The 115,343-nt window shown below is 54.5% G+C and carries 98 protein-coding genes, 3 tRNA genes, 4 pseudogenes, 1 riboswitch and 2 other annotated features (1 of these 108 running past the window's edge); of the genes and pseudogenes, 11 read left to right on the forward strand and 94 right to left on the reverse strand.

From position 1 onward, the window contains the following. The 24 genes and pseudogenes from BM181_RS02105 to BM181_RS02215 form a co-directional block, all read right to left on the reverse strand. Positions 1 to 342: pseudogene (locus tag BM181_RS02105) on the reverse strand (sugar transferase); the annotation flags it as partial. Between the two features lie 13 nt (positions 343 to 355). Continuing rightward, the gene (locus BM181_RS02110; protein WP_075442018.1) at positions 356 to 1,699 is read right to left on the reverse strand and encodes a GumC family protein; all 1,344 of its coding nucleotides are present in this window, start codon (positions 1,697 to 1,699) and stop codon (positions 356 to 358) included. Positions 1,700 to 2,089: 390 nt separating this feature from the next. Then, positions 2,090 to 2,174: transfer RNA gene (locus BM181_RS02115), tRNA-Leu, on the reverse strand. A gap of 389 nt (positions 2,175 to 2,563) precedes the next feature. Continuing rightward, positions 2,564 to 3,724, reverse strand: a complete 1,161-nt coding sequence (locus BM181_RS02120; RefSeq protein ID WP_143092086.1) for a D-alanyl-D-alanine carboxypeptidase family protein — start codon at positions 3,722 to 3,724, stop codon at positions 2,564 to 2,566. 95 nt (positions 3,725 to 3,819) lie between these two features. Continuing rightward, positions 3,820 to 5,199, reverse strand: a complete 1,380-nt coding sequence (gene radA / locus BM181_RS02125; RefSeq protein WP_075442022.1) for a DNA repair protein RadA — start codon at positions 5,197 to 5,199, stop codon at positions 3,820 to 3,822. A 1-nt stretch (position 5,200) separates the two neighbouring features. Then, positions 5,201 to 5,329, reverse strand: a complete 129-nt coding sequence (locus tag BM181_RS15475; RefSeq protein WP_255449194.1) for a hypothetical protein — start codon at positions 5,327 to 5,329, stop codon at positions 5,201 to 5,203. Then, positions 5,316 to 7,811 carry an ATP-dependent Clp protease ATP-binding subunit gene (locus BM181_RS02130; RefSeq protein WP_075442024.1) on the reverse strand — a complete coding sequence of 832 codons (2,496 nt, stop codon included), beginning with the start codon at positions 7,809 to 7,811 and terminating at the stop codon, positions 5,316 to 5,318. The genes BM181_RS15475 and BM181_RS02130 overlap by 14 nt, the downstream gene beginning before the upstream one ends. Further along, positions 7,808 to 8,896, reverse strand: a complete 1,089-nt coding sequence (locus tag BM181_RS02135) for a protein arginine kinase (RefSeq protein ID WP_075442026.1) — start codon at positions 8,894 to 8,896, stop codon at positions 7,808 to 7,810. The genes BM181_RS02130 and BM181_RS02135 overlap by 4 nt, the downstream gene beginning before the upstream one ends. Further along, a complete protein-coding gene (locus BM181_RS02140; RefSeq protein WP_075442028.1) occupies positions 8,883 to 9,434 on the reverse strand; it encodes a UvrB/UvrC motif-containing protein in 552 nt (183 codons plus the stop codon). Before BM181_RS02140 ends, BM181_RS02135 begins: the two co-directional genes overlap by 14 nt. A gap of 33 nt (positions 9,435 to 9,467) precedes the next feature. Further along, positions 9,468 to 9,920, reverse strand: coding sequence for a CtsR family transcriptional regulator (locus BM181_RS02145; RefSeq protein ID WP_075442030.1), 453 nt, complete (start codon positions 9,918 to 9,920; stop codon positions 9,468 to 9,470). A 174-nt stretch (positions 9,921 to 10,094) separates the two neighbouring features. Continuing rightward, entirely contained in the window at positions 10,095 to 10,958 is an 864-nt protein-coding gene (locus BM181_RS02150) for a metal ABC transporter substrate-binding protein (RefSeq protein WP_256211261.1), read from the reverse strand. Positions 10,959 to 11,074: 116 nt separating this feature from the next. After that, the gene (locus BM181_RS02155; protein WP_075442034.1) at positions 11,075 to 12,919 is read right to left on the reverse strand and encodes a condensation domain-containing protein; all 1,845 of its coding nucleotides are present in this window, start codon (positions 12,917 to 12,919) and stop codon (positions 11,075 to 11,077) included. Positions 12,920 to 13,105: 186 nt separating this feature from the next. Further along, the gene (locus tag BM181_RS02160) at positions 13,106 to 13,495 is read right to left on the reverse strand and encodes a biotin/lipoyl-containing protein (protein WP_075428569.1); all 390 of its coding nucleotides are present in this window, start codon (positions 13,493 to 13,495) and stop codon (positions 13,106 to 13,108) included. 37 nt (positions 13,496 to 13,532) lie between these two features. Next, complete coding sequence (locus BM181_RS02165; protein ID WP_075428570.1) at positions 13,533 to 13,688, reverse strand: methylmalonyl-CoA carboxyltransferase; 156 nt, start codon at positions 13,686 to 13,688, stop codon at positions 13,533 to 13,535. 14 nt (positions 13,689 to 13,702) lie between these two features. Then, on the reverse strand, positions 13,703 to 15,232 hold the full coding sequence (mmdA, locus tag BM181_RS02170; RefSeq protein WP_075442036.1) for a methylmalonyl-CoA decarboxylase subunit alpha: 1,530 nt from the start codon (positions 15,230 to 15,232) through the stop codon (positions 13,703 to 13,705). A 117-nt stretch (positions 15,233 to 15,349) separates the two neighbouring features. Next, positions 15,350 to 15,766, reverse strand: coding sequence for a methylmalonyl-CoA epimerase (gene mce, locus BM181_RS02175; protein WP_075442038.1), 417 nt, complete (start codon positions 15,764 to 15,766; stop codon positions 15,350 to 15,352). Positions 15,767 to 15,794: 28 nt separating this feature from the next. Next, positions 15,795 to 16,733, reverse strand: a complete 939-nt coding sequence (gene meaB, locus BM181_RS02180) for a methylmalonyl Co-A mutase-associated GTPase MeaB (RefSeq protein ID WP_075442040.1) — start codon at positions 16,731 to 16,733, stop codon at positions 15,795 to 15,797. A gap of 99 nt (positions 16,734 to 16,832) precedes the next feature. After that, positions 16,833 to 17,228 carry a cobalamin B12-binding domain-containing protein gene (locus tag BM181_RS02185; RefSeq protein WP_075442042.1) on the reverse strand — a complete coding sequence of 132 codons (396 nt, stop codon included), beginning with the start codon at positions 17,226 to 17,228 and terminating at the stop codon, positions 16,833 to 16,835. Positions 17,229 to 17,287: 59 nt separating this feature from the next. After that, positions 17,288 to 18,934: an acyl-CoA mutase large subunit family protein gene (locus tag BM181_RS02190; protein ID WP_075442044.1), complete on the reverse strand. Its 1,647-nt coding sequence runs from the start codon at positions 18,932 to 18,934 to the stop codon at positions 17,288 to 17,290. A 63-nt stretch (positions 18,935 to 18,997) separates the two neighbouring features. Continuing rightward, positions 18,998 to 20,500, reverse strand: coding sequence for an acetyl-CoA hydrolase/transferase family protein (locus BM181_RS02195; protein ID WP_075442046.1), 1,503 nt, complete (start codon positions 20,498 to 20,500; stop codon positions 18,998 to 19,000). Positions 20,501 to 20,782: 282 nt separating this feature from the next. Next, positions 20,783 to 21,412 (reverse strand): redox-sensing transcriptional repressor Rex, encoded by a 630-nt coding sequence (locus tag BM181_RS02200; RefSeq protein ID WP_075442048.1) that lies wholly within the window; start codon positions 21,410 to 21,412, stop codon positions 20,783 to 20,785. 11 nt (positions 21,413 to 21,423) lie between these two features. After that, on the reverse strand, positions 21,424 to 22,857 hold the full coding sequence (locus BM181_RS02205) for an O-antigen ligase family protein (RefSeq protein WP_256211251.1): 1,434 nt from the start codon (positions 22,855 to 22,857) through the stop codon (positions 21,424 to 21,426). Further along, the gene (locus tag BM181_RS02210; protein ID WP_075442050.1) at positions 22,857 to 24,167 is read right to left on the reverse strand and encodes a bifunctional folylpolyglutamate synthase/dihydrofolate synthase; all 1,311 of its coding nucleotides are present in this window, start codon (positions 24,165 to 24,167) and stop codon (positions 22,857 to 22,859) included. Before BM181_RS02210 ends, BM181_RS02205 begins: the two co-directional genes overlap by 1 nt. Positions 24,168 to 24,184: 17 nt before the next feature. Further along, positions 24,185 to 26,863 carry a valine--tRNA ligase gene (locus BM181_RS02215; protein WP_075442052.1) on the reverse strand — a complete coding sequence of 893 codons (2,679 nt, stop codon included), beginning with the start codon at positions 26,861 to 26,863 and terminating at the stop codon, positions 24,185 to 24,187. A gap of 36 nt (positions 26,864 to 26,899) precedes the next feature. Next, positions 26,900 to 27,118: a binding site (T-box leader), on the reverse strand. A gap of 142 nt (positions 27,119 to 27,260) precedes the next feature. Between BM181_RS02215 and BM181_RS02220 the strand changes: the two genes are divergently transcribed. Beyond that, entirely contained in the window at positions 27,261 to 28,511 is a 1,251-nt protein-coding gene (locus BM181_RS02220) for a VanW family protein (RefSeq protein WP_075442054.1), read from the forward strand. A 161-nt stretch (positions 28,512 to 28,672) separates the two neighbouring features. Here BM181_RS02220 and uvrA read toward each other — a convergent pair whose 3' ends face one another. From uvrA to BM181_RS02235, 3 genes are all read right to left on the reverse strand, one after another. Then, on the reverse strand, positions 28,673 to 31,501 hold the full coding sequence (gene uvrA, locus BM181_RS02225) for an excinuclease ABC subunit UvrA (protein ID WP_075442056.1): 2,829 nt from the start codon (positions 31,499 to 31,501) through the stop codon (positions 28,673 to 28,675). A gap of 12 nt (positions 31,502 to 31,513) precedes the next feature. Next, the gene (uvrB, locus tag BM181_RS02230; RefSeq protein ID WP_075442058.1) at positions 31,514 to 33,550 is read right to left on the reverse strand and encodes an excinuclease ABC subunit UvrB; all 2,037 of its coding nucleotides are present in this window, start codon (positions 33,548 to 33,550) and stop codon (positions 31,514 to 31,516) included. Between the two features lie 97 nt (positions 33,551 to 33,647). Further along, the gene (locus BM181_RS02235) at positions 33,648 to 34,136 is read right to left on the reverse strand and encodes a hypothetical protein (RefSeq protein WP_075442263.1); all 489 of its coding nucleotides are present in this window, start codon (positions 34,134 to 34,136) and stop codon (positions 33,648 to 33,650) included. 167 nt (positions 34,137 to 34,303) lie between these two features. Here BM181_RS02235 and BM181_RS02240 point away from each other — a divergent pair, with 167 nt between their 5' ends. Continuing rightward, positions 34,304 to 34,834 (forward strand): folate family ECF transporter S component, encoded by a 531-nt coding sequence (locus BM181_RS02240; protein ID WP_075442060.1) that lies wholly within the window; start codon positions 34,304 to 34,306, stop codon positions 34,832 to 34,834. Here the strand turns inward: BM181_RS02240 and BM181_RS02245 are convergent. From BM181_RS02245 to BM181_RS02285, 9 genes are all read right to left on the reverse strand, one after another. Further along, complete coding sequence (locus tag BM181_RS02245; protein WP_075442062.1) at positions 34,824 to 35,906, reverse strand: HD-GYP domain-containing protein; 1,083 nt, start codon at positions 35,904 to 35,906, stop codon at positions 34,824 to 34,826. The genes BM181_RS02240 and BM181_RS02245 overlap by 11 nt on opposite strands. Positions 35,907 to 36,058: 152 nt before the next feature. Continuing rightward, entirely contained in the window at positions 36,059 to 38,536 is a 2,478-nt protein-coding gene (leuS, locus tag BM181_RS02250; protein WP_075442064.1) for a leucine--tRNA ligase, read from the reverse strand. Between the two features lie 115 nt (positions 38,537 to 38,651). Continuing rightward, positions 38,652 to 39,581, reverse strand: a complete 930-nt coding sequence (locus BM181_RS02255) for a YitT family protein (RefSeq protein ID WP_075442065.1) — start codon at positions 39,579 to 39,581, stop codon at positions 38,652 to 38,654. A 12-nt stretch (positions 39,582 to 39,593) separates the two neighbouring features. Further along, on the reverse strand, positions 39,594 to 40,403 hold the full coding sequence (locus tag BM181_RS02260; protein WP_075442067.1) for a Nif3-like dinuclear metal center hexameric protein: 810 nt from the start codon (positions 40,401 to 40,403) through the stop codon (positions 39,594 to 39,596). After that, positions 40,397 to 41,086, reverse strand: a complete 690-nt coding sequence (locus BM181_RS02265; RefSeq protein WP_075442069.1) for a tRNA (adenine(22)-N(1))-methyltransferase — start codon at positions 41,084 to 41,086, stop codon at positions 40,397 to 40,399. The genes BM181_RS02260 and BM181_RS02265 overlap by 7 nt, the downstream gene beginning before the upstream one ends. A gap of 66 nt (positions 41,087 to 41,152) precedes the next feature. Then, positions 41,153 to 41,228: transfer RNA gene (locus BM181_RS02270), tRNA-Asn, on the reverse strand. 72 nt (positions 41,229 to 41,300) lie between these two features. After that, a complete protein-coding gene (gene rpoD / locus BM181_RS02275; protein ID WP_075442071.1) occupies positions 41,301 to 42,431 on the reverse strand; it encodes an RNA polymerase sigma factor RpoD in 1,131 nt (376 codons plus the stop codon). A gap of 47 nt (positions 42,432 to 42,478) precedes the next feature. Continuing rightward, positions 42,479 to 44,269: a DNA primase gene (dnaG, locus tag BM181_RS02280; protein WP_075442073.1), complete on the reverse strand. Its 1,791-nt coding sequence runs from the start codon at positions 44,267 to 44,269 to the stop codon at positions 42,479 to 42,481. Between the two features lie 201 nt (positions 44,270 to 44,470). After that, a complete protein-coding gene (locus tag BM181_RS02285; RefSeq protein WP_075442075.1) occupies positions 44,471 to 45,469 on the reverse strand; it encodes a deoxyguanosinetriphosphate triphosphohydrolase in 999 nt (332 codons plus the stop codon). Between the two features lie 199 nt (positions 45,470 to 45,668). Between BM181_RS02285 and BM181_RS02290 the strand changes: the two genes are divergently transcribed. Next, entirely contained in the window at positions 45,669 to 46,211 is a 543-nt protein-coding gene (locus BM181_RS02290; protein ID WP_075442077.1) for an LptA/OstA family protein, read from the forward strand. A gap of 60 nt (positions 46,212 to 46,271) precedes the next feature. Here BM181_RS02290 and glyS read toward each other — a convergent pair whose 3' ends face one another. From glyS to BM181_RS02330, 9 genes and pseudogenes are all read right to left on the reverse strand, one after another. Continuing rightward, positions 46,272 to 48,323 carry a glycine--tRNA ligase subunit beta gene (gene glyS, locus BM181_RS02295; protein WP_075442079.1) on the reverse strand — a complete coding sequence of 684 codons (2,052 nt, stop codon included), beginning with the start codon at positions 48,321 to 48,323 and terminating at the stop codon, positions 46,272 to 46,274. Between the two features lie 2 nt (positions 48,324 to 48,325). Then, complete coding sequence (glyQ, locus tag BM181_RS02300; protein ID WP_033170319.1) at positions 48,326 to 49,204, reverse strand: glycine--tRNA ligase subunit alpha; 879 nt, start codon at positions 49,202 to 49,204, stop codon at positions 48,326 to 48,328. A 287-nt stretch (positions 49,205 to 49,491) separates the two neighbouring features. Continuing rightward, positions 49,492 to 50,118, reverse strand: a complete 627-nt coding sequence (locus tag BM181_RS02305) for a hypothetical protein (RefSeq protein WP_075442081.1) — start codon at positions 50,116 to 50,118, stop codon at positions 49,492 to 49,494. Between the two features lie 29 nt (positions 50,119 to 50,147). Next, positions 50,148 to 50,876, reverse strand: a complete 729-nt coding sequence (gene recO / locus BM181_RS02310) for a DNA repair protein RecO (protein WP_075442083.1) — start codon at positions 50,874 to 50,876, stop codon at positions 50,148 to 50,150. Next, on the reverse strand, positions 50,876 to 51,556 hold the full coding sequence (locus BM181_RS02315; RefSeq protein ID WP_075442085.1) for a DUF502 domain-containing protein: 681 nt from the start codon (positions 51,554 to 51,556) through the stop codon (positions 50,876 to 50,878). The genes recO and BM181_RS02315 overlap by 1 nt, the downstream gene beginning before the upstream one ends. Next, the gene (gene era / locus BM181_RS15375; RefSeq protein WP_256211262.1) at positions 51,553 to 52,515 is read right to left on the reverse strand and encodes a GTPase Era; all 963 of its coding nucleotides are present in this window, start codon (positions 52,513 to 52,515) and stop codon (positions 51,553 to 51,555) included. The genes BM181_RS02315 and era overlap by 4 nt, the downstream gene beginning before the upstream one ends. Next, positions 52,504 to 52,965, reverse strand: a pseudogene (gene ybeY / locus BM181_RS15380) (rRNA maturation RNase YbeY); the annotation flags it as partial. The gene era and the pseudogene ybeY, both read right to left, overlap by 12 nt. Before the next feature lie 3 nt (positions 52,966 to 52,968). Further along, a complete protein-coding gene (locus BM181_RS02325) occupies positions 52,969 to 53,979 on the reverse strand; it encodes a PhoH family protein (protein WP_075442089.1) in 1,011 nt (336 codons plus the stop codon). 617 nt (positions 53,980 to 54,596) lie between these two features. Continuing rightward, positions 54,597 to 54,968, reverse strand: a complete 372-nt coding sequence (locus BM181_RS02330) for an endonuclease domain-containing protein (RefSeq protein WP_075442091.1) — start codon at positions 54,966 to 54,968, stop codon at positions 54,597 to 54,599. 347 nt (positions 54,969 to 55,315) lie between these two features. Between BM181_RS02330 and bioB the strand changes: the two genes are divergently transcribed. Next, positions 55,316 to 56,317 carry a biotin synthase BioB gene (bioB, locus tag BM181_RS02335; RefSeq protein ID WP_075442093.1) on the forward strand — a complete coding sequence of 334 codons (1,002 nt, stop codon included), beginning with the start codon at positions 55,316 to 55,318 and terminating at the stop codon, positions 56,315 to 56,317. A gap of 55 nt (positions 56,318 to 56,372) precedes the next feature. Here the strand turns inward: bioB and BM181_RS02340 are convergent, their stop codons facing one another. The 4 genes from BM181_RS02340 to BM181_RS02355 all read right to left on the reverse strand — a co-directional run bounded on the left by BM181_RS02340 (position 56,373) and on the right by BM181_RS02355 (position 62,203). Next, a complete protein-coding gene (locus BM181_RS02340) occupies positions 56,373 to 57,281 on the reverse strand; it encodes a DUF2156 domain-containing protein (RefSeq protein ID WP_075442095.1) in 909 nt (302 codons plus the stop codon). A gap of 75 nt (positions 57,282 to 57,356) precedes the next feature. Next, positions 57,357 to 57,740, reverse strand: a complete 384-nt coding sequence (dhaM, locus tag BM181_RS02345; RefSeq protein ID WP_075442097.1) for a dihydroxyacetone kinase phosphoryl donor subunit DhaM — start codon at positions 57,738 to 57,740, stop codon at positions 57,357 to 57,359. 107 nt (positions 57,741 to 57,847) lie between these two features. After that, complete coding sequence (locus BM181_RS02350; RefSeq protein WP_075442099.1) at positions 57,848 to 61,627, reverse strand: phosphoribosylformylglycinamidine synthase; 3,780 nt, start codon at positions 61,625 to 61,627, stop codon at positions 57,848 to 57,850. A gap of 102 nt (positions 61,628 to 61,729) precedes the next feature. After that, complete coding sequence (locus BM181_RS02355; protein ID WP_075442101.1) at positions 61,730 to 62,203, reverse strand: NanQ anomerase/TabA/YiaL family protein; 474 nt, start codon at positions 62,201 to 62,203, stop codon at positions 61,730 to 61,732. A 246-nt stretch (positions 62,204 to 62,449) separates the two neighbouring features. Beyond that, positions 62,450 to 62,661, forward strand: a binding site (T-box leader). Between the two features lie 44 nt (positions 62,662 to 62,705). Here BM181_RS02355 and BM181_RS02360 point away from each other — a divergent pair. Both BM181_RS02360 and BM181_RS02365 read left to right on the forward strand, forming a co-directional pair. Beyond that, positions 62,706 to 63,185 carry an Lrp/AsnC family transcriptional regulator gene (locus tag BM181_RS02360; RefSeq protein WP_075442103.1) on the forward strand — a complete coding sequence of 160 codons (480 nt, stop codon included), beginning with the start codon at positions 62,706 to 62,708 and terminating at the stop codon, positions 63,183 to 63,185. Then, positions 63,182 to 64,369 (forward strand): aminotransferase class I/II-fold pyridoxal phosphate-dependent enzyme, encoded by a 1,188-nt coding sequence (locus BM181_RS02365; RefSeq protein ID WP_075442105.1) that lies wholly within the window; start codon positions 63,182 to 63,184, stop codon positions 64,367 to 64,369. The genes BM181_RS02360 and BM181_RS02365 overlap by 4 nt, the downstream gene beginning before the upstream one ends. Positions 64,370 to 64,413: 44 nt before the next feature. Here BM181_RS02365 and BM181_RS02370 read toward each other — a convergent pair whose 3' ends face one another. Further along, entirely contained in the window at positions 64,414 to 64,689 is a 276-nt protein-coding gene (locus BM181_RS02370; protein WP_075442107.1) for a late competence development ComFB family protein, read from the reverse strand. 131 nt (positions 64,690 to 64,820) lie between these two features. On the opposite strand from BM181_RS02370, the gene BM181_RS02375 reads away from it, so the two are divergent. Then, positions 64,821 to 64,895, forward strand: a tRNA-Arg gene (locus BM181_RS02375). Positions 64,896 to 65,030: 135 nt separating this feature from the next. Here BM181_RS02375 and BM181_RS02380 read toward each other — a convergent pair. From BM181_RS02380 to BM181_RS02425, 10 genes and pseudogenes are all read right to left on the reverse strand, one after another. Beyond that, complete coding sequence (locus tag BM181_RS02380) at positions 65,031 to 65,378, reverse strand: hypothetical protein (protein ID WP_075442109.1); 348 nt, start codon at positions 65,376 to 65,378, stop codon at positions 65,031 to 65,033. Positions 65,379 to 65,500: 122 nt separating this feature from the next. Continuing rightward, a pseudogene (locus tag BM181_RS02385) lies at positions 65,501 to 67,086 on the reverse strand (alpha-glucoside-specific PTS transporter subunit IIBC). Positions 67,087 to 67,117: 31 nt separating this feature from the next. After that, positions 67,118 to 68,449, reverse strand: a complete 1,332-nt coding sequence (locus BM181_RS02390) for a 6-phospho-alpha-glucosidase (RefSeq protein WP_075442111.1) — start codon at positions 68,447 to 68,449, stop codon at positions 67,118 to 67,120. A 170-nt stretch (positions 68,450 to 68,619) separates the two neighbouring features. Further along, entirely contained in the window at positions 68,620 to 69,396 is a 777-nt protein-coding gene (locus BM181_RS02395) for a MurR/RpiR family transcriptional regulator (RefSeq protein WP_075442113.1), read from the reverse strand. A 236-nt stretch (positions 69,397 to 69,632) separates the two neighbouring features. Further along, positions 69,633 to 69,929 carry a recombinase family protein gene (locus tag BM181_RS02400; RefSeq protein ID WP_075442115.1) on the reverse strand — a complete coding sequence of 99 codons (297 nt, stop codon included), beginning with the start codon at positions 69,927 to 69,929 and terminating at the stop codon, positions 69,633 to 69,635. 87 nt (positions 69,930 to 70,016) lie between these two features. Continuing rightward, on the reverse strand, positions 70,017 to 70,787 hold the full coding sequence (locus tag BM181_RS02405) for a hypothetical protein (RefSeq protein ID WP_075442117.1): 771 nt from the start codon (positions 70,785 to 70,787) through the stop codon (positions 70,017 to 70,019). A gap of 80 nt (positions 70,788 to 70,867) precedes the next feature. Next, positions 70,868 to 71,710, reverse strand: coding sequence for a metal ABC transporter permease (locus BM181_RS02410; RefSeq protein ID WP_075442119.1), 843 nt, complete (start codon positions 71,708 to 71,710; stop codon positions 70,868 to 70,870). Further along, positions 71,710 to 72,528, reverse strand: coding sequence for a metal ABC transporter ATP-binding protein (locus BM181_RS02415; protein WP_075442120.1), 819 nt, complete (start codon positions 72,526 to 72,528; stop codon positions 71,710 to 71,712). Before BM181_RS02415 ends, BM181_RS02410 begins: the two co-directional genes overlap by 1 nt. 18 nt (positions 72,529 to 72,546) lie before the next feature. Next, entirely contained in the window at positions 72,547 to 73,284 is a 738-nt protein-coding gene (locus tag BM181_RS02420; protein WP_075442122.1) for an ABC transporter permease, read from the reverse strand. Then, positions 73,284 to 74,156 (reverse strand): ABC transporter ATP-binding protein, encoded by an 873-nt coding sequence (locus BM181_RS02425; RefSeq protein ID WP_075442124.1) that lies wholly within the window; start codon positions 74,154 to 74,156, stop codon positions 73,284 to 73,286. Before BM181_RS02425 ends, BM181_RS02420 begins: the two co-directional genes overlap by 1 nt. Before the next feature lie 114 nt (positions 74,157 to 74,270). Between BM181_RS02425 and BM181_RS02430 the strand changes: the two genes are divergently transcribed. Then, on the forward strand, positions 74,271 to 74,726 hold the full coding sequence (locus tag BM181_RS02430; protein ID WP_075442126.1) for a sporulation-specific protein 15: 456 nt from the start codon (positions 74,271 to 74,273) through the stop codon (positions 74,724 to 74,726). After that, positions 74,723 to 75,604, forward strand: coding sequence for a polysaccharide deacetylase family protein (locus tag BM181_RS02435; protein ID WP_075442128.1), 882 nt, complete (start codon positions 74,723 to 74,725; stop codon positions 75,602 to 75,604). Before BM181_RS02430 ends, BM181_RS02435 begins: the two co-directional genes overlap by 4 nt. Before the next feature lie 3 nt (positions 75,605 to 75,607). On the opposite strand, the gene BM181_RS02440 is transcribed toward BM181_RS02435, so the two are convergent. The 6 genes from BM181_RS02440 to xylB all read right to left on the reverse strand — a co-directional run bounded on the left by BM181_RS02440 (position 75,608) and on the right by xylB (position 83,470). After that, positions 75,608 to 76,624 (reverse strand): LacI family DNA-binding transcriptional regulator, encoded by a 1,017-nt coding sequence (locus BM181_RS02440; protein ID WP_075442130.1) that lies wholly within the window; start codon positions 76,622 to 76,624, stop codon positions 75,608 to 75,610. Between the two features lie 151 nt (positions 76,625 to 76,775). Further along, the gene (locus BM181_RS02445) at positions 76,776 to 77,405 is read right to left on the reverse strand and encodes a DUF4867 family protein (protein ID WP_075442132.1); all 630 of its coding nucleotides are present in this window, start codon (positions 77,403 to 77,405) and stop codon (positions 76,776 to 76,778) included. A 30-nt stretch (positions 77,406 to 77,435) separates the two neighbouring features. After that, positions 77,436 to 79,055, reverse strand: a complete 1,620-nt coding sequence (locus BM181_RS02450; RefSeq protein WP_075442134.1) for a glycoside hydrolase family 43 protein — start codon at positions 79,053 to 79,055, stop codon at positions 77,436 to 77,438. Between the two features lie 15 nt (positions 79,056 to 79,070). Beyond that, positions 79,071 to 80,486 carry a glycoside-pentoside-hexuronide (GPH):cation symporter gene (locus BM181_RS02455; protein WP_075442136.1) on the reverse strand — a complete coding sequence of 472 codons (1,416 nt, stop codon included), beginning with the start codon at positions 80,484 to 80,486 and terminating at the stop codon, positions 79,071 to 79,073. Positions 80,487 to 80,509: 23 nt separating this feature from the next. Next, positions 80,510 to 81,931, reverse strand: a complete 1,422-nt coding sequence (locus tag BM181_RS02460) for a sugar porter family MFS transporter (RefSeq protein ID WP_082336120.1) — start codon at positions 81,929 to 81,931, stop codon at positions 80,510 to 80,512. A gap of 15 nt (positions 81,932 to 81,946) precedes the next feature. Then, positions 81,947 to 83,470, reverse strand: a complete 1,524-nt coding sequence (xylB, locus tag BM181_RS02465) for a xylulokinase (RefSeq protein ID WP_075442138.1) — start codon at positions 83,468 to 83,470, stop codon at positions 81,947 to 81,949. 323 nt (positions 83,471 to 83,793) lie between these two features. Here xylB and BM181_RS02470 point away from each other — a divergent pair, with 323 nt between their 5' ends. Continuing rightward, a complete protein-coding gene (locus BM181_RS02470; RefSeq protein WP_075442140.1) occupies positions 83,794 to 85,284 on the forward strand; it encodes an L-fucose/L-arabinose isomerase family protein in 1,491 nt (496 codons plus the stop codon). Positions 85,285 to 85,567: 283 nt separating this feature from the next. On the opposite strand, the gene BM181_RS02475 is transcribed toward BM181_RS02470, so the two are convergent. From BM181_RS02475 to BM181_RS02575, 21 genes and pseudogenes are all read right to left on the reverse strand, one after another. After that, positions 85,568 to 86,617: a sulfate/molybdate ABC transporter ATP-binding protein gene (locus BM181_RS02475; protein ID WP_075442142.1), complete on the reverse strand. Its 1,050-nt coding sequence runs from the start codon at positions 86,615 to 86,617 to the stop codon at positions 85,568 to 85,570. Next, complete coding sequence (gene modB / locus BM181_RS02480; RefSeq protein WP_075442144.1) at positions 86,608 to 87,279, reverse strand: molybdate ABC transporter permease subunit; 672 nt, start codon at positions 87,277 to 87,279, stop codon at positions 86,608 to 86,610. The genes BM181_RS02475 and modB overlap by 10 nt, the downstream gene beginning before the upstream one ends. 1 nt (position 87,280) lies before the next feature. Next, on the reverse strand, positions 87,281 to 88,075 hold the full coding sequence (modA, locus tag BM181_RS02485) for a molybdate ABC transporter substrate-binding protein (RefSeq protein ID WP_075442146.1): 795 nt from the start codon (positions 88,073 to 88,075) through the stop codon (positions 87,281 to 87,283). Beyond that, positions 88,071 to 88,200, reverse strand: a riboswitch (molybdenum cofactor riboswitch). Its footprint overlaps the gene before it by 5 nt. Positions 88,201 to 88,284: 84 nt before the next feature. Next, positions 88,285 to 89,034 carry an RNA polymerase sporulation sigma factor SigH gene (gene sigH / locus BM181_RS02490; protein ID WP_075442267.1) on the reverse strand — a complete coding sequence of 250 codons (750 nt, stop codon included), beginning with the start codon at positions 89,032 to 89,034 and terminating at the stop codon, positions 88,285 to 88,287. 156 nt (positions 89,035 to 89,190) lie between these two features. Beyond that, entirely contained in the window at positions 89,191 to 89,721 is a 531-nt protein-coding gene (locus tag BM181_RS02495) for an NYN domain-containing protein (protein ID WP_075442148.1), read from the reverse strand. Positions 89,722 to 89,724: 3 nt separating this feature from the next. Further along, positions 89,725 to 90,609: a 23S rRNA (guanosine(2251)-2'-O)-methyltransferase RlmB gene (gene rlmB / locus BM181_RS02500; protein WP_256211255.1), complete on the reverse strand. Its 885-nt coding sequence runs from the start codon at positions 90,607 to 90,609 to the stop codon at positions 89,725 to 89,727. Beyond that, the gene (thyX, locus tag BM181_RS02505) at positions 90,609 to 91,301 is read right to left on the reverse strand and encodes an FAD-dependent thymidylate synthase (protein ID WP_075442150.1); all 693 of its coding nucleotides are present in this window, start codon (positions 91,299 to 91,301) and stop codon (positions 90,609 to 90,611) included. The genes rlmB and thyX overlap by 1 nt, the downstream gene beginning before the upstream one ends. A gap of 3 nt (positions 91,302 to 91,304) precedes the next feature. Next, positions 91,305 to 91,793 carry a Mini-ribonuclease 3 gene (locus tag BM181_RS02510; RefSeq protein WP_075442152.1) on the reverse strand — a complete coding sequence of 163 codons (489 nt, stop codon included), beginning with the start codon at positions 91,791 to 91,793 and terminating at the stop codon, positions 91,305 to 91,307. Continuing rightward, the gene (gene cysS, locus BM181_RS02515) at positions 91,790 to 93,220 is read right to left on the reverse strand and encodes a cysteine--tRNA ligase (RefSeq protein WP_075442154.1); all 1,431 of its coding nucleotides are present in this window, start codon (positions 93,218 to 93,220) and stop codon (positions 91,790 to 91,792) included. Before cysS ends, BM181_RS02510 begins: the two co-directional genes overlap by 4 nt. Positions 93,221 to 93,254: 34 nt before the next feature. Continuing rightward, entirely contained in the window at positions 93,255 to 93,731 is a 477-nt protein-coding gene (ispF, locus tag BM181_RS02520) for a 2-C-methyl-D-erythritol 2,4-cyclodiphosphate synthase (protein ID WP_075442156.1), read from the reverse strand. Positions 93,732 to 93,758: 27 nt separating this feature from the next. Next, positions 93,759 to 94,511 (reverse strand): 2-C-methyl-D-erythritol 4-phosphate cytidylyltransferase, encoded by a 753-nt coding sequence (gene ispD, locus BM181_RS02525; protein ID WP_075442158.1) that lies wholly within the window; start codon positions 94,509 to 94,511, stop codon positions 93,759 to 93,761. A 120-nt stretch (positions 94,512 to 94,631) separates the two neighbouring features. Further along, a pseudogene (locus BM181_RS02530) lies at positions 94,632 to 95,009 on the reverse strand (NAD(P)H-dependent oxidoreductase); the annotation flags it as partial. Positions 95,010 to 95,260: 251 nt separating this feature from the next. Then, the gene (locus tag BM181_RS02535; protein WP_143092091.1) at positions 95,261 to 96,253 is read right to left on the reverse strand and encodes a sugar-binding transcriptional regulator; all 993 of its coding nucleotides are present in this window, start codon (positions 96,251 to 96,253) and stop codon (positions 95,261 to 95,263) included. A 46-nt stretch (positions 96,254 to 96,299) separates the two neighbouring features. After that, positions 96,300 to 97,457: a PIN/TRAM domain-containing protein gene (locus tag BM181_RS02540; RefSeq protein WP_075442162.1), complete on the reverse strand. Its 1,158-nt coding sequence runs from the start codon at positions 97,455 to 97,457 to the stop codon at positions 96,300 to 96,302. Between the two features lie 203 nt (positions 97,458 to 97,660). Next, positions 97,661 to 98,149: a CarD family transcriptional regulator gene (locus BM181_RS02545; RefSeq protein ID WP_075442164.1), complete on the reverse strand. Its 489-nt coding sequence runs from the start codon at positions 98,147 to 98,149 to the stop codon at positions 97,661 to 97,663. 162 nt (positions 98,150 to 98,311) lie between these two features. Then, a complete protein-coding gene (locus BM181_RS02550; RefSeq protein WP_075442166.1) occupies positions 98,312 to 99,274 on the reverse strand; it encodes an NAD(P)H-dependent glycerol-3-phosphate dehydrogenase in 963 nt (320 codons plus the stop codon). Beyond that, complete coding sequence (locus BM181_RS02555; RefSeq protein WP_371263003.1) at positions 99,271 to 99,987, reverse strand: tRNA threonylcarbamoyladenosine dehydratase; 717 nt, start codon at positions 99,985 to 99,987, stop codon at positions 99,271 to 99,273. The genes BM181_RS02550 and BM181_RS02555 overlap by 4 nt, the downstream gene beginning before the upstream one ends. 164 nt (positions 99,988 to 100,151) lie before the next feature. Next, positions 100,152 to 101,294 (reverse strand): cell division protein FtsZ, encoded by a 1,143-nt coding sequence (gene ftsZ, locus BM181_RS02560; protein ID WP_075442170.1) that lies wholly within the window; start codon positions 101,292 to 101,294, stop codon positions 100,152 to 100,154. A gap of 335 nt (positions 101,295 to 101,629) precedes the next feature. Continuing rightward, a complete protein-coding gene (locus BM181_RS02565) occupies positions 101,630 to 102,508 on the reverse strand; it encodes a DMT family transporter (RefSeq protein ID WP_075442172.1) in 879 nt (292 codons plus the stop codon). Positions 102,509 to 102,630: 122 nt separating this feature from the next. Then, on the reverse strand, positions 102,631 to 104,049 hold the full coding sequence (locus BM181_RS02570; RefSeq protein ID WP_075442174.1) for a GntP family permease: 1,419 nt from the start codon (positions 104,047 to 104,049) through the stop codon (positions 102,631 to 102,633). Positions 104,050 to 104,324: 275 nt separating this feature from the next. Further along, positions 104,325 to 104,903 (reverse strand): flavodoxin family protein, encoded by a 579-nt coding sequence (locus BM181_RS02575; protein WP_075442176.1) that lies wholly within the window; start codon positions 104,901 to 104,903, stop codon positions 104,325 to 104,327. A 173-nt stretch (positions 104,904 to 105,076) separates the two neighbouring features. Between BM181_RS02575 and BM181_RS02580 the strand changes: the two genes are divergently transcribed. Further along, complete coding sequence (locus BM181_RS02580) at positions 105,077 to 106,234, forward strand: MFS transporter (RefSeq protein WP_075442178.1); 1,158 nt, start codon at positions 105,077 to 105,079, stop codon at positions 106,232 to 106,234. A 30-nt stretch (positions 106,235 to 106,264) separates the two neighbouring features. Here the strand turns inward: BM181_RS02580 and BM181_RS02585 are convergent, their stop codons facing one another. The 7 genes in view from BM181_RS02585 to BM181_RS02615 are tightly spaced (at most 15 nt apart) and all read right to left on the reverse strand, a layout consistent with a single transcriptional unit that may run on beyond the window. Continuing rightward, on the reverse strand, positions 106,265 to 107,260 hold the full coding sequence (locus BM181_RS02585) for an endo alpha-1,4 polygalactosaminidase (RefSeq protein ID WP_082336122.1): 996 nt from the start codon (positions 107,258 to 107,260) through the stop codon (positions 106,265 to 106,267). A gap of 15 nt (positions 107,261 to 107,275) precedes the next feature. Beyond that, positions 107,276 to 109,519 carry a coiled-coil domain-containing protein gene (locus BM181_RS02590; RefSeq protein WP_075442180.1) on the reverse strand — a complete coding sequence of 748 codons (2,244 nt, stop codon included), beginning with the start codon at positions 109,517 to 109,519 and terminating at the stop codon, positions 107,276 to 107,278. Beyond that, positions 109,516 to 110,997 carry an exopolysaccharide Pel transporter PelG gene (gene pelG, locus BM181_RS02595; RefSeq protein WP_075442182.1) on the reverse strand — a complete coding sequence of 494 codons (1,482 nt, stop codon included), beginning with the start codon at positions 110,995 to 110,997 and terminating at the stop codon, positions 109,516 to 109,518. The genes BM181_RS02590 and pelG overlap by 4 nt, the downstream gene beginning before the upstream one ends. Next, on the reverse strand, positions 110,997 to 112,424 hold the full coding sequence (pelF, locus tag BM181_RS02600) for a GT4 family glycosyltransferase PelF (RefSeq protein ID WP_075442184.1): 1,428 nt from the start codon (positions 112,422 to 112,424) through the stop codon (positions 110,997 to 110,999). Before pelF ends, pelG begins: the two co-directional genes overlap by 1 nt. Beyond that, positions 112,424 to 114,247 (reverse strand): DUF2194 domain-containing protein, encoded by a 1,824-nt coding sequence (locus tag BM181_RS02605; RefSeq protein WP_075442186.1) that lies wholly within the window; start codon positions 114,245 to 114,247, stop codon positions 112,424 to 112,426. The genes pelF and BM181_RS02605 overlap by 1 nt, the downstream gene beginning before the upstream one ends. Next, positions 114,240 to 115,139, reverse strand: a complete 900-nt coding sequence (locus BM181_RS02610; protein ID WP_075442188.1) for a hypothetical protein — start codon at positions 115,137 to 115,139, stop codon at positions 114,240 to 114,242. Before BM181_RS02610 ends, BM181_RS02605 begins: the two co-directional genes overlap by 8 nt. Beyond that, positions 115,136 to 115,343, reverse strand: partial view of an NAD-dependent epimerase/dehydratase family protein gene (locus BM181_RS02615; RefSeq protein ID WP_075442190.1) — the 3' end only. 1,883 nt of this gene lie beyond the right edge of the window; 208 of the gene's 2,091 nt are visible here — the last part of the coding sequence; the start codon falls outside the window, past its right edge; its stop codon occupies positions 115,136 to 115,138. The genes BM181_RS02610 and BM181_RS02615 overlap by 4 nt, the downstream gene beginning before the upstream one ends.

A 115,343-nucleotide genomic window follows, 5' to 3' on the forward strand; every position in this document is an offset into this window, starting at 1 on the left:
AATAGAACATATCGCAATCACCATTCGCGAATACGAAAACTCATGCATAAAAAAACTCAATGCAGTAACGAGAATAAAGGTACATAGTGTAGCCACAGCCGTGCTTAAAATAATTTCTGCAAAACGTTTTCTACCAATAGAATACAAACCATTGATATTCAAAAGCAAACTACTGATAATCAAGATTATCGGCAGCATCCCCGAATAAAGATACATATTGCTAACGATAATATCACGATCCAGAGCTATGCTTGTGGCAATAATATAAGCAGCAATAATAAGCGCTACATCACCTAGGAATAATATTAACTTCCGGGATTTTGGGAATTTGCGTGTATACACGCACATGCCTCCTTTATGCTTCTTCGCGCTTGTAACAAATCAATCCATAGCCAAAGCTGATTAAACAGCCGATAACAAAACCAATAGCCATAATCAGCTTCTTCCTTGGGCCAGCTGGTTTATCTTCATCCGGCAAGTTGGCTGCATCGATAACCTGAATATCCATGCTTTCCATGGCTTCCTGGATCTTATCCTGTTCACACTGCTGAACAAGGCTCGTATAGATCTGCTGCTTGATTTTGGCATCGCTTTCAAGTTTCATGTAATCCATCATGCCCTCTGGCAGCTTGGCAATTTCCCCTTCCTTCTCCGCTTTTTTCTCGCGGATAGCCTTTTCACTGGCACTTGCTGCACTGGCCTGAGCCTGGGCCACTGCCTGGTTCTTCAGCAGTTCCATCTGCGCAGCATTGAGGCTGGCCGCATTGGAATTTACGATGGCACCAACTTCATCAGCCAGCGACTGGTTAAGCTGTGTGAGCTGACGCTGCGCAGTAATTACTGCCGGATGGCTATCCGTGTATTTCTGCCGTGCACCGACGAGCTCGACTTCCTTGGCTACAATCTGCGCACGGATATTCTGTACCGTGCTGTTGTCGTTAATGTTGTAGCTGCGCGCCCCAGCCTTCTGCTCCCCGAGTTTCTGTGTCGCGACATCATACTGCGCCTGTGCAGATTTCTGGGCTACCTGCATCTCACCGATGGTTTTATCAAAGGCCGCGAGCTGCTCAATGGCCAGCTTTGCCTGATCGCTTGGGCTATAAATCTTATGCTCACGCTGGAAAGCAGCAAGTTTTGCTGCCGATTCATCAGCATCCTTTTTGGCATTTTCAATGCGGTCGTTGAGGAATGTGATGAGCAGGCTTTGAGTCTGCTGGCTATTTTCTGTCTGCATCTGCAGGAAGTTATCCACCACGCCCTGCGAGATCATCTGTGCTTCCTCTGGCGTACGGCCCGTAGCCGTTACTGTGATGAGATTAGTCTGCTTGGTATTTTCGATTTTTAAGTTGCTCTTGGCAAAACTTTTTGCCTCCGGCTTCTTTTCATCCGGCCACTCCATTTGATCGATAATCGGGTCTAAGACGCGGCGTGACTTCATCAGCTCGATATAGTTGAGCGGCGAGGCATTCGAGCTGCCGCCACCTATTCCCATAGCGGCAGCCATAGCGGCAGCACCACCAAGGTCTTTTCCTGCCGTACGCGTCTGCACCATTGTCGTAGACTCGTACTGTTTTGGCAGGATAAAGGCCGTACCGAGGGCCAGTACCGTACAGCCGGCAATGATACCGCCTACTACCTTCCTCCGCTCCAGCATGATCTGCATGAGTCTTCCCAGGTCAATGCTCTCTTCGTGTTCCATATCGTTACGTCGCTCCTTCATAATCTGTATTTACTCGTATATTTTGTGCCAGCTTTACTCGTGCAAGTTTTATCAAAAAGTGTACTTTTTGATATGCGCTAGAATCTGCATAAAAAAGCATCATTCTGTCTCAAAAAGTCCGAATTCCTTCTATAAATGATGAAAAAAATAGACACTTGCACTGCTATGTGCTACAATAAAACTTGCTAATGTGCCGTCTCAAAAAGTACACTTTTTGAGACGGCACATTATTTATTCAGCCATATCTATTGCACAAAAAAGAGCATGGTTACACGCTATCGTGTTTCCATGCTCTTTCTGGTATTTCTATATTTCAGGCACAAAAATAGCCCGTTGCATCATTTCGATACAACGGGCCTTATCTTCAAGTGGTGCGGATGACAGGGGTCGAACCTGCACGTCGTGAGACACTGGATCCTAAGTCCAGCGCGTCTGCCAGTTCCGCCACATCCGCATTACTCTCCAGTATAAGAGAACGTTACTTATTATATACTTCTTTTTTTTGCTTGTCAAACTTTGAGCAATCAAGAAATATATGTTATAATCTAATGCGACGGTTGATGAGTCGACTTTCCCGCAAGGGGAGGTGAAGCCATGACGCTATATGAAAAGCTATCCTTATGTTTGGCATTTCTAACGCTGATTGTCTCCATCTTAGGATTATTCAAGTAGTTTTCTACTTTGTGATATGAAAAAAGCCGCTTGTTAGCGGTTGCGGCCTTTCTCACATACTAGTTACAAGGGAAGAGCCGACGCTGCTACACATCAGCCGTCCTTTTTGTATCTAAATTATACTACTTCCCCTAATACCTTTCAAGTATTTACATCTTTAAAATTTATTATTCACGACCGCACCAGCAATGGTTCAAAAATCTTTACGAGCCAGGAGCCGACGCTGAAGCCCTTGTCGACTTTGCCGACGGTCATGTCGACGGTGCCAATCTGTTCGCCATCGTATTTGATAATGGCTTTGCCGATTACATCGCCGTCCTTATGGGGGGCTTCGATCACTTTGGGCAGGTCGTAAGTGACCGTGTAATGCGAAGCGTCCTCACCATTGAGCAGTGGATAGTTGATGTCACTGGCCAGATAAACATCGGCAGTTGCCTGTTTGGCACCTTTTACCCAGACGCGGCGGTTTACGCGGTCCTTGGACAGTCCCTTTACCATCTTCACATGGTCAAAGCCGTAGTCAAGGATTGCCTTTGCATCGGTAAAGCGGTCATCCAATGTCGGAGCCTGCATGATTATAGCGATCAGTTCCACGCCATTGCGCTTGGCTGACGCCGCGAGGCAGCCGCCTGATGCCTGTGTCCAGCCTGTCTTGATGCCCGTCATGCCTTCGTATTTTCCCAGCAGCAGGTTCGTATTCTCTACTGGCAAGGAGTGATTGGCAGGAAAAGCCCAGCGGATATAGCCGTTCTTCTGCCCAACGATTTCGCGGAACTTTGGATTTTCCATCGCATAGCGCGCGAGTTTGGCCATGTCCCGCGGCGTCGAATAATGATTGCCATTCGTCAGTCCATTCGGATTGACGAAATTCGTATCCTTCATGCCAAGCTCGTGCGCCTTTTGGTTCATGCGCGTGGCAAAGGCTGCAACATTGCCGTCGATATGCTCAGCCACAGCTACGGCAGCACCGTTATCCGATACCATCAGCATACCTGTAAGCAGCTCGTCAGCAGTCAAGCGCTGCCCTGCCTTGATGCCCAGCGGGCAATCCTCGGTGGTCGACGCCGTCGGCGAGATGAAAATCTCCGTATGCGGGCCGATGTTTTCCAGCCCGAGGATTCCCGTCATGATTTTCGTCATGCTGGCTGGGTAGTGCCGCTCGTCAGCATTTTTCTCCCAGATGACGCGGCCTGTCGATGCCTCGATGAGAATCGCCGCTCTGGCCTTGATCTGCGGCTCCAATTCGCCATCTTCTGCGCCAGCCAGGGGCATCTGTATACTAAGCAGGCAAACGGTCAAAATACCTGCCAGGATTTTCCGAAAAAACCTCAAAATTCTCCCAACTCCCTCATAAAAAATAGAGCCTTCCTACTTGGAAAGGCTCTACTATTATAGCACGTTATCTGTCATTGTGCACCCGAGGCCAATCAATCTTTTGGCATGGCGAGCCGCAGCGCATCGCTGATGGTCTCAGCGCCATAGAGATGGATGCCGTCAGTCTCACGAGCCAGCTGCCGGTAGTTCTTCATCGGCAGCACGACATGCTCAAAGCCTAATCGCTTGGCCTCGTTGATGCGGATGTCAGCCTGGCCAACGGCGCGCACCTCGCCCGATAAGCCCACCTCGCCAAAGACGATGGTCTTAGGCCGCAGCAGGCGGTTGGCAAAGCTTGACGCCATGGCTACGCAGATGCCGAGGTCAGCAGCCGGCTCGTCGATGCGAATGCCGCCCGCCACCTTGACATAGACATCACAGGCACCGATCTGCAGATGCACACGCTTTTCGAGCACGGCCAGCAAGAGCTGGATGCGCTTGATATCGACCGAATCAGCCGTACGGCGCGGCGGCACATACGGCGTCGGTGCGACAAGTGCCTGCAGCTCGACAAGCAGCGGACGCGTCCCCTCCACCGTCGGTATGATGACCGTACCGCTGTCGCCCACGCGATCAGACAAAAAGAGTTTTGATGCATCCGGCACGTCGACGAGTCCCACCTCACGCATCTCAAAAAGTCCGAGTTCGTTCGTACTGCCAAAGCGGTTCTTGACCGCCCGCAACACGCGGTATTCGGCATTGCGCTCGCCTTCGAAGTAAAGCACCGTATCGACGATATGCTCAAGGACACGCGGGCCAGCCAGATTGCCCTCCTTGGTCACATGGCCGATGACAAAAGCAGCAATGCCGTTCGTCTTAGCAATCCGCAGGAGGTCTACCGAGCACTCACGCACCTGTGAGACACTGCCCGGCGCGCTCTGCACGTCAGGCTTGAAGATGGTCTGTATCGAGTCGATGACCAAAAGATCCGGCTTGATATTGGCCACGTGAGCTTCAATCGTCTCCAGATTCGTCTCGCTGACGACAAAAAGGGTGTCGGCGATTGCCTGCAGCCGGTCGGCACGCATGCGCACCTGCCGTGTGCTTTCCTCGCCAGTCACATAAAGCACACGGCGGCCGCCGCGTGCCACGTCAGCACAGACTTTTAGCGTGAGGCTTGACTTGCCAACGCCGGGATCGCCGACAATCAGTACCATCGAGCCAGGAATCACGCCGCCCCCCAGCACGCGGTCAAGCTCGCCCGAGCCTGTCGCAAACCGCGGCAAATCCTCGACCTGCACCTCGGCAATCGGCTGCGGTTTTACGGCATCCGATAATCCGAGCCGCAGGCCACCGCCCCCAGCCGGCTCTGGCGTGATGGTCTCTTCGACCATCGTATTCCACGCTCCGCAACCGGGACAACGGCCGAGCCACTTGGGCGCATCGTAGCCGCATTCCTGGCAAACGTAGACCGTTTTCTTTTTCTTTGCCATATCATTTTCCTATCCTTTTCAGCAGGCGAATGGTCCAGCGGCCCAGCCAGATGATAGCCCAGAGCAGGTTCAGGATGAAATCCAGCACTCTGCCGCCAAGGCTTTTGGGGGCCAGTTTATTTTTCGGCATCAGCCTGCTCCTTCTTGGCCGCCTTCGGTTCCTTCTTTACAAAGTCCAGGCTGTCGCCATTCTTGCGGACATAGATGGTATCGCCCGCCTTGAAACTGCGCGCAAGCAAACGCTCAGCAATCGCATCTTCGATGTGTTTCTGCAAAGCGCGCTTGAGTGGCCGCGCACCGTATTTGAAGTCCATACCGGCATCCACGAGCTTGTTCTTCGCCGCTGGACTGATTTCGAGCTTGATTTCCTTTTCTTCGAGGCGCTTCTTGACATCGCGCAGCAGGATATCGACAATCTTCGCAAGCTCAGCCCGCCCGAGCGGACGGAATACCAGCAGCTCATCGATGCGGTTGAGGAACTCCGGCTTGAAGATGCGCTTGACCTCGCCGAGCACACGCTTGCGGGCATTCTCCTCAGCCTGTGCCTCCTCATCAGCAGCACTGCCGATGGCAAAGCCTAAGGACGTATTCTGCTTCTTGAGGAAGCTTGCGCCCGCATTCGAGGTCATGATGATGACCGTGTTGCGAAAGTCCACGGTACGTCCCTGACCATCGGTCAGACGGCCGTCGTCGAGCACCTGCAGCAGGATATTGAACACATCCGGATTAGCTTTCTCAATCTCGTCCAAAAGGATGATCGAGTACGGCTTGCGGCGCACCGCATCAGTAAGCTGGCCACCCTCCTGGTAGCCGACATAGCCCGGCGGCGCACCGACCATGCGCGATACACTGTATTTTTCCATGTACTCGGACATATCAAAGCGGATAACCGAATCTTCGCTGCCAAACAAGGCTTCTGCCAGTGCCTTGGCAAGCTCAGTCTTACCAACACCTGTGGGGCCTAAGAACAGGAACGAGCCAATCGGACGCTTCGGATCTTTCAGCCCTGCCCTTGCCCGGCGGACGGCCTTGGCTACTGCGGTCACGGCCTCACTCTGGCCGATGACACGCCGCATGAGGATCTTCTCCATATTGAGCAGTCGTTCCGATTCCTTGGCAGCCAGCTGACGGACAGGGATGCCCGTCCAGAGGGCTACGACATCAGCGATGTCATCGGCCGTGACCGTAATGTGGTTATTGCCACGCTTTTCCCATTTGCGCCGCGCTTCGTCGAGCGCAGTTTCGGCTGTCTGCATGGCATCGCGCAGCTTGGCTGCCCGCTCATAGTCCTGCGAAGCGACCGCTGCTTCCTTCTCCGTATGCAGCCTGCCGAGCTGCTCACGGATTTCCTGCACCTTGCCGGGAGGGGATACCTGACGCATGCGTACTTTGGAAGCTGCCTCATCCATCAGATCGATAGCCTTGTCGGGCAGGAACCGATCCGTAATGTAGCGCTGCGACAGACGGACAGCCGCTTCGATGGCTGCATCCTCGATGGTTGCCCGATGGAATTCTTCATACTTGCCACGCAGGCCATGCAGGATCTTGATGGCGTCCTCCGGTGCCGGCTCCTCGACCACGATGGTCTGGAATCTGCGGGAAAGCGCCGCATCTTTTTCCAAATATTTCTTGTATTCATCGAGAGTCGTCGCGCCGATAATCTGGATTTCTCCCCGCGACAACGCCGGTTTCAAGATATTGGCCGCATCGAGCGCGCCTTCGGCAGCACCAGCCCCTACCAATGTATGCATCTCATCGATGAACAGGATGATATTGCCCAGCCGCTGGATTTCCTCGATGATGCCCTTGAGCCGCTCCTCGAACTCGCCGCGGTATTTTGCGCCGGCGACGAGCGAGGCCATCGACAGCGACACGACCTTCTTGTCCTGCAGCATATAGGGCACGGCTCCCTCGATGATGCGCTGGGCCAGCCCCTCGGCGATTGCCGTCTTGCCGACGCCTGGCTCACCGAGCAGGATGGGATTGTTCTTCGTGCGCCGTGACAAAATCTGAATCACGCGCTGGATTTCCTTTTCCCGGCCGATGACAGGGTCCATCTGCGCCTCTTCGGCCATATGATTGAGGTCGCGGCCGTATTTCTTGAGCAGCGGCGCACCTTTTTCCTTGCGGCCGCGCGCCCGCGTCTCCTGCGGGCCGTCATCCTCCGAATGCGGCTGGTCGATGCGGTCCATGACCTCATTCTGCAGGGCATCGGGATCGATGCTGAGCCGTTCGAGCACCTCGACGGCCGCCCCCTCAGTCTCCTGCAACAGGCTCAGCAGGATATGCTCGGTGCCGATGTAGCTGTGGCCGAGGGTCTGCGACTCCTCGACAGCCCCCTCCATGACACGCTTGGCCCGCGGCGTATAGTACGGATTATCCGATGGATATTCCGCCTCCTTGGCCACGAGACTGCGGATCTGGCTCACAGCTGCCTCAAAAGTAATTCCGAGCGCCTGCATCGCCTGGGCTGCTACGCCCTCACGCTCGTGCAGCAGGCCGAGCAGGATATGCTCGGTACCGATGTAGTCCTGCTCCAAATCCTGCGCCACATACTGCGCAAATTCAATCGCCTTGATGGCTCGATTGGTAAAGTGATTTCGAAAATTCATGGATGTTCCTCCGCGCTCACGCGATGGTCCAGCAGCGCTTGCCGCGTCTTGCGGGCCCTGAGCCGGTCGATTTCTTTCTTGGACATGTTCGCATTCTCGGCCAGATTCTGCAGATAACTCTTGCGGCTTACCGTCAGGATATCCGCATAGCAGTCAGCTGTTACCTCACTGATGAGCTTGAGATCAATGCCGAGACGAACCTTCGATAAAAGCTCCATCGTCTCCTTTTCGGACAGCAGCCGCGCATAGGCCAGCGTGCCATAAGCGCGCCATACTTCATCTTCGAGCTGCTCTTTGCGATAGAGTGCCAATGCCTTGCGGGCCCGGCGTTCATGCGCAACGATTTCCGTCACAGCACTCTTGAGGTTCTCGATGAGCTCCTCCTCCGAAAAGCCCAGCGTCAGCTGGTTGGCAATCTGGAACAGGCAGCCCACCGGCTCCTTCGCATCGCCGTATACCGCACGCACGGCCAGCCCGAGCTGCGGCGAAATATTGATGATACTGCCGACATTACGCGTGAATACCAGCCCCGGCAGATGCAGCAGCACCGAAGCACGCAGGCCCGTGCCAAGATTCGTCGGGCACGACGTAAGATAGCCCATCTTTTCATCAAAGGCAATGTCGAGCTTGGACTCGATGAGATCATCGAGCGTCGAAGCTGTACTCATCGGCAGGTCAAGATTGAGCCCCGGCGCCCAGCACTGAATACGCAAATGATCCTCTTCGTTGACCATGATGCTGATGCAGCGGTCATCCGACACATAAGCGGCCCGATGCTGGGGATTCTTGACGAGATTCTCCGTAATCAACTGCTTTTCAATCAAGACTTCACGCTGTACCGTCGACAACCGCTCGACATCGACACGGTCAAACGGCATCCCCATCGATTTCTCGAGTTCCGGCAAAACACCATCCGTCGCTACAAGCACCTTCGCCAGCTGATTGAAGTCGGCCCGGTTCGGGAACGGCTCGCCGCGCAGGTTGCGTGCCAGGCGGATGCGGCTGGCAATGACGACATCGCTATCCGTGCCGCCGCTCTTCAGCCAGGTAATATCCTTATCCCGCAGCAGTTCATTGATTGCCATCAGCTGCACCTCCTTCCTTCAGCGCCAATTGTGCCTCTAATGCCCGTATCTTATCGCGCAGTTCTGCAGCCCGCTCGTATTCTTCCTGGGCCACACTTTCCTGCAGCTTTTGGCGCAACATACCGATTTCATGCTTGAGCTCAATCGTGCCGCCCGTGCGATGCGGGATCTTGCCACGATGAAGGCTCGAGCCATGGATGCGGCGCAAAAGCGGCTCAAGCTGCTGGCGGAACGTCTTGTAGCAGTCTGCGCAGCCAATCTTGCCCGACTGCTGGAAGTCGCGATAGCTCATGCCGCAGCTCGGGCAGACCAGCTCCCGCTGCCCCGCCTGCTGCACTTCCTCTGCATCCGTATGATTGCTGAAGATTCCCTTGAGGAAATCATCCATCGATACATTGCGTGTATGATGCTCGGTTGCCATGAACTCACCGTACGCAGCCGCACATTTCTCACAGAGATTCTTCTCCACGCGCCCGTCGGGGCCAATCTGGGTAATATGAACGACCGCCTCGTTGCGGCCGCAATCGTCACATAACATCTGCTTCTCCTCCTTTGCGGAAACTACGATCTGCTACGAGAAATTTTCCAATGTCAGCAGCAGGGATTTCAAAAGATGCACACGTTCCTCATCCGTACAGTTCGGCGACTCGAATGCCGATACCACGACCTGCATCACGAGTGCCGCCTCACGATTCGTTATCATCTGATGCTGCAGCAGATAATGGACCATGGACTGTACCATCGGCAGCTCCGTATCCTTATCTATCTTATCGAGCATGTCCTGATAGACCATATTGCGCGTCGGCACCTGTACGATGCGGATAAAGCCGCCCAAACCACGGCGGGATTCCACGACGAAGCCCTTATCCTGTGTAAACCTTGTCGACAGCACATAGCTGATCTGCGATGGCGCACAGGAAATCTCATCGGCAATGTCCGTACGCCGCAGCTCTACCTTGCCATCCTGTTGTGCCGCCAGCTGGCGCAGGATATAGGCCTCTATCAAATCTGCGATATTGCTCACGTTAATCACCTTCTATTATAATTGACCATTTGACTTTTATCTTACTCTATTATAGCGCCTTTGCAAAAATTTTGCTACTGGGAAAATATGGTACACAAAAAGGAGCTGACGCATCAGCTCCTTTTGTCCTCATCCGTCAGGCTTCGTCTGCCACCTTGCTCCAAAGGAAAGGCTTTACTGCAGTGCAGTCTTGAGGGTTTCCATATTCTTTTTCATCGTATCTATGTATGCATCCATAGCAGATTCATTTGCCTCGCCCGTTACGATCGGATCGAGCGTATAGATCTTGGCTCCTGTCTCACGGGCAATAGTCTCAGCCGCCGACGGCGAGTACTGTGGCTCGACGAACAGGACCTTGACAGGCAGTGCCTTGACCTTCGCGATGGTATCCTCAAGCTCCTGCGGCGTCGGCTCCGTGCCCGGCTCGCGTTCGATGACGCTGACGATATTGAGCTTGAATTCCTTGGCCAGATACGGGAAAGCCTCATGGAACGTCACGATATCCTTATGCGGCAGTTCATCGAGCGCCGCGTGCATCTCTTTTTTGAGCGCTTCAAGCCTCGTGCAATACTTAAGCGCATTCTTGCGATACGCGTCCTGATGGGCAGGGTCCGCCTCGCAGAGCTTGGCCGTGATGGCTTTGACCTGCGCAATCGAGTATGTCACCGACGTCCATACATGCGGATTTTCTTGCTCACCAGTCTTTAAAAGATTGATATCCTTATAATCCGCTGCCTCGATGACCTTGAGCTTCTTATTCTGCTTCACAGCTTTATCGAGGAAGCTTTCCATGCCCGCGCCATTGACCACGAACACATCCGCCTTCTCCAGCGTCTTCATATCCTCAGTCGTCAGCTGATAGTCATGCAGGCAGCCCGTCTGCGGTTTCGTCATATTGACGACTTCCACGCCATCGACACCCTTGGTGATATTGATGACATCGATATACATCGGATAGAACGAAGTCACGATCGTAAAATTCTTCTTATTGCCACTCTGCTGTAAAGAACTGCACCCAGCAGCCGTAAAGGCCAGCACCAGTACGAGCAGCAATGCTGCTATTTTTTTCAAACAAATCCTCCTTTAGCCCCATGGGCTGATTCTGCTTTCCTCTGCCATTACAGATTCATTGTAGCAAACGTGTCAAGCCAAGCTTAGGACTGCAGCCACAGCCGCTGGTATTTTTCCAGCTGGCGGCCAAAATGCATGATGATGCTTTGTGCCATCGCCGGCTCCCTGCGCATGACGCTTTCCATGGTGATCCGCGGAATGACGAGCAACAGTGCCTGATCGGTCAATACTTCCAAAGCCAGCTGATTCCTGCGCTTGGGCAAAAGGACGCTATCATTTGCCCAGGCTTTCTCCGCGACAATGTCCAGCGTATTATACCAGCCATCGCCAGTTTCCATGCTGCGGGCCAGCTTGCCCCGCACGACAAACAACAGCTGCTCCTCCACATCCTGCCCGAAAAGCCTGTCGCCCTCATAGCAAGTAAGCAGTTTAGCCGTCCCTGCAAAGGCCTGCACCAATCCTTTGTCGCACGACTGGAGGAGCTCCAGCTGTAGCAGTGCATCCAGCAGGTTCGTCCGCTGCTGCACCGGCTTGGCCGCCATGCTCTGGGACCGCCGCCGGCTCCAGTTCGCGCGGAAGGCACTGTAAGGCTGCTGCCAATCCATGACCATCTGGCGCAGCAGCAGGATATAATCCTGCGCCAGCTTCTCGATCCCGGCTGGCTGGAAATACCGGCAGTCATACGCAAAGGTTATGGCAATCTCCCATTCGGCATAACGGAAACGCACACCCAGATGCAGCTCCCGCGTATCCCATACCTCCTGCGTCACAATGCGCCCTTCCCGCTTGCCCTGGCGCTGCGAATAGCTTCCCTCATCCTGCAGGAAATCACCGAAATTCAATACATGGTAAAAGCCCTTTTCCTGCTGGTCCAGCACCGCCTGGATATCCTTGCGAGCCAACGCCGCATACGAAGTCGAGACCAGAAACTGCTTGAACACCTGCTCCGTCAGCTCCTGCACCTTGGGATCCTCTGCCACGCGGACGCGCAGCGGCAGCATGCACTGACTGCCACGGCCCGCCTCACTGCCCGGTGCCAGCAGGCAGAAGGCCACATCGCGGCAATCGTTCTCTCCCTGAAGGAGCAAGCCCCAGGCCGTCTGCAGGACAGACATCAAGACCTTCTTGTTGTCCTTCGACAATTCCTTCAGATCAGACAGCACGGCACTGGGGATATGCGTCAGATAATTCTGCTCCTGGCGTTCCTGTCCGGCATCCTGTCCGCCAGCGCCTGTCTCTTCATATGGCAGGCGGGAAAGCCCTGGCAGGTCACTGAGCAGCTGCCGCCAATAGCTGCGGATGGACTCGGCTCCCCCTGCCGTGGCAGTCGCCGCTGCCGGCGCCTTCTCCAAGGGCAGGTTGTGTATATAGCGGAAAATGTTGCGGACATCGAAATTATCCATCACGGCCTGCACACCAGTCACGACTACCGCATACTCCGAGGCCCCCGTATGATAGACCGCAAAACGCAGCAGGCTGCCATAGCGCAGATCAAAGCCCTGGCGCAGATCAGCCTCCATCAGGCGCCGCAATTGCTCATCCAGATCCTTTCCCGAGGTCTGTTCCAGATTGCGATAGATGATCACCGGCAGATTCCGCCGCTCCTTGAACACCACAGCCAGCATCTTGTCTCCGGCCACACAGTAATTCGTCCGCAGGACATCCTCCTGCTCAGTCAGCGTCCGGATTGCCAGATTGAAGCGCAGGGGCAGCAGTTTCCCCTCCAGCTTATAGAGATTCTGCCGCAGGGGACTCACTGGCGTTGTCTCCCCATACGTCACCACTTGCCGCTCGCTTTCCGTCAAGTCCCTGACATATTGTATCCGATGGGCCGTATATCCCCGGCGTTCATCCAGCTGTGCGCCATACAGCTGGCGAAGACTTCCCTGCTGCCCGGCTGGCAGCTCCTCTACACTCCATTTACGCACGTTGATCAGCGCTCCTCTACATCATGATCCTAAGGCAGTTTATGCCACTGTTATCCTTAGGATTTCGCCAAAATGACAGTTTTTCCCTGCTTGACACGTGAAAAACATCCCGGCATCACCGGCAACAAAAAACTCCCCTCAGGAAAATCCTGAAGGGAGCTTCACGCAATATCCGATCTGTACGGCTTAGCCGAGGATCACCAGCGACTCATGAGCTTTGACGCTCTGGCCAGCATCGACGTTGAATTTCTTGACAACGCCATCAGCATCAGCAGCAATCTCGTTCTGCATCTTCATAGCCTCGAGGATCAGCAGCGTCTCGCCGGCTTTGACAGCCTGGCCTTCGCTGGCAACGAGTTTGACGATCTTGCCCGGCATCGGAGCATCGATGGAATGCTCACCAGCGCCAGCGGCAACAGCCTCTTTCTTCGGAGCTGCCGGTGCAGCCGGAGCCGGTGCCGGAGCAGCTTTCGGAGCCGGTGCAGCAGCCTTCGGAGCTGCCGGAGCAGCGGCTTTCACTTCCTCGACTTCTACTTCATAAGCATTGCCGTTAACGGTAATATTGAACTTTTTCATTAATAATTCCTCCAAATACCTTCAACTTCGGAATCAATCAAAACTGTTTGGCCAGACCGCCACGAGCGGACAGAGCCCATACATCGCTGCGCTTGATGCGGACAGCGATGACTTTATTCGACATCATCATCTGGACAGCAGCCGTGATAGCAGCTACTACCTCAGGCGATACGCCATTTGCTTCTGTTTTCATAGCACACCCTCCGATCAAAGCGGAATATTGCCGTGCTTCTTAGCCGGGCCAACTTCACGTTTGCTGGCCAGTGCATTGAGAGCCGTGATGATGCGCGGACGCGTCTCTTTCGGCTCAATGACCATGTCTACATAGCCGCGCTCTGCAGCAACGTACGGCGTAGCAAAGTTCTCGACATACTCAGCCGTCTTGGCATCCTTATCCGGATCTTTGCGGAAGATGATGTTCGCAGCACCTGCCGGGCCCATGACAGCGATCTCCGACGTCGGCCAAGCCATGACCTGGTCTGCACCGAGCTCACGGCAGCACATAGCGATATAGGAACCGCCGTATGCCTTACGCGTGATGACCGTGACCTTAGGAACCGTAGCCTCGCTGTATGCATAGAGCATCTTCGCGCCATGACGGATGATACCGTTGTGCTCCTGATCGACGCCTGGCAGGAAGCCCGGTACATCGACTAGGTTGACGAGCGGGATATTGAAGGCATCGCAGAAACGGATGAAGCGAGCCGACTTATCCGAGGCATCGACATCGAGGCAGCCAGCCATGACATTCGGCTGGTTGGCGATGATACCTACGCTGCGGCCATCAAAGCGAGCAAAGCAGCAGATGATATTCGTAGCGAAATGCTCATGGACCTCATAGAACTCCCCGTTATCGACGATGGAGCGGATGACATCCTTCATATCATACGGCGCATTCGGATTATCCGGGATGACCGTGTTGAGTTCCTCATCCTGACGATCCGGATCATCACCGGTCTCCATGATTGGTGCATCTTCCATGTTGTTGCTCGGCAGGAAGGACAGCAGGTAACGGATCTGCTTGATGCAGTCGTCCTCATCCTCAGCTGCGAAGTGAGCAACACCGCTGCGCGTGTTGTGGGTCATAGCACCGCCCAGAGCCTCAGCCGTCACTTCCTCAGCCGTTACCGATTTGATGACAGCCGGGCCCGTGATGAACATCTGGCTCGTGTTCTTGACCATATAGATGAAGTCCGTGATAGCCGGGCTGTATACAGCACCGCCGGCGCACGGTCCCATGATGACCGAGATCTGCGGGATGACGCCCGACGCTGCCGTATTGCGATAGAAGATACCACCGTAGCCAGACAGAGCATCGACTGCTTCCTGGATGCGGGCACCGCCCGAATCATTGATGCCGATGCATGGAGCGCCCATCTTCATGGCCAGATCCATGACTTTCCAGATCTTATGGGCATGCTTCTCACCCAGCGAACCACCCTCAACGGTGAAATCCTGTGCGTAAGCATAAACCAGACGGCCGTCGACCGTACCATAACCCGTTACAACGCCCTCGCCCGGGAGTTCTTTCTTCTCCTGGCCGAAGTTCGAGCAACGATGTTTCATGAACATATCGAGTTCGACGAACGTACCCTCATCAAACAGCTTGTTGATGCGCTCACGGGCCGTCTGTTTGCCCTTTGCGTGCTGCTTGTCGATACGAGCCTGACCGCCGCCCTGCATGATATGCTCTTTTTTTGCATGCATTAATTCAATCTTTTCCTGAACAGTAGCCATTATATACCTCCTATAATTAGCTTGTGAGCATCCTGTCAATGACAAAATCCTCATGTACTGCAATCTCTATTTTGCACTATTTGTGTGAAAATTGCAAGACTAATTTATTACCAGGTATTAATCGCGCTGGCAAAGTTCGAGCAGGACACCATGCGAAGCCTTCGGATGGACAAAGGCGATCTTAGCACCGCCGGCACCGATACGCGGCGTTTCATCAATCAGGCGGACACCTTTCTCTTTGAGATCAGCCAGAGCTGCCTCCAGGTTGTCTACACGCAGGGCAATGTGCTGGATGCCACCACGGCCGCCATTCTTCTCGATGAATTTTGCAATCGGGGAAGTCTCATCCGTTGCTGCTAAGAGCTCAATCTCACTGCCATTCGGCGTCGGGAAGAAGCCCGTCGTCACTTTCTGCTCAGCAACCGTCTCTTCGCCGTTAGCCGGCAGGCCAAGCATATCACTCCAGAAGGAACCGACTTCCTTGAGGTCCGAAACAGCAATACCAATATGATCTACACCTAATACTTTGAACATGATGAATTCCTCCATTCGGATAAAAGATTTATTTGAGCATCTCGCCCATAACCTCACCGATTACCGTGTACGGATCGGTCTTATGCTGCTTGATCTGCTCTACATAGCCATCCAGTCTGCCACTATCGACAATCTTGCTCTTGATGTAGCTGCCGATGTTGCTGCTGAGGATGTCAAGCATCTCATCACGGGTACGCTTCGTGCGGCGCTTGGCTAGCTCGCCATTGCCCTCGATATACGTCCTGTGCTTATCTACAGTTCCTAACAGTTCGGCTATGCCTTCATTCTGGCTGGCTACCACCTTGGTGATCGGCGGACGCCAATCCGTCATCAGACTGTCAAGATCAAGCATCATGTTGATCTCGCGGACCAGCTTGTCCGCACCATCAAGATCAGACTTGTTGATGCAGTAGAGATCCCCGATCTCCAGGATGCCTGCCTTGATTGCCTGGATGTCATCGCCCATGCCCGGAATCAATACGACCATCGTCGTATCCGCGGCCTTGACGATATCTACCTCTGACTGTCCAACACCGACGGTCTCGACGATGATGATGTCCTTTCCAAAAGCATCCATTGCCTTGACAGCATCGGCGGTCTTATGCGAAAGACCACCCAGGCTGCCGCGGGTGCCCATACTGCGGATAAAGACTCCCTCGTCAAGTGTCAGTCCATTCATGCGGATGCGGTCGCCTAAGATGGCACCGCCCGTGAACGGGCTGGTCGGGTCAACAGCGATTATACCAACGGTCTTTCCCTGTGCACGGTACTCTCTTGCAATCTTGTCCGAGAGGGTACTCTTGCCTGCACCTGGCGGCCCCGTGATACCCAAAACATAAGCATGACCGGTGTGGGGATAAAGCTTCTTCATGATGTCTGTCGCTTCATCGTATTCATTCTCGATAGCCGTGATGGCCCGTGAAAGTGCCAGCCGGTTGCCTTTGAGCAGTTCTTCTGCGATATCCAAAATGCCACCACCTTTCGGTAGTTTCTACATAAATAAGGCCGGGCAAGAGCCGGAGACCGGAATGTGTCTCCTGACTCTCCCTCCCAGCACCATTGTTTCTTAGAGTTTTACATGCTCATTGATGAATTTGACAACATCACCAGTCGGAGTGCCCGGCGTGAACACTTCCGCAACACCGGCCTCTTTGAGAGCCGGGATATCGCCTTCTGGGATGACACCACCACCGATGATCAATACATCGTTCATGCCATTCTTATGGAGAAGGTCGACGACTTTCGGGAACAGATGACCATGAGCACCCGAAAGAATGCTCATAGCAACAACATTGACGTCCTCCTGCAGAGCAGCTTCAGCAATCTGCTCCGGCGTCTGGCGAAGCCCCGTATAGATGACCTCGAAGCCAGCATCACGCAGCGCGCGGGCAACGACCTTAGCGCCGCGGTCATGGCCGTCAAGGCCCGGTTTAGCAACTAATACTCTGATTTTCTTTTCCATTTTGAATTCCTCCAAAAACGTAAACGCTATTCTTGTCCGATTGTTCGCGATAGAGACGCTTACAGGCTGACATGAGCCTCATACTCGCCGAATACCTCGCGCATGACGTTGCAGATTTCGCCAAGGGTTGCATACGTCTTGACAGCAGCGAGGATATGCGGCATGAGGTTTTCGTTCTCATCCTGGCAAGCCTTCTTGAGGTCAGCCAGTGCAGCTTTTACTGCCTCATTATCGCGTTTCGCTTTCATAGCCTCGACTTTAGCCTTCTGACGTTCGCCGACGGCCTCGTCGACTTTCAGCAGGCCTTTTGGAGGTTCTTCTTCCATCTGGAATTTGTTGACACCGACGATGGTGCGGGCACCAGACTCGACATCCATCTGCCATTTGTAAGCAGAATCCTGGATCTCTTTCTGGATGTAGCCCTTCTCGATTGCAGCGACAGCGCCGCCGAGATCGTCGATTTTCTTGATATAGTCCCAAGCCTCAGCCTCGATGCTGTTGGTCATGGACTCTACATAGTAGGAGCCAGCCAGCGGATCGATGACATCAGCCAGACCGCTCTCATACGCAACAATCTGCTGGGTGCGCAGGGCAATCGTAACGGATTCCTGCGTCGGCAGAGCCAGAGCCTCATCACGGGAGTTCGTATGCAGGGACTGCGTACCGCCCATGACAGCAGCTGCCGTCTGCAGGGCAACGCGGACGATGTTGTTGTTCGGCTGCTGAGCCGTCAGCATCGAACCTGCCGTCTGCGTATGGAAACGCAGCTTCATGCTCTTATCATTCTGCGCATGGAAACGCTCTTTCATGACTTTTGCCCAGATACGGCGGGAAGCACGGAACTTCGCCACCTCTTCGAGAACGTTGTTGTGTGCGTTCCAGAAGAAGGACAGACGGCCAGCGAAATCATCAATCTTGAGGCCCGCTTTGATAGCAGCCTCGCAGTAAGCGATACCATCAGCAATCGTGAAGGCGATTTCCTGTGCAGCCGTCGAACCGGCCTCACGGATATGATAGCCGGAAATGGAGATCGTATTCCATTTCGGTACATTCTTTGAGCAATACTCGAAGATATTCGTGATAAGGCGCATGGACGGACGCGGCGGGAAGATATACGTACCGCGAGCGGCATACTCCTTGAGGATATCGTTCTGGATCGTACCGCGCAGCTGGTCAGCTGGCACACCCTGTTTCTCAGCTACAGCGATATACATAGCCAAGAGGACCGAAGCCGGTGCATTGATCGTCATTGACGTCGAAACCTTGCCCAGGTCGATCTGATCGAACAGCGTCTCCATATCTGCGAGGGAGTCGATAGCAACACCGACCTTGCCGACCTCACCTTCGGAAATCGGGTCCGTGGAATCGTAACCGATCTGCGTCGGCAGGTCAAAGGCACAGGACAGGCCCGTTGCACCGTTCTCGATCAGCATGCGATAGCGTTTGTTGGATTCCTCAGCCGTGGAGAAACCAGCATACATGCGCATCGTCCAGAAGCGGCCACGATACATTGTCGGCTGGACACCACGCGTATACGGATAGACGCCTGGGAAGCTGATCTCGTCGGCATAATCCGTATCCTTGATGTCAATCGGCGTATAGAGGCGTTTTTCCGGCAGGTGCTCACGCTCCGGGAAACGTGCAATTGCTTTTTCAACGCTGGCTTCGTATTTGGCGAGCTCAGCCTGGATTTTCTCATTGCTCATTTGGGAATTCCTCCTGATTCATTCAGTCAATCTATATATCTATATTATCTGTATGTGATTTTCTTATTTAGCCATGCTGCCCGTCTTGACGAAACGCTCATGGAAGGAAAGCGCCTCTTCAAGGATATGCGGCGTATGGGCATGCTTCGTTGCCTCAGTCGCACGATTGAAGTAATCGAGCAGGATTGGGCGGTAATCCGGATGCGCGCAGTTGTTGATGATTTCCAGCGCACGCTCACGCGGTGCCTTGCCACGCAGATCGGCGATGCCCTGCTCCGTGATGATGATGTCGACATCATGCTCCGTATGATCGATATGCGAGCAGAACGGAACTACTGCCGAAATCTTGCCCTCTTTGGCAATCGATGGCGTGTAGAAGATGGTCAAGTAAGCGTTGCGGGCAAAGTCGCCGCTGCCGCCGATACCATTCATCATCTTGGTGCCTGTGATATGCGTCGAGTTGACGTTGCCATAGATGTCAACCTCAATGGCCGTATTCATGGCAATGACGCCCAGGCGATGGACAACTTCCGGACTATTGGAGATTTCCTCCGGACGCAGCAGCAGATATTTCTTGTATTTCGCTACATCCTTATAGAAACGTGCCATGCCCTCCGGGGACGGGCTGAATGCCGTGCCCGATGCGAAGTTGAGCTTGCCCGCATCGATAAGATCGAGCATGCCGTCCTGAATGACCTCGGTGTAGACCGTCAAATCTTTGAGATCTGAATCGACGAAGCCGGCGATAACTGCATTGGCAACGTTGCCGACACCAGACTGCAGCGGCAGCAGGTTCTTCGGCATGCGGCCAGCCTCGATTTCCTTGTTGAGGAATTCGAGCGTGAACTCGCTCATCTTCTTCGAATCTTCATCGATTGGTTTCAATGGACGCGTGTGATCGGGGATATCGCAGGGAACGATGTATTTGATCTTTTCCGGCGTACACGGGATATACGTCGTACCCACACGGTCATTGGCCTTGACGATTGGAATTGGCAGGCGGTTCGGCGGGTCCATCGGGATGTAGACATCGTGCATGCCTTCAAGATCCAGCGGCTGCGAGGTATTGACCTCGACGATGACAACATCTGCACTCTGTACATACGATGCAGCATTGCCCAGGGAAGTCGTTGGGATGATATTTCCCTCTTCCGTGATTGCACACGCCTCGACAACAGCGACATCAACATGCCCCAGATAACCGCAACGGCTAAGCTGGGCCGACTCTGACAGATGCAGGTCAAGGTAATCAACCGAGCCATCGTTGATCTCATTGCGCAGAGCTTTATCTGTCTGATACGGCAGACGCTGCTTGATGCCATGAACCGATGCCAGTGCATCATCCAGTTCCGGACCAGTAGAAGCTCCCGTCCACAGATTAATCGCAAATGGCTCCTTCTTCATGCGTTCAGCAAGTGCAAGTGGAACAGCCTTCGGATACGCGGATGCGGTAAAACCGCTCATTGCAACGTTCATATCCGGTTTGAAAAAAGCTGCTGCTTCTTCAGCCGTTACGATTTTCGCCTGCAATGCCTTATTGCGTACGCGATCGAGAATGTCAATCATGGAAAATCCTCCCTCATCAGTGCCGACCCATCTTCGGTTCCGGCAGCAGATTTTAACGTTCGGGACGGTGCATCTTGTTTCGAATTCCTTGTTATGATTCACGGCATGTGGAAGTATAACACGAAGTTATCAACACCATGAATTATAATCATAGATTATTGTAACACTATGCTGTGATTATGTCCCATGACTAAGGATAGCACGAAAAGAAAACGCCGTCAAGATAGTCTTGACGGCGTTTGACGAGAATTCGTTCAATACTTCACATATATTATTTTTTGCTTATTTGCGGGTAATATGATATGACAAGCTACTAAGACCAATTGATAAATCTTCATTGACAATATGCATGGTTTCAGGAACTTCCATCTTAATTGGGGCAAAATTCCAGATGCCCTTGACTCCCGCATCGACAAGCTTATCCGCCACCCCTTGCGCAAAGGCTGCAGGTACAGCAATGATACCGATATGGATATTGCGTTCCTTGACGATTTTCTTCATATCACGGATATCTTCTACCTTGACATGATTGACCGTCGTCCCAATGACATTGGGATCTTGATCGAACAGGGCCACAAGGTTGAAGCCCAGCGTCACGAAGTTCTGATAGTTCGCCAATGCCGCTCCCAGATGGCCAATGCCGACCACAGCAATATTCCAATGGTTGTTAAGCCCCAAAATCTCACCGACATTGCGTTTGAGTTCATTGACATAATAGCCTACGCCCTTTTTGCCGAACTGGCCAAACGAAGCCAGATCCTTGCGGATCTGCTCCGGCGTGATGCCCAGCCGGCGGCCCAGCTCATCGGAGGAGATGATATCGATCCCCTCATCCTGTGCCAGCCGCAACGTCCGGAAATATAATGGAAGGCGGTCGATCGTTGCCTTGGATATATTCACTTGACCTTTCATAAAACGCCTCCCTATCCTTCTTGTTGTTCTTTCACTTCATGCATGAGCGCTAAAGCTGCTGCCAGTGCCGCCATCATCCACAGGAACATCGACGAGGGGATATTGAACAGCAGATCGTCGGTGAAGCCATTGAGCGCCACCGACAGGACAGCCAGCCCCAGCCCCAGGGACAAACCGCCTAACAGGCGGTGATCCTGCCAATCGCGGCAATCCTGCCAGAAGGGAGTCTCAGGCTGCTCTTTTGCAGCCTGCATGCTCTGCTCGACACGCTGCAGCTCAGCATCAGCCGCCGCATCTTCCCGCAGGTCGAACGGCGTAGCTTCCACCGGCTCAGCAGCAGGCGGCTCGAACCGCTGCCGCAAGGCGGAAAACATTGTGCCGAAGAAGAACCACAGGAACGCCAGCGCTCCGGGGATACCGATCTCTGCAGCATAGTTCAAGTAGAGGTTATGCGCATGCACAATGCGGATATCCGCCCCCTGCAAGTAGAAATCATATTCCGGATAAACCATCCAGTACGCTCCCCAGCCAATGCCGAGGAACGGATGATCCTGTATCATTGCCACGGTGCTTTCCCAAAAGGCTAGCCGCATCTCAGCCGAAGTATCAACCTTCGTGAATACAGAAGTCAGCCGCTCATAGAGAACCGGATCGGCCAGCAGCAGGATTCCGCCTACTACAGCACACCCCAATAACACACGCCAATCCTTGAACATGCCATACACCAGGAAAATAACCGCGATAACGAGGCAGGCACCACGCGCATAAGTCATCGCCAGACAGGCTGCTGCAGCCACCATGAATGTGCCCAGCAGGATACGCTTTGCCCTGCTGTCAGCCTTGGTAAATAGTCCAAAGGCCAAACAGATGATGATATCGAGATACCCCGCCAGGATATTGGGATTCTCCCAAGTGGAGAAAACGCGCTTGCGCAGCTCGGGGAATGCTTCCCCATCGACCCATTTCATCGCGCTGATATCAATGCCAAAGACAAATTGGTAGATACCATAAAGCACGACCAGCACAGCCGCCCCCGCAATGGCCAGCAAGATCTGCCGGACCTGCTGCCCATCGCGGACCTGCTGGCCCACAAGGAAATACGTCAACGCGTAGACGCCCACGAGATTGTACCAGTTATAGAAGCTGAAGCCGCGATCTGGCGACGCCAGGATCGAGACGCCACTCAGCAGCAGGAACAGGCAAACAGGGACATCAAGCGGCAGCTGCCGGAACTTGAATGTGCGATCCGTGCGGAAGCGCAGTACCGTAAGCACGACGCCTGCCAGCAGAGCCAGCGTAGCCCCTGCCGGCCAGAGGGCCAACAGGAATACCTCAGCCAGCACAGCATACCAGGACCAATCCTTGAACCGCTTGCACCACTTCTGCCGAAAGGCGTCACGACGGCGCTGATGGATCTCGCGCATGGAATCAGACTCCACAGCCATCACATTACCCCCTTCCGTTCAAGCAAGAGCTGGCGGACACCGCCAACCAGATACAGCGACCCCGCCATGACCAGCAGTTTTTCCCCGTTGGCCAGCTCTAGCGCTCTATCCAGTGCTTCGCCATTATCAGCGATAGCCTCGACATGCTGGACATGAGGTGCTACCCGCTTGGCGAGCTCCTGCGGATCAGCCGCCCGTTCCGAATCAGGGACAGTCACCACGACCGTATCATTGGGCCGCAGCAGGATATCCAGCATCGTCTCGATGTCTTTATCTTTGAGAATACCTAGCAGCAATACGCGCTGTTCAGCCGGGAAATACAGGTCAAGGCTCGTGCGCAATGCTTGCATGCCAGCGGGATTATGCGCCCCATCGACAATCACCGGCTGATGTCCAAGCACGATGCGCTCGAAGCGGGCGGGCCAGCTGGCAATTTTCAAGGCCTCACCAATGGTTTTCTCTGTGACACGTCCATCGATGTTATGGATGAGCTGTGCCGTCATGACTGCCACCGCAGCGTTATCCACCTGGTGACGGCCCAAGAGACGCAGCTCATACGGCATATCCGCTACCCCCAGGAGTGCCGAGGTGAAACGCAGTTGCTGCATGTGCCCATCACAGGACAGATACTCCATCTGGAAATCCTCGCCCGATACAAAAACATCAGCATTTTTTTCCTCAGCCGTCTGACGGATGATATCCAAGGGAATGCCCGCAGCCGCAGTGACAACGGGAACGCCCTCTTTGATGATACCAGCTTTATGGTGAGCAATCCCCTCCAGCGTTCCGCCGCAGCGGTCCGCATGCTCAAAGGTCACGTTCGTGATGACCGAAACCTCCGGCGTGATGACATTCGTCGAATCCAGCAGACCGCCAAGGCCAACCTCGATGACTGCATATTCGACATGGCGCATGGCAAAGTAGAAGAAAGCCAGTGCTGTGAGTACCTCAAACTGTGTCGGGCACTCGTCCCCCTCTGCTACCATTTGCTCCACATAGGTACGGATGGTGCTCAGGCAGTCGGCAAATTCCTGCTCACTTATGGGCTGGCCATCCACCTGAATGCGTTCCGTGTAAGAAACCAGATGCGGCGAACTGTACATGCCGGTATGGATATCCGAACGGCGCAGGATGCCGGCGAGCATCGCCGACACCGAGCCTTTGCCATTCGTACCGGTCACATGGATGGTACGATACCTGTCCTGCGGCACATCCAGGAGCTCCAGCAGCCGCTGGATGCGCGTGAGCCCCAGCTTGATGCCAAAGATATTCAGCCCTTCCAGATAGGCGAGGGCTTCCTGATAATTCATGTTACGATTCTCCTATCTTAGAGCTTCGCCAAATCCTGGATGCGGCTCTCCACCGATTTTTTCTTTTCTTCATAGCCGGCAAGTTTTTCTTTCTCACCAGCGACAACCTGCTCCGGCGCCTTCTTGAGGAAGCCTTCGTTGCTGAGTTTACCCGTAAGGCGTTTGATTTCCTTCTCCAGTTTCTCGAGTTCCTTATTGAGACGGGCCGTTTCTTTCTCGACATCGATAAGGCCCTTGAGCGGCAGGTAAATCTCGACGCCATTTACGACACCCGCCATGGCATTTTCCGGTGCAGCAGCGCCAGCCGGCAGGATCGTGACCGGCTCCGAAGATGCCAGCTTATCAAGGTAGCCCGTATTCTCAGCAAATACCGCACGCAGGGACTCATCCTTGAAGTTCAGGATGACTTCGCTCTTTTTGCTCGGAGCAGCCCCGACTTCAGCGCGCATATTGCGGATGGATTTGATGCTCTCCATGATAGCCGTCATCTGTGCCTCGATATCATCGCTGATACGGGCAGCATCAGCCTGCGGCCACTCGGAAATCATGATGCTCTTGATGTTTTCTGCATGCGGGACTTTCTGCCAGATTTCTTCGGTGAGGAACGGCATGAACGGATGCAGCAAGCGCAGCGTGCCCTCGAGGACATGGGAAAGCACATAGAGTGCCGTATTGCGGGCCCGGACATTTTCCGTATCGTAGAGACGGGCTTTCGTAAGCTCGATGTACCAGTCGCAGAACTCATTCCAGAGGAATTCATAAATCATGCGGCCAGCTTCGCCGAGCTCGAACTTATCGAGATTCTCCGTGACATCGCGGACCGTGCGGGCATAGCGCGAGAGAATCCAGCGGTCAGACAGCGTATAATCTTCTTCGCTTGGCACGAAATCCTTATCAAAGCCCTCAAGGTTCATGAGCATATAGCGCGATGCATTCCAGATCTTGTTGGCAAAGTTGCGGGCCGACTCGACACGCTCCCAATAGAAACGCATATCGTTGCCCGGCGTATTGCCCGTAATCAGCATGAAGCGCAGCGTATCGGCACCGTATTTCTCGACAACCTCAACCGGATCGATACCATTACCGAGCGATTTGCTCATCTTGCGGCCCTGGCTGTCGCGGACAAGACCATGGATGAATACATGCTTGAACGGGATATCCTTGCCAAACTCCAGGCCCATCATGACCATGCGGGCAACCCAGAAGAAGATGATATCATAGCCCGTAACGAGCGTAGCCGTCGGATAGAAATGCTCGAGTTCCTCAGTCTTTTCCGGCCAGCCCATCGTTTCAAACGGCCAAAGGCCCGACGAGAACCAGGTATCGAGCACGTCTTCATCCTGATGGATATGTTTGCTATGGCAATGCGGGCACTCGGTAAGGTCTGTACGCGATACACTCGTCTGCCCGCAGTCATCGCAATACCAGGCCGGAATGCGATGGCCCCACCAGAGCTGGCGCGAGATGCACCAGTCGCGGATGTTTTCAAGCCACTGGATATAGATCTTGGAGAAGCGCTCCGGCACGAACTGGATCTTGCCGCTCTTTACCGCCTCGATTGCCGGCTTGGCCAGCGAGTCCATCTTTACGAACCACTGCTTGGAAACGAGCGGCTCGATCGTGCTATGGCAGCGCGAGCAATGGCCGACAGCATGCTCATGCTCCTCGACCGAAACGAGGACGCCGAGTTCCTCGAGCTCCTTGACCAGGGCTTTGCGGCACTCATAGCGGTCCATGCCCTCGTATTTGCCAGCGCCTGCCATCATCTTGCCCGTGTTGCTGATGACCTTGATTTCCTCCAGATGATGACGCTGTCCCATCTCAAAGTCGTTGGGGTCATGGGCCGGCGTGACCTTGACGGCACCAGTACCGAAGGATTTATCGACATATTCATCGGCAAACAGCGGAATCTCACGGTTGACAATCGGCAGGATCAGCGTCTTGCCGACGATGTCCTTATAGCGCTCATCGTCTGGATGAACGGCAACACCCGTATCGCCGAACATCGTCTCCGGACGCGTCGTAGCGATTTCGACATACTGGTCCGTGCCTTTGACCTGATAGCGCAAATGCCAGAGATGGCCCTGCTCCGTCTCATGCTCAACCTCGATGTCCGAGATTGCCGTGTTGCAGTCCGGGCACCAGTTCGTGATGCGCGTGCCCTGATAGATGAGACCTTTTTCATAAAGACTTACGAATACCTCGCGGACAGCCTTCGAGCAGCCCTCGTCCATCGTAAAGCGCTGGCGGTCCCAATCACAGGAGGAACCCAGCGTGCGCAGCTGGTACATGATGCGGTTGCCGTACTGCTCTTTCCAATCCCAGACGCGCTCGAGGAATTTCTCACGGCCGAGCTCGTAGCGGTTCGTGCCCTCTTCGCGCAGTGCGCCCTCGACCTTGGCCTGCGTTGCAATGCCGGCGTGGTCACAGCCCGGAACCCAGACCGTATTGAAGCCCTGCATGCGATGATACCGGATCAGAATATCCTGCAGCGTATTGTCTAGCGCATGGCCCATGTGCAGCTGTCCCGTGACGTTCGGCGGCGGGATAACCATGCTGTACGGTTTCTTGCTCTTGTCGACCTCAGCATGAAAGAATTTGTTCTCCTCCCAATACTGATACCATTTTTTCTCAAACGACTGCGGATCATAAACCTTCGGGATATTGTTCCCCTGCTCCTGGATTTCTTCTGCCATGATAAACCTCCTAAAACTAAATAAAGCGCCCTCGTCCAAAAGGACGAAAGCGCCTGCCTTCGTGGTACCACCAATCTTCCCATGCAGACAAAGCCTGCATGACTCAAAGCCGTAACGTGGCCGACGGCCCAGCCTACTCCTTGTTCAGCGGGGCAACTCCGAAGCTACCTTCCAACATCTGATGCAGAGACTCTCACCTGCCGTCTCCTCTCTGAGGCACCGGATTGCTGTACTCCTCTTCTTCCTCGTTGTTAGCGATTTGATGATTCAGATGCCGTTAATTTTATCATACCTGCCCCATATTTGCAACGCCCGAAATTTTATCATTTAATAATTGAAACGTATATGCGAAGCGATTATACTATAACTAGTATTGTACGTAGGAGTTTGGATTGCTATGAATTTTTCGTCGATATCCCTTAGCAAAATAGTTGCCATCCTGACCATCGGCATGGCCTTTACGGTCGTCGTCGTCGGCAGCGTATCGGTCTCAGTCACCAATCAGAACCGCGTCGCCATGGGTGTCCAGGCACATGGCACCAGCATCGCTGGTATGACCCGGAAAGAAGTCCACGAGTTCTTCCAAAAAGAGGCCCAGCAGGCACTCAAACGTCAAGCAGCTGTGCTGACCTATAAGAATCGCCACTGGAACATTGCCCCTGCTGATATCGACTTGCATGGCAACGTCAACGAAGCAGCCGAAGCGGCCTATGCCATCGGCCGCGACCAAGACAGCATCACGAACATGATCACCCAGATGACCTGCGCCCTTTTCGGCCGCAACATCACGATGACAGCATCGTTCGACAAAGATAAACTGGCAGCCCAGCTTGCCAAAATCGAGCAGCAGCTCCATACTGAGCCGGTCAATGCCGAAGCGCAGCTGCAAAAGAACGGCACCATCAAGAAAACCCCGAGCGTTACCGGCCTTACACTCGATACGGCCCCGATAGCCGCCGAGCTCACGCCGCAGTTCGAAGCGCTGAAGCTGACCGCCAAGGTCACACTACAGCCCAAAGAGCAGCCGCCTTTCATCATGGACGCGGATCTGGCTGCAATCGATAGCGTACTTGCCTCATACACCACGCGCTTTTACCCTGGTGACCGCGGCGACAATATCGGCCTTGCCGCCAGTCATCTGCAGGGGGCACTCATCCGCAGCCAATCGACGCTCTCCTTCAACAGTATCGTCGGCCAGCGCACCTATGAAGCTGGCTACAAGGATGCCGGCGTCATCATTGATGGCGAGCATCGCGTCGATGTCGGCGGCGGTGTCTGCCAGGTCAGCAGCACGCTCTACAATGCCGTCCTGCTTGCTGGCATGACCCCGACCGAGCGCTCGAACCACTCCCTGCCTTCGGCCTACGTGCCAGCAGGCCGCGACGCCACCGTTGCCGACAACCTGCTGGACTTCGCCTTCCGCAATCCGCTGCCCCATCCGGTCTACCTGCGCGTCGCCAACACGGGCTCGGCGCTGACCATCTACGTCCTTGGCACCAAGGCCGACTTGCAAGGCCAAACCATCGCCCTCGTCACCGAAGGCTCCGCCAAGAATCCGTCGCTCTACCGCATCTGGAAAAAAGACGGACAGGTCATCGACCGCGAATACCTGCATACCGACCATTATTCCGACCCGCAAGAAACGTAACGTCCGGAAAACATACCTGTTGCTACATCAAAAGCCAGTTGACGTAAAAACGTCAACTGGCTTTTTTCATGCTGCCTTAGCGTTCCTCTCTCTATCCATACGGAAAGGAATTCGACAATACGTAGCACTGACGAGGACAGGTACGCTTTCCTCGTCACCCCTTATTCATTTTTCTCCTCCAGCAACGGCTTGAGGAATTTGCCTGTATAAGACGAGTCCACCTTGACGATATCTTCCGGCCGGCCCTCGGCCACAATCGTGCCGCCGTTGCTGCCACCCTCGGGGCCCAAGTCGATGATGTGGTCGGCCGTCTTGATGACATCGAGATTGTGCTCGATGATGACAACAGTGTCACCGCCATCGACGAGCCGCTGTAGGATATCCAGCAGCTTATGGATATCGGCCGTATGCAGGCCCGTTGTCGGCTCATCGAGGATGTAGAGCGTGCGGCCCGTGCTACGGCGCGAGAGCTCCGTCGCCAGCTTGACGCGCTGGGCCTCGCCCCCCGACAAGGTCGTTGCTGGCTGTCCGAGCTTGATATAGCCAAGGCCAACATCCTGGATAACCTGCAATTTACGGGCAATGCGCGGTACATTCTGGAAGAATTCCACGGCCTCGTCAATCGTCATTTCGAGAACATCGGAGATGGTCTTACCTTTATAACGTACCTCCAGGGTTTCGCGATTATAACGTGCCCCCTTGCAGACCTCGCAGGGCACATAGACATCGGGCAGGAAATGCATCTCGATTTTCAAGATACCATCGCCCTTGCATGCCTCGCAGCGGCCACCCTTGACATTGAAGCTGAACCGCCCGGCCTTGTAGCCACGCATCTTGGCTTCCGGAGTCTGGCTGAACAGCTCACGGATTGCATCAAAGACACCCGTATAAGTTGCCGGATTGGAACGCGGCGTGCGTCCGATGGGCTGCTGGTCGATATCGATGATCTTGTCGATATGCTCCAGCCCCTTGATTTTCTTATGCTTGCCGGGCTTGCCCTTGGAATGATAGAGCCGTGAGGCGATGCCTTTATACAGGATCTCATTGACCAGCGTACTCTTGCCCGAGCCCGATACACCAGTCACCAGCGTCATCGTCCCCAGCGGGAATTTGACGTCGATGTTCTTGAGATTGTTCTCCTGGGCACCGACCACCTCGATGAACTTGCCGTTGCCGGGACGTCGTTTCCCCGGAACCGGGATGAATTTCCGCCGCGACAGGTATTGACCGGTCACCGATTCTTTTACCTGCATGATTTCCTGCGCGGTACCTTGGGCAACAATCTTTCCGCCATGAGCACCAGCCCCGGGTCCAATATCGATGATATGGTCGGCTGCATACATCGTATCCTCATCATGCTCCACCACAATCAGCGTGTTGCCGAGATCCCGCAGGTTCTTGAGCGTTGCCAGCAGGCGGTTGTTGTCACGCTGGTGCAGGCCGATGCTCGGCTCATCGAGCACGTAGAGCACCCCTTGGAGCCCCGAGCCAATCTGGGTAGCCAGCCTGATGCGCTGGGCCTCGCCCCCCGACAGGGTACCCGCCGCCCGCGAAAGCGTCAGATAATCAAGGCCGACATTGAGCAGGAAACTCAAGCGCGCATGGATTTCCTTCAGGATCTGCACGGCAATCTTCTGCTCACGTGGTGTGAATTCCACGCCTGCCAGGAAGACATCCGCTTCACGGATGGTCATAGCCGTAAGCTCGGCAATGCTCTTATCCCCCACCGTAATCGACAGGGTCTCGGGCTTCAAGCGCGCCCCATGACAGACCGGACAGTCAATCTCCGTCATGTAGTTCTCATAAGACTCTCGCATCTCATCGGAATCCGTTTCCTGATAGCGGCGGTTGAGCATCGGCAGTACGCCCTCGAATTCCACATTGTACTCCTTGCGCTCGCCGAACATATTCGTGTAGTGGAACCGGAATTTCTCATCGCCAGCGCCATGAAGCAGTACATGGCGTGTCTTCTTGTCCATATCCTTCCAGGGCGTGTCCACCGTATAGCCATAGTCCTTGAGCACGGCCGTAATCACGCACATGCCATAGGAATGCGGGTTCTTCGATAGCGGCGCAAAGACGCCCTGTGCCACCGACAGGGACGCATCGGGCACCACGAGTTCCTCATCAAACTCCATATGGCTGCCAAGGCCCATGCAGACCGGGCAAGCACCATAGGGACTGTTGAACGAGAACATGCGCGGCGTGATTTCCGGCAGGCTGATACCGCAATCGACACAGGCGAAATTCTCACTGAACATCAAAAGCTCGCCATCGACAATCTGCACATAGACGACCCCTTCGCCAAGTTTCAACGCCGTCTCCAAAGAATCGGCCAGCCGCTGTTCCATGCCCTCGCGCACGATCAAGCGGTCAATGACCACCTCAATCGTATGCTTTTTCGTTTTCTCGAGCTGGATTGCATCGTTGACATCGTAAACCTCGCCATCGATGCGCACGCGCACATACCCCTCGCGGCGGATATGCTCAAGGACCTTCTTGTGCTCGCCCTTCTTGCCGCGGATTACCTGCGCCATGACCAGCAGTTTCGTGCGCTCCGGCAGTTCCTTGATCTGGTCGATCATCTGGTCGACCGTCTGCTGGGTAATCGGCTTGCCGCACTTCGGGCAGTGCGGACGGCCAGCCCGGGCATAGAGAAGACGCAGATAATCATAGATTTCCGTTACCGTACCGACCGTCGAACGCGGATTGTGGCTCGTCGTCTTCTGGTCGATGGAAATCGCCGGCGACAGCCCCTCGATATTATCCACATCGGGTTTATCCATCTGCCCGAGAAACTGGCGGGCATAGGAGGACAGCGACTCGACATAGCGCCGCTGTCCTTCGGCATAGATGGTATCAAAGGCCAGCGATGACTTTCCCGATCCCGAAAGCCCTGTGATGACCACGAGCTTATCCCGCGGGATTTCCACGTTGATATTCTTGAGATTATGCGCTCTTGCGCCTTTTATCTTGATGCTGTTTTCCATTGCCTTTCCCTCTTATTTCTTCGACGGCAGGCTGCCATCGAGTTCCAATATCATATCCCTAAGCTCTGCCGCCCGCTCGAATTCCAGTGCCCGGGACGCCTGCTGCATCTCACGGGTAAGCGTCTTGATGAGATTCTCCTTATCCTTCTTCGTAAGCTTTTTCTTCTTGCGCTTGCCATCGGCCGCGTAGCCCGCGGACGATTCAGCCACCAAAGTCGTTTCGATGAGCGGCTTGATGGGCTTCTTGATGGTCTTGGGCACAATGCCATGCTCGTGGTTGTACGCCTGCTGGATTTCCCGGCGGCGCTCCGTCTCGTCCATGGCCCGTTTCATCGAGTCGGTGATGCGGTCGGCATACATGATGACATGCCCATTGGCATTGCGCGCCGCGCGGCCGATGATCTGGATAAGCGACGTATCCGAACGCAAAAAGCCCTCCTTATCGGCATCGAGGATGGCGATAAGGGACACCTCTGGCATGTCGAGGCCCTCGCGCAGCAGATTGATTCCCACCAGCACGTCAAACTCGCCGGCGCGCAGGTCGTGGATGATCTCAGCGCGCTCAATGGTGGCGATGTCCGAATGGAGATAGCGCACCTTGATGCCCGTTTCCTTCAGGTAATCGGTGAGGTTTTCAGCCATCTTCTTGGTCAGTGTCGTGACCAGCACGCGCTCATCTTTCGCAATGCGAATCTTTATCTCCGCCAGCAGATCATCGATCTGCCCATCGAGCGGCCGCACCTCAATCTCAGGGTCTAGCAGGCCTGTCGGCCGGATAATCTGCTGGGCGACCTGCTGGGCTTTGCCGAGTTCGTATTTTCCCGGCGTTGCCGAAACGTAAATGATCTGATTGATGCGCGCAGCAAACTCCTCAAAAGTCAGCGGCCGGTTATCAAAGGCTGACGGCAGCCGGAAACCGTTTTCGACCAGAGAAACCTTGCGGCTGCGGTCGCCCGCGTACATCGCATGGACCTGCGGCAGGGTAACATGGGACTCGTCCATGACAATGAGGAAATCCTCCGGGAAATAATCGAGCAAGGTATACGGCGCATCGCCAGCCTTGCGATGCGTCAGATGGCGCGAGTAATTTTCGATGCCCGAACAATAGCCCATCTCCTGCATCATCTCGAGGTCATACTTCGTGCGCTGTTCGATGCGCTGGGCCTCCAACAGTTTTCCCTGCTGCTGGAACATTGCCACCTGCTGCTCCATCTCCGTACGGATATCGGCCATGGCAATCTTGAGGTCCTCATCTTCGGTAACATAATGCGAAGCCGGAAAGACCATCACATGCGTGCGCTCGCCATAGACTTCGCCAGTCACCACATCAAATTCGACCATGCGGTCAATCTCATCGCCAAAGAGCTCGATGCGCACCGCGCGGTTGTTATAGCCAGCGGGGAATACTTCCACCACATCGCCGCGCACGCGGAACCGGCCGCGCTCAAAAGCGATGTCATTGCGCTCGTAACGGATCTGCACCAGCTTGCGCAGGATGGCCTCCCGCTCAACCTCCTGCCCCTTATGCAAGGACAATACCATCTCGTGATAGCTCTCCGGCGAGCCTAAGCCATAGATACACGAAACCGAAGCCACGATGATGACATCGCGCCGCTCAAATAGCGAGCAGGTCGCCGAGTGACGCAGCTCATCGATCTCATCATTGATAGAAGAATCCTTTTCGATATAAGTATCCGTCGAGGCGATATAAGCCTCGGGCTGATAGTAGTCGTAGTAGCTGACAAAGTAACCAACGTAATTGTCCGGGAAGAAGGCTTTGAACTCACTGGCCAGCTGAGCCGCCAACGTCTTGTTATGGGCGATGACCAGCGTCGGCTTCTGCACCTTCTCGATGACCTTGGCAATGGTATAGGTCTTGCCGGTACCCGTTGCACCAAGCAGCACCTGGGCCTCCTGGCCATTCGTGATGCCCGCCGCCAGGTCATCGATGGCCTGGGGCTGATCCCCCATGGGTTCAAAGGGCGCCACCACCTTGAAGGGAATATTCTTATCAAATTGTGTTGTATTCAGCTTCGGCACCATTGCCATATCAAGACCTCCTCCAGCTTTAGCGAATGTGTGTACTCTATTATACCGCATTATAAAAAAAGGCTCAATGACAAATAGTCATTGAACCCCATACGTTTCACGGCAAACGGCACAATATCCTCCTGGCGAGAATGATCCCGAGCGTTCCCGTCACCAGCTGCGGCCAGCTCATCATGAACAGCAGCACGGCTGCCACCTGCGGCGGCAGATCCACCAGCCGGATGACAGCTACGGTCCCGGCATACAAGACAATGGCCTTGATGACAGGAGTCAGATAGACGGCGCGGCTATGCTGCCAATGCGCCGCTCCCAGCATATAGATCACGTTGCCAGCAGCCACCACCGGCAGCATCAGGACCAGCGGCAGCTGCCCCTGCAGGAACGCTCCCACTGGCAGCAGCAGGCCAATGACAGCCGCCCAACGGCTGCCTGTCTGCCAGGCAGCCAGCACCATCACAGCATTGAGCAGGCTGCCGATCAAAAACATATTGACCGGCCCCGGTATCATCGGCATAAGCAGCCGGATACTCTGAAACAACAAGGCGATAGCCAACAACAGGGCAATCCTTATCCACGTATTCTGCAAAATCCATCCCTCACCATCTATTTCCTCGGTATAACACAGCATCAAGCTGCACAAGCGCCCCACCAGCTTGACGCTCCTGCCATTCAATGATACAGTGACAGTATCTATGCAAGCAGAGTAAAACCAGTACATCATGTGCCGGATAGTTGGGAGTTGTCAGATCACTTATGCAAGATTCATCCACCAAAGCCCTCGTCTACGGCGGCGTCTTCACTGCCTTAGCCATCCTTCTCACCTATGTCTTCGCCATCCAGACACCATTTGTCCGCATCACCTTCGGCTTCCTGCCCCTCGCGCTATACGGGGCGCTTTTCGGCCCTTGGCGCGCTGGCATTGTCGGCGCACTGACCGACATCATCGGCTCGATACTTCTCAGCGGCAGCACCTTCTTTCCCGGCTTCGCGCTTTCCGGCTACCTGACCGGCTGGATCTACGGCTGGTTTCTCCATACCAAAAGACACATCACCTGGAAAACCGCCTGGCTCCCCTTCTTGCTGGTGATGTGTCTCATCCATCTCGGACTGAATACGCTCTGGCTCGTCCTCTACTATGATAAAGCCGCAGGTGCCATCTTCTTCAGCCGTCTGCTGAAGAACCTGCTCTGCTATCCGCTGGAAGTCAGCCTGTTCCTGCTCGTCTACCAGCACGTCTTCCCTTTGCAGACCCCAAAGCGCGATTGCTCTCCTATCAAGCGCTGACTTCGGCCGCCGTGAGGATCGATTCGATCTTCACCTGCCGCGTGGCATTGAGATCGATGAACTCTCCCTTGGTCGTCTGCACCACTGGCAGTGAGTTGACACGGCTCTCATCGATATAGACGATACGGCCGCGTTCTCCATTGCTGAGCTGCACCCAATTGCCATTGAGGGCGTGGCAGAGGTTCTTGATGAACAGCACGCCGTATTCCGTGTCGAGCTTGCCGTTGAGGATGTCATCGTACAAGATTGCAAACACGTCAAAGGGCGAACGGCGTTTGGCAAAGATGCGGTCACCAGCCATTGCATCGTAGATATCCAGGATAGCGAGAATGCGGCCAAAGCGGGAGATCTGTGCCCGCGGCAGGCCGTTCGGATAGCCCGAGCCGTCGCAGCGCTCATGATGCTGGAGCACGCCATCCATGATGTCACGATTTGCACTCAGCGTCGTCATGCCGATCATGTCATGGCCGAACTGGGTATGCTTCTTGATGACATCAAACTCCGCCTCGGTCAGCCGTCCTTTCTTCTCCAGGATCTCCGACGAGATGCGCATCTTGCCGATATCGATGAACAATCCCGCAATGACGAGGTTATACTGGTCGAGGATCGACAGATTGAGCCACTTGCCCATGAGGCCGGCCAGGATTCCCACATGCAGGCAATGATTGATCAGATAGCTGCCCTCACGCGCCATATTGTGGATCTGGGATACGGCCTTGGCACCATCACACAGCTCACGGAAATTCTTTTCATCCATGATATCCTGCAAGGCTGCCGCATCGAACTCCCCACGCTCCGCCAGATTCTCAAACATGAGCTTGAGCTTGCGATAGACGGTATCATAGCAACTCGTGTAGGCGTCATCAAGCAGGAATTCCTTGCCCGGGATATCGACCGTCTCATCTTCCTCCTCGATATACACCGAAAAAATAGGGCGATCAAGCAGACTGTAGATCAGCTCCAGCGTCAGATTAATGCCCTGGCCAATCAATACATTCATGTCGCCATCCATCACGTCCCGCCCTACAACCATGCCAGGACGCAGATTCTCCACTGCATACGCCTTCAACACGAGTTATCATCCTTCCCTTAGAAGTGGTCTTGCGCCACTTGCCTGTCCTTGAATACAAGAATAATTATACCATATCCACGCGCAATCCGTATACATCTTTGCACAAATGATAAAAAGCGCTCCGCAAACGCGGAGCGCTTTTCCATAGGCTGTCAGCCCTTCACTACGATATTGACGAGCTTCTTCGGCACGCAGATGACTTTGACGATCTGCTTGCCCTCGGTCAGCTCTTTGGCACGCGGCAGTTCCATGACTGCCTTTTCCATTGCTGCACGGTCAAGATCCGGCGATACCATGATCTTATCACGGACCTTGCCGTTGATCTGCAGGACGATCTCGATCTCATCCTGCTTCATGGCAGCCTCATCATAGGCCGGCCACTTCTGCTGATGGACACTGCCCTCAACGAACAGATGGCTCCAGAGCTCCTCGGTGATATGCGGTGCGAACGGTGCGAGCATCTTGACGAGGTTTACCGCCATCTCACGCGCAAGACCGGCATTAAGCTCTTTGTCCTGGAAACCATAGAACGCATTGACGAGCTCCATGACCGACGAGATTGCCGTGTTGAACATAAAGCGGTCGCGAACATCCTCCGTTACCTTCTTGATGGTAACGTGCAGGATGCGGCGCAGCTCTTTCTCGTCCTTCGTCAGAGCCGTCACATCATAATTGTCCTTGCCAGCCTTGATGCTCTCCTCGAAGTGGCCGAGGATACGCCATACGCGGTTGAGGAAACGATATGCACCCTCGACGCCCTGATCGCTCCACTCGAGGTCGCGGTCAACCGGTGCCGCGAACAGGATAAAGAGGCGCGCCGTATCGGCACCGTACTTGCCGATGATTTCCTCTGGCGAAACGACATTGCCCTTGGACTTGGACATCTTCGAACCATCTTTCAGGACCATGCCCTGGGTCAGCAGGTTCTTGAAGGGCTCATCGAAATCGACGAGACCAGCATCCTTGAGCACCTTCGTGAAGAAACGCGAATACAAAAGGTGCAGGATGGCATGCTCGATACCGCCGATGTACTGGTCGACCGGTGCCCAATAGTTTACCTTATCCTTAGCGAAAGGCGCCTTGTCATTGTGCGGGTCCGTATAGCGCAGGAAGTACCAGGACGAGCAGATGAAGGTATCCATCGTGTCGGTCTCACGCGTAGCATCCGCCCCGCACTTCGGACACTTGCAATGCAGGAATTTCTCGCTGCTGGCCAGCGGCGAAACAGAACCAGCTTCAAAGGAGACATCCGTCGGCAGCATGACCGGCAGCTGCTCTTCCGGTACCAGTACCTCGCCGCAGTGCGGGCAGTTGATGACCGGAATTGGAGCACCCCAGTAGCGCTGGCGCGAAATCAGCCAGTCGCGCAGGCGGAAGTTGACCTTGCGCTTGCCAAAGCCCTGCTCTTCCGCATAGTCCATAATGGCCTTGACTGCCTCATGCATATCCATGCCCGTGAACTGGGCCGAGTTGACCAGACGGCCTTCCTTCTCGACATAAGCCTCGGTCATTTCCTCGAGCACCAGCTCCTTATCCTTCGGCTGCAGCGTCAGGATGATTGGCAAATCGTATTTCTTCGCAAACATCCAGTCGCGGGAGTCACCGGACGGAACGCCCATGACAGCCCCCGTGCCATAGTCAGCGACGACATAGTTCGTAATCCAGAGCTGGGCCTTCTCGCCATTGAACGGATTGATTGCATAGAAGCCCGTGAACATGCCCTCTTTTTCCGACTCGCTCGACGTGCGCTCGATATCGGACTGGTTGCGGACCTTCTGGCAGAATGCCTTGAGTTCTTCGGCCTTATCGCTCTTTTCGATCAGCTTGTCAACGAGCGCATTCTCCGGTGCCAGCGCCACGAACGTGATACCGTAAGCCGTATCCGGACGCGTCGTATAGACGACGAGTTTCTCGTCAAGCTCCGGAACGTCCAGCGTAATCTCAAGGCCTTCACTGCGGCCGATCCAGTTATCCTGCATCGTCTTGACGCGCTCCGGCCAGCCTTCGAGCTTGTCGAGGTCTTTAAGCAGCACATCGGCATAATCCGTAATCTTGAGGAACCACTGGGAAAGATCCTTTTTGTGGACATCCGAATCGCAGCGCCAGCATTTGCCGTCGATGACCTGCTCGTTGGCCAGCACCGTGCCGCAGGTATCGCACCAGTTGACCGATGCCTTTTTCTTGTAAGCCAGGCCCTTTTTGTAGAAGAGCTCAAAAAGCCACTGGGTCCACTTGTAGTATTCCGGCGTGCAGGTCAGCACTTCGCGGTTCCAATCATAGGAGAGGCCCATCTTCTTCTGCTGCTTCTCCATGTTCTCGATATTGCTGAACGTCCAGTCCGCAGGACTTACGCCATGTTTGATGGCCGCATTCTCAGCCGGCATGCCGAAGGAATCGAAGCCCATCGGATGCAGGACATTGAAGCCCTCCATGGTCTTATAGCGGGCCATGACATCGCCGATGGCATAGTTGCGAACATGCCCCATGTGAAGATTGCCCGACGGGTACGGGAACATCTCCAGCGCGTAATACTTCGGACGGTTCGGGTCAGCCTCGGTCTTGTAGACGTCTTCGCTTTCCCATTTATCCTGCCACTTCTTTTCAATCTCCTGCGGTGAATACTTCTCCAACACAATCTCCTCCTACAATATACGAATCCCCGCCTGCAAAATGCAGCCGGGGATTGAAATTCGCGTTTTACAGCTAAAGCCTATTATACCGTAACAATAGGCATAGCGTCAACTGTCAATCGTGTTCATTGTGTAAAAACTTTTGTTTTTCCTGTTCTTCCTGCCATTTACGCCGTGCATCCTGATACGACTCGCATTCGAGCGTAAATCCCTTGCCCGAAACCTCCGAGGTATCCGATACAATCATGAAAGCCTGCGGATCGTAATGGTCAACGATCGTCTTGACACGGCTGACCTGCGTAAGACGAACGACAATAAACAGGATATCCTTGTGCTCGCGCGCAAAACCTCCCTTGCCCTCGATATAGGTAACGCCGCGATGGACGTTCTCCATGATATCCTGGCAAATCTTTTCTGCCGCTGGCGAAACGATGAAAATCGACTTCTCACGATTGAGGCCTGCGGCCACACGATTCGTGAGCTCAGCGGTCACATAGATCGAAACCAGCGTGTACAGGGCCTCATCAACACTGAACATCCATGCCGAAGCCATGACGATGACAAAGTTCAATAAGAATACTACCGTTCCGACATCCAGCGAATAGAATTTCTTTGCCACAGCACCAACGACATCCAAACCGCCAGTATTCGCATTGGCACGGAAAATCATGCCAAAGCCGATACCGGCCATGACGCCGCCAAAAATCGCACTGAGCATACCGTCCTGCGTCACGTTCCAATCGACCATGAAATGCGTCGCATCGAGAATCAGCGACAGCACTACAGTACCGACAATCGTATCCCAGGCGTAAAGCTTGCCGAATACCCGATAGGCCAGATACAAGATTGGCAGGTTATACGCAAGGTTCTGCATACCTACCGGCAAACCGGTCAGATAGTAGACAATCAGTGCGATACCACTGATGCCGCCTGTCAGCAAATGCGCCGGAATGATAAAGAGGTTGAACCCCAAGCAGACAATCAGGCAGCCTATGGCAATCTGGATATATCTGCCTGCATGTTTCTTTATGCCCAAATCACTCATCCTTATCGTCCATCAAATCATCTGAAAAAAGTCCTGCGATGACTGGTCCGCCAGCACTTCGACTGTCCCCTTTGCCTCTTCCAGCTCCTCTGCGAGCCGCTTGCAAAGCACAGCGACCACCGGAAATTCTGTGCCGAAATGCCCCGCATCGATCACGTGCATGCCAAGCTCGACAGCCTGCTGTGCTTCATGATATTTCACGTCACCAGTCACATAGGCGTCAGCCCCCAAGAAAGCGGCACGCTGGATGAACTCGGCACCGCTGCCGCTGCAAAGAGCCACCTTGCGCACAGGACGAGCCCCGGCATCCACGAGCCGTACATGCTCAGCCGGCAAGGCATCGCGCACCTGCGCAGCAAAGTCCTGCACCGTCATCGGCTGCGGCAGGCTGCCGACACGCCCCATGCTGATGACAGAACCATCCGCCTCCTGGCGCTCAATGACAAAGGCAGACAACTTCGAAAGCCCGATGGCCTGCGCCAGCACATCGTTGACACCGCCCTCGGCAATATCAAGATTCGTATGCGCTGCCGCCACAGCGATATCATGCTTGAGCAGCTGCTGCAGCCGCCGCCCGAGGGGCAGATCCGTGCGCAGCTTGCGGATGCCCTTGAAGATCAGCGGATGATGCGCGACAATCATATCCGCACCGCAGGCCACGGCCTGCTCGACCACTGCATCACTGACATCGAGGCAGACGAGGATCTTGTGCACCTCCTGCCCCAAGGCCCCGACCAGCAGTCCCGGATTATCCCAATCCTCGGCCAGCCGTTTCGGTGCGATGCGCTCCAGCGCATCCATGACCACCTGACATTTTACCATGTGAGCCGTTCCTCCAATTCCCTGACTTGTTCCTTGATGACCTCATACTTTTTCGTCTTGCATGCCCGCGGGCTCTTTTCCATCCCAGTGAGCACCCGCCGCTGCTGGAACAGCAGCGACTCGATATGATGTTTCAGCAAAGGTGGCTTCTTCTGCCAGAGCACCGGCCCGATCAGCAGATCAAGCGGTGCCGGACGCTTCACGCGCCCGCGCTCGGCTTTGATGATCTCGTAGATGCGGCCATCTGCCACAGCCAGCGCCTCATCTGCGATATGCCAGCCTTGGCGGTACAGCCAGGTGCGCAGCTCCGGTGCACCATTCATCGGCTGCAGCACCAGTGTCGTCAGCTTCTTCACCACATCTGGCGACTGTTCCAATATCTGCGTCATCAACACGCCGCCCATACCGGCGATGCAGACCGTGTCCACCTCACCGGGCTCCAGCACCTGCAGGCCATTGCCCAGCCGCACCGAGATCTGATCGGCGTCCATAGCATTCTCATGCACGGTGCGCTTAGCAGCTTCATACGGCCCCTCATTCAGATCTCCGGCCACGACAAAATTCGCCTTGCCCTCGCGGATAAGGTCGATAGCCAGATAGCCATGGTCTGTACCAATATCTGCCGCCCGGCAGCCGACCGGCACAAAATCTGCCAATGCCTGAAGTCTATCATCCAACTGCATGATGACGCCCCCTGTCTAAAAAAAATAAAAAGGGTGTAACCTTCCGTTACACCCTTGTGTTTCTAATGGCTCCTCGAGCAGGATTCGAACCTGCGACAGCCTGATTAACAGTCAGGTGCTCTACCGGCTGAGCTATCGAGGAATTAACTTGTCAATGCTCTGCATCAACATCAATTATTATACGCATCAGCACGGTTCATGTCAAGGATTTTTTTTAATCCAAGAAATCCTTGAGCTTACGGCTGCGGCTGGGGTGACGCAATTTGCGCAGTGCCTTGGCCTCGATCTGGCGGATACGCTCACGCGTTACACCAAAGTTCTGGCCAACCTCTTCCAGCGTGCGGGCACGGCCATCATCCAGGCCGAAGCGCAGGCGCAGTACCTTCTCCTCACGCGGCGTCAGCGTATCGAGCACCTCTTCGAGCTGCTCTTTGAGCAGCATGAACGAAGCTGCATCGGCTGGTGCCGGTGCATCCTGGTCCTCGATGAAGTCGCCCAGATGCGAATCCTCTTCCTCGCCGATCGGCGTCTCCAAGGAAACCGGCTCCTGCGCGATTTTCATGATCTCACGGACGCGCTCGACCGAAATATCCATCTCCTTGGCAATCTCCTCCGGCGACGGCTCGCGGCCCAGCTGCTGCAAGAGCTGGCGGGAAACGCGGATGAGCTTGTTGATGGTCTCGACCATATGCACCGGGATACGGATCGTACGCGCCTGATCCGCGATAGCACGCGTAATGGCCTGACGGATCCACCAGGTAGCATAGGTACTGAATTTATAGCCCTTCGTATAATCAAATTTCTCGACAGCCTTGATAAGACCGAGATTGCCCTCCTGGATCAGATCCAGGAACAGCATGCCACGGCCAACATAGCGCTTGGCAATGCTGACAACCAGTCGCAGGTTAGCCTCAGCCAGGCGTTTCTGCGCCATCTCGTCGCCTTCCTGCATGCGCTTGGCCAGCACGACTTCTTCCTCAGCCGTCAGCAGAGGTACGCGGCCAATCTCCTTGAGATACATGCGGACAGGGTCGTCAATGCTGACGCCCTCCGGCACGGAAAGATCGATCTCGACTTCATCATCCTTATCATCGATATCGACTTCATCATCGGACTGATCGTTGCTGTTCGAATCATCGATGATCTCAATCCCTTTCCTGCTGAAGGTGTCATACATATTGTCTATTTCATCCGGGGAAAGATCCTGCGTCTGCAGTGCTTCGACCAGCTCCCCATAGGTCAACGTACCGCCATTGCTCTTGCCCTTCGACAAAAGATTCTCTACTATCTCCGAGCTGCGGTTTCTGCTGCCAGCCTCAGCCTGAATCTTTTTAGCCTCAGCCATTCAGCATCCCCCTTTCCTCACATTCCATGACTACCAATCTATCCAACTCACAATTCATCCATTTCATCTTTGATCTTCATAACCTCATTCAGTTCATCGACATAGGCTGCGTTTCCCGCTTTCATATATGCATCTGCCTTGCGGGAATGTTCCACGAACAGCATATTAAGATAGGCTTTCCTAAGCACTTTCAGGGAGTCATTGTAGGCCTCGGTTTCCGCACGTCCGCCTAAATTTTCTACCAGTGCCCGAGAGAGTTCTGCCGCCGCGTCCTCACTGAGGTTCTCCGCGGCCGTAACATCATCTGGAGCCTGCCCCTGGTTGCTCAGATCCTGCAGGAACAACAGGATTTCCCGCTGGACGGGATCACCGATGCCAGCAAGCGGCAGCACCGACTCCACATGGTGGATCAGCGAGACATCCTGCCACACCATGCGGACGATAATGCGCCCAGCGCGCCGGATCGCATTATCCTGCTGCTGCACCGCCTGCCTGATAGGAGCACGCACTGGCGCACTTTCCTCAGCCACTGCTCCCCGGGCATAGCGCCGAAGCTCATCGCGCACGACACCCTCGTCCAGCAATAAGATCTGCGCGAGCTTCTTCTCATATTCACTGCGTACCGCTGTCTCCTTGATGCCAGCCAGCACGGGCAGCATCTCATGCAGTGCCTTCACCTTCCCATCGAGTGTGTCGTAATTGACATGCTTGAGGACATACTGCAGACGGTACTCGACAAGCGGCAGTGCTTCCTTGACTAATGCCCGGAAAGCATCTGCACCATGCTTGCGGATGTATTCATCCGGGTCCTTGCCATCTGGTACTACGATGACCCTGACTACGGCGCCCGTATCCCTCACGATAGACAACGCCCGGATGGTAGCTTTCTGGCCGGCCTCATCGCTGTCATAGCAGAAGTAGATGTCCGGCGCATAGCGCAGGAGCTTCTGGCAATGCTCGGCTGTGAATGCCGTTCCCAGGGACGCCACGACGTTCCTGACGCCAGCGCCGAACACGGAAATCGCATCCATATAGCCCTCAACAACGATGGCATAGCCTGCCTGCTGGATTGCCCGATGGGAGCGATCCAGACCAAAAAGGAGTTTTCGCTTATTAAATAATATCGTCTCTGGTGTATTGAGGTACTTCGGTGTACTGTCATCGAGCACCCGGCCGCCAAAACCAACCACCCGCCCGCGCTCATCCGCGATCGGAATGATCACGCGATTGCGGAACCGATCGTACAGGCCGCCGCCATTATTACGCTCTGCTGAAAGCCCGCATGCCAACAAAAACTCCTGCTTCACTCCACGCTTCGTAAAGGCCGTGGACAACTTATCCCAGGCATTCGGGGCAAATCCCAGCTTGAACTCTTCGATGGTCTCGGGCGAGATATCCCGTCCGGCAAAATATGCCTTGCCTGCCTCACCATAATGTGTCATGGTCAGGCAATTATGAAAGAAATCCCGCGCCATCTCATTGACTTTGCGCAAATCCGCCATCTCCCGTTCACGGGCGATTTCCTGCGGTGTGCGCTGCCGCTCCGGCAAAGGGATTCCCAGCTTTTCTGCCTGCAGCTTGATGGCCTCGAAATACGTGACGTTCTCAATCAGTGAAATGAACTTGAACACATTGCCACCGGCATGACAGCCAAAGCAGTAAAAGAATCCCTTATCCGGAACGACGGAAAAAGAAGGAGTCTTCTCGTTATGGAAAGGACAACAGCCCCAATAACGATTACCTTTGCGCTTTAAGGGAACATAGCTCTGGATGACATTCAGGATGTCGGACTGGGAGCGGACCTGCTCCACAAACTCGTCCATTCTCTCGCTGCGCATACTCGACCCCTTGCTGATACCAAATTAGATACTTTATAATAAGGTACCTGTATGTGATTCGCCGTCAACGGCAAATTTCCTGCTTTTCGTGAAAATTTCTTATGAAAGCAGCCTTGATGACATACAGCCCTTTTTACTATTAATATTCCCGCAAACTTGCCAATATCCTTTTTCCTATTGACAAATTTGAAAAAATTTGTCTCAATGGACCATCAGTCCCACGGGTGGCATGTAGATTTCATGGAAGAGCTGCACGGCATAGCTGTCCGTAAGGCCAGCCACATAGTCCGTGACGATCTTCTGCCTGCCCCAGCGTTTTTCCCGGCGGATGAATTCCTCCGGCAGTTCATCGAAATGTTTCAGGAACCATCCATAGAGTTCGCGGAGCACAAACACCGCCTGGCGGCGCTCATGGGCCAGCGTCTCCGAATGGTAGATATGTTCAAACATGAAGTTGCGGAAAATGTCCATAACTTCCTTCACTTCATCGGAAAGACCAACGTCATCTTTTCCTTGCGAATGAAGGATCATATCCGAAACCATGCTCGTGATCATATGCGAGGTGTCTTCCCCGAGCCTCTCATAGACCACAGCCGGCAGATCGCCGGGCTGCAGCAGCCCCGCCCGCAAGCTGTCATCGTAATCATGACAGAGATAGGCGATGCGGTCAGCAGTCCGTACGATGCGCCCTTCAAGGGTCTTCGGCAGCACGCTTCCCGTATGGTTCACGATGCCATCCTTGACCTCAAAGGTCAGATTCAAGCCCTGTCCCTCACGCTCGAGGAACTCCACCACGCGCAGGCTCTGCTCATTGTGGCAGAAATGCCCCGTAAGCTCAGCCATCGCGGCTTCGCCTGCATGACCGAACGGCGTATGCCCCACATCATGCCCGAGAGCGATTGCCTCCGTCAAATCCTCGTTAAGGCGCAGTCCGCGCGCAATCGTCCGCGAAATCTGCGAAACTTCGAGGCTATGCGTCATGCGCGTACGATAATGATCGCCGGCGACGATATAGACCTGCGTCTTGTGCTTGAGGCGGCGAAAGGATTTAGAATGCAAAATGCGGTCGCGATCCCGCTGAAACGAGGTCCGGAACGGGCACTCCTCCATCGGATATTTCCGGCGGGCTTCACGGCTCTTAGCCGCCAATGGCGAAAGGATTTCATATTCCTGCGCTTCGATGCGCTCCCTTACATTCATGCTCAAGCCTCCTTTTAACAGGGTTTCCTTCTTATTTTACACTATTTCCGTCAAAAAGTCTCGTCTTTTTCTTATTTTCCTTTGGTTGCCAAAAATCCCCCACCACTGTCCGCAGCTATGCAGCCTGCAATTTTGCAAAAAAAGATACTTTGACGTACAATATAGGAAAGAATCTGTCATGAACAGGAGGGATTTGCCGATGAAACCAGCACGCTGGCTGCTCACCGCAGCCATTGCCGCGCTCATGTCATGGTCTGTGGCACTGCCTGGGCAGGCTGCACCACAGACCATCACGCTCAGCGTCACAGATCAAATCATCAAAGGGCAGGATAAAGCCATCGTCACGGCGGACCACAGCACCTACAACGAAGACACCGCCCGCTACACGCTGCGCGGCAACGTCAAGATCCAGTTTGGCAACCGCACCATCCTGACCGATGCAGCTAAAATCAGCACGCAGACTTTGCAGCTGTGGACCGAAGGCAATACGAAGCTCACCGAAGGCGAGCTCTGCTTCGCCGGCGGGGCTGTCTATGCCGAGCTGGCTGGCAATGTCGCCTGGTTCTTTGGCCCGAATTGCAGTCTGGAACGCCCCGGCCTTGCCATCCACTCCGATAATATGGCCTATCATTGGGACAGACAGACCGCCGTCTTTGACGGCCATGTGCTCTGCATCTACAAAGGCGAGCACCGCGCCGCCAGCCATCTGGAATTCGACCTGGCAAACAACGAGATACACTGACAAAAAGAACCCTTGCAGGAAGGATCATCACCTTCTGCAAGGGTTCTTTTTTATTTCAGCTTACAGGACAACCTTCGAGAAGTCAGCTACGCGATTGATCAGTATATCAATCGACTTGAGCAGGCCCAGACGGTTGTTCTTGACCTTTTCATCCTTATCCATGACCATGACGCCATCAAAGAAAGCATCGATGGGCTGAGAAAGCTCCGTCAGCGCATCGATAGCGCCCGTGTAGTCCTGGCCCTTGACCAGGCTCTCGACTGCACTTGCCGTCGAAGTGTAGGCCTGATAAAGGGATTTCTCCTCAGCGACTGTGAAGAGAGCCGCATCGACAGCTGCCGACTCGGACTTCTTCGCGAGGTTTGCCGCGCGGACAAATGCCTGGATGTTAGCCGTTGCAGCATCGCTGGCCACAAACTTCGCCACAGCTGCTGCACGCAGGCTGACCGCATAGAGGTCATCGACATTCTCGAGTACAGCATCAACAACATCATAGCGGACGTCTTCCAGAACGTTCTTGAGACGCAGGCGCATGAAGTCAGCCACATCCTGCTGCATCTTCGTACGAACAGCCTCGTCCTTGATATCATAGAGATCCATAGCCTTAGCTACGACCTTGGAAAGACTCAGCGTGTATTTCGCCTCGATCATCATGTGCACAAGGCCAAGAGCCTGACGGCGCAGGGCGAACGGGTCCTGCGAGCCCGTCGGGATCTTGCCGCGGCTGAACGTACCGACAATCGTATCGATCTTATCGGCTACCGAAACAATGCGGCCAGCCTCAGACTGCGGCTGGTTATCGCCAGCAAAGCGCGGCATATAGTGCTCATCGATAGCAATAGCGACCTTCTCGCACTCGCCATCGAGCTTGGCATACTCGCGGCCCATGATGCCCTGAAGCTCCGTGAACTCCTGAACCATGCCCGTCACCAGGTCAGCCTTGCAGAGCTCCGCTGCCCGTCTGGCATGCTTGTGCGTCTTTTCATCCGCACCGAGTTCATCCGCGATGAACGTTGCCAGTTCCATAAGGCGCTCGGATTTTTCGTACATCGTACCGAGCCCCTGCTGGAAGACTACCGTCTTGAGTTTCTCGCGATGCTCCTCGAGGCTCTTCTTGCGGTCTTCATCGAAGAAGAACTGGGCATCGTCAAGACGGGCGCGCAGCACGCGCTCATTGCCGTGCTGGACAATCTCCAAATGCTCGCTGCCGCCATTGCGGACCGTGATGAAAAGCGGCATCAGGCTGCCATCCGCAGCCTTGACCGGGAAATAACGCTGATGGTCACGCATCGGCGTGATGACTGCCTCAGCCGGCAGCTTGAGGTATTTATCCTCGAATTTGCCGCAGAGTGCCGTCGGATACTCGACAAGATAGAGAACCTCTTCGAGAAGATCCTCGGTAATCTCAGCCGTACCATTCTGTTTCTTGGCTACTTCCTCAATCTGCTCGCGAATCATCGCCTTGCGTTTGTCCTGATCGACGATGATGAAGTTCTCTTCGCAAGCCTTCTCATAGCTGTCTGCATCGGCAATCGTAAAATCGCCCTGCGACAGGAAGCGATGACCGCGGGACGTGCGGCCGGATTTTACCTCAGCTACCTCAAACGGGATGACTTCGTCATCGAGCAGTGCCACGATCCAGCGCAGCGGACGGATGAACTTGAAGTCAAGGTCGCGCCAGCGCATGTTGTTCGGGAACGAAAGACCGCAGATGAGGTCTTTTAAAAGTTCCTGCAAGAGCTCAGCCGTAGCCTTGCCTTCCTCATGCACCATCGCATAGACATAGCCGTCCTTTTCGACCAGGTCTTTCGGGTCAACGCCCTGGCCGCGGGCAAAGCCCTGTGCTGCCTTGGACGGATTGCCGTCCGCATCGAAGGCAATCTTGACCGACGGGCCGCGGTTCTCACTGGAGACATCTTCCTGTTTCTCAGCCAAATCTTTTACAATAAGTGCCGTACGGCGCGGCGTACCCAGCGTGCGGATACTGCCAAAGGCAATGCGGTTCTCCTGGAATGCTTTTTCTGCATTCTCTTTCAGCTGGGCAAGGATGCCCGGCATGACATGGGCCGGAACTTCTTCCGTGCCGATTTCGAGTAATAAATCCTTGCTCATGCTTACTTCTCCCCTCTATGCAACATCGGATAGCCCAGTTCCTCACGCTGTTTCAGATAGCACTCTGCGCAGAGACGAGCCAGCTTGCGGACGCGGCCAATGAAGGCCGTGCGCTGTGATACGGAGATAGCGCCACGTGCATCGAGCAGGTTGAACGTATGCGAGCACTTGAGCACGTAGTCATAAGCCGGATGGACATAGCCCTCGGCGATGACGCGGACAGCCTCGGCCTCGTATTTATCGAAGAGCTCGAACAGGAGCTTCTCATCGGAAAGATCGAAAGCATACGCCGACTGCTCATACTCGTTCTGATGGAAGACATCGCCATAGGTGTAGTCATCCGTCCACTGAATGTCATAGACGTTCTCGACACCCTGAATGTACATCGCCAGACGCTCCAAACCATACGTGATCTCCGATGCGACCGGCTTGATGTCCTGACTGCCTACCTGCTGGAAATACGTGAACTGCGTGATTTCCATGCCGTCGAGCCAGACCTCCCAGCCGAGCCCCCAGGCGCCCAGCGTCGGCGACTCCCAGTTATCCTCAACGAAGCGGATATCGTGCTTCTTCGGATCGATGCCGAGACGCTCCAGGCTCTCGAGATAGAGCTCCTGAATGTTATCCGGCGACGGCTTCATGATGACCTGGAACTGATGATGCTGGTACAGGCGGTTCGGGTTATCGCCATAGCGGCCATCAGCCGGACGGCGCGACGGCTCGACATAAGCAACATGCCACGGCTCCGGGCCGAGCACGCGCAGGAACGTCGACGGGTTCATCGTGCCGGCGCCCTTCTCGACATCATACGGCTCGGCCAGGATGCAGCCCTGTTCCGACCAGAATTTCTGCAGGGCCAGGATGATTTCCTGAAATTTCATGGGAACAACTCCTCTTCTAATAAATCTGCTACGGAAACGCAAAAAAGTCCCGCCCCCGTAACGTTATCGTTACAGGGACGAGACCTATCTTTCAAAATCCCGCGGTTCCACCCTGATTGGTTTCCTCAAAGGAAGCCCGCCTCAAAGTATTGGATTCCGCTCCAAAGTGCCTTTCATCTCATTGACGGCCTTTCACCATCGCCGTCTCGCTAAGGGGAGAGACTACTTCTCTTCTTCATCGCTGCTTACGAGTTTAGCAAAATCAAAGACACTTGTCAACTCCGGCATCACTTCGCCAGCTTGATGCCCGGAATGATCTTTTCGTCGATCTGCTTGCCAATGCCATCACTTTTTTCCTTGGGATAGGCCAGTGTGACCAGCCACGACTCGTCCGCGTCCTCCAGGTAGACCACCTTGAGCACCTCATCCTCGCCACGCAGCTTGCAGTCCACCGTGGTCACGATGGCCTCGCGGCCGTCGATGGTCGTTTGCTTTTCCTGCTGGGAAATGTTTGTCATCTTAGCGGCCTTGGCCAGCGACTGGATATAGCCCGTGCGCATGGCTTTTCCCATGTCCGCATAGAACTGGCGGGCCTTGGGCTCCTGTGCCGGGCCATAGTTCTGCTCGATGCCCTGGCGGTTAAACGTATTGGCCGTGAACTCGGCCAGATGGATATCCTCGCCAGTCGGCCGTTCCATGCAGCTCTGACGTTTCTGGATAGCCACAGCCAGCTGCGGACTTACTGGCACATCCTTCATCGAACCGCTCAGCGAAAATGGCAGCTCCATTGAAAGCTTATATACCTGCCCCTGCACGGATACCTGCTGCAGCGGCTTATCGCCAAAACAGCCCGTCAGAAATATACACGTCAGCAGCAACATCAACGCTGCCAGCAGTATCTTGTGTTTCTTCATTGCGTTAACCCTTTCATCAAAATGACCGTTTACAGCTGCTGGATAAAGGCCAAGGATTTGAGCGGCCGTCCCAGCAGCGACTGCAGATAGCTCAGCAGCAGCTGCTCCGCCTTTACCAGCAAACGCGCACTTACCTTGAGCTGCGCAGCCTCTGACCAGTCAAAATCCCGCAAGCTCAGAATGAAGCGCCGCAGCTCAGCAGGAAAAGCCATCATGCCCGCCTCGCAGCAATCTGCACAGAGCACGCCGCCCGCGGCCTGCTGGAAATACGCATCGCCATTGATTTCCCGGCCACAGTGTACGCAGTGCTCATAATGCAGCTGCATGCCCGTAAACTCCAGCAGCTGATAAACTGCCGCCAAAGCCGTCACGCGCGGATTTCGCGTCTCAAAGGCAGACAAGATCAGCAAAAGCTGCGAAAACATCTGTGGTTCGGGCTGTCCTTCCGGCAGGAACTCACGCAGGAACTCCGCCACGAAACTGCCATACGACATAGCCGTCAAATCCTCGCTGAGTTTGCGGTAATGCTGTTTCAGCGTACACTGCTTCACCGTATCCACCCGCTGCCCTTCGGCCAGCTGGAGCTCCAGCAGCGAGAACATCTGCATCCCGCCAGCCAGCGGACTGCGCGGCCGCCGGCAGCCAAAGGCCGCAGCCTTCACCAGCCCGCGCTCGCGCGTGAAGAACGTCATCATCTTGTCGGCTTCGCCCCAGTTCTTCGCGCCTAGCACTACCGCTTCGGTCTGATAGATTGCCATTATTTCTTTTCCTTCTGCAGCAGCGCGCTGGCCGCTGCCTTTGACAGATCGCCCGGCTCGGCCACCAGCGGCGCAGACTGGCGTTTTGGCATGACTGCCCCAGCTGTCAGCATATACTGCAAAGCCGATTCGCTGCTGATATCGAGATAGATAACATCGGTCTTGCGCACAAACAAGTTCGTACCCGAAGTCATATTGAGACTCCAGGGGATAAAGACGCAGACATACTCATCACCGAGCTTTTCCTTGAGCATCTCCGGAACATCAGCCATGATAAAGCCCAGTGCCTGTGACTGATGGAACGGTACCAGCACCACCTGGTCGAACATGTTGTTAGACTCAAACACCGCCGTGGACAGATGCTTGACACTATTATAGATGAATTTGACGACGGGAATCTTCCCGAGCAGTGTTTCCCCGATATGGATCAAGCGGCGGCCTGCCCAATACGACGATGCCCACCCCGTCACATAGATAATCACCAATAGCGTAATGAGCCCCATCCCGGGGAAGTAAAAGGGCAGATGCTTGCCAAGGACTCCCTCCGTAAAATGCAACGTCTCAGCCACCACAAAGAACGTGATCGCCAATGGCACAAGCAGTATCAGTCCATTGATAAAGCGGCGGGAAATGCAGCGGGACCAGCTGCGATTCGGCTTATCGCCCGTACCCCCGCTCATCGTTCATCACCAAAACCGAAGTTGCGCAGGATGCCATCACGGTCACGCCAATCCTTGCGCACCTTGACCCACAGATCGAGGAACACCTTCGAACCGAGCAGGTTCTGGATATCGTTGCGTGCCAGCGCGCCAATCTCGCGCAGCATTGCGCCCTTGGCTCCGATGATGATGCCCTTCTGCGAATCGCGCTCGACATAGATCGTCGCGCGGATATAGACATCATCATTCGGACGCGTCGTCATCTCATCGACATCGACAGCAATCGCATGCGGAATCTCATCACGCGTGAGATGCAGTGCTTTCTCGCGGATAAGCTCGGCCACGATAAGCCGCTCCGGCTGATCCGTAATCATATCATCGGGATAGTACTGCGGCCCCTCAGGCAGGTATTTCTTGACCTCTGTAAGCAAACTGTCAAGATTCGTTTCTTCCTTGGCCGAAATCGGCACAACGCCAGCAAAATTATACTTATTGGTATAGTTGGCAATGATAGGCAAAGCCTGCGACCGCTCAATCAAATCGATCTTGTTGACGACAAGGATAACCGGTTTCTTCGTCGCCTGCAAGCGTTCGAGAATAAACATTTCGCCCGGGCCCAGCTTCTGCGTAGCATCCACCACAAAGAAAATCGCATCGACTTCCTTCAGCGTGCCCTCGGCGGCCTTTACCATATACTCGCCGAGCTTGTGCTTCGGCTTATGGATACCCGGCGTATCGAGGAATACGATCTGCGCATCAGGCTGCGTCAGGATGCAGAGGATGCGGTTGCGCGTCGTCTGCGGCTTATCGCTCATGATGGCGATTTTCTCGCCGATCAGTGTATTGACCAGCGTCGATTTGCCGACATTCGGGCGGCCGATAACGGCGATAAACCCTGATTTATGCTTGCCCTTCTTTGCAGCCGGCTGTTTTGCTGCCGCCTTTTCCGGCTTTTTCTCCGCCTTATCCTCGCGCGAGATGCCAAGCTGCCCCATGACATAACGCTGCTCTTCTTCCATCTCCTCACGGTCCGCATCTTCCATATGGTCATAGCCCAGAAGATGCAGCATGCCGTGAACCGTCAGGAAAGCCATCTCGCGGCGCACGCTGTGCCCATAGTCTGCCGCCTGTTCTTCGGCCCGCTCCACCGAAATGATGAGGTCGCCCAGCACGTCGACTTCGGGCTCGCCTTCGATTTCCGGCTCCTCGCTCTCATTGAGCGCAAACGACAGGACATCCGTCGGACGGTCAATGCCGCGATACTGTTTGTTGAGCGTATGGATATACGCATTGTTGGTCAGCGTGATGCTGACCTCGCCATTCTCCACATCGTAGAGCTTGCCGACCATCTCAGCTGCCGCCTTGACGTTGTCGATATATTCCTGCGGAAACGTAAGCTCCTCTGGATAATTGCTGATGATTACTTCCATTCCTTATGCCTTTCCCTGTCTCTCTGCCTCAGCTTTGGCCTTGGCTTTTTTCTTCTTTGCTTCCCAGTCGCCATACGCCTCAACGATGCGTGTCACGACCTCATGGCGGATAACATCCATCGGCGCCATGCGCACGATGCCGACGCCTTTGACATCCTTCAGCACCTCTGCCGCTTCGCGCAGGCCCGAGGTCACGCCGCGCGGCAAATCGACCTGCCCGAGGTCGCCCGTAACCACCATACGGGAGCCAAAGCCCAAGCGCGTCAAGAACATCTTCATCTGCTTATCCGTCGTGTTCTGCGCCTCATCGAGAATGATGAAGGCATCCTCAAGCGTGCGCCCGCGCATATAAGCCAGCGGCGCAATCTCGATAACGCCCTTGGCCATGAGCTTCTGGTATGCATCCTGCCCTAAGATATCCTGCAGAGCATCGTAAAGCGGCCGCAGATACGGATCGACCTTATCCTGCAGATCGCCGGGCAAAAAGCCCAGCCGTTCGCCAGCCTCGACAGCCGGGCGCGTCAGGATAATCTTATTGATTTCCTTGTTGCGCAGGGCCGCCACCGCCATGACGACTGCCAGATACGTCTTGCCCGTACCAGCCGGCCCGATGCCAAAGGTAATCGAATTGTGACGGATGGTATCAAGGTAAAGCCGCTGGCCGAGCGTCTTCGGCCGCACATGACGGCCGCGCGACGTCACGAGAATCGTATCGCCAAACAGCGTGTGCAGAGCCTCCCCCTTGCCGCCCTTGACGAGCCCGATGCCATAGCGTACCTCATGCATCGTAATCGTCGTGCCCTGACGGTAGAGATACTGGAGCTCCTCGAGCACCTTGGCCGCCGGCTCCACCATCGCGGCCTCGCCGAGAATCTCGATGCGGTCGCCACGGCTTATGAACTGACAGTCAAAATTCTCCCGCATGACCTGCAGGAATTCATCGCGCTCACCCAAAAGCGAATAAGCCTCTTTATGATCTTGAAAGATGATCTGCTTTTCTAATGCCTGCTGCAAAGAACCTGTTCACCTGCTTCTTTCTATCGAATAAACAAATATATATAGTCCCATTGTACCACATATCAAGCCCGCGTCAAAAATACTTATAGCAAAAAGCCCTGCGTACCGGAAGAGGTGCTACGTTGGCACTTACTTTTTCTCCTCAGGCCTTCCCACTGGGGAAGATGGCGCGCCCCGCGCGTCCGATGAGGTTCTATGACACCTCTGTTCTGCCATATTCTTCCTCTTCGTTCAGGATAATATTCTTCAAGTTCCAATCGGAGTACATTCAGCTCGCCTCGCTTTGATGCTGATGACTGCACGGGAACCTCTTCCACCGCTCCGCGGTCCCCCTTCCCCATAGGGGAAGGCTCTAGCCCCCACTTGGTCATCCATTCTAAAAAATCCCCCCTTGCGTACCAGTAGAGGTTCTACGCTGAATCTCACTTTTCCTCTCCCATGCCTTCTCCCCTGTGGAAAATGGCACGCCCCGCACGACGGAAGAGGTTCTGCGCTGGCTCTTGCTTTTCTCCCTCTGCCTTCCCCTCTGGGGAAGGTGGCGCGCTCTGCGCGTCGGAAGAGGTTCTATGCCAGCTCTGGCTTTTTCTCCTCTGCCTTCCTCCTACGAAAGTTTTTCAGTGCCTGGTACTATCACTTTGCAACCGTTCCTTTACCAGCATATCAATATAACTGCATGCAGCTTCGAACTGCTTATCTATCTCCCGATTCGTGAACCGCAGCACCATCACCCCCAACCGTTGCAATTTCTCAGTCCTCTTTGCATCGTACTGATGCTGTTCCTCTTCATAATGTTGTGAACCATCTAGTTCCACGGCTAACTTCGCTTTGGGACAATAAAAATCTAAAACATAATTCAAAACCGTTTTCTGCCGATGAAATGCTGGTTTATAGGTATGCAGATAATCGTACCACAAATGACGCTCCTGTGGTGTCATATTCTTTCTCAGCGTTTGGGAAACTTTCTTCAAGTTCCAATTGGAGTACATTCAGCTCGCCTCGCTTTGATGCTGATGACTGCACGGGAACCTCTTCCACCGCTCCGCGGTCCCCCTTCCCCATAGGGGAAGGCTCTAGCCCCCACTTGGTCATCCATTCTAAAAAATCCCCCCTTGCGTACCAGTAGAGGTTCTACGCTGAATCTCACTTTTCCTCTCCCATGCCTTCTCCCCTGTGGAAGATGGCACGCCCCGCGCGACGGAAGAGGTTCTGCGCTGGCTCTTGCTTTTCTCTCCATAAACTGAGTCAACCTTAACATTCTATAATGTTGACTGTGAACTTATATGATTTTATAATGTTTACAATAGATTCTTATCTTCATGAGAGGGGCTTCGTTATGAAAATCACTGCTATCGACAAACTCACGGATAAAATCATCGCCGGGCTGCGCATCAAACGCGGGGACGACCTGTCCTATCTGCTCACCGCACCATTGGAGGAGCTGCAAGAAGGTGCCCGCCGGCTTCAGGATCATTTCTGTGGCAACCACATCGATTTCTGCACCATCATCAACGGGCGCAGCGGACGCTGCGGTGAAAACTGCAAGTACTGTGCGCAGGCTGCCTGCCATCATACAGGCATTGAGGAATACAGCTTCCTGCCGAAGGAAGAGATTCTCCGCAACGCCAAAGCCAATCAGGATGCTGGTGCCAATCGCTTCGCCATCGTGACTTCTGGGCGCGCCCTTGCCGGAGCAGACTTCGACAAGGCCATCGATACGTACAAGGCCATGCACGACAAACTCACCATCGGCCTCTGCGCCTCCCATGGCCTGCTGACCCGCGAGCAGTTCAAGCGGCTGCGCGCTGCCGGTGTCACGAGCTATCATCATAACATCGAGACCAGCCGCCGTTTCTTCCCGCAAATCTGCACCTCGCATACGTATCAAGACCGCATCGATACCATCAAGATTGCTCAGGAAGAAGGCTTCTGTGTCTGCTCGGGCGGCATCATCGGCATGGGCGAGACCTGGGAAGACCGCCTCGATATGGCTATCAGCCTGGCTGAGCTCGGCATCGAATCCATTCCCATCAACGCGCTGATGGCGATTCCAGGCACAGGGCTTGCCAACCGGCCTGCCCTGCCTGCTGAAGATATCCTGCGCACCATTGCGATTTTCCGCTTCATCAATCCAGCAGCCAATATCCGTCTTGCGGCCGGCCGCAAGCTGCTGCCCCAAAACGGTGCGACCGCCTTCCGCGCCGGCGCCTCGGCTTCGATTACCGGCAACATGCTGACGACTTCCGGCACGACCATCAAGGAAGACATGGCCTTGCTGCGCACACTTGGCCTTACGAACCAAAACACAACCTGCACCGCCAGCTGCGGTACACACTGATTTATAAAAATAAACAGCAAGGTGGATTGCCTTATCGAACCATCCACCTTGCTGTTTATTTTATGCGTTTGGCATTGAATTTTTCAATCATCTTCTCAGGCTTGTAAGATTCCTTAGCCTTGCGCAGGCCCTCATGGCCCATATCTTCCTCGCGGTTCACATAGGTCATGCCCTGCCAGCAATGTTCGATGAACCCTTGATTGATGGCCGGATAGGCGCCACGGATATCCGGATCGGCTTTCTCCACATGCACGACCACGGTATCGGTGTTGAGCTGCTCGCCGAAGGTGAACGCAATGATGCGCCCATCAAGGCGGATAGCTCCGCCCTTGAGCCCGAAGTACTCAAAATCCGCAAACACCTCACGGATAGCCTGGCTTTCCCAGCCGATAAACGGATCATCGGGTTCATCCTGGATGCGCAGGTCATACCAGCGCTGCAGCTCATCCAGGCAAGCCGGCAGGATTTCCTGCGTCATCGGCAGATACTCCGCCTGCGGATATAGCTTGCGAAAAGCATTCAAATGGTTTTTCTTGGAATGAAGCTTGCGCCCGGATAGGGTAATGAGCTTTTCCGCCAAGTAGACGTAATCGTAATTGTCGCGATCTGCCTCAACGGAAAAAGCAGCCCCTTCATATTGCTCCAGCACAGCCGCATAGCTTTTTTCCATACCAGTCATGAAGAACGGCCTGTCCTGCGCCTCAAAGTAGGCCAAAAACTTTGCCGTAGCCACCTGCATCTTCTCCTCGGGGCCGTAGGGCTGCAAGGCCATCAGCTGTCCATCCCATTCAGCAGTCATATAGAGGACGCCGTCCTCTTCGCACCACTTGATATGATATGGCTTGCGCCACATGAACAGATTCGTGAAATTGAAATGGGAATTTTCATAATAACGACTTTTAAAATACCGGTCAAGCAAGGGCTTGTCGGCTTTCGTCAACGCACGGAATTCTATGATAATCATCCTCCTGATGACACACTTTCGTTACTGTGTACCCTATCATGATAACAAATCTGTCAAGTACCGGCTGTGACTGACTCACTGAAGCTTCATCATCTGACGGGCGCTTTCTGCCTGCTGCGCCACCTCAGCTACGCCAGCGCCGCCATTGGCAGCTATTGCCGCCAGAACCGCTCCCTCAACCAACGGACAGTCGACCAGCTTTACCATATCATCCTTGAGATTTTCCTGCACCAGTTCAGCCGTCATGACAGCACTGCCCATATCCATGAGGATTACAGCACCATCATGACCACAAACTTCCTCGACAGCCAGCGTGATTTTCTCATAGCTTGTCCCGAGCATGCCATCGTCCAGTCCGCCAGCTGCGGCAATCTGCGCATCGCGCGCCATCATTTCCGCCAGCTCTTTCACGCCCTCGGCCAGCTTCTGGCTATGTGATACGATTACAATCCCTACCAACGCCGTCCCTTCTCTCCTGCTTTATTTGAAAATGCGGCCAGATGTCTGACCGCATTCCATCAATGTATCCTATTGTACCATAATTTTTTGCAATTGCAACAAATCTATTATTTATAGTAAGCCACGCCAGCCTCAAAGAGCTGCTGGTCTTTGCTGCCCGGCACGTTGACAGCAATATGCTCACCAATGCGCTCCGAATGTCCCATCTTGCCAAGCACACGGCCATCCGGGCTCGTGATACCTTCGATGGCATTGACCGAACCATTCGGATTGAACGGGATAGCCATCGACGGATTGCCCGACGCATCGACATACTGCGTGGCAATCTGCCCGCGCACGCGCAGCTTTGCAATGATTTCCCGATCGGCGACAAAGCGGCCCTCACCATGCGAGATCGCAATCGTATGGATATCGCCCACCTTGACATTATTGAACCATGGCGACAAGTTCGATACGACCTTCGTCTGCACCATGCACGAAGCATGGCGGCCGATGTTGTTATGCGTAAGCGTCGGCGAAGATTCCGAGAGATCACGGATATCGCCATACGGTACCAGCCCCAGCTTGATAAGTGCCTGGAAACCATTGCAGATGCCCAGCATCAGGCCATCGCGCTTATTCAAAAGCTTCATGACCTCTTCCTTGATGCGCGGATTGCGGAACATGGCGGCAATGAATTTACCCGAACCATCCGGCTCGTCACCGCCACTGAAGCCGCCCGGCAGCATAATCATCTGCGAGCCGCGGATGCCCTTGACGATAGCCTCGACCGTTTCCTCAACGGCAGCTGGCGTAAGGTTGCGGACAACCAATGTCTGCGCCTCAGCCCCAGCACGTTCCCAGGCCCGCGCCGAATCGTATTCGCAGTTCGTGCCCGGGAATACCGGAATGAATACCTTCGGCCGGGCGATATGCGTCTGTGGCCGCAGCACATTGCCCTTTTCGTAGGGAATATACATTGCCTTTTCCTTGCTGCTCTTCTTGACCTGCGTCGGGAAAATCTTTTCGAGCGGCGTCGTAAACGCTGTCTCTGCATCGGCCAGCATAACAACCGTCGCATCACAGACAATGCTCGGGCCAGCCGTCGTCACACCGAGCTCACGGTAGCCAGTTCCGGCCAGCAGCGTCTCAACATCGGTATGTTCGGCCACCTCAAGGATGATCGAACCATAATCCGGCGTGAACAGTTTCTCCATCGTTATCTGCTCGGCGAACTTAAACCCAATGCCATTGCCGAGCGCCATCTTCGTGACCGCCGCAGCGATACCACCAACGCCGACACTCTGCGCCGCAAAGACCTTCTTGCCCGCCGTCATCTGGCTGATTTTCTCCCAGTTGCGCCGCATCTTCGCAAAGATTGGCAAATCCTGGCTGTCTTTCGGTGCAGGCACCAGATAGACCTTGTTGCCCGGATATTTGAATTCCGGCGAAACCGCACAATCGGCTTTCATGACATCGACAGCAAAGGCTGCCAGCGTCGGCGGTACATGAATGTCCTCAAACGTTCCCGACATCGAATCCTTGCCGCCGATGGCCGGAATCTCAAGCTCATGCTGCGCCCAGAGCGCACCGATAAGCGCGGCAAACGGGTTGCCCCACTTCTTCGGATCTTTGCCGAGACTTTCGAAGTATTCCTGGAACGTCAAGCGGATATTATCCGCACGGCCACCCAAAGCAACGATCTTAGCTGCCGACTCGACAACCGAGTAGAGTGCGCCATGGAACGGGCTCCACTCCGTAAAAGCCGGATTGAGCCCAAAGGTCATCGCCGTTGCCGTATTCGTCTCTGCACCAAGGACCGGCAATTTCGCGACCATGCCCTCAGCTGGCGTAAGCTGCTTGCGGCCACCGAACGGCATCAGCACCGTATTGCCGCCGATTGTTGAATCGAAACGCTCGGCCAGGCCTTTCTGGCTGCAAACATTGAGATCCGACAGATTGGCCAGCCAGGCCTTCTCCAGATCCTTGCCGCAGGCCTCGACCGCCGCCGGGATTTCATGCAGATAGCGTTTCTTCTCATCGGGGCTGCTGATTACAGCAGTGACATGCTGACGCACACCGTTCGTATCGAGGAATTCGCGGTTCATCTGCACGATGGGCTTGCCGCGCCATTTCATGATAAGCCGCGGCAGTGCTGTAACCTCGGCGACCTTTGTCGCCTCCAGATTCTCTTCGTCGGCGAACCGGACAAAAGCCTCCAGATCCTCCGGATCGATGACGACAGCCATGCGCTCCTGCGACTCCGAAATGGCAAGCTCCGTGCCGTCAAGTCCCGCGTACTTCTTCTTGACTGCATCGAGATCGATGACAAGCCCGTCGGCCAGCTCGCCGATGGCAACGGCCACACCGCCAGCACCAAAATCGTTGCAGCGTTTGATCATGCGGCTGACCTGCGGATTGCGGAACAGGCGCTGAATCTTGCGCTCCGTCGGCGGATTGCCTTTCTGCACCTCAGCGCCGCAGCTCGTCAGCGACTCCTCCGTATGCTCCTTGGACGAGCCCGTTGCCCCGCCGCAGCCATCACGGCCCGTACGGCCGCCGACGAGCACGATAAGGTCCCCGGCTGCGGGACGCTCGCGGACGACATTGACCTTTGGCGCAGCCGCAATGACCGCACCGATTTCCATACGCTTAGCCATGTAGCCCTCATGATAGACTTCGCGTACCTGTCCCGTCGCCAAGCCAATCTGATTGCCATAAGCACTGTAGCCAGCCGCAGCCCCCAATGTGATTTTCTTCTGCGGCAGCTTGCCAGATAGCGTATCCTTGAACGGACGGCGCGGATCTGCAGCACCAGTCACGCGCATAGCCTGGTAGACATACGAACGCCCCGAAAGCGGATCGCGGATAGCACCGCCCAGGCAGGTAGCTGCACCACCGAACGGCTCGATTTCCGTCGGATGATTGTGCGTCTCGTTCTTGAACATGACGAGCCATTCCTCGTCCTTGCCATCGATATCTGCCTTGACGACAATGCTGCAAGCATTGATTTCCTCCGATTTGTCGAGATCTTCGAGCTTGCCCTGCTTCCTTAGTGCCTTCATGCCGATAACGGCAATATCCATCAGCGTCACATCGCGGAGATTGCTCCCATAGATTTCCTTGCGGTCTTCCAGATATTTGTTGTAAGCCTTCGTGATAGCCGGAGAAAAATAGCCCTCTTCGATGTCCACCATATCAATGGCCGTCGTGAAGGTCGTGTGACGGCAATGGTCAGACCAGTAGGTATCGATGACGCGCAGCTCCGTGATGGTCGGTGCCCGCATCTCCGTCTCCCGGAAATACTTCTGGCAGAACTGCAGATCCTCGAAGCTCATCGCAAAGCCCTTGTCCGCCATGAACGCCTTGAGGCCTGCTTCATCGAGCCCGTTGAAGTCCTTGAGCACCTCAACATCCGCCGGCTCCTCATAGTGCATATCCAGCGATTCCGGCTTTTCCAGGCTTGCCTCACGGCTCTCGACTGCATTGATGCAGTAATCCTTGATTTTCGCAAAGTCTTCGCGGCTCACATCACCGACAATGACGATGACGCGGGCCGTAGCGATCCGCGGGCGCTCCTTCTGCGTGACCAGCTGTACGCACTGGGCCGCCGAGTCTGCCGTCTGGTCATACTGGCCGGGCAGATATTCCACCGCAAATGTCCGCGAATTCGAAAAATGCGGCAGTTTTTCCTCATATACTACATCCACCGGCGGCTCTGCAAATACCACCGACTTTACCGCTGCATACTCTTCATCGCTGAGACCTTCGATGTCGTACCGCTTGATGATGCGGACGGCCTTCAGTTCCTCGAGGCGGAACGTCTCCTTGAGGTCGCTGCAGAGCTGCTGGGCGGGGATGTCAAAGAATCCCTGTCGTTTCTCTACGAAAATTCTTCTTACAGTCATGAGTGCTCTTTTCCTCCAAATGAAAAAATACTGAAAACATAAAGCTTTATATAGATAAAATAGGCATAGCAAGCCCCCTACCGGCCTGCTATGCCTATTGCATCACAAACAATCCACTGCAATCTTGACGACTACCTTGGTTACCTTGCCTGGCGTATCATCTACTGCTCCCTGCGGACGATGTACATCTTCCGGATAGAGCACAGCAAAACGCCCCGGAGACAGCACGATATTGCTTTCCGGTATCAAGGACTCATAGAACGTTATATCTTTTTCGGCATCATAAGGGCTCAACACCGTAAGATCCGGGCTGAACGGGCACCATCCCATATACTCTTCGCCCTCCACGACGAATTGGATATCCACATATTTCGTATGTGTCTCCGGATGGCATTCACGATACGAGCGCGTCGTATAACGCTGCAGATTTGCCACACATTTATCCCCATCGATTGGATAGCGGCCATCCGCCAGCTGTGTAAAATCATGTTCGCGCAGATAATCCAACGCTTTCTGCACCATAGCTGGATATCTTACATGGCTGTCATCCAGCGAATCAATGCTGCCAATAATCATGCCATACCCCTCTTCCCATTCTCATAACTAACATCTTTGACAAGCATCCCGCTTGTCTTCAATATCATTTTACCTAAAACAGATGCGTATTGCAAGGATACAGGGCTATTTTATCAAAAAGCGCTTAATTTTTCTACAAAAGGACATGCGCCCCAAAATTCTCCATCATCTGTTTCCTCTCAAAAGACCATCTGTAAATTATATCTTGCCAACAGACAGCCCCTGTGATATGATTGTCATATATTGCAAAAGGCAATGACTGAAAGAGTATCTGTCCATCTTCTCTCCAGAGAGGCGGTGTTAGGTGTAAACCGCCGGGAGGACACAGAGAAAGCTGCTCACGAGCCTGCATGGCCCCATAAGCCCTGCCGTCAGCCGCGTTAAGGCATTGAGTGGATTCCTGCCGATTGCAGGATCCGATTAAGGTGGTACCACGGGAATAAGCCCTCGTCCTTTACAGGATGAGGGCTTTTATAGTAGAAACATAAGGGAGGAATAACCCATGCGTGAACTCTTAGAGCTGCTCGAACACGATGCACGCCGTCCAGTCGGCGAGCTTGCCTCCATGCTGAACCGCAGCGAGTACGAAGTCGAGCGCGACATCAAGAATCTGGAAAAGGACAAGATCATCCTTTCCTATAATACGCTGATCAACTGGGAAAAATTCGGGGACGATACAGTCACGGCTGTCATCGAAATCAATCTGACGCCGCAGCGCGAAGTCGGCTTCGATGCCATCGCCGAGCGCATCTACCGCTTTGACGAAGTGCGCACCGTCTATCTGATGAGCGGCAGTTTCGACCTCATGGTCATCATCGAGGGCAAGTCGCTAAAGGACGTCGCCAACTTTGTCGCCAAACGTCTGGCCACCATCGAGGGCGTCACGGCTACGCGCAGCCATTTCATGCTCAAGCCATACAAGAAGGATGGCATCATCATCAACGACGAAGAGCGTGACCGCAGATTGGTGGTGTCCCCATGATCGAAACGAAAAACAACTGGGCAGACCGCCTCTCCCCCGGCGTCAATGCCATCGCTCCCTCGGGTATCCGCAAATTCTTCGATATCGCTGCCCAGATGGAGGATGTCATCTCCCTTGGTGTCGGCGAACCGGACTTTGTCACACCATGGTCTATCCGTGAAAGCTGTGTCTACGGATTAGAGCAGGGCTACACATCCTATACGGCCAACCGCGGCCTGCCCGAGCTGCGGCAGGAAATCTGCCAGCACTTCCACGACTGCTATCAGACCGACTACGATGCCGCCACCGATGTCCTGGTGACGGTCGGCGTCAGCGAAGCTCTCGATATCGCCATGCGCGCCATCCTCGCACCTGGCGATGAAGTGCTGATTCCCGAGCCTTGCTACGTCTCATATCAAGCCTGCACGATTTTGGCCGGTGGTGTTCCTGTGGCCGTTCCCGCGAAAATCGAGAACGAATTCCGCATCACGCCGGCTGAACTTGAGGAGCATGTCACGGAGCGCACCAAGGTGCTGCTGATTGGCTATCCGAACAACCCGACCGGTGCCATCATGACACGCAAGGATCTCCTGGCCATCGCGGACTTTGCCGAAAAACACGACCTTATCGTCATTTCCGATGAAATCTACGGCGACCTGACCTATGGCGGCGAAGAGCATGTCTGCTTCGCTTCGCTGCCGCGCATGCAGGAGCGCACCATCCTGCTCAATGGCTTTTCCAAAGCCTATGCCATGACGGGCTGGCGCATCGGCTATGCGCTCGGCAATCCGACCATCATCGCCGCCATGACGAAAATCCATCAGTACACGATGCTCTGTGCGCCAATCACGGCTCAGATTGCCGCCGTCGAGGCACTGCGCCACGGCGAGAAATACATGAAGAAGATGGTCTCGGAGTACGATCGCCGCCGCCGTCTGATTTATGATGGCTTCATCAAGATGGGCCTTGAATGCTTCGAACCAAAAGGTGCCTTCTATATCTTCCCCAACATCAGCTCAACCGGCTACACGTCGGATGAATTCGCCGAAGAGCTATTGAAAGCTGAACATGTCGCCCTCGTCCCCGGCAGTGCCTTCGGTGCCTGCGGCGAAGGCCATGTCCGCTGCTCGTATGCGACCTCCATCGACAAGATTTCCGAGGCACTCAATCGCATCGACAATTTCCTCAAGCATCATAAAAAATAAAAATGAGCCGGAAAGCAGCAACCGCTTTCCGGCTCATCGTTTCTTCAGGATTTTGTAGTATGGTGAGGATTTTTGCTCACTATCTCAATCGCCTTAGCGATTGCCTGGATAACCGTAACCTCACCTTCCGTAGTCATCTCACTGACGCGGACAAAAACATCGCCCTTGCGTGTGGATACATAGCGGGGCGGCAGCTGATTGAGCGCCAGCGCCGCAATATCTGAACGGCATTGCTCACAGCGGCAGCAATCTGGATACTGTTCCAGTACAATGTCCAATTTGTCCTGGACAACTTCTTCCATACAGTTTTTCAGTTCCATGATTATTCCTCCCTGTCGGGATTCATTATAACACGTTTTTAGTCAGAAGCAAATCCAGCATAATCTTCCTGAATTTGACAAAAATGCCGACCCATGCTATACTATCAATTGTTGTCTAGGACAATAATCATGCGCTCGTAGTCCAGTGGATAGGACGTTAGCCTCCGGAGCTGAAAGCGTGGGTTCGACTCCCGCCGAGCGCACCACTTTGATTCAGATAGCTTTCCGCAGTCTTCTTTATGAAGTTGCGGAAAGCTTTTTTTGTATCCTTTCTTCTGGCAAATAATATTCCCCCGTGGATAATCCACGGGGGAATATTATTTGCCAGAAACTTACTGTATTCACCAGAAGCCATTCTCATCTTCCTGTTTCTCGACCCATTTGTGCGCTACGTCTTTATTCACCCACCACTCATCGAAATAGATTTCGACATCTCTTTCGTTACTCTCATCGGAACATCTATGGGAGCCCAGCACGAAATTCCCCTCAAGGACATCACCTGGTTCGAGCCGGTTCGGTTTGGCGTAATATTTGCGTACCCAGCCACAGCTGTAGCCATGAAAAGCGGATACCACTACGCTTTTATTCACGGGATTGTAATAAACCACGGTCCCCTTTTCTGCAAATGCACTGCTCGATAGCATCAAGGTCAGCAAAAACAACAAGGGGAATACTTTTTTCAACGACATAGTCCTCACTCCTTACCAATGATTCATCCTTATACCAACCGGCTTGTCCTTGCCGAAATGTATTCTGTTCTTTATATCCCTGAAAATGGCAAAGTGTTGTCGTCTTCCCCTCATTTTTTCACTCACACGGCACCATGCTCCAAAAGATCTTCAAAGCGCTCGCGCACCTGCGGTACCGACAAACCAATGATGACCTGGATCGCACAGCCATTATGCACGAGACCATGGGCACCATGGGCCTTGAATACCTCCGGCGCGGCCAGCAGACTGTCATCCTTGACCGTCACACGCAGCCGTGTCGCACAGTTCGTCACGTCGACGATGTTTTCCCGGCCGCCGAGATCTGCGAGGAATGCCGCCGCTTCCTCCGCCAGGATATCCCCTTTCGCCTTGGCCTTGTAGTCGGCTTTGGTGTAGAGCTTGACCTCTTCATCGCCGCGGCCCGGCGTCTTGAGGTCAAGCTTCAGGATAAGCGTCCGGAACACTGCAAACCAGATTCCCGTGAAGATGAGTCCGACAACAATCTGCGTCAAATAAGTCGGCCAGTGATTCTGGAACAGCGGGATCCAGTCCTGGAACAGGGCGCAGTCTAAAAGGCGCCGCCGAAGTTTCCCGTTACGCCCAGCGCATACAGTGTGGCCGAGAGCGTACCTGCCAGCAACGCGTGAACGGCAAACAATACAGGCGCTACAAACAGGAATGTGAACTCCAGCGGTTCCGTGATGCCGCAGCAGACAGCGACCGCTGCCGCCGGGAATACCAGCGCACCGATTTTCTTGCGGTTCTCTGGCTTGGCCGTGAAGTAAAGTGCCAGCGCGATACCCGGGCAGCCAAAAATCTTGCTCATGCCATGCAGGGCAAAGCCGCCTTGCGGAAAAAGCTCAATCAACGGCTTTGTCGAAGCCGCAAACTCCTGCAGGTGCTGGAGCCAATAGACCTGGATGCCATTATCGACCACAGCCGGCCCGAAGATAAACGGCAGGTAAATGAAGTGATGCAGTCCTGTCGGAATCAAAATGCGCTCAAGGAACGTATAGACCCATACGCCGCCTACGCCTGCGCTGACCAAAAAGCCCTGCAGCGAAGCAATCGCCAGCTGGAACTGCGGCCAGACCACGCAGAACAGCAGCGCAATCGGGAACATCAGCCAGAAGCCAGCCACCACGACGAGGGACGAGCCGCGGAAAATGCCCAGGCTTTCCGGCATATTGACATCAAACAATTTCCCATGCAGCCAAACTGAAATGGCTGCAATGAGAATCGCACCGACAATACCGGTATCGAGGGTCTTGATGGTCGCCACCATCGTAAGCCCCGAGCCAGCTACGGCCTCACGCGTGAAGTCAACGCCAAAACTCGGCCCGTAGATGGACAGAATGGCACTGACGAAATAATTGAAGATGATGTAAATCAGAAAAGATTCCATACAGGCCCGAGCATTATTCTTTTTCGCCAGGCCAATCGGAAGGCCGATCGCAAACAAGAGCGGCATCTGGCGAAAAACCGTCCAGGCGCCTTCCTGGATGATATACCAGAAATTGTACCAAAGCGTGCCCTTCTCGGCGATAGGGCCGAGAAGCATCGCATTGGTGCACAGAATGGAGATTGCTACAAATATACCAAATACACCGAACATCAAAACTGGCGTGAACATCGCACCACCGAAGCGCTGGACGTTCTGCATGACAATATCTTTTGAAATCTGCATGACAAACTCTCCTATTCCCCGTCACAGGCTTTTAGTGCAGTTCCGGCCAATACGCTTTATTCGCTTCGATGAGATCATCCAGGATTGCCTTAGCTACCGACGCCGACGGCACTGTCTTCGAAAGGGTCAGCGCCTGCCAGAGTTTCTGGTAGCTGCCATTGATCCAGGCATCGACCACGAGTTTTTCCACCGATACCTGCTGCTCCATCAAGCCCTTCTGGAACTGCGGAATCTTGCCAATGCTGATTTTTTCATAGCCGTTAGCCCCGACGATGCACGGAATTTCCACCATCGCCGTCGGATCGAAATTGGCAATCGCGCCATTGTTCTCCACAATCAGCAGCATGCGTGCTTTCTGGTTTGTCGTGATGGCCTCAGCCAAATCGACGATATAGCTTGCATGGTCATCCGCCGCAAAGGCACAATCTTTCGCTGTACCTTTGTCCACGATATCCTTCGCTGCTGCAAATACATGTTTCTCACGATGCTCCATGACCTCATTAGCCCGCGTGTGGTCAGGATGCTCGTTATCATGCTGGAACACGTAATCCGGATAGAGATAATATTTGAGATACGTATTGGGCAGCGTATCGGGATCGACCGCATAGACATCTTTCGCCTTGGCAAACGTATCCTGCCAGCTGGCCTCAACATTTTTGTCATTGGGATTTACGACATAGCCGTGCTCCTTGACATGCGCCTTGATTTGCGGCATGAGGTCATGTCCCTGCTTGTCGCGGATATCACACCACCAGCCGAAATGATTGAGCCCATAGTAGCGCACCTCCATATCCTTGCGGCCATTCGGCAGCTTGAGGATTTCCGCCATGCGCTCTTCGATGCCGACAGGCATATCGCAGATATTGATGATGCGGGAATCCGGCCGCAGACGGCGCGTGGCCTCAGCAACGATAGCCGCCGGATTCGAGTAGTTGAGCATCCAGGCCTTCGGCGAATATTTTTCCATATAATCGAGAATCTCCAGAACGCCGCCGATGGAACGCATGCCATAAGCAATGCCGCCCGGGCCGCAGGTTTCCTGTCCGAAGACGCCGTGACGCATCGGGATTTTCTCATCCTTCTCACGCATCGCATATTTGCCGACCCGGATATGGGCCATGACGAAGTCCACATCGGTAAATGCTTCCTCCGGATCGGTCGTATACGAAAAAGCGATTTCCGGCGCCCGCTCCGCGAGCAGAATCTTGCAGGCTTCCGCAATCTTTTTCTGCCGCTCGGCATCGTTATCGTAGAATTTTATCTGGCGAATCGGGAACCGATCGCTGTGTTTCAAGAGCATCAGGACAATTCCTGGTGTGAAGGTACTTCCGCCGCCGGCAATAACAATCGATGACTTTTTCATAATAAAAACCCCTTTCAAAAATGATTGCCTGTGAAAAACCTTCGCGAATGGATTTCATGGCTTTATCATAATCAAAAGGAGTTACGGTTTCAATAGTTTCGGCGGGGTTCGGGAGACGTCACCCCAGCCTGTGACTTGTCACGATCTGGCGTGATATATCACATTTTACCTTAGGTATCTTCGCTGTCACCATCCTGCTCTGCCAAAAACTGCGTATAGCTGACAAACCAGATTTCCACCATCAGGAAAAAGGCCAGCGTCGACTCATAAGGACGTTTCGATGCCACGGGAAGCGCCCTAGGCGTCACATAAAGATTTTCGGTACTGAGCCGTGCCAATGAATTGCTTTGCAGCCGCGTCATCGAGATCAGTGGCACGCCTTTAGCATGCAGCGTCTTGGCAAAATCCACCACACGGTCACTCTCGCCGCTCAGTGAAATGATGACAAAGAGATCCTCAGGCGTCGCATTCTCCATCGTGATGCGAAACTCATCCGGGCCGTAAATGGTATACAGATATTGATTCATCTGCAGGAACAGCCGCGTAAGTTCATTGGCGATATTGCGCTGCACGAGCCCCGAAGCAAAGACAAACACGCGGCGGGCACGATGCATCAGCCGGTTGACACGCTCGAAATCCTGCTTGGCAATTTCCTCGCCGATGGCCTGGCACAAAGCAGTCGTCGCCTCGGCGATCGTCTGGGTAGGCTTGTCATGCGGCTTGGCATACTCCATCTTAAGCACAGCCTTCAAATCGCTGAAGCCATCAAAACCCAGCTTCTTTGCAAACCGCATCACCGTTGTGCGCGACACATGGCAGGCATCTGCCAAATCATAGATGGATATATAACAGCATTCTTCCAAATGCGCATAGATATAACGCCAAACAATCAAATCCGTATCGTTCAACCGACTCAGATTATGCTTCACCAGCTCTTCGATCTTCATGCCATCATCCCTTCTGCCAGCAATACAACCACTGCTTACAGTATAGCACATCCAGGCCAGAAACTTGACCGGTCAATTGACCAGTCAATTTGACTTGTCAATTTCTGCCCCACGAAAAATTTGCAATCCATTTCCGTCATAAAAAATCTCTAAAAAATCCTTATCGCCCTATGGTTATACCCTAATTTTATCAGTTATATCTGATAAAATTATACTTTTCCGAATAGGCTGTTTGCTTATTTCCGACGCTTTTCGCGCTCTTTTTGCTGCTGACATTTATTATAGAACGTAGAAACCGGCATGTTTATTTTCCTGGCTGCCTGGTTCAGTGAAAGCTCTCCGCGCCGCCAGGCTTGATACAAACGGGCAAATCCCTGTGGCAACGGCTTCTGCGGCCGCACAAAATCCTTGCCCGATATTTTATCCATATAAATGTTTTGCGGCTCGATTCCCATCTTCCGCATAGCGGCCAGCGGCCGCCCCAGATTCTGCTCCCGCGTGCTCACACGCACATATCCCAAGATTTGCTGCATAATAATCCTCCCCAATAAAATAATAGGGCTATGCACGCATTCAGCATGCATAGCCCCATTTATTTTACTGAGTATCTGTATTATCCCTCAATGGATTTCATCGGCATCGTTCCATTTGGCATTCTGCTTCTGCAGGGCCGCAAACGATTGACGGATTACCGGGCAGCCATAACACTCCTGCCCATCAAAAGTATCTGCTTTGGCAAAGTGTTCCATCAGATGTTTGCGGCAGGCCTCATCGACGATAGCTGGCTGAAGTTCTGCCAGCGTCTTTTTACGTTCGCCCAAAAACTGCCGCATCCACGAATTCCACTGCGCATATTGGCGATAGAGCTGACGATGCAGAAAATCAAAACCATTGCCCGCAAAATTTTCCTTGGCATTGCAGAGTACATTACAGTTGGCACATTCATAGGTCGTTACCGTCGTGGTCTTTACATGGGAGACGCACGACTTCGGCAGTGACCAGGCAAAGTAGCCTGTCACCTTCGCCATGCGCATAATATCGGCATGCTCCTTTGCCAGGCGCTCAATATTCTGCGGGATATAGTGGCGGACCGTAGCCTCCAGGTTCGCCTTGGTCGCCCGCACAGGAAACGGAATCAGCTTGCCGCACTCTTCTTCGGAATCTGCCATATTCGCCTTATGTACCATCCCTAAAATCAACAGCGTCCGCTGCTGTTTCATCAACGACAAAAATTCATTGCTATTGCTGATGCCCCGCGGATCGCCATCTTCTTCCATAGCTTTATGCAGCTCAATTGCCACCAGCAGCATGCGCTTGTGCAGTTCCAGCATTTCGCCAAACATGTCCTGCATTTCTTCGCGGAGTTTTTGCTTATCACTATCTGCCGCCATCCTGTGTCACTCCTTCAGCCCCTCACCTTACATCTAATCCCTTTTATTTTTTCGCGGTCTATTGGCAAACTCCTTTATTCTCAGCGGATAAAATACGGCTTGAGCACAATCGTCACAAAAAATACCAGCGCGGACAGCACGACGATTGTTGCCCCTGCCGCCATGTTGAAGTAATAGGCCAGAATCAAGCCACTGATGCCAGTAAGCAATGCAATGCCGATAGATACCGCATGATATTGCTTGACATTATTGGTGACGTTACGAGCTGCCGCCGCCGGCAGCACGAGGAGTGCGTTGATGATCAGGATGCCGACCCACTGGATGCTGATGGATACGACGACAGCCAGGATAGCGGCAAACATCCCCTCCACCCAAAAGGTATCCATGCCACGGCTGCGCGCAAACGAGGAATTGATCGAGAGAACCAGCAGCTTATTGTAGAGCAAAGCCCAGCCGCCAATCACCAGCAAAAAGACCAGCGCCAGCGCCTGCAGATCTTCCTCGGTGATGCTCAGCACATCACCGATAAGAAACGAGGAAAACTTATTGAAGCCGCCGCCAGCTGTCATGATCATAAGGCCCAAAGCAATCGCTGTCGATGAAAAAACACCGATAATCGTATCGGTCGAGGCCGTGCTCTTATTCTTGATATAGGTAATGCAAAGCGCAAACAATATGGAAAACGCCACCAGTGAGACAAGCGGTGAAACCACACCGAGCAGTACCCCGATGGCAATTCCCGTGAACGCACCATGACCGAGGGAATCCGAGAAAAACGCCATGCGGTTCGACACGACCATCGTGCTCAAGAGGCCAAAGAGCGGCGTTACCAGCAAGATAGCCAGCAAGGCGTTCTTCATAAACATATGGCTGGCCCATTCAAAAGGCAGCAGGGTATCCATGACACCATAAATCATTTCCATCAGCCTCTCACCTCGCTTTCCGCTTTGCTATCGTTGGCACTTCCGGCCTCGCCGCCCGCAAGCATGCCGAAAATACGGCGCGTGCGCGCATCGCCAAACACCTCTTTCGGCGTCCCATTCGTGACGACACGCTTATCCAGCAGCACGACCTGGTCGGCATGACGTGCCACCATGTTAAGATCATGCGAAATCAGGATAATGGCCATATCTTCTTTCTCACGCAAATCCGCAAGGATTTCATAAAAGAGCTCCAAACCGTTCTGGTCAACGCCCGATACCGGCTCGTCAAGCAGCAATAAATCCGGCAGCGGATCAAGGGCCAGCGCGAGCAGTACGCGCTGCAGCTCGCCGCCTGAGAGCGCACCGAGACGGCGGTCAATCAAATGCGCGGCATGGACGCGGGCCAGGCTCTTTTCGACCTGCGGCCGCAATTTCTTATCTGAGCAAAGCCAGACGGGACGTTTTGACAGGCAGGCCATAAAGATGTCCATAACGCTCGTCGGGGCGCTGACATCAAAGCGCAGATACTGCGGTACATAGCCGATGACAGGATGCCCTGTATGCTTGCCCTTGGCATCGACATAGTGGAGCTTGCCCTGATGCGGCACCTCGCCCAGGATAGCCTTTAAAAGCGTGCTCTTGCCTGCACCATTCGGGCCGATCAAAGCCGTGAGCTGCCCGCAATGGATATGGATATTCACATCCTCGAAAATGACCTGACGGCCAATCCGGACCGCAAAATCCTCGATGCGCGTACAGCAGAGCTTGGCACAATCTTCACTCGACGATGCGTGATGATGTATGATATTCTTAAACAATTTCGTTACTCCTTATATTCAACGGTTCAGCTGGCGGAACGACCGGCTCCCGGCTACAAAGCCCAATAAGGCATAAAGCAGCAATACCACGACTGAGCCCAGTGCAATCTCACTGCCACTGCCAATCCCGCGCAGCAAATAGCTCGTATGCGTAAGCGGCAGCAGTTCGATGAAATAACGCAGCAAGTCCGGCAGCGCCTGCGTCGAAAAAAAAGTGCCGCACAAAAAAGACATCGGCAGCAGGATATAGGTGTTGACCTGGCTCATTTCCTCATACGTCCGTATCTTCATCGCCGCGATGAAGCCGATTTCCGCAAAGATGATGCAGTTCAGCACCAGCACCAGCAAAAAAAGCGGCGTAAGCGTGAAATGTGCGCCAAAGGCCAAAGCCAGCACTACGATGATGGCCGAGGAAATCAGCCCGCGCAGTACAGCCGCGAGCACCTTGCCGATGACAAAGGCATCGGGCCATATCGGGGCGATGATATATTCTTCCAGACTTTTATGATAGATGCGCTCCGCATGCACCGGTGTGATGCTATTGAAGCTGATATTCATCGAATTGAGCGCCAGGATGCCTGGCACCAGAAAGTCAAGATACGTCCCTGACTCCACCTGGATGCTGCGCCCCAACCCCCAGCCAAAAGCGACGAGATAGAGCATCGGGGCCACCATGCGCGACAAGATGAATTTCGTCAGCCGGCGCTTCAGTACAACCCAGTCGCGCCAAAATACCGTCCAGATATCGTAAAGCATCAGATGCCCTCCTTTCGCCCGGTAAGCTCGATGAATACATCCTCGAGATTGGTCGGCCGTATGAGAATTGAGCCCTCGCCTGCCTGCCGGCCAGCAAAGACAGCTGCGGCCTGTTTTTCGGCAAAGAACTTGTACGCACGCCCTGCACTGCCATCCCACTCTACCGTATAACGCCCCAGCTGTTCACAGAAATTTTCCGGCGTATCGAGAGCCACGAGTCTGCCCTTATTGAGGATAGCCACACGGTCACAGAGATTTTCTGCTTCCTCGATATAATGCGTCGTCAAAAAGACCGTGACGCCGTCACGAGCCATCTGCCGGATTAGCTCCCAAATCCGGCGGCGAACCTGCGGGTCAAGTGCGACCGTCGGCTCATCCATGAACAGGATGCGCGGGCGATGCAACAGCGCGCGCGCAATCAGCAGGCGGCGCTTCATGCCCCCCGACAGGCGGCGGACGCCATCGTTCACCACATCCGTAAGCTCGACATACGCCAGCAGCTCACGGATGCGCTGCCGCCGCTCCGCGCCCCGCATATGGTGCAGCCGTGCATGCAGCGCAAGATTCTCGCCAACCGTCAAGTCCTGATCGAAATTCACATGCTGCGGCACCACGCCAATGACACTCTTGAGCGCCTGTGCATGCTCCGCCAAATCCATATCCTTATAGCGGATATGACCGCTTGTCGGCTGCGTCTGCATCGTCAGCATACGGATGGTTGTCGTCTTGCCTGCGCCATTCGGGCCCAGCAAGCCAAAAATCTCCCCGGCCCCAATGGCCAGCGAGAGATTATCGACTGCTGTCTTTTCACTATTCTTCCCCGCCTTCGTCTTATGCGGAAACTTTTTTGTCAAATTTTCTATGGTTATCATGACGTATCTCCCATATCTTCTACTATAATATTGTAGCAAATTCGTCAAGACTTGGACTTTCCTGTAAAATTCCGCTACAATAGATTCTAGCAGAATCAACAAGGAGATGTAAACATGACCGATAAACAAATCAATCTTTCCCCCGCAGAAGCCCAGCGCATGACGCGCAGCATCCAGGCCCTGCAGAAGCGCCTGCGCGATATGCACGCGCAGCGCGATGCCATAAACCTGGCACTGGCGCGCGTGACGCCAGACAATCTCGGCCTGGCCTTGACACAGAAGAAGAATCTAAAAGCACTCAGCACTGCTTACGACAAGCTCACACAGGAAACCAGCTGCCTTGACCCGCTCGATGCCGCTCAGGTACTCGAAGAAGAATACAACTACATCCTGACCATCGGCAACGTTCTCGAAACGACACGCGAGCTCAAAAAAACTGCGCATCTTCATGATAGCAACCGCGAGGCCATCCGCGAAGGTCTCGTAAAATTCTACGATGGCCTGCGGGCCGAACTTGCCGCAGCTGAAACTGCCGCGAAAGCGAAACAAGGAGGTGCCCCCTTACGTTGACCCGTCAGATTTTATCCACACTGCTGCTGTCGGCCACGCTGCTGCTCGCTGGCTGCGCCGGCCAGACGCCAAGCCCTGCTGCCGAACCCGAGTCCTCTGCGGATAGCTCCGCAGCTGCCGCAGAAACCACAGCACCAGCCTATATCACAGCCGATGATAGCTTTACCAACCTGCAGCTTGATACGCCGGCTATGCCTGTCTACGACAGCTATACCATCACCGAGCGCCGCGCCAAGAATCTCCCCACACAGCTGCCGCAGCTCACCCCCTATAAAGACGGCAAGGTGGCCTATCTGACGTTTGACGATGGCCCCGACAACAAGAACACGCCCGCCATCCTCGACATCCTGAAGGAAAACGATGTGCCCGCCACCTTCTACGTGACTGGTGCGCATGCCGAGCTGCACCCCGATGTCCTGAAGCGCATTTTCGCCGAGCATCATGCCATCGGCAACCACAGCTATGACCACGATTACCGCAAGCTCTATCCAGCGATTGATGGCTTCCTTGGCGAAATGCAAAAAACCGATGATATCATCAAAAATATCATCGGTGTGCGCCCGCTTATCCTGCGGGCTCCAGGTGGTGTCATCGGCAACTTCACGTCAGCTTACCCGCCCGCACTTGCAGCCAGCGGCTATGTCGAACACGATTGGAATGTCAGCTCAGCTGACGCCGCCCCCGGTCATCCGACCGCTCAGGATTTCATCGGCAATATCGACAGCCAGACGGATAACAAGGACTTTGCCATCATTCTGATGCACAGCTCCGAAGGCCATGAGGAAACAGTCAAAGCTTTGCCGGAAATCATCCGCATCCTCAAGGCCAAAGGCTTTTCCTTCGGCGTCATCACACCGATGACGCCTCAGCCTTGGTAAGTCTCAAAGGTTTTCCAGCAGGCGGATTTCATTCTTGAGAATGTATTCCTGCTTCCCAGGCATACGGCCATTGACGAGATAGGCAAACGCCAAATCTACCGCCAGATGCCCTTGCCGGTACGGATGCTGGAAAATCGTGGCCCGCACCACACCAAACTTCATCATTTCCACGGTCGTTGGCACGCTGTCAAAAGCGATGACCATCGGCCGTTTTTCTTTGGGCAGCTGCATGACCGCACGGCCAATCCCATAAACGCCAGCAGCCAGGGAAACCAGTGCCGTCGTCTCAGGATGCGCCAAAAGAAACGCCTTCGTACGCTCATAGGCGAAGATCTCATCATCTTCATGTTCGATGACGTCGATGACATGGAAATTCTCGACCCGCTGCATGCGATGCATGAACCCATCGAGACGCTGCTTATGGCCAAGCACCTGCCGGCTGCCAAGGATCAAGCCAATCTCAGCGCTGCGGCCAATCATAGCCTCCAGCAAAGCGCAGGACGTGATGCCGCCATTATAATAATCACTGCCGACATAGCAATGGCGTTTTGACCCGTCCACATCGTTATTGACATTGACGACAAAGATGCCCGCCGCCACCAATTCGTCGATCTTAGCAATAACACGCGCATCATTGATAGGATTGAGAATCAGCGCCTTGACCTCTGGCTGCAATTCTTCCATGAGCCGCAGCTGTTCCTCTGGCTGATAGCCTTTCATCGTGCGGATGTCTACCTGCAAGCCATAAACTGCATACTCCCTTGCCGCATCCTTCATGCCCTCTATCACCTTGTCAAAAAAAGCATTGCCCTCCGACGATAAAATCACGCCGATGATGGGCCGATTCTTGCGGGCCGCTAATGCTTTGCCAGCCGGATTCGGCTCATAGCCCAGCTGCTTAGCCATCTTGCGGATATGCTCAGCTGTTTCAGCATTGACACGGCCACGGCCATTCAAGGCACGGTCAACCGTCCCGCGCGATACGCCGCAAAGCTCAGCAATTTTCTTCATGGTAACCATACTATCATCTCGCTATCCTGCATAATCCCTTATTCTCGTTCCTTATGATATCCGTATTTTAGCAAGTTTTTCCGCTTTCGTAAATAACAAATCCTTTTAATAAACAAAAGCCTCCTCTGTCATCTCTGGCAGAAGAGGCTTTCGTGCTCCATCAGCAAAGTTCGATATTCTCTCCCTGCAAGCCAATCCAAGCGCCATCGCGGTCAAGACCGCTCTCCTTGTGGGCGATCAGCCATTTGTTGTCCGCAAACAGCAGCCGGTCCTCGGCCTGCTGGCCGGGCTTTTCCCGCAGTTCCTCATTCGTCCCTTTCGGCAAGACAACACCGCAGCGGAACTCCTGGCCCTCCTTGCCGCACGGCGCATAATGAAGCGTCGTCGCATAAAGCTCGACTGCCGTGCCTGCCGGCACGAAAAATACCTCCATCTTGCTCGTATCATAGGTATTCGTCTCATAGTCGATATCCTGCTGGCGGCCCAAGATCAGATAAAGGTCTGTCGCTGCTATATCGATTTCCGAAGAGCGATGATACTCAACGGCATTGAGCTTCTCATTCCAGCCACTGCAATGACCGAACTCAATGGCCTGCTCACCATAGGTCTTATCCTTGAGCTCCTGATAGAGCGGCAATTCCTCAAACGCACGGACTGACGGCTCATAGACCACTTCGCCTTTCTTCACAGCCGGACGGGCTTTGATTGTCTCCACAAAATCTGAGACATCCAATGGCAGAACACGGCCATACGTACGAAATTCTTTTTCTTTGACACTGCTGATTTTCATTTTCTGCACCTCGCGATTCTATTCATCCCATTATTTTTCTAATTCTTTGTAGCTGAAATAGTCAAAGTCCGCAGGCAGCGCCGTGCCCGTGATATCGATGCAATTCATGCCGACAAATGCCCCGGTAAAGAAGCCGCCGCCCCGCACATAATCGTCGGACAGCTTCCAGCTAGCCAGCGTAACCGGAAGGAACGTAAACGATTCGCCATCAAAGGAATACCCATAACGGTAGCTCCGGCCACGTACCTCCGCTTTGAAATGGACCGTCTTCACATCCTCCGGCACAGGGATTTCCTGCCCGGCAAGCGGCATCGAGAAGCTGCCATTATCGGCAATGACCAGATCGATACAGCGTCCCTTGCTCTCATTCCAGGTCACATGGATGCTCGACCAGTTCTCCGTATTATAGTAGCAGGTCATGCCCGCCATCTGCTGGAACGATTTTGGCTGGAATTCTACGCTCGTCTGCGCATCAAAGGCAAACGACTGCCAACGGCGGGCCACATGTGCCTGCGTGAATTTCGACTGCAGGGATTCGCGGCCGTAGAGCCGCAGGAATCCTGGACGGGCCGTAAGGCTGCCGAGCGTTTCCGTAAACGGAATCCGCAGCGTCTGGAAATTGATATTTAAGTCCGTAGAATCAAAATCATCTACTTCTTCATAGGTTGCTGCCCATTCCTGCACCGGAAGATCCGGAGCCTCGACCTCCAGGCTGCCCTGACGGCCACCCACTACCACCGGCCAGCCATCGTGCCACTCGATTTTCTCGATAGCGGTCTCACGGCCCAGCGGACAATAGGCATGCTGCTCACGCTCGCGGCTCGGGAAACCTGATGGTGCCGGAAGCGGCCGTCCCGTCAAGTGCGCCAGATACCACTCGCCCCCCTGCGTTTGCACCAGCGAAGCATGCCCGCATTTCTGCAGTGGATTATGAATATCCGTCCAGGCAGACAGCATGGGGTAATCGGGCTGGATTTCATAGGGCCCATGGATATCCTTGCTCCGTGCGATGGTCTCCGAATGCTGATACGTCGTACCGCCCTCAGCTGTCATCAGATAATACATGCCATTGATGTGGTAAAGATGCGGGCCTTCGGTGTAGGCAATATCCGTGCCCTTGTAGATGATTTCCGGCTGGCCAATGAGCTTTTCTTCCGCCACCGAATATTCCTGCAAAGCGATACCATAGAAATTATGATGGTAGACGCGCTGATCCCAATACATATTGACCAGATATTTGCGGCCGCTCGGGTCATGGAAAAGCGACGCATCAAATCCTGCCCCATTCAAAAGGATTGGCTTTGACCACGGCCCTTTGATATCTTCGGCCGTCGTAAGATAATTATGGCAGTCCTTCCACATGCCATCGACGACCTTGACATCGGTGTAAATGAGCCAGAACTTGCCATCGGCATAGCTAAGATCCGGTGCCCAGATCCCGCCCGAATCCGGATTGCCCTTCATATCGAGCATTTCCACGGTATCAAGCGGATGGGCAATAAGATGCCAATGCACGAGATCCCTGGAATGATGGATCTGCACGCCCGGAAACCATTCAAATGTCGACGTGGCAATGTAGTAGTCATCCCCAGCCCGCACGATGCTCGGGTCGGGATTGAAACCTTTCAAGATTGGATTCTGTATCTTCATGATAAATGCTCCTTTTTACATAGTCCCTGTTGCCGGCGTTCCTTCATGTTCCTGCGCCTGCTCCTGTGCATGGCGGCTCTCAAGCTCCGTCACGATCTCATGATAACGCGCATCATCGAGGCCATAGAAGCAGATATCGATAAACGCCACAGCGAGGAACAGCAGCGGAATGAGCGTCGTCGTCAGCAAAATGCCCTGCAGGGCCTCAGGCGTCTGCACCTGATTGGCCACATAGCCAAACCGCGCCAGCATGAAGCCCGGAACGATACCGCCGAGCGCAAGCCCAAACTTGAAGAAGAAACCGATGATTGCATAAATCATACCGCTAAGCCGCTTACCTGTCTTGTACTCACCATACTCGATGGTCTCAGGAATCAGCGCCCACATAAAGCCGCCGGCGACGATGATACCGCACGAACCAATGAAGCGCGCGATGAGCACCAGCGTGATATTTTCAGCCGGCACCAGATAGGTGACGATACAGCCCACCATGCCAAGTACCAGCGAGATGCGCAGCAGATTGATCTTGCCGACGAGCTTGTTGAACGTCGGTACCAGTGGCAGCAGGAAGAAGGCCGGCAGAGTACCGATGAGGCCAAACCACTGGATGAGATCCGGACGGTTGCAGTTATAGGTAATGAAGTATGTGCCAATGGAATTCGTGACTGCCATCATACCAAAGAGGATGATAAAGAACAAACTAAGGACAACCAGCGGACGATTGACCTTGAACTGCTTGAATACATCGACAAAACGCAGCTTCTCATCATTGGACGGATCGATCTTGATGCGCTCCTTCGTCTGCGAGAAGCAGTAGAGCAGCAGCAAAGCGCCAATGACGCTGTAAAGCCCCATGGTTACCTGCCAGCCAAACCGTGACTCCTCGCCCGTATAGCTGCCCGAAATCATCGTAACCAGTACCGGAATGCCAAACGAAACGATAAGGCCGCCCAGATTGGCACAGAGCATGCGGATAGAAGTCATGCTGACGACTTCCTTGTTATCACGGGTCATAGCTGCCGTAAGCGCTCCATACGGAATGTTGATGGTTGTATAGACCAGCGACAGACCGATATAGGTCGCATACGCATAGATAATGCTCGCGCCCTGCGTAAGCTCCGGCGTGCTGAAGCAAAGGATGCCGAGCACCGCAAACGGGAAGGCACCATAGAGCAGATAGGGACGGAACTTGCCATATTTAAAGGTATGCTTATCCACAAACGTACCGACAATCGGATCGACAATGGCATCCATCACGCGCACGATCAGGAACATTGTCGCGACAATTTCCGCTGGCAAGCCATAAACATTGGTATAGAAAAACAAGAGATACGTACAAACCGTGGTATAGATGAGGTTGCATGCCAGGTCGCCCATAGCGTAGCCTGTCTTTTCCCGCATGCTCAGCTTATAATTTTTCAAAGCTTCCATTTTTTCTCCCTCTCCCAGCTTTATCAACAGCCGATATGACGCAGTTTCTTACCATCCATCAAATTCTTTTCGATATTTTCCAATGTGACGTTTTTCGTCTCCGGCACATAAGCAAGCGTCAGGACGATAAAGAGTCCATTGAGCAGTGCATAAAGCCAGAATGTATGCGCCGATCCCAATGTATCGACAAGCGTCAGGAACGTTGCACCGACAATCGCACAGGTAATCCAATTCGTCATCGTCGAGCAAGCCACGCCAAATTCACGAGACTTGAGCGGCTGGATTTCCGAGCAGAGCACCCAGACAATCGGCCCTGCACTCATGCCAAAACCAGCAATGCTGACCATCGTCATGATAGCAGCCAGATACGAAACCGACACATCCGCCGTACCAGCTTCAAGCATCGACATGCAGACACCTACCACTGCCATGGACAGTGCCATAACCCCAAAGCCAATCTTAAGCGTCGGCTTACGGCCATTCTTATCCACCATAAAGATGGCAATAAACGTCGACAATACAAAGACAATACCATTGATAACCGTGCCGATCATCTGGTCTTCGGTCGTAGAGAATCCGGCCAGGCTCAGGATTTTCGGTGAATAATACATGATGACATTAAAGCCCGTAAACTGCTGCATGGCCTGCAGCAGCACGCCGAGGAACACCGCCCGGCGGACATTCTTGTTCGCCTTGAACAAGGCCCAGCCATCCTGCTTGATTTTAAGAGCTTCCTTGATCTCCATAAGCTCTTCTGCTGCTGCCTGCGCACTGCCATGCAGGGAATCGAGGACATGCGATGCTTCCTCCAAGCGGCCAACAGCCGCCAGCCAGCGCGGGCTGTCCGGCAAGCGGAGGACCGTCAGCAGCAGCAGTACGGCCGGCAACGCTATGATCATCAACATCATGCGCCAATTGCCCGTGTAACTGAACGCCGTATCCGACAGGAACGCTGCCAGGATTCCCACCGTTACCATCAGCTGATAACCGGATATCACTCGTCCCCGTGCATTCTTATCCGACATTTCTGCTAAATACAGCGGGGCTGTATAAGACGCAATGCCAACGGACAATCCAAGGATCAGCCGGAAGCCAATAAGCATATCGGCGCTGACAGCAAAGCCTGACCCCAGCGAACCGATGATAAAGAGTGCGGCACCGATCATCAAGCTCTTCTTACGGCCAATCTTCTTGGCCATGACCGACGCAATGATAGCACCGGTTGCGGCGCCGACCATCATCGAACTGACTACCCATTCCTGCGCGGCACTGGTAAGATTCCATTCCTGACTGATGAACGGCAGTGCCCCGGAAATAACCCCCTGATCGAGGCCAAAGAGCAAGCCAGCCATGCCGGCCGCAAAGTAGATAAACATGCGGACATGCGCTACCGCCCGCTTTGTCTCCTGCTCCTCAGCCATATCTTTTGCGATTGAAGCCCCCATGAGCGAATCCCTCCCTTATAATACAGCCAAATCACTATAGCATTCTTTGAGCTGGACATATAGCTTCTGATAGAGTTTGTGGCCTTTTTCATAATACGCATGCGCTGCCGGGTCCGGCTGGCACCAGGTATCCTGCTCAATAAACTGGCGGCAAGCCGATGGCACATCACGGAAGATACCTGCTCCAACACCAGCCAGGATAGCCACGCCAAGTGCCGGCCCTTCCTGTGCCTTGATGGTCTTGACCTCGCAATTGTACATATCAGCCAGCATCTGCCGCCAGATGCGGCTCTTGCCACCACCGCCACAAGCCATCATCTCATTGACATCGACGTGCATCTCTTTAAGAATACCGAAGCAATCCGCCAGTGAATAGCTGACGCCTTCCATGACCGCCCGCAGCATATCTGCTTTCGTATGGATAGCCGACAGGCCAAAGAACACGCCCCGGCACTCCGGATTCAGATGCGGGGTACGCTCCCCCATCAAATATGGCAGATAGAGCAGCCGATGGCTGCCGATTGGCACCTTGGCAACATCTTCATTGATAAGGTCATAGGCATCGACCTTTTTGAGCACTGCATCATTCTTATACTTTTCAGCCAGATTGTCGCGAAACCATTTGAGGGATAATCCCGCCGCCTGCGTAACTCCCATGACATGCCAGCAGCCCGGCACCGCACAGCAGAACGTATGGACACGTCCCTTGGGATCGATACGCGGCGTACTTGTATGCGCAAAAACGACCCCGCTCGTACCGATGGTCGTAAACGCACGACCGTCTTCGACAATACCTGTCCCCACAGCAGCCGCCGCATTGTCCCCAGCGCCACCGACCACCACCGTATCGACGGTAAGGCCTGTGCGCTCCGCGAACTCAGCCGTGATATGACCGGTCACCTCTGGCGATTCGTAGACCTTCGGCAGCAAGGCTTCATCAATCTCCAATTTCTCCAGGATCTCCTTGGACCAGCAGCGGTTCGGCACGTCCAGGAGCTGCATGCCGCTCGCATCGGAGACCTCCGTCGCATAGTCACCAGTCATGCGGAAACGCACATAATCCTTCGGCAGCAAGATATGACGGCAAGCCCGGTAATTTTCGGCCTCATGATTGCGGACCCATAGGATCTTCGATGCCGTGAAGCCCGTAAGTGCCGGATTCGCCGTGATCTCGATCAGGCGCTCTTTGCCGACCCGCCGGGTGATTTCCTCACACTCCTTGCCAGTGCGCTGATCGCACCAGATGATTGCCGGACGGATGACCTCGTTCTGCGCATTGAGCATGACCAGCCCATGCATCTGCCCCGAAAGACCAATCCCCTTGATGTCCGCAGCCGGTACACCTGACGTACGGACCACATCCTTCACCGTCTTCAAAACTGCCCCATACCAATCGAGCGGTTCCTGTTCCGCCCAGCCGTTTTGCGGCTGATAAAGCGGATATTCCTGTGAAGATGACCGCACGACCCGACAGTTCTCATCGAAAAGCACTGTCTTGGTGGCTGAGGTACCGATGTCGATACCGATAAGATATTTCATAAATCCTGCCCCCCTGTTTATCCAGCTTCCGTATTGCGTGCTTATGCACGCTCAAGCTTGACACCAATATAGCACAAGATAAAACAAGCGTCAATACGAATTTTTATTTTTCTAAAAATTTGTTAAAGCGCTTAAATAATAATAAACTTGCGCATTATATGATTGCTTTTACAAAAAACGCCCTATTAACGCGCCAAATAAAAATAAAACAATTGACAATATGTTTTCTCAGTGCTATGCTATTAACCGAAATAAGGCGTGCACATGAACGCACGCAAAACCAATATCTAGTTGTGATTGTATTAAAAAAGGAGCGTTTTATCATGACCATGAGCAACATCCCAACTGTCAAATGCGGTATCTTGTCTGTCAGCCGCGACTGCTTCATCATCTCCATGTCGGAGAACCGCCGCCATGCTATCGCAGAAAGCTACGCAAAAAAATACGGCTCTCTCTACGAAGTGAAGAAAACCGTTGAAAACGAAACCGATATGCTCGCTGCCGTCAAGGAAGCCAAAGACGCAGGCTGCAACGCACTGGTCGTCTTCCTCGGCAACTTTGGCCCGGAAACCCCCGAGACACTCATTGCCAAAGAATTTGACGGGCCGGTCATGTATGTATCGGCAGCCGAAGAAAGCGGCAAAGACCTCATCAACGGCCGCGGCGATGCCTACTGCGGCATGCTGAACTGCTCGTATAACCTCGGGCTGCGTCATCTGAAGGCCTTCATCCCTGAGTACCCGGTAGGCACAGCCGACGATATCTCCACCATGATCGCCGAGTTCCAGCCAATCGCCCGCACGCTCATCGGTCTTTCCCATCTCAAGATCATCACCTTCGGCCCGCGTCCGCAGGATTTCTTCGCCTGCAATGCACCGATCCAGCCGCTCTACGACCTCGGTGTGGAAATCGAGGAAAACTCGGAGCTCGACCTGCTCGTTGCTTACCGCGCCCACAAGGATGATCCGCGCATCACAGCCATCGTCGAAGATATGGCCAAAGAGCTCGGCCACGAGGGCAACCCATATCCGGAAATGCTGCCACGCATGGCTCAGTTCGAGCTTACCCTCAAGGATTGGATGGCTGAACACAAGGGCTCGCGTGACTATGTCGCCTTTGCCGATAAATGCTGGCCAGCCTTCCCGAAGGAGTTCGGGTTCGAGCCCTGCTATGTCAACAGCCGCATGGTCTCCCAGGGCATCCCGGTCTCCTGCGAGGTCGATATCTACGGCGCACTCAGCGAATACATCGGCCTCTGCGTCAGCGGCGATGCAGTGACGCTGCTCGACATCAACAATAGCGTCCCGAAAGATCTCTACGAAGCCGATATCAAACCTTCGACCAGCTACAAACTCGAAGATACCTTCATGGGCTTCCACTGTGGCAACACACCGCTCTGCAAGCTCCGCAAAGGCGGCGTGAAGTATCAGCTGATCCAGAACCGCCTGCTTGAAAACGGCGGCAAGCCAGACTTCACGCGTGGTACTCTCGAGGGCGACATCGCAGCAGGCGACATCACCTTCTTCCGCCTGCAAAGCACCTCCGATGGCCAGCTGCGCGCCTATGTTGCCGAGGGCGAAGTCCTGCCGGCATCGACGCATTCCTTCGGCGGTATCGGTATTTTCGCGATTCCAGAGATGGGCCGCTTCTACCGCCATGTGCTGATCCAGAAACGCTATCCGCACCACGGTGCCGTAGCCTTCGGCCACTTCGGCAAGGCACTCTGGTCCGTCTTCCAGTACCTCGGGCTCACAGATATCGCTTTCAACCAGCCAAAGGGCATGCTCTATCCGACGGAAAATCCCTTTGCTTGATATTCCCTTTCCACAAACAAATTCCCATAGAAAAAAGGCAGCTGTCGTCACAGCTGCCTTTTTTCAGGGAATTTGTCGTTTTACTTTTTGGGGAAAAACGGGGAAACGGAATATGCAAAGGGGAGAGCGCATTATTCCATTATGTTATAGTTGTAGAAAATCTACATGAACTATGTATTTATAGTAATATCTCCGACGTTTTCAGACAATACGCTCTGCTCTTTTTTGGATAAACGTTACAATAAAACGTAATATTTTTGGTTCGTTGTTACAAATTTCAAATTCACTCTTGCAGAAGCATGATTGCTTCCGGCGGGATATGGAAATACAACTGCCCCTGCTGTTGCTGGGAACTTTTCCAATCCGCCTTGGAAAGTTCCCAGCGGATCGGCCTGCCCGTGCTCCCCAGCTTGCGCACCATCACCAAGTAAGAGAACACGTCCTCGATGACCTGCACGACTTCCAGCGGGTAGGTATTCTCCCCTGGTGCAGTCCGCAGCTCCAAGAAATGCGCACGCACCCCCACATAATGGGTGGCCTTGGGCACCTCAACTGCCGTAGCCAGCATGAGATCCCACTCCGTTGCCTGGACATGGCCATCATCCAGCTTCCGGGCCGCCGAGACATTCTTGCAGCCGGTCAGCAGCGTAGCTGCCAGGGTCTGCGGCTGCCGGAACAATTCTTTCGTCATCTGCGCCGGTTCCATGCAGCCCTGGCTGATGACAGCCGCCCTGTCAGACAAACGGTAGACCTCGCCGCGGTCATGGGAGACCAGCAGAGCCGCTCCATGATATGCCTGCAACACTTTCCCCAGCTCGAGCTCGAGCTGCCATTTGAGGTAGCCATCGAGCGCCGAAAAGGGTTCATCCAGCAGCAGCAGCTCTGAATCAGCCGCCAGGATGCGGGCAAAGGCCGCCCGCTGCTGCTGGCCGCCTGAGAGCTCCCGCGGATACGCATCGGCCAGCTCCGTCAGTCCGAAGCGGACGAGATTCGCCTGCACCTTTTCCTCTTTGTCTGCCGGTGTCCCGCCAGCCACAAAGCGGATGTTTTCCCGGATCGTCATATTCGGGAATAGGGCGTAATTCTGGAACAGGTACCCGACATGGCGCTGCTGCGGGCTCAGATTGATGTCCTGCCCGCTATCGTAGAGCACACGCCCATTGAGTACGATCCGTCCGCTGTCCGGCGTCTCGATGCCGGCAATGCATTTGAGCGTCATGCTCTTGCCACAGCCCGAGGCCCCCAGCAAGGCAAAGACCTCATCACGGGCCGTGAAGTCCGCCTTGAGCATGAAGCTGCGCAGCTGCTTGCGGATACTCACTATCAATTCCATATCGCTGCCCCCTTATTGCTGCGGGCTATCCACCAATTCATCAACAGGACAAAGACCAGCGAGAAAACAACGATCACCAGCGCCCAGTCAAAGGCCAGATCGTAATCATTGGCCTGTACTGCCGCATAGATGGCCGTGCTCATCGTCTGGGTCTTGCCCGGGATATTGCCCGCGAACATGATTGTCGCCCCGAATTCGCCCAGGGCGCGCGTAAACGACAGCACCAGCCCCGCCAATATCCCGGAGCGCGCATTCGGCACGAGGACGTGCCAGAAGATGCGCCATTCGGACACGCCCAGCGTCCGCGCCGCATGGATGATATTCGGATCGAGCTGCTCAAAGGCTCCGCGCGCCGTCCGGTACATCAGCGGCAGCGATACGGCCACAGCCGCGATGACAGCTGCCTGCCAAGTGAATACCAGCGAGATATCCCATTGCAGCAGGAATCTCCCGACACTGCTGCGCTTGCCCAGAAACAACAACAGAAAGAAGCCGACAACGGTCGGCGGCAACACCATCGGCAACGTAATAATGGCATCAGCCAGGCCCTTGAAGCGGTTCATGCGCACCACCAGCAAAGCCAGGCCAATGCCTGCAAAGAACGTTACCACCGTCGCCGCACCAGCTGTCTCCAGCGTGATGATCAGCGGTGATAATTCCATATCATTTTACCTCGAAGCCATATTTCTCGAATACCTTCTTGTTCGCGTCACTCGCAGCAAAGGCCAAAAACTCCTTTGCTGCCTCCATATGCTTGGCGTCCTTGAGGACGGCGGCCGGATAGATTATCGGCTTATGCGTATCTGCTGGTGCCTTGGCTGCGACCCGCACCTTATCCGATACCGCTGCATCGGTAGCATAGACCACACCGCACTCAGCCTCGCCCTTTTCAACCCAGGAAAGCACCTGGCGGACATCGGAACCATAGACAGCTTTCGCCTTCACAGCGTCAAGAATCCCGAGCTTCGTGAAGACTTCCTCCGAATACTGGCCTACCGGCACGCCCTTTGGTTCTCCCAAAGCGATGTGCTTGATGTCTGCCCCGGTGACCTGCGGGAAGGCTGTGATGTCCCTGCCACCCTCTTTGGGTACGACGAGCACCACCTCGTTCTGCAGCAGGTCGCGGCGCGTCCCTGCTGCCAGCAGGCCATCCTTTTCCAGCGCATCCATCTGCTTCTGCGCAGCCGAGAAGAACAAATCCGTCTCCCCGCCATTCTGGATTGCCTGCTGCAAAGCACCCGAACTGCCGAAATTGCAGACAATCCTGACATCCGGATGCTCTTTTTCATAACCTGCCACCAGCTCTTTCATGACATCGGTAAGGCTCGCTGCGGCTGCCACATGCAGCTCGACTTTCTCAGCCCCCGGAGATGACGCTTCTTTCGCTGCGGGCTGGCCGCCACAACCGGCCAGGACAGCCACCACCATCGCCATGATCACTACCAGAATCTTTTTCATCCGTTATTTTCCTCCTTTTCAAAACGGAAGGGAGCGCGGTTTCCTGTGCTCCCCTGTGGGTATTACCCAGGCGCAGCATCATAGCGCATGACCTTAGATGCTTTTGCTCGGAGTTACGTTATCATTATACGGCAAAACAAGCCAAAAAACTATATGAAACATCACACAAAAAAAATCCTGCCCCCCTGGGCAGGATTTCTATGCTGTTATCAATGAATCAGTCCGTCATCATCTGTGACACCGCGCAAACGGCGATTGATGGAGCTAAGGCCACGGTAGACCGTACTGATATCGATTTCATCGCCACGGTTCTCCATGTACTTCTCAAGCTTGCGCTTCACGCGCTGCAAAGCATTATCGATGGATTTGACATGCCGGTCAAGATCTTCCGCAATCTCCTGATAGGACTTGCCATCGAGATAACTCATGAGCACCTTCCACTCAAGATCCGACAGGATCTCTTCCATCTTCTTCTCGATATCAATGAACTCTTCCCGGCTGATGACGAGATCTTCCGGATCGGCAGCCTTGGCACCAGACAACACATCCAGCAAGGTACGATCTGAATCCTCGTCATAAATCGGCTTGTTCAGCGAAATATACGAATTCAGTGGAATGTGTTTCTGACGGGTAGCCGTCTTGATAGCCGTGATGATCTGACGCGTCACACAAAGCTCCGCAAATGCACGGAACGAAGACAGCTTATCATTGCGGAAGTCACGGATTGCCTTATAGAAGCCAATCATGCCCTCCTGGATGATATCCTCGCGATCTGCTCCAATCAGGAAGTATGATCTTGCCTTTGCCCGTACGAAATTCCGGTACTTGTTGATGAGATAATCAAGTGCGACCTTGTCATCCTTATCTCTTATGGCTAATAAAATCTCTTCGTCCGTAAGATCAGCGAATTCCCCATATAATTCTTCGCTAAAAAGTTCTGTAGTCGGTTCTGCTTCCATCGCACTTTCCCCTTTGCTGAAAACCCCCGTTTTCATTCTCTTGCTTCCCTTGATAAGAAAATTATACTCCCTCTTTGTTGTAAGCGTCAAGGATTCCTCTAGGACTTTTTTCCCCCATCTTATCGTTTTTCGCTTCGAAAACAAAAATTTAATTCCTTATTGATGGGATTTGCGCAATATATCCAATTTCTTGACGGTTTCGCGATCCAAACGATCCTCAACCTCCAAGCGGTTGACAGGCAGCGTCACATGACCCAAATACTCTTTCTGCAGATTTTTCTTGGTTCGTCTTACGTTCTTCCTGAATTCCGACGAAGGAATACGGAATGCACCAGCACCAAGAATCACGCTCTGCTCTGCACTGTCAGAAGTCACGACATGGACCTCCTTGCCAGCACGGACCATCTCATAAGCCAGGCGCTCGATGCGGCTGTCAGCCGTCTCTCCTTCGCCGGTATAGATCAGCTCCATATGGTCATTGACTTTTTCCCGATGTTCATCATCATCTGTGAACATCGCATCAAACACGATGGTGATATCGATTTTTTCATAGGCTCCGTATTCGGCCAGCTGGTGAACCAGCTGGTCCCTGGCCTCGGATAGCTCGACACGCAGGCGGATAAGTTCTGGCCAGGAATTGATGACATTGTAGCCATCAACGATATAATACTCCCTTTTCCTGCTCATAAGTCAGCCTTTCTTCACTAAGCGCTGCCGCATGGACTCATACATGAGAATGGAACCAGCCACCGATGCATTGAGTGAATTGATCCGCCCCACCATCGGCATCTGCACGATGAAATCGCACTGTTCCTTCGTCAAGCGGCTCATACCGCGGCCCTCACTGCCAACCACCAAGACCAGCGGCCCGGTCAGGTCAGCCTCATAATAGCTCTGGCTGCCATCCATATCCGCTCCAGCTACCCAGAAGCCCTGCTCCTTGAGTTTCTTGAGCGTCTGGGCAATGTTGCCGATCCGTGCGACTGGTACATACTCGATGGCTCCCGCCGATGTCTTGGCCACCGTGGCGGTAAGGGGCACACTGCGGCGTTTCGGGATCAGCACACCATGAACCCCCGTCGCATCGGCCGTACGCAGGAGCGCACCAAGATTGTGCGGATCTTCCAGCTCATCGAGCAGCAGCAGGAACGGGGCCTCGCCCTTCTCAGCTGCCGCCTTGAGGATGTCCTCCAGCTCCACATAAGCGACAGGTGCCACATAAGCCAGGACGCCCTGATGGCGCAAGCCGCCCGCCACCGCTTCGATCTTGCTCCGCTCAACGGACTGGATGACTATGCCACGCTCCTTGGCCAGTGCAAGGATCTCGCTGACCGAGCCTTCCTTGTCGCCCTCGGCCAGCAGGATCTTATTGATGCCACGGCCAGCACGCAAGGCCTCAGTCACCGCATTGCGGCCGATCAGCACATCTTCGGGCAGTTCCCGCTCTCCAGTCAGATCCGCTCTGCGCTCACGCGGTTCGCGGCGCTTGCCGCCCTCCCGCTTCTCCGCATGTTCCTGGCGGTTCTTGCCGTTGCGGAACGGCTTTTTCTTCTTATCGCTAAATTCTTTCATCATCAATCCTTCTCCCGCAGCTTCAGCATCTCCTGGAACTTGCCACAGGTCATGGCCCCTTCCGGGCAGCGTCCTGTATTCACGCAGCTCGCACCAGCATTGTGGAACAGCGTCGGTGCCACTTTCTTGACCTCAGCCAGCATCTTGTAAGCCATCTCACGGATTTCCCACTGCGCGCGGTTGCAGCAGCGCAGGTTGAAGAAGTGCAGCAGCGACCGCGCATTCATCGTCACGAGGATTTTCGTCTCCGTGGCATTGGCCAGCACATACCGGGCATCCTCTTTGGGCACCCCCATCTCCGTAAGCTCATCGTAGGTCTTGCGGATCTCGGCCAGCAGTGCCTCATACTTCGCCTTGGCCTCCGGCTTTTCCGCAATCGTCGGCGGCGTGATGTACTCGAAGCCATGCGCCGCCACATAGCGCTGGGACTGCTGGTCATAGGACGCGATGCGGTGGCGGACAAGCTGGTGCGTGAGCACCCGGCTGACGCCCTCGATGCCGAAGGTGAAGGTGACATGCTCAATCGTCGAGCCATGCCCCAGCGTCACCATCTTGCGCACCATTTCCTTCGCCTTCTCATCGCTGATCTTCTCGGCCAGCTCCTCAGCCCCAGCCGACGAATAGCAAAGACGTGCCGCCATCGCCACCACATGCTCCGGATTCGGCGTGTATTCCAACAACTTGACTTTTATCATAAATTATCTCTTGCTCCTTATTTCCTTCATCATAGCCTTTGAAATCACCTGGAACGAGGCCTCCGCCAATTCGTAGAGCCGTTCATTCTGCTCCGACAGGTAGAGGCTGCCCAGCAGCGCCTCAAAGCCGGTGCTAGCGTGATACTCAGCTACGCTGGCACTGCGTGGGGCATGACTTTTGGCATTGCGCCCACGGCGATAGATCCCCTTTTCTTCCTCCGTGAGCATCGCTTCGATGCCCCGATAGGCCTTGGCCTGCCAGACAGCCGATACGATCTGGGCACTGAAGGAATGGAGTGCCTGCACCTTGCACTGTTCATAGGAGAGCAGGCGGGTGCGGACATAGAGATGGAAATATGCATCGCCGACATAGGCCAATACCAGCGGATTGAGCTGCTTGACATCCACATCGCTGTAACGCTGCAGGATACCGCCATCCCCATCGGGCTCAAACATCATATCGACAAGTTTCTGAAAATGTTCAAACTTCATGCTTTTTTCCACCGTGCCCCATTCGGCGTATCTTCAATGACGATACCCACTTCCTTGAGCTCATCGCGGATCTTGTCGGCAATAGCCCAATTCTTCTCCTTGCGGGCATCCTGACGGATGCTGATGATGAGTTCCATAAGCTTATCGGTAAGGCCATCGTCAGCAGCTGCCTCTTCCTGCTCAAAGATGCCAATGATCGCAGCCATCTCGAGATAGATCTCGCTGACACGTGCAAAGCCTGCGGCATCGTAGTCTGCCCCCTTGTTCATGACATCCTGGTAGTAGATGTTGATGTCCTTCGACAGGCCAAACAACTGGCTGATGGCCAGTGCCGTATTGAAATCATCGTCCATGGCCTCATAGAACGCCTTACGGTATTCCTCGGCTTTTGCCACCAGATCCTTGGCCGTATCCGCAGCGCCTTCCTTCTTCAGAAGTTCATCCATAAAGGCTTTGGACTGCTGCAGGCGCGCCAGGCTCGTCTGCGCTTCCTTGAGGCGCTCATCGCTGAAATCCAGCGGGCTGCGGTAATGCGTCTGCAAGATGAAGAATCGCACGACCTCACCGGGATATTCCTGCAGGATGTCCTTGACCGTAAAGAAATTATTCTTCGACTTGGACATCTTTTCATTATGAATCGTGATGAAGCCATTGTGCAGCCAGTACTTGGCAAAACTGTGCTCATCGCCGATGCAGGCCTGCGACTGGGCAATCTCGTTTTCATGATGCGGGAAAATCAAATCACTGCCGCCACCATGGAAGTCGAACTGTTCACCGAGGTACTTCAGCGACATCGTCGAGCACTCGATATGCCAGCCTGGGCGTCCCTTGCCCCACGGGCTGTCCCAGCTTGGCTCCCCCGGTTTAGCCGATTTCCAGAGAGCAAAATCCATCGGATGATGCTTGCGCGTATCGACCTCGATGCGCGCGCCAGCCTGCATATCCTCGAGTTTGCGGCCACTGAGTTTGCCATAGCCAGCAAATTTCTCTACGCTATAGAACACATCTCCGTTATCCACTGCATAGGCATAGCCATTGTCGATGAGTTTCTGTACCATCGCAATGATATCGGGAATCGTCTTGCTGACCCGCGGATAGACATCCGCGCGCTTGACGTTAAGCGCATCCATCGCCTCAAAATATGCCTTGATATAGCGGCCGGAAATGTCACTCCACTGCACGCCTTCCTTATTGGCCGTATTGATGATCTTATCATCAACATCCGTAAAATTCTGGATGTAATGCACCTTATAGCCCTTTTTCGCAAAATAACGGCGGATAACATCCCAGGTCACGAACGGGCGTGCATTGCCGATATGCGGATGATTATAGGGCGTAACACCGCAGCAGTAAATGCTCACTTCGCCTTCTTTGAGCGGTTTGAATTCTTCCTTGCTGCGGGACATCGTATTATAAACTTTCAGCATTCGTTTTTCCTCCAATATCTATCTGCTGGCCAGCTCAGGCTTTCTCGATGCCGGCGACGGCATACGCCGAAATCCCCTGCTCTGTACCCGTGAAGCCCAGTTTCTCCTCCGTCGTCGCCTTGACATTGACCTGGTCAAGCGTCACGCCGAGGACCCGGGCGATATTCTCATTCATCTGCGGGATGAAATCCTTCATCTTCGGTTTCTGCGCTACGATGGTCGCATCGACATTGCCGACCTCATAGCCCTTTTCACGCAGCAGCTCCATGACATGGCCTAAGAGCTTCAAGCTGTCCGCCCCCTCGAAACGCGGATCTGTATCGGGGAAGTGGCGGCCGATGTCGCCGAGCGCGGCTGCACCGAGCAGCGCATCCGAAATCGCATGCAGCAGTACATCCGCATCCGAATGCCCCAACAGCCCCAAGGTGTGCGGGATCTCCACACCACCGATGATCAGCTTGCGTCCTTCCACAAGACGATGTACATCATAGCCCATACCAAATCTAGTCACGATAACGCCTTCTTTCCTATATAAATATCAATGCAAATGTTTCTTCATCTTTTCCTTCGTCTTCTGGAGCGTCTGCTTCACCATGCCCCGCAGGCCATCGCCTTCCTCTTTCAGGAACATCTCAGCAATCAAGAGATCTTCCGGCGTCGTGACCTTGATGTTCTTGTAATCGCTGGCCACCACCTTGACAGGTGCCGCCAAGCGCTCCACCAGACTGGAATCGTCGGTTCCCAGGAAACCGTCCTCTTTGGCCTTCTGATAAGCCGCCAGCAGGATATCCTTGCGGAAGCCCTGGGGGGTCTGCACCTCCCAGACCTTGTCGCGCGGCGGCGTCTTCACGACCACGCCATCATCGTCGACGAGCTTGATCGTGCTCTTGGCTGGCACGGCGGCAACGGCGCCGCCTGCTTCACGGGCAGCCTGCACGACGCCATCGATGGTCGCGACACTCGTAAGCGGGCGCGCTGCATCATGGACCAGGACGATATCCGCTTCCGCAGGCACGACAGCCAGGCCGTTGGCAATCGAATACTGGCGTTCCGTACTCCCGGCTACCACCTGAAATGGCTTGAGTCCCGGAACATGGCTCAGCAGCCTGCGGATGGACGATACATCCTCCTCCGCAACGACGACAACCAGATTGTCAATCTCTGCCGATGCCGAAAAACGCAGCAGCGTATGTACCAGGATAGGCTTGCCGGCCAGTTCCAGAAAAACCTTATTCATGCCGACATTCATGCGCCGTCCCTGTCCGGCAGCAGGAAAAACTGCTGTTACCATATCTATACAATCCTCCCAGTATATTTATCTTTTATATCATACTACAAAAGCAGAAAAAAAGAAAATCCAGCCCTTGACTGAGCTGGATTTTCCCGGAGGATTATGAGATTTATCTTTTCTTTATTTCAGGGCATATCCATTGTTGTACATCTGATCCTGCAGCTTGCGCGTCTGATAGAGCTGTGTCGTCGTATCCAGTTCCACCATATCCAGCGTGAGCAGCTGACCCTTCTTTGCATCCTTAAGCATCCGTGTCTTCTTATTGATAAGGCCATAAACCACATAGCCTTTGGCATAGGTCTCTTCTGCTGTTGCAATCGAGCCATATGTCGTATAGCCGCCAATGCCATCGATATATTCGCCAGCCTTGAGATCGCGCTTCGCTACTGTAATGCACTCACTGACAGGGCCAGTCAGGGGAATGATGGTCGGCTCATGATCGATGATAGCCTTTGCCACTGTAAGCGGCGTCTCAAGATTGCAGAGATGATACGTCCAAAACTAAAATCCATCATTGCCTCCTTTTTTCGTTCATAATTATTTATGTTTCATTGTGTTTGTTATTGTCTTTTGACAATTCAAATTATAGCATCAAGCAAATACTTTTACAACCGTATTTGTATTGAACATTTGTAAAAGTAATGAATTCTGCGACGATTTCATTTTTACATTTATTCTTACAACGAACAAATGCCATCAATGAACATTTATCCATTGATGGCATCCTCTGTTGCTTATCTTGTTTTCCGTTACCTGTCGCTGGCCAGCAGGCCAGCTGCACACTCTGCATCAGTGATCAGGATGTTGATATAGCGGCCGCGGATTGCGCCGAGCACCGGTGCGATCTTCGGCTTGCCGCAGGCTACACCGATGCGCCGCGGCACCTGGGCAAGACGCCGCAGGGAGATACCGGCCACACGTTCATTGAAGTCGCTGAACGCATCCGCACCGCCATCGGCGTCGAAGTAGCGCAGAGCTATATCGCCCACAGCCCCCTTGCCCAGGAATTCCTGCATCAGGGACTGGTCGATATAGCCTTCCTGCAGCAGGGTGGAATGGGCAGGGTCCAATACGCCGATTCCCATGACGACCACATCGAGGGAGGTATACATGTTCGTGACCTTCCGGTTCGAACGTTCCTCCATGAAGCCCTCCAGGACGTCCTTGCGCGAAAACAGTGCCGGGGCAAAGAACTGGACGCTCTTGCCGCCAAAGCGCTCGGCGAACTCACGCGCCAGATAGTTGGAATGGATATCCATCCGGCTGTCGCTGACACCGCCAATCAGCGGCACGAAGGTGCAGTTGCAGGATTTCTCCAGACGGTATTCCGAGCGGACGATATTCTGTATCGTAAGCCCCATGCTGACACCCACGAAATAATCATCCTTCAAGATCCGCGACAGGTATTCCAGCGTCGCGCTGCCAATCTCCGAGTTGATGTTACGCGTCCCCTGCTCTAACGGCATAGAGTCGACGATGATGACCTCCTGCAGCGAGAATTTTTTTTCGAGTTCGCGCTCCATCTGGCCATAATTCGTGTTGTCAGGATTCAGCACCTCGATCTTCACGATGCCTGTATCCTTGCCCAGCTGCAGCAGCCGGGAGACTGTCGGGCGCGATATCCCTAGTGCATCCGCCACTTCCTTCTGCCCCAGGCCATCGAGATAATACAAGCTGCAGCATTTGAAAATCAACCGTTTGTCATCCACCAATTTCTTCATTCGATCGTCCAGCCTCTCCATAAGCAAAGAGAGGAACCACACAGTTCCTCCCGCTTACCATATTCTGTCAATTCTTCGGTTTCGCAAAAATCATGCGGCCAGCTGCAGTCTGCAGCGCCGACGTGACTTCAACGGCAATCGTCTCATTCATGAACCGCTGGCCACCCTCGATGACGATCATCGTGCCATCATCGAGATAGGCAACCCCCTGTCCCTGCTCCTTGCCCGACTTGACTACGGTCACTTCCATAGCCTCGCCCGGAATCACAACCGGTTTCACGGCATTGGCCAGCTCGTTGATATTGAGCACCTCGACACCACGCAGCTGAGCAACCTTATTGAGGTTGAAATCGTTGGTGATGATCTTGCCGCCGACCTGCTGCCCCAGGCGTACAAGCTTGGAGTCCACCTCGGTGATATCGTCAAAATCAACATTCGTCACCTCGACCTTGCAGCGCGTCCCCTGACGGATGCGCTGCAGGATATCCAGGCCACGGCGGCCACGCGTGCGTTTGAGTGCATCCGACGAATCGGCGATATGCTGCAGCTCCTCCAGCACGAAGACCGGAATCAGAAGCGTCCCCTCGATGAAGCCCGTATCACAGATATCAGCGATGCGGCCATCAATGATGACGCTGGTATCCAGCAGCTTGTACTGCTGCTGCGGCTTTGCCTCGGCAGGCGCAGCAGGCTGTTTGCCCTTGGCCGCAGCTGCCTGCTCAGGATTCTTGGACACTGCCTTGGTGAGCTTCTGGATGAAGTCGAACATGCCCGTCAGATCCTTGCGTTTGCGGATCGTCAGCGTGATGCCCAGATAGCCAAAGACAATGCTGAAAATGACTGGTATGTACTCACCGACAACCGGAATCTTGGAAAAGGCATAGCCCAATAGATTAGCAATTATGAGTCCGAGAAACAATCCCACTACACCGGCGATGACATCATGGATTGGCATCTTGTTCAGCTGCACTTCTACCCAGGCCGAGAAACGCTTGAGCTGACGGATGAAATACGACGACAGGATGAAACCTACGATGCCGCCAATCACAGCGCCGAGCAGGATGCACACCAGTCCAGCGAAGGTCAGCTTGAACCAGCCCATATCCGCCTTGAGGATTTCCGTGCTGATGAAGCTCGTCAACAACGGTGCCGCCAGATTCAGCAGGGCACCACCGGCAATAGCCATGAACAAGGTGATAAAAAAGCGCAATACACGATCCAGCATCTTCTCCACCTCCTTTCTCCTATAAGATATAGCTATAAGGTCAGTATAGACAATCCCACGGGGTACTGTCAACCAACACAGTGAATTCTCAAAAGATTTTAATTCTTTATCGAGGCGCCATCCCCATAAGACAAAAAAGAGGAATTGTACACAAGCAAGATCCCACTCATGCGCAATTCCTCATGCCAGACATCTTCGTCCCGTCAGTGCAGGTTATGTGACAGGATCTCTTCCATCCAGCCCTCCACTTCCTCCGGTGTTTTGCCACAGGCATAGACGAGCTCGCTGACCAGGATCTGTTTGGCCAGATCCAGCAGCCGCCTTTCTCCGGAAGAAATCTTTCGCTGCCGGTCCTGCAGGATCAAGTTGCGGGCAACCGCTGCTACATCGCAGATGTCGCCGCTCTTCATCCGGTCAAGATTGGCATGAAAGCGTTTGTTCCAGCTTCCTGATGCCCGTTCCGGCTTGTCCTCAAGTACATCACGTACCTCATCTACCTTCGCCATGGAGATAACATCCCGCAGACCGATATTGTCCACATTATCCGTCGGAATCATCACCTTCATGTTGCCCAACGGCATTTGAAGGACATAGTACGACTTCCCTTCTCCGAGCACTTCACAGTTTTCGATCCCAGCGATCACACCGGCTCCATGCATCGGATAGACTACCTTATCTCCTACCTGCAGCAAACACACACCCCCTCAGGACACAATGGTCAAGTTGGCACATCTCAATTTACCTGCGTTTTTATTATAGCATGGTTGCTGCATTATTTCAAAAGTTAAATTTTAAATTTTAACATATAAGAACTATATCGTCAAGGGAACCGTGTCACAAAATATCGTTTGGACTCATGCCAGCTCTGATTTCGTGCTGCGCATGAACAGTTGGGTGAGCTGATCCTTCGGATCTTGGTGGTTGTGCACGATTTCATAGACCGTCTCACAGATCGGCAGCTCCACCCGATATTCACGCGCCAGATCCATCAGCGCCTCCACCGTATAGACACCCTCAGCCAGCTTGGCAAACGGCTTGCCCGTGATCAGGTCCTCACCGAACCGGCGGTTGTTGCTATGCGGCGAAAACAACGTCGCCTCATAGTCCCCCAGATGGGACAAGCCATACACCGTCATCTTATCGCCACCCATCTTCTCGATGAGACGCGACAGCTCCCGTGTCCCCCGGGCCATCAGCGCTCCCTTCAAGCTGCCATAGCCAAAGCCATCGAGCATTCCTGCCGCCAGACCGACGACATTCTTTGCCGCCGCGCCGATCTCGGTACCGAGCAGATCCTCCCCATAGTAGAAACGGATCAGCGGACTGGAAAAGGCCTCGACGAGTTCCTTCGTCAGCTGCATATCAGCTGCAGCGATGACCATACAATTGGGGATGCCCCGCGTGAAGTCCTGCACATGTCCCGGGCCAACCCATACGGCCACAGGAATGTTTTCGCCAGCCGCCTCGCGGAATACCGTCGTCAGCCGCTTGCCTGTGCCGATCTCCAGCCCCTTCATGCAGAGCACAAAGCGCTTGCCCGCCAGCCCCAGTGCAGCCAGCTCACCGACGAAGCTACGCAGCTGCTGGCTGCTGATGGAAATCACGATCGTATCCGCGAACGCCAGTGCCGCCTCGATGTCATCGGTCAAAGCTACACGCTCCGGCAGTTCCAGATATTCATTCTTATGGGTCTCCTTCAGTTCCTGCAGATGCTTCGAGCCTTTGCGGCCCCAGAGAAGCACGTCATGGCCGATATGATCTGCATACCAGGCATGGAACGTACCCCAACGGCCACAGCCGAGAACTGTTACCTTCATGCTGATACCTCCACTTTCGCTCCAGTGAGGTCACGGACGACTTCGCCGGCGATGATAAGACCTACTACCGATGGTACAAATGAGATGCTGCCCGGTACAGCGCGTTTCGCCGCGCAGTTATTGGCACTGCCTGGCGGGCACACACAGGCTTTGCCGCAGCCCCCCGGTCTTACCGCCAGCGGCTTCTCCTTCGAGTAGACCACCTTGAGTTTCTTGACATGATGCTCCTTCATCTTCTTGCGCATCACGCGTGCGAGCGGATCGACACTCGTCTTGTAGATGTCTGCCACCTCAAACTTCGTCGGGTCGAGCTTGTTGCCAGCTCCCATGCTGCAGATGATGGGGATGTGCAGCTCACGGCACTGCAGCACAAGATTTATCTTGCCTGTCACCGTGTCGATGGCATCGACCACATAATCATAATGCTGCTGGAAAAACTTCTCCGCATTCTCCGGCAGGTAGAAATCTTCGATCGTATCCACGACTGCCTGCGGATTGATGTCGAGGATGCGCTCCTTCATGACCTGCGTCTTCGGCTTGCCTACCGTTTTCGAGGTCGCATGGATCTGGCGGTTGATATTCGTCAAGCAGATGAGATCGTTATCGATCAGCACCAGATGCCCGACACCAGCCCGGGCCAGTCCCTCCGCCACGAAGGAGCCGACACCGCCCACGCCAAATACCGCTACGGTTGCCTCAGCCAGTTTCTTCATTCCCGCTTCTCCCAATAACAGCTCCGTACGGGAGAATCTGCCTAAATTACCCAATGTATCCGTTCCTTTCTGTTTCCTTGCCTGGAATCCTGTATCCATTATACCTGCTCACGACGGAAAAAGGAACTGCAGACATGCCTGCAGTTCCTTTGAGACTATCCTAGTCATTTCTTGTCCTGGGGATCATCCGTCAGCTTGAAGGCCGGGATTGCAAAGGCCCCCGGCTGCTTGAAGGCTGTTTTCTCCTTGGTCTTGTTCATGAAGGACGGCGTATCGAGAGAGAAAGCCGTCTTCTGCACCTTGCTCTCCGGCACCTTGACCGTCGGTGATTTCATGACCACGCTGTCGGCAAAATCCGTAGCGATGATCGTCGCCTGGACATTGCCATTCATCGAATCATCCACCACTGTCCCGAGGATGATATTGACCTCCGGGTCAGCATGCTCGACGATATAACGCGTCGCCTCATCCACATCGTACAGGCTCAATGTATGGTCACCGGTCAGATTCAGGATGACACCGCGTGCCCCCTTGAGCCCCTTGTCGATGAGCGGGCTCTCAGCCGCCGCCTTGACGGCGTCCACAGCACTGCGCTTGCTGCTGCCAATGCCCAGCAGGGCGTCGCTGCTGTCGCTCTGACGGAAAATCGTCGTGACATCGGCAAAGTCGACGTTGATGACACCCGTCGTGAGGATCAGCTCAGCCACGCAGTTGATGGCCTGCTTGAGCACCTCATCGGCATACTCGAACGCCGTGACGATCGTCATGCGGCGGTTCTCCGGCAGCTTCATCAGGTTGTCATTCTCTACGGCAATCAACGCATCCATCTGCGACTGCATCTTGACGATGCCCTCCATGGCCGTACGCTTCTTGCGGCTGCCCTCAAAAGAGAACGGCACCGTCACAACGCCGACAGACAATATACCGAGCTCCTTGGCCAGACGCGCCACCACAGGAGCAGCACCGGTTCCTGTACCGCCGCCCATACCAGCCGTTATGAATATCAGATCTGCCCCGTTGAGGGCATCCTTTATCTTGTTCTCCTCTGCCTTGGCGGCCTGCTCGGCCACAGCGATATTGCCGCCGGTTCCCCGGCCACGCGTCAGCGACTCACCAATCTGGATGCAGCGAACACCTGACTGTTCCACCAGCTGCAGCTGTTTGGCATCCGTATTGATCGCGATAAGTTCGATCTCCAGCTCATTATGCTGTCCCATGCGCATAAGTACACTATTTCCGCCGCCACCGACGCCGAACACCTTGATCTTGACTTTCGGTTTTATGATTGATGTTTCATCTGGTGTCATGGAACATTCCCCTCTCATTTCAACATATCTTTATATGTATTCGCCATCCACAGTGGTCATTCCTGCCTGCCAAGCAAGAAATATCGCAGCAACATCATCACCCACAAAAAAAAGCAGGACTGCCCACAAGCAGCCCTGCCTCCCCTCTCCGCCAGTCTATCCACGGACTCAGCTGAAGAGGAATACCGCTAAACAAGCCAGAACGATCTTCAAGCTGTCAAGCTTCACGCCAAACACTTCCTTACTTCGCATCCAGCATAATATTCGCATCTAGCAATGAAAGTTAACCGTTTAAACTGATTATACACTTGTCTATCAAAAATAGCAATCCCTATTCAGCGCCGTTTGAACAGCAAACGCGACTGGGTGACCAGCACCCCCGCAAACATGAGGCCGCAGCCAGCGATCTGCGCCGTGCTCATGACCTCGCCGAGCAGCAGCCAGCTCGACACAGCACCAAAGACCGCCTCGAAACTCATGATGATGGCTGCCGGCCCCGGCTCGGCATACTTCTGCCCATAGATTTGCAAGGTGAAGGCCACGCCCCCCGACATCACACCGCCGTAGAAGATGGCAAACCAAGCCGCCACCAGCGGGCTCCAGCTGATATCCTCGCAGCACAGCGCCGCCAGCGTGCTGCCAAACCAGCAGACTGAGATCTGCGCCACCGAAAGCTCGATGGCATCGACGCGCTCGGCATAGCGGTCGATGAACAGGATCTGGGCAGCCCAGAAGAACGCGCTCAGGAAAACCAGGCCATCGCCGAAATTCAGCGTGATGGCACCATGGATGGACAGCAGATACAATCCCGCCAGAGCCGCCAGGGCCCCTGCCCAGTTTTCGCCATAGATCTTCTTGCCGAGCACCGCTGCCCCCAACGGCACCAGAATGATGTAGAGCGCCGTGATGAAGGCCGTCTTGCCGGCTGTCGTATACAGCATCGCCACCTGCTGCAGCGAAGTGCCCACGAACATGATGGCGCCGGCACCGAACCCAGCCCGCCAGCCCGGGTGATACGTCCCCCGCTGCTTTGCCTGCTCCCGCTGCCCGCGCAGCGCATGCCAGAGCCCGAGCAGGAACAGGAGCCCCAGCGAATACCTGGCCATCGCATAGGTAAACGGTCCCAGTCCGTCCATGCCCACCATCTGCGCGACAAATGTCGTGCCCCAGATGAAGGCCGCACCAAAAAGCAGCAAAGAACCTTTGAGCCGCATGCAATCTCTCCCTTCGTGATGGTTTCCATTATAAGGACTTTGCGGCTTTTTTTCAACACAGCCAGCCATGACAAAACAGGCTGAGGACACGCAATCCCCAGCCTGCTGGTCTTTGGCAGATATCAGCAGATACCTGTCAGCATATAGAACAAGATGCACAAGAAAGGCACAAAGAATTTCAACGCCATGACCACGGCGATATCATAATAGGAATCGTGGTGCGTAAGCCCGCAGATGGCCAGCAAGGTGACCAAGGCGCCACAATGCGGCACCGGGTCGATACCTACCGAAGCGATCGCCACGATGCGATGCAAGACCTCCAGCGGGATTCCTGCCGCCGTCGCCATTGCTGCCCACTGTTCACCGAGGGCTGACAAAGCAATCGTCAGGCCGCCCGATGCCGAGCCCGTGATGCCGCACATGATATTCGTCGTGATGACAGCCGAAAGCAGCGGGCCAAAGGAATCCGCAATGCCGACCAGCCACTGCGTCACGGGCAGGAACCCCGGCATTGCCGTGATGACGCAGCCGAATGCATAGCCCGAAGCTACATTGAGCACGGCCGTACCCGAGGAAAGTGCCGCATAGTTGATCGGCGGCAGGAAACCGTCAAGCACCATGAACCGCTTGCGGCCGATATAGGCTGCCACAATGCTGCTGATGATCAGTGCCACACTGATGGACCAGATGGCCGAAACCTTGCCGACCTGCGTCGCCAGCAGCGACAGATGCAGATCCTTCAGCGTCTCCAAGCTGTCAGCGCTCCAATGGAAGCCCCAAGCCCAGCCAAACGGATTCGACAGGATGACGTTGATGACGATGACCAGCACCAGCGGCAGCAGTGCCCAGTACCAAGGGATATGGATCTTCGGATTGCGCTTGCGCCGTCCATCCACCACATGATTGCCGTAGCCTTCACCGGAAGCCTTGAGCACCTTTGCCCGATGCCCTACCCAGCCCCAGCCGATCAACAGGAACAAAAGGGACGCAAACAAGCCAATCCCCGGTGCTGCCCAAGTGCTCGTCTGGAAATACGACGAAGGGATGATGTTCTGGATCTGCGGCGTGCCCGGCAGCGAGACCATCGCAAACGAGAAGATACCCACCCAGAGCGCCGCTGGCAGCAGCCGCTTCGGAATATCCGCTTTCTTGAAGACCACCGCACCGAACGGATACATGACAAATGCAACGACGAAAACACTGAGGCCACCATAGGTCAACGCACCGCAGCCCATCAGCACCGCCAATATCGCCCGCTTCTCCCCAAGCACGTCGACAATCTTGCCGGCCACCGCCGAAGCCAAGCCACCTTTCTCCATCAGACGCGCAAACACCGCGCCAAACAGGAATACCGGATAGTATGTCTTGACGTATTCTGCCAGGCGTGTCATATAGAGCTCGCTATAAACCGGCAGGATATCAAAGACGCTGGCCAGTGCCGCCAGCCCGGCAAAAAACGGTGCAATCAGGATGATCGACCAACCCCGATACGCAAAATACATCAACCCCAGCAATGCCAATGCTATACAAAGTGCCTCCATGTCGTCCAAAGACTCCCCTCTGTAAATAGGATTCAATAATAATAAACTATAAACACCGCGAAACGATAACAATTAGGAATGATAGATTTTTTTTCCATAGGAAAAGCAGCCGACACCTGCCGGCTGCTTTTCTCCCTGCTTGTTTCGTTTACAGATTTTATATTACCATTAATATTTTTTATTGTCAATTAAAATTTATATTTGTCCTTTTATTCAGAATATTTGCCAACAACAAAGGGGCAGCCGGACGCATACGTCCAACTGCCCCTTTGCCATCACTCCTGTTTTCTTTGCTGCTGCAATGCCGCCAGCTTCGCTGCCTGCTTGGCCGCGAACCGCGCCTTCAGGACCAGCTTATGCTCCATGCGCTCGACAAGATCCTGCGCCGCCGCGATGTCCTGTGCATCGGGATGCGTTGCTGCCAAACGCCACCGCTCCTTGCTCTGGGGCCCGCCATGCGGGTCATCAGGGCCAGCCTTCTTGCGCTTTTCCAGCATAGCCGGATTGATCTTGCCACGGCAGCCAAAGGTGCCGAGTATCTCACAACCCGCGCCCAGATGATAGCCCGCCCGGGCAAAGGAAGTGATGGCATGCTCACTGGTCGGCGCCGTCCCATGCGTCTGGAAGAATACCACCTTCGCATTCTCCACACCTGCCAGATATTTCAGCGTCAACGGGTCTGGCTGGCCCAGCCGCAGCCAATAGCCGATGGCCACCACATCATATGCCGATAGATCCTGCGGCGCATCCTGTACGCGGAAAATATCCGCGTCATCAGCCTTCTGGGCAATCGCCTCCGCAATCTGCCGCGTATTCCCGGTCACGGAAGAGTAGATCACAGCCCATTTCGTCATATCATATCCCCCTGTCTCATTTAGATACTGCCATTGTAACACAAAAGACCGGCGATGACCGTAAGGTTTGTTACAGCCAGCTGGCATGATAGGCTTTGCGTTCAGCAGCCAGCTTTGCTACAATGGAATCTGTTATCTTTGAACAATCATCGCTATATTCCCGAGGTGCAACTATGAACCATATTCCTTTCCGCGTGAATGTCGCTCTGCTGAGCGCCGGACACTTCCTCAACGATTTCTATTGCAATTTCCTGCCCATCCTGCTGCCAGTCATCATCCCGCAGCTTGGTCTTTCGCTGACACTCAGCGGCTTATTGATCATGGTCATGTCCATCACCAGCAATCTCTTGCAGCCGGTCTTCGGCTACATCATGGACAAGCACGACTGGCGCCGGCTCTTGGTCCCCGTCCTGCCCTTCGGCGCCATCTGCATCTGCACGATAGGCTTCGTCACCAGCAAATCCATGCTGTTTTTCGTCATCGCCTTGACGGGCCTTTCCGTTTCTCTCTTCCATCCGCTCGGCTCGACCCTGGTCGCCAAGTCCAGCAGTCCGCAAAACCTCTCCAGTGACATGTCTTACTACATCGCTGGTGGCAACATCGGCTTTGCGCTGGCCCCGCTGGCCCTCGTAGCCTTCACCGCTGTCTATCCGCTGACATCACTGCCCTGGCTGATCCTCCCCAGCATACTGCTGGCTGCCATCCTGTCCCAGAGCAAACTGCAGCAGTTCTCCACCATCCCTGCCCATAGCAGCAGCCAGCGGGCCCTGCGCCTTGGCGAAGTGCTTGCCAACCGGTCGGTAATCAAGCTCAATCTCGCCATGGGCCTTCGCTGCTGGACCCATACCTCGGTGTCCACCTTCCTGCCCTTGCTGCTGATCCACGCAGGGTACAGCTCCCTGCTGTCGGGCAGCCTGCTGACTTTGTTCCTGGTCGGCTGTACTGCCGGCGGCCTCGCTGGCGGCTGGCTCGGTAAGCGCTGTTCCCATAAGTCCATCATCGTAGGCTCACTGCTGCTCGGCCTGCTGCCCACCTGGTATTTCTTCACGCACGCCGGCACAGAGCTGCTGTCCCTCGCAGCCTTGTTCTTCTCAGGCTTCTTCCTGCTCTCTCCCCAGCCCAGCTCCTTGGTCTGGGCCAACCACCTCATGCCGGCCAATGCGGGCATGGCAGCCGGCATGATGCTCGGACTTTCCTTCGGCCTTGGCAGCATCGGCACAGCCATCACCGCGGCACTGGCCGACTACATCGGCCTTTCCACCGCGCTGCTGCTGACCTCGCTGCCCCTGCTGCTCGCCGCATCCTTCGCCGCAGCAACACCAACAAAATAAAATGCCAGCAGGCTGAAGCCTGCTGGCATTTTATTTTGCACTTCCCTCACGGAAATACTGATACACATCGATGACATCCAGGAAAGCTCCGTCAAAACCTGCCTGCATGATGGTATCCAAATAGGCCGTGGGGCTTCCGTAAAGGATTGCCTGCCACTCTTTCTGCCAGTATCTGACGCGATGGCTGCCCCAATCCTCATTCACCCCAGCCAACCATGTAGGAGGCTCTGCCTGCCATTTCGGCCGCCAATAGGCACGATATGGCTCGGCCTCGCCGACACTCATATAGGCATAGACGAGACGGCGGCCGCCCTGCGGCTTGCGCTGCAGCCGCAAGACCTCTGCCGCTGTCAGCGGGCGGTCCTCGCAATACAGATCAATGATCAGCAAGTCGTAGGGTGACTGTTCCAGCCGTGCAAAGTATTCTTCCCGCGCGTAGTTCCCAGGATTCAGCAGCACCAGGAAATTGCGGACATCCCCCAGCCTCCGGATATCGCGGTCATTGATACCGGCTGGCTGTTCCTGCGGAATGGCATCAAGATTCCGCCGTGTGGATGCCCAGCTGATATAGCCGCAGCGGTCGTTTTTCTGCCTTGAAGCTGCCTTCTGTGCCTCCGTCTGCACATAATCGATGTTGAAGACTGGCAGCCCCGCCTGCAGCGGGACCTGCAGGGCCAGCTTGTAATAATCGCTGGTTTCCTTGCTTGTCTCCTCGCCATCCTTGAGGTCACTGCCGTAGAACACCGATTCCACCAGCTGCCCGTCAAGGCTCTGCAGCATCTTGCTGGCATTCTGCGGCGTATTGCCATCATACGGAAGGTATAATGGCGCTCCGCCATTAGCCAGCAGCCCGAATCCAGGCTTCCGGACCTGCACATAATCATGCAGGCTTCCCAGCAGGTCCACCATCGCCGTGTCATAAGCCACAGGCTCTGCCGCTTCGCTGCTTCCCAGCGCCGAGGATGCCGTGAGCAGCCCAAGCCCCAGAGCGATCTTGCGCAGTAACGCGCCCATTCTTCCAGCCATTGTTTTTCTCCTGTATCAGAACGTGTGATTATACATCAGGCTCATATTCCAGCCATGATAGGAATCCGTGTCATCGCCATCGATCGTGTAGGTTTCCAGCTTGGCTGCCAGTGCAGCCCGCTCATTGCAGCGATAATCATAGCCCAGCAGCACCGACTTGCTGCGGCGGCCGTTTTCCTCCGTGCCTGTCCGCCAGTTATAGCTCTGGCCATTCGTCTCGCCATACCCCAGCAGGATATAAACCGCCTGCTGCCGGTCAAACTGGTGTCGCCAGCCCAGGCCGCCATAGTAGCGCCGCATGCTGCTCGCCGTCGTCCCTTCCTGGTAACTGCCGATCAGATAATACTGCCAGGAGTCCCGTTCATCGATATCCTGATTGCCGTAGAGACGCAAAATCCAATCCTCGCCATCGTCATTGCGCCCGTCGAGAGCAATAGCCCTGTCATCCAGGACGTACTCCCTTCCCCTCTCCAAATATGAGTAGAGCTGCCTGCGATAGTACGAATGGCTGGCATTGATATGCGTCAGCTGGGCGGAGAACTGGTCGTGTTCCCCGCTGTGCCGGTACGTCAGATCCTGTCGGAACTGATTGCTGGGATCGATGCGGTCTTCTGTTTCCACATCCTGCACCCGTGACAGGTCAATCCCCCGCGCTGCGGCATAGGCACGGACAGCATCGTAACTCAGATCCGCCGCCGACAGGCTTTTTGCCACACTGCTGTGATAGCTGTAATCGCCGCGGATGATATAGCTCAGCCGCCCGGTCAGGCTGTCGCGCCCGGTGATATGCCGGGTCACCTCGATGCCCGGCGTCACCTGCCAGCCTTCGCTGAACGAATTGTACCTGGCCAGCCCATCGGCCATCATCGCATTCTGATGCACATTGGAAACGCCTGTCGGCACATTGACCGTCAGCAGATAATGCACGTCGTATTGCCTATGGTTGTTTCTCAGCACCATGCCCAGCGTGGTATCCGTCCAGCCGCGTACATGGCCTTTGCGAAGGCCTGTATCCGAATCGAGCCAGCCCGTGGACAGCGAGAAATCCCACTGCTTCTCCGCCGCATAGAAGCCGATTGGCTGATAGAGCTGGTAGCCACGCTGCCCAGCCCCGCGCCAGGTATAGTATTCGAAGCCCAGGCCAGCGCCCCATCCCTCACCGAAATGCGCCAGCGAATCATCCGCCTGCTGCTTCCACAGCTGCGTGTCCTGAAGAGCCTGGGACGCTTCTGCCACATAAGCCGCCGCTTCCTGGCTCCATTTGATGCCATCGGCCACATCCTGCTGCCGCTGCTGGATATCCGTCTGCGCGTCGTCCTGCTGCCCGGTAAGATCTGCCACCCACTGCCGCGCATCGCGCTCCGCATCCTCAGCCGCCTCGCGCGCAGCCACGAGGGCATCGAGCTGCGCATCCAGCGCATCCAGTGCGGCTTCGCTTTCATCGATGGCCGCATCCAGCTCCTGCAGCCGGGCTGCCAATGGTGCCAGCTCACCGCTGCGGTCGGCCACCATGCCCGATGCCTGCCTGGCCGCATTGACCTTGGCGATGACGTCATAGAGCCGGTTCTGTTCGTAGTTGACGCTCTGCCAGGCCTGCTCGATGATAGCTTCCAGATTTTCCTGCTGCTGCTCATACGTGCGCATCTGCTCCACTACTGCCGCATAATTCCCCTGTACCGTCTGGCGGTCTGCCAGCAGCTCGCTGACAATCGTCTGCTGCGCTGAAATGTGGGGCAGGAAATCCGCAGCTGCCCGCTGGGCAGCCAAGGCCTCCTGCGTGCGGGCAGCGCTCTCGGCTTTTGCCCGTGACAATTCCTCGGTCACCCGCTGCAAGCGGCGTTCAGCTTCATCGAGCTCCTGCCGCGACGTCGCCAGTGCCGCCGCAGCATCCCGCTCAGACTGCCTTGCCTGCTGCAGAGCAGCTTCAGCCTGCACCAAGGCATCAGCGGCTTCACGCACATTGCGTTTGGCAGCTGCGAAATCACGGATGCGGTCACGTGAATCGCGCAGGGATTGCAGGGCCTCCGGCACCTCGGTGAACGTATGGACGGAGGCCGCCTCAGCAGCCACTGCTGGCAGCAGGCCAAGCGAACCAAGCGAAACCGCCGCCGCTCCCTGCCGCAGGAATTCCTGCTGCTGCATGTGCCGGCGGCGGCTGCGCGTCATGCGCATGGCCGACTGCTCACGCAAGCGCCTGGCGGCAGCCGCCGCTTCTTTCTGAGGCTGCAAGCGTTTACGCCCCTTGCGGCTAAGCCTCATGGCTCCTCCCTCCTCTCTCGCTCCAAATCAACATACCGCTCCCCATACAAACGCATGGCCAGCCGGGTAAGCAGACCATGTGGCGGCTGATAGAAGACAGGCTGTGAGCAGAATACCAGATAGTTGATGCGGCTGGCAAAATGATCGAGCCGCCAGGCAGCGACCACAAAGCTTGCTGCCGCCGCCAGGAAAAAGGTGAACCCGTAGCTCTGCTCCCCCCACCAGCAAAGGCCCAAGACGCCCAGCACCAGATTGCTGGCCAAGAAGAACAATGACACCATGAGCACATCCTTCTGATAGTCAAAATAGATCAGCAGAATGTAGATGAGCTGCAGCAGTCCCGTAAAGAAGGCACCGAACAGCAGGACATTGAACATGTTGACCTGCTCATAGGTAATCCCCGCCCGCGACAGGATATAGCTGCCCAGCGCCAGGAACACCAGCGTGAACACCAGCTGCAGCTCTGCGGCATGCCGCAGCTCAAACCACAGGACATGCAACAGGTCCTTGCGCGCATCCTCGATCTGCCGGAAATTCCCCTTGCGCGTGATATGCGAGAAATAGACTGCATAACGCTGGTAAAAATTCGTCTCCACTGACACGACAAACACCATCATGAGCGGCAGGACTGACAGCAGCGCATAGAAGGTGACCACATCATAGACCGGCGAATAGCGGAAGGTTCCCGCCACTTCGACACCCCAAGGGCCAAACCAGATCAGGATATTGGGCAGGAACAGTCCGGCCGCATAGCTGGCAGCGATCACGAACAGCCGCCAATGGCGCTCGAAATACGGCAAGAACGCAAAGTTCATGCCATCTTCCGGCAAGCCAAAGCAGGCAGCGATGTGCCACAGGAACAACAGGACACAAAGGGCCATGCCCATATCGACGGCCAGCAGCGCAGACTGCTCGGCCGGCAGCCAGCCTGCCCCTAGCAGCTGCGCTGCCAGCATTATACTCACCACGACGCCAGCCAGATAGCTCAGCAGCAACCGCTTGTATTTCTTGATGGCTGTCAGGTATACGCTTTCCACCCAGGAAATCAGCAGCAGGGCAAAGAACAGATATGCGAGCCACTTCGTCAACGATGCCAGCGGTCTGCCCCATAAGAAAGCCAGCGCCAGAAGCCCCCCGAGGGCAGATAGCAGCGCCGCACTGCCAAACAGTGAAGCCGTGATATCCTTGTAACGTGCCAGCGACAGGGAATCAGCCAGATAGCGCGTAAGCACCATCGTGAAGCCGCTCGACAAGATCTGCGAGAAAATGAACGCATACACCACAGCCGCCACAAAGACCTGCACGGACTCCGCCGGCACGGCAAAGTGCCGGAACAGCAGCTGGACGGCCAGTACCATGCCCGTCAGCAAGGCAAAGGGCCCCGCCGTGATGATGGCCGAGTACGAATAAGCCCGGATATGACCAGCCGCCGTCCGGGCCGTAAAGAGTTTCTTCAGTTCGAAGCCGACGCCTGCCATCAGCCCTTGACCTCCTTTGCCTGCGCGTATATCCTGCGATACGCTGCCAGGAAATGTTCATACGTGTAGCCGCGCTTGACGCGCTCGTAGCCGATGCTGCCCATCTGCCGCCTGAGCGCAAAGTCACGGCCCAGCCGGACAATCTCCTTGGCCATGGCTTCAAAATCCATCGGGGCAACGATAGCCCCCGCCGCCCCGAGCGTATCCGTACTGTCGCCATAGATGAGCTCACGGCAGCAGCCGACATCCGTCGTCACAAACGGCCGATGCGCCGCCTGCCCTTCCAGCACCGCCAGCGGCTGCCCCTCACTGATGCTCGAAAGGATCATAAGATCTATCTGCGGCAGATACTTGACGATATCCACCGACCCAGTAAATGTCACATCCTCAATCCGCAGCATGGCTACGGTCTGCTGGCATAAGGCATAATATTCGGGATCTTCATCGAAGCCGCCCATGATGACCAGCCGGGCTGCGGGAATCTCCTGCTTGACGAGGAAGAAGGCCCGCAGCAGCGTGACAATATCCTTGATGGGCACAACGCGGACAACAGCTCCGAGCGTAAGCGGCCCCTCATGGGGCTGCAGTTCAGGAATCTGCGCAAAACGCTCCATATGCACGCCATTCGGCACGATGCCGATCTTTGCCGGATCGCAGCCCAGGTCGCGCTCAATCTCGGCATTGTGCTCAAACAGCGTATAGACATGATCGGCCACCCGGTAAGACAATCTGGCCAGATTGTAGAAATACTGGATCCAGACCGACTTGAAGTCGCCCTTGGCCCAATCGCTCTTGATGATCTCCACCTCGCGCTCACGCGAGTAGATGCCATGCTCCGTGATGATGAATGGCTTATGGTAGACCTCCGCTGCCATCGCACCGATCACCCCGCAGTAGCCCGTGGCGACACTGTGATAGACATCCGCTGCTGGCAAATCCTGCTGCAGCAGGAAGAACAGGGGCAGCAGCATCGAGCGCAGGGTCCAGAAGAAATCCGTGAAGGGCAGATACGGATAGTTCTCCTCGTATACCCGCTGGATCACATCGAAGAAATCGCTGCTCATGAAGATGTCCAGCGGGCTCTGGAACCGGCCGCGGTCACGGAAGATCACCGACAGCTCCTGGACGTTGATAGGCTTGCTGCCTGTCACCAGCTCGTAAAGCAGTTTCCGCTCAGCCGCGTTCAGGATATTCTCCCGCATTCCCTTTGACTTGAGGCTCAGGATATCATCGAGGAACTCCTCCTGCACGCCAACCACATTGGCCGGGAGCTTGTATTTGAAATCGCCGCGGTTCTTGGCCTCGGCCCCGATGGAGTAGATGAAGAACTCATGCTCCGGCAAGCCTTGTATAAGCATCTGGCACCAGGAAGATACACCGCCTACCACATAGGGATAGGACCCTTCCGTCAACAGGCAGATACGCATCAGTTCTCCTCCTTCCAGAATAATACCGCTTTGGCAGACTGCGTCTCAATCATATAGCAGTCCGTGCCAATGCGCGTGAACTCCGCCCCCTCCGCATGACCGATGGTCTTATCCGTATGCAGGATGAACCGCAGCGGATGACCAAAATCCCAGCAATGCAGCACCAGCCGGTCCGTGAGCCGCTGCACGCGGTAGTCCATGTCGAGATAATCATCCAGATAGGCTGCACACTCCGAATCCGTCACGGGGCGCAGCCAATCATAGCGCGCCTGCATCTCTGCCAAGAACGCCCGGAACCCCTTTTCCATCATTGCCCAGCTTTTATCCTGGCTCTCCACATAGAACATCTCATCGGGATGGACGAAATGGGAAAAACAACCGATATAGTTGATGACACTGATCTGCTCATAGATGCTCTGCCGGCTCGGCATATAGCCGGCAGAAGTGCGCGGGATATCATAGGTGCCATCCCCCTGGCGGTCAAAATCCGTGATATACGCCTTATCGGGAGCTACACCATCAAACAGGGAGGAAAAGATCCGCACCTCGGGGAACACCTGCCGTATCGCCGCCTTGCCCTCAGGGCTCAGGATATCCGATGGCGGCACATAGGCCCGGATCTCATAACCGGGATAGGCATCCTCTACATAGCGCCGAAGCTCCTGCAGCGACTCAGCCATGGCCTGCTGGCTGGGCCAGGGCTGGTAATCAAGATTCCCCTGGTTATAGCCCGCTGGTGCCAGCGACTGATGGTTATAGCCGTGGATGCCCAGCTCGCCGCCCATGTCCAGCAGCTCCCGTCCGTAGATGATGAAATCATTGCGGATACGGCTGCCAGCCGGCGGCACAAAGGGCCCCTCGACCTGATTGCCATACGACTCGATGATGAGCCCCGTATACTTCAGATTGAAATCCTTGGCTGCCTGCCGCATATACGGCCACCAACGCTGGCGATAGAAATCCTCCGTCGTCAGCTGCATTTCCGCATAGATCTTGGGATTGGTGCCCTCGGGGATCGGTGCAGGGAAATCATCGATGAAGACCAGCTTCGTCCCCAGGACGGGATAGATATCCTCCGCCCCGCAGTGGGCGATGACAGCCGTCAGCAGTCCCGCATTCGTCTTGTCGTCGCGCACACTGCCATTGTAGACCAGGTACTTCCCCTTGCCGGCCGCATGCTCCCAGAGCAGCGGCTGGCCGTCTGCCGCACTGATATGCAGCGTGGCATCGCCGCTCAACTGCGCCTCGGTGCAGACCGTATCATAGACCGTCCCCTCGCCAAAGGAAGCCCCCTGGCCGCCAAACAGGAAATCCGTCCAGAGATGGATGCCACGGACTGTCTTGCCGCCGCCCAACCGCGCAACGCCCAGCTCCGCGAGCAAGTCCTGCGGCAGACTGCCGTCTGCCGCTTCCAGCCGCATCAGAACAGCTACGGTTCCACCTGCCGCCGCATACTGGCGCACCGCTGGCAGGCAGGCCACGCGCTCGAGGCTGCCTGACGCCAACAGGACACCACGGTAGCCGCCGTCAACGGCCGTATCATCCGCATAGATGGAGGCGATGTCGCAGTCCTTCTTCTGCTGCGCCAAGATCTTTGCCAACCGATGGCGGGCAAACACGCTGCCCACATCCCGCGGGTCATAGAGGATGAGATATCTGTCCCGCGCCTGTGCCACCGCATCCCCCTGCTCCTCCATCGCTGGCAGCAGCGCCAGATTCCGCAGCGGTGACAGGTGCAGGAAGCCATCCATGCGGCTGAACTGGAAAAACACGCCCAGCACCATGACCAGGGCGAACACCAGCGCAATGCCCCGTTTATCCATTGCTGCGTACCTCCTTATCCCAAAAACGGATCACCTGCAGCGCCTTCTGCGACAACTCCAGCGGCGAAGCCTTCAGCGCCTGGATTGCCCGCTGCAGGTCCTCCGGCCTGTGCTCCGCCTGGTAAAGCTCGATATACATGAGATACGATTCTTCCCGCGCAGGGAAACGCAGCATCATCTGCTCGCAGACCTGCTCCGCCGTGCGGAAATTGCGTATATCGAGGAGCTGCCCGATCTCCTCGCAGTAATAGCCGATATTGTCCGGCCGCAGCGCCAGCAGGCGATCCAGCAAGCCGATATAGTCCCCCTGCTTCTTGCGCCAGGTCACATGATCGATGAACTCCCGCTGCGACAGGTATTCGCGCAGCATCTCCACGTATTCCTCGAGCAGCACCACATCTTCTTCCCGCTGGCCGGAAAGCACGGCACTCTCCTGCTCGAAAAGCTTCGTCTCAAGCTTTTCCATACGCGTCGTCAGCATCGATACCGCATAATAGGCAATCTCCCGGTCACGGTCATGCATGGCCATCTGCAGGATATTCTGGTTATCGACGACCGACTGCTTGATGGCCTCCGTGAAGAAATGGCGCTTCTGCTGCACATCGCTGACCAGGAAGGCGTCATTGAGCGGGATGATATCACGATCCAATTCCGTGCCGCGGAAGAACGCCTCGCCCGCATCTTCCTGCTCCGGTACCCGCTCCCGATACAGATGCAGCAGCCGGCAGCCAAGCTTGAACAGCAGCAGGATGACCAGCCCGCAGAATGGCAGGCAGAGCACCAGCACAGACTCCGCCAAGGCCCGCGGCAGGGAATGGGCCCGCCAGTCGAGCCAGAAGAACGCCGCTGTGAGCAGCAGATGGCACAGGACTGCCAACGAAAACATACTCATACTATCCCCTCATCGACCTGGGTCTGCAGCCCGCGCTTCTGTAAGCGGCGCTGGACCATCGCCGTCACCTCTTCATCTGCATCCGGCAGCAGCACATAGACGCGATCCGCCCGCAAGCCCACGAAGTCCTCATTGCGGATGGCGCCGGACAGCCGGCTGTCCAGCTCCTGGTAGTCCAGGCCTGTCATGTCCACCCGCAGCATG

This window comes from Pseudoselenomonas ruminantium, assembly GCF_900113715.1.
GTDB lineage: Bacteria > Bacillota > Negativicutes > Selenomonadales > Selenomonadaceae > Selenomonas_A > Selenomonas_A caprae.

Bases quoted from the DNA above. Each gene is read 5' to 3' on its own strand.
- BM181_RS02570 (WP_075442174.1), bottom strand. From the start codon at position 104,049: ATGGAGGCACTTTGTATAGCATTGGCATTGCTGGGGTTGATGTATTTT.
- uvrB (WP_075442058.1), bottom strand. From the start codon at position 33,550: ATGGCAATGGTGCCGAAGCTGAATACAACACAATTTGATAAGAATATT.
- BM181_RS02365 (WP_075442105.1), top strand. From the start codon at position 63,182: ATGATCGAAACGAAAAACAACTGGGCAGACCGCCTCTCCCCCGGCGTC.
- BM181_RS02220 (WP_075442054.1), top strand. From the start codon at position 27,261: ATGAATTTTTCGTCGATATCCCTTAGCAAAATAGTTGCCATCCTGACC.
- modB (WP_075442144.1), bottom strand. From the start codon at position 87,279: ATGGAATTATCACCGCTGATCATCACGCTGGAGACAGCTGGTGCGGCG.
- mce (WP_075442038.1), bottom strand. From the start codon at position 15,766: ATGTTCAAAGTATTAGGTGTAGATCATATTGGTATTGCTGTTTCGGAC.
- BM181_RS02135 (WP_075442026.1), bottom strand. From the start codon at position 8,896: ATGGCAATCAATGAACTGCTGCGGGATAAGGATATTACCTGGCTGAAG.
- BM181_RS02405 (WP_075442117.1), bottom strand. From the start codon at position 70,787: ATGGCGGCAGATAGTGATAAGCAAAAACTCCGCGAAGAAATGCAGGAC.
- rlmB (WP_256211255.1), bottom strand. From the start codon at position 90,609: ATGATGAAAGAATTTAGCGATAAGAAGAAAAAGCCGTTCCGCAACGGC.
- BM181_RS02470 (WP_075442140.1), top strand. From the start codon at position 83,794: ATGACCATGAGCAACATCCCAACTGTCAAATGCGGTATCTTGTCTGTC.
- pelF (WP_075442184.1), bottom strand. From the start codon at position 112,424: ATGCGTATCTGCCTGTTGACGGAAGGGTCCTATCCCTATGTGGTAGGC.
- BM181_RS02475 (WP_075442142.1), bottom strand. From the start codon at position 86,617: ATGGAATTGATAGTGAGTATCCGCAAGCAGCTGCGCAGCTTCATGCTC.
- BM181_RS02190 (WP_075442044.1), bottom strand. From the start codon at position 18,934: ATGAGCAATGAGAAAATCCAGGCTGAGCTCGCCAAATACGAAGCCAGC.
- BM181_RS02535 (WP_143092091.1), bottom strand. From the start codon at position 96,253: ATGGAGAGGCTGGACGATCGAATGAAGAAATTGGTGGATGACAAACGG.
- BM181_RS02110 (WP_075442018.1), bottom strand. From the start codon at position 1,699: ATGGAACACGAAGAGAGCATTGACCTGGGAAGACTCATGCAGATCATG.
- cysS (WP_075442154.1), bottom strand. From the start codon at position 93,220: ATGCTGAAAGTTTATAATACGATGTCCCGCAGCAAGGAAGAATTCAAA.
- BM181_RS02400 (WP_075442115.1), bottom strand. From the start codon at position 69,929: ATGCAGCAAATCTTGGGATATGTGCGTGTGAGCACGCGGGAGCAGAAT.
- BM181_RS02260 (WP_075442067.1), bottom strand. From the start codon at position 40,403: ATGGTAAAATGTCAGGTGGTCATGGATGCGCTGGAGCGCATCGCACCG.
- BM181_RS02540 (WP_075442162.1), bottom strand. From the start codon at position 97,457: ATGCTGGATCGTGTATTGCGCTTTTTTATCACCTTGTTCATGGCTATT.
- BM181_RS02255 (WP_075442065.1), bottom strand. From the start codon at position 39,581: ATGAGTGATTTGGGCATAAAGAAACATGCAGGCAGATATATCCAGATT.
- BM181_RS02315 (WP_075442085.1), bottom strand. From the start codon at position 51,556: ATGAGCGGGGGTACGGGCGATAAGCCGAATCGCAGCTGGTCCCGCTGC.
- BM181_RS02215 (WP_075442052.1), bottom strand. From the start codon at position 26,863: ATGGCAGAAGAAATCCAGGAGCAGGGGAACAATATCCCGAAGGTTTAT.
- BM181_RS02445 (WP_075442132.1), bottom strand. From the start codon at position 77,405: ATGAAAATCAGCAGTGTCAAAGAAAAAGAATTTCGTACGTATGGCCGT.
- BM181_RS02330 (WP_075442091.1), bottom strand. From the start codon at position 54,968: ATGTACTCCAATTGGAACTTGAAGAAAGTTTCCCAAACGCTGAGAAAG.
- BM181_RS02160 (WP_075428569.1), bottom strand. From the start codon at position 13,495: ATGAAAAAGTTCAATATTACCGTTAACGGCAATGCTTATGAAGTAGAA.
- BM181_RS02565 (WP_075442172.1), bottom strand. From the start codon at position 102,508: ATGCGGCTCAAAGGTTCTTTGCTGCTTTTTGGTGCGGCCTTCATCTGG.
- BM181_RS02455 (WP_075442136.1), bottom strand. From the start codon at position 80,486: ATGGAAGCTTTGAAAAATTATAAGCTGAGCATGCGGGAAAAGACAGGC.
- BM181_RS02240 (WP_075442060.1), top strand. From the start codon at position 34,304: ATGCAAGATTCATCCACCAAAGCCCTCGTCTACGGCGGCGTCTTCACT.
- BM181_RS02195 (WP_075442046.1), bottom strand. From the start codon at position 20,500: ATGATTGACATTCTCGATCGCGTACGCAATAAGGCATTGCAGGCGAAA.
- BM181_RS02305 (WP_075442081.1), bottom strand. From the start codon at position 50,118: ATGAAGAAACACAAGATACTGCTGGCAGCGTTGATGTTGCTGCTGACG.
- BM181_RS02185 (WP_075442042.1), bottom strand. From the start codon at position 17,228: ATGGAAAAGAAAATCAGAGTATTAGTTGCTAAACCGGGCCTTGACGGC.
- recO (WP_075442083.1), bottom strand. From the start codon at position 50,876: ATGGCAATCTATCAGACCGAAGCGGTAGTGCTAGGCGCGAAGAACTGG.
- mmdA (WP_075442036.1), bottom strand. From the start codon at position 15,232: ATGGCTACTGTTCAGGAAAAGATTGAATTAATGCATGCAAAAAAAGAG.
- rpoD (WP_075442071.1), bottom strand. From the start codon at position 42,431: ATGGCTGAGGCTAAAAAGATTCAGGCTGAGGCTGGCAGCAGAAACCGC.
- BM181_RS02355 (WP_075442101.1), bottom strand. From the start codon at position 62,203: ATGATTATTGGCAGCATTGATTCGCTGGATGACAGCCATGTAAGATAT.
- BM181_RS02380 (WP_075442109.1), bottom strand. From the start codon at position 65,378: ATGTCGTTGAAAAAAGTATTCCCCTTGTTGTTTTTGCTGACCTTGATG.
- BM181_RS02580 (WP_075442178.1), top strand. From the start codon at position 105,077: ATGAACCATATTCCTTTCCGCGTGAATGTCGCTCTGCTGAGCGCCGGA.
- BM181_RS02200 (WP_075442048.1), bottom strand. From the start codon at position 21,412: ATGAAAGGTCAAGTGAATATATCCAAGGCAACGATCGACCGCCTTCCA.
- glyS (WP_075442079.1), bottom strand. From the start codon at position 48,323: ATGAGCAAGGATTTATTACTCGAAATCGGCACGGAAGAAGTTCCGGCC.
- BM181_RS02165 (WP_075428570.1), bottom strand. From the start codon at position 13,688: ATGAAAACAGAAGCAAATGGCGTATCGCCTGAGGTAGTAGCTGCTATC.
- BM181_RS02610 (WP_075442188.1), bottom strand. From the start codon at position 115,139: ATGAGTATGTTTTCGTTGGCAGTCCTGTGCCATCTGCTGCTCACAGCG.
- ftsZ (WP_075442170.1), bottom strand. From the start codon at position 101,294: ATGACACCAGATGAAACATCAATCATAAAACCGAAAGTCAAGATCAAG.
- ispD (WP_075442158.1), bottom strand. From the start codon at position 94,511: ATGGTAACAGCAGTTTTTCCTGCTGCCGGACAGGGACGGCGCATGAAT.
- BM181_RS02555 (WP_371263003.1), bottom strand. From the start codon at position 99,987: ATGAAGAAACTGGCTGAGGCAACCGTAGCGGTATTTGGCGTGGGCGGT.
- BM181_RS02285 (WP_075442075.1), bottom strand. From the start codon at position 45,469: ATGAATGTAAGGGAGCGCATCGAAGCGCAGGAATATGAAATCCTTTCG.
- BM181_RS02140 (WP_075442028.1), bottom strand. From the start codon at position 9,434: ATGTTATGTGACGATTGCGGCCGCAACGAGGCGGTCGTTCATATTACC.
- BM181_RS02210 (WP_075442050.1), bottom strand. From the start codon at position 24,167: ATGAATTATCAGGAAGCCCTCGCCTATCTGGAAGGGCTGAATATCTTT.
- BM181_RS02590 (WP_075442180.1), bottom strand. From the start codon at position 109,519: ATGAGGCTTAGCCGCAAGGGGCGTAAACGCTTGCAGCCTCAGAAAGAA.
- BM181_RS02510 (WP_075442152.1), bottom strand. From the start codon at position 91,793: ATGAAGTTTGAACATTTTCAGAAACTTGTCGATATGATGTTTGAGCCC.
- BM181_RS02205 (WP_256211251.1), bottom strand. From the start codon at position 22,857: ATGGCTGTGGAGTCTGATTCCATGCGCGAGATCCATCAGCGCCGTCGT.
- BM181_RS15475 (WP_255449194.1), bottom strand. From the start codon at position 5,329: ATGCCGAAAAATAAACTGGCCCCCAAAAGCCTTGGCGGCAGAGTGCTG.
- pelG (WP_075442182.1), bottom strand. From the start codon at position 110,997: ATGGCAGGCGTCGGCTTCGAACTGAAGAAACTCTTTACGGCCCGGACG.
- glyQ (WP_033170319.1), bottom strand. From the start codon at position 49,204: ATGAAATTTCAGGAAATCATCCTGGCCCTGCAGAAATTCTGGTCGGAA.
- bioB (WP_075442093.1), top strand. From the start codon at position 55,316: ATGAAAATCACTGCTATCGACAAACTCACGGATAAAATCATCGCCGGG.
- BM181_RS02430 (WP_075442126.1), top strand. From the start codon at position 74,271: ATGACCGATAAACAAATCAATCTTTCCCCCGCAGAAGCCCAGCGCATG.
- BM181_RS02350 (WP_075442099.1), bottom strand. From the start codon at position 61,627: ATGACTGTAAGAAGAATTTTCGTAGAGAAACGACAGGGATTCTTTGAC.
- BM181_RS02360 (WP_075442103.1), top strand. From the start codon at position 62,706: ATGCGTGAACTCTTAGAGCTGCTCGAACACGATGCACGCCGTCCAGTC.
- BM181_RS02340 (WP_075442095.1), bottom strand. From the start codon at position 57,281: ATGATTATCATAGAATTCCGTGCGTTGACGAAAGCCGACAAGCCCTTG.
- BM181_RS02460 (WP_082336120.1), bottom strand. From the start codon at position 81,931: ATGGGGGCTTCAATCGCAAAAGATATGGCTGAGGAGCAGGAGACAAAG.
- BM181_RS02575 (WP_075442176.1), bottom strand. From the start codon at position 104,903: ATGACGAAATGGGCTGTGATCTACTCTTCCGTGACCGGGAATACGCGG.
- BM181_RS02370 (WP_075442107.1), bottom strand. From the start codon at position 64,689: ATGGAACTGAAAAACTGTATGGAAGAAGTTGTCCAGGACAAATTGGAC.
- BM181_RS02440 (WP_075442130.1), bottom strand. From the start codon at position 76,624: ATGGTTACCATGAAGAAAATTGCTGAGCTTTGCGGCGTATCGCGCGGG.
- BM181_RS02395 (WP_075442113.1), bottom strand. From the start codon at position 69,396: ATGAAGATCGAAGAGCTGGTGAAGCATAATCTGAGTCGGTTGAACGAT.
- BM181_RS02420 (WP_075442122.1), bottom strand. From the start codon at position 73,284: ATGCTTTACGATATCTGGACGGTATTTTGGCGCGACTGGGTTGTACTG.
- thyX (WP_075442150.1), bottom strand. From the start codon at position 91,301: ATGATAAAAGTCAAGTTGTTGGAATACACGCCGAATCCGGAGCATGTG.
- uvrA (WP_075442056.1), bottom strand. From the start codon at position 31,501: ATGGAAAACAGCATCAAGATAAAAGGCGCAAGAGCGCATAATCTCAAG.
- BM181_RS02265 (WP_075442069.1), bottom strand. From the start codon at position 41,086: ATGCAGTTGGATGATAGACTTCAGGCATTGGCAGATTTTGTGCCGGTC.
- BM181_RS02290 (WP_075442077.1), top strand. From the start codon at position 45,669: ATGAAACCAGCACGCTGGCTGCTCACCGCAGCCATTGCCGCGCTCATG.
- dnaG (WP_075442073.1), bottom strand. From the start codon at position 44,269: ATGCGCAGCGAGAGAATGGACGAGTTTGTGGAGCAGGTCCGCTCCCAG.
- modA (WP_075442146.1), bottom strand. From the start codon at position 88,075: ATGAAAAAGATTCTGGTAGTGATCATGGCGATGGTGGTGGCTGTCCTG.
- BM181_RS02495 (WP_075442148.1), bottom strand. From the start codon at position 89,721: ATGAGCAGGAAAAGGGAGTATTATATCGTTGATGGCTACAATGTCATC.
- sigH (WP_075442267.1), bottom strand. From the start codon at position 89,034: ATGGAAGCAGAACCGACTACAGAACTTTTTAGCGAAGAATTATATGGG.
- BM181_RS02585 (WP_082336122.1), bottom strand. From the start codon at position 107,260: ATGGCTGGAAGAATGGGCGCGTTACTGCGCAAGATCGCTCTGGGGCTT.
- BM181_RS02450 (WP_075442134.1), bottom strand. From the start codon at position 79,055: ATGAAGATACAGAATCCAATCTTGAAAGGTTTCAATCCCGACCCGAGC.
- BM181_RS02130 (WP_075442024.1), bottom strand. From the start codon at position 7,811: ATGAATTTTCGAAATCACTTTACCAATCGAGCCATCAAGGCGATTGAA.
- BM181_RS02550 (WP_075442166.1), bottom strand. From the start codon at position 99,274: ATGAAGGTAACAGTTCTCGGCTGTGGCCGTTGGGGTACGTTCCATGCC.
- BM181_RS02605 (WP_075442186.1), bottom strand. From the start codon at position 114,247: ATGGATAAACGGGGCATTGCGCTGGTGTTCGCCCTGGTCATGGTGCTG.
- BM181_RS02390 (WP_075442111.1), bottom strand. From the start codon at position 68,449: ATGAAAAAGTCATCGATTGTTATTGCCGGCGGCGGAAGTACCTTCACA.
- BM181_RS02410 (WP_075442119.1), bottom strand. From the start codon at position 71,710: ATGGAAATGATTTATGGTGTCATGGATACCCTGCTGCCTTTTGAATGG.
- radA (WP_075442022.1), bottom strand. From the start codon at position 5,199: ATGGCAAAGAAAAAGAAAACGGTCTACGTTTGCCAGGAATGCGGCTAC.
- BM181_RS02425 (WP_075442124.1), bottom strand. From the start codon at position 74,156: ATGATAACCATAGAAAATTTGACAAAAAAGTTTCCGCATAAGACGAAG.
- xylB (WP_075442138.1), bottom strand. From the start codon at position 83,470: ATGAAATATCTTATCGGTATCGACATCGGTACCTCAGCCACCAAGACA.